Origin of the sequence: Microbacterium allomyrinae (assembly GCF_020682705.1) — a bacterium.
GTDB classification, from domain to species: Bacteria; Actinomycetota; Actinomycetes; order Actinomycetales; family Microbacteriaceae; genus Microbacterium; species Microbacterium allomyrinae.
In genome coordinates this window covers 1-114,071 of sequence record NZ_JAGTTN010000007.1, presented here as the reverse complement: position 1 = coordinate 114,071, position 114,071 = coordinate 1, and the positions used below count along the sequence as shown (strand labels likewise).

The following is a 114,071-nucleotide window of genomic DNA, read 5'->3' as shown; positions in this document are numbered from 1 at the left end:
TTGCGCTTGCGCTCGGCACGCTTGGCGTCGCGCGCAGGGGCGAAGTCGCGGATCTGACGACGCAGCAGCGCCATCTTCGTGCGGATGCGGCGACGGTCGAGCTCGATCTTCGTCTCACCCGGACCTCGCGAGCCCATGCCCGCCCCGCCCGCGCCGACCTGGCCACCGGCCTGGCGGCTCATCGAGTCACCCCAGCCGCGCAGACGCGGCAGCAGGTACTCGAGCTGGGCGAGCTCGACCTGGGCCTTGCCCTCGCGGCTCTTGGCGTGCTGGCTGAAGATGTCGAGGATCACCGTGGTGCGATCGATCACCTTGACCTTGACGACATCCTCGAGCGCACGCCGCTGGCTGGGTGCGAGCTCGGTGTCGGCGATCACGGTGTCGGCGCCGACCGCCGCGACGATATCGCGCAGCTCTTCGGCCTTGCCCCGGCCGACATAGGTCGCGGGATCCGGGTGCGGGCGCCTCTGCAGCACACCGTCGAGCACGACCGCACCGGCCGTCTCGGCCAGCGCTGACAGCTCGCGCAGCGAGTTCTCGGCATCCTCTGTCTCGCCTTGCGAGTGCACGCCGACGAGAACCACGTTCTCGAGACGCAGCTGTCGGTACTCGACCTCGGTGACGTCCTCGAGCTCGGTCGACAGTCCCGGCACGCGCCGCAATGCGGCACGCTCCTCGCGATCCCACTGGTCGCCGTCCGAGTCGCCGCGACCAGCGGTCGCTGCGTCCTGGAGCGCCTGCGCTCCACCGAACACGCTCACCCCCGAGCGCGCATCAGCGCGCGCCAGCACGCGATCCACCGGGTCCACCGGCGTCTCGTCGGTGCTCTGGGGTGTTGTCGTATCCGTCATGTGTTCCTTTCGGGATGTCGTTTTCCGCCGTTCATCTGGCGGTTCGAGACATCCGTGAATTCTAGCCTCCCGCACCGGGGAGCTCCTCCGCTAGGCTCGTCAGCCATGGGGAGCGACCACTACTTCAGTGCGACGCCCGCAAGTCCCGAGAATCTTCGCAGCATCCGTGTCCATCTCGCCGGGCGCGAGGTGCAGGTCACGACCGCCGGAGGGGTGTTCAGCCCGGAGCACGTCGACACCGGCACCGCGGTGCTGCTGTCGAACACTCCCCCGCCGCCTCCCGGCGGGAATCTGCTCGATCTCGGCTGCGGGTGGGGACCGATCTCGTTGAGCCTGGCACTCGACGCGCCGCACGCAACGGTGTGGGCCGTCGACGTCAACGAGCGCGCCCTCGACCTCGTGCGCCGAAACGCGCGGACCCTGGGCCTCGACAATGTCAACGCCGTGCTGCCCGACGATGTTCCCGACGACATCGTGTTCCGCACGATCCGCTCCAACCCGCCTATCCGGGTCGGCAAGAGCGAGCTGCACGGCCTGCTCGAACGGTGGATTCCCCGCCTGGACGAGCGCGCGGATGCCTGGCTCGTCGTGCAGCGCAACCTGGGCTCGGATTCGCTGCAGCGCTGGCTTGCTGCGACGTTCCACCAGGGCTACAGCGTGCACCGGGCAGCTACCGGCCGCGGATTCCGGGTGCTGAAGGTCCGCAGGCACGGCTCGCCCAGGAGCGAGCCGATCGATCTGCCGATGCTATGAGGCCGCTGCACGCATGAGCGGCAGACGCCGAGCGAACAGCCGCAACAGGCGCTGACCACAGCGCGCGTCATCGCCTCAGGCGAGCGTGACCTCGCCGGAAAACACGAGCGTCGCCGGCCCCGAGAGCAGTACGTGGCGCTCGCCGTCGACCTCCGGCATCCGCACCCCCAGCGTGCCGCCGGGTACGTCCACCGTCCAGCGGTCCGGCGCGGCGGGCCCTGCCCAATGCCGCACCGCGAGCGCCGCGGCCGCGACGCCGGTTCCGCAACTGAGCGTCTCGCCCACACCACGTTCGAACACCCGCATGCGGATGGAGCCCACACCGTCGCGCACCAGCGGGTCGGCGGGCACGACGAACTCGACGTTCGCACCGTGAGGGGGCTCGGGGTGCAACTGCGGCTGGGCCACGAGATCGAGGCCCTCGAGTTCGCGCTCGTCGGGCAGCGCGACAACCACGTGCGGATTGCCGACGTCGATCCCGAGACCGGGTCGTGGGGCGCCGATCCCGCGAGCGCGCACCAGCACGTCGTCCGCCTCGACGCGCCAGATGCCGAGGTCTACCTCGAAGCCCCCGGTGCCGTTGGCATCCTCGCTGCGTGTGAGCGTCTTCACGCCCGCGCGCGTGCCGATCGGCAGAGGCGTCTCGTCGATGCTCGCCCAGCCGACCTCGGTGAGGTAGCGCGCGAAGACCCGGATGCCGTTGCCGCACATCTCCGCGCGGGAGCCGTCGGCATTGCGGTAGTCCATGAACCACTCGGCGCCGGATGCCGCGGCCTCGCGGCCCTCGTCGATCGCGCTCGCACGCACCACACGCAGGATGCCGTCGCCGCCGATGCCGAAGCGTCGGTCGCACAGCACCGCGACCTGGTCGTCCGACAGATCCAGCAGTCCGTCAGGATCGGGGACGATAACGAAGTCGTTTCCGGTGCCGTGGCCCTTGGTGAACGAGACGGTCTGCGCCATGCAAGCCAGTCTATGGTCGAGATCGATGCGACCGTCGCGGGCGCCGGGATCAGTCCGCGATGAGTCGCTTGCCGGTGGTCCAGGTGTCGAACGGCTCGTACTCCAGCGATGCGTAGAATCCTTGGGCGACACCGTGCTCGGGACGCACCATGAGCTGGACCTTGGGGCATCCCATCGCCAGCAGTCGCTCCTCGGCGGCCTCCACGAGGCGCCGACCGATCCCCTCGCCGCGCCGTTCGGGGTCGCTCGCGAGGTAGTAGAGCCATCCGCGGTGGCCGTCGTAGCCCGCCATGACCGAGCCGACGACGACACCGTCGTCGGCCGCCACGAGAAAGAGCTCCGGCTGCACAGAAAGCTTGCGGTGGATGTCCTGATACGGATTGTTCCAGGGGCGGGTAAGACCGGTCGCCTGCCAGAGCGACACGACGGCCTCGGTGTCGGAGACCTCGAAGGGTCGGATGTCGATGGTCATGGCGTCGAGTCTGCCAGGGCTCCGGCGTCCACCCCCGGGTCGACCCACCGTGTGCCCGCATACCGCTTGAACCACGACACCTGGCGCCGCGCGTACCGGCGTGTGAGCGCCTGGGTCTCGGCGATCGCCTCGGCCTCGGTTCGCTCGCCGTGCAGCTGCGCGAGGGCCTGCGCATAGCCGATGGCACGGCGGGCGGTGACGCCTCGCTCCAGGCCCTCGGCGCGGAGTCTGGCGACCTCGATGAGGAGTCCGTCACGCCACATGCCGGCGACACGCTCGTCGAGCCGGGTGACGAGCTGCTCGCGTGGCATCGCGACCCCGACGATCTCGGTCGCCTCGTGCCATCGTGCCGGCTCGGCGGGAAGCGCCGCGCCGTGCGTCGCCGCGCCTTGCGCGAGCACCTCCAGGGCGCGCACGATGCGACGCCCGTTCTTGGGGTCGATCCGTTCCGCGGTCGCAGGGTCCGCTTCGCGCAGGCGCGCGAACAGCATGCCGGGTCCGTGCTGCTCGAGCTGGAGTTCGAGGTCGGCGCGCAGAGCATCGTCGTGCGGGGGGAAGCGGAAGTCGAAGATCACGCTCGAGACGTACAGCCCCGAACCGCCGACGAGGATCGCATCGGCGCCCCGGGCATGAATCTGCTCGATCGTGGCGCGCGCGACACTCTGGTACCAGGCGACGGCCGCCTCATCTGTCACGTCGAGCGCGTCGAAGAGATGGTGCGGGATGCCGCGTCGCTCGGCCTCGGGAAGCTTCGCGGTACCGATATCCATGCCGCGGTACAGCTGCATGGCGTCGGCATTGACGATCTCCGCAGGGCGGCCGCACGCCTGGAGGACCTCGGCGAGATCGAGCGACAGCGCGGTCTTGCCCGTGCCGGTCGCACCGACGACGGCCCAGAGTCTTCGGGGATGGCCCTCGGCCGGCATTCCCGTCTGCCGAAGGGTCACACGCCGATGCGGAGCGTCGGGAGACCGAGCGATACGGCGCGAGGGGCGCCTGTCGCCGCCTCGCCCGCCGGGGCGGGCACGCCGCACGATTCCGCCTGCGAACGGTCCCACGCGTCGCCCGACCGCGTGCGGCGGATGCGCAGTGGCGCTCCGTCGGTGGAGTCGGCGAGCAGGTGGTACGGAGCCGCATGTGTCACCACGACGGAGACGACGTCGCCGGGACGCGGGACGGCGGACCCTGCAGGAACCTCGAAGTGGATGAGCCGGTTGTCTTCGGCACGCCCGGTGAGTCGATGCGTCGCAGAGTCCTTCTTGCCCTCGCTGCTCGAGACGAGAACATGCATCTCGCGACCCAGCTGCTTCTCGTTCTCTTCTCGCGAGATGCGTTCCTGGAGCTCCGCGAGGCGTTCGTAGCGCTGCTGGACGACTTCTTTGGGCACCTGGTCGGGCATCGTCGCCGCCGGCGTGCCCTCGCGAATCGAGTACTGGAATGTGAACGCGCTCGCGAAGCGCGCCTGTTCGACGACGCGCATCGTGTCTTCGAAGTCTTCGTCGGTCTCGCCGGGGAACCCGACGATGATGTCGGTCGTGATCGCGGCGTTCGGGATGCGCTCGCGAACCCGGTCGAGGATTCCCAGGAACCGGTCGCTGCGATACGAGCGACGCATCGCCTTGAGGATGCGGTCGCTGCCGGACTGCAGGGGCATGTGCAGCTGCGGCATCACGGCGGGGGTCTCGGCCATGGCCTCGATGACATCGTCGGTGAAGGCTGCGGGGTGCGGGCTCGTGAAGCGGATGCGCTCGAGCCCGGCGATCTCACCTGCGGCTCGCAGCAGCTTCGCGAAGGCCTGCCGGTCGCCGAACTCCACGCCGTACGAGTTGACGTTCTGTCCGAGAAGGGTGACCTCCATCGCACCATCCTCGACGAGAAGTCGGATCTCGTTCAGGATGTCGCCGGGCCGGCGATCCTTCTCTTTGCCGCGCAGACTCGGAACGATGCAGAACGTGCACGTGTTGTTGCAGCCGACGGAGATCGACACCCAGCCGCTGTAGATGCTGTCGCGCTTGGTCGGCAGAGTGGAGGGGAAGATCTCGAGCGATTCGAGGATCTCGAGCTCTGCCTCGCCGTTGTGGCGGGCGCGCTCGAGCAGGCTCGGAAGGGATCCCATGTTGTGCGTGCCGAAGACGACGTCGACCCATGGCGCCTTGTCGAGCACGGCGTCCTTGTCCATCTGGGCGAGGCAGCCGCCGACGGCGATCTGCATGCCCTCGCGCTTGTCTTTGCGGGACTTGAGGTGCCCGAGAGTGCCGTAGAGCTTGCCGGCCGCGTTGTCACGCACTGCACAGGTGTTGATCACGATGACGTCGGCTTCTTCGCCCGCCTCCGCGCGCACATAGCCGGCGCTCTCGAGCGAACCCGAAAGACGCTCGGAGTCGTGGACGTTCATCTGGCATCCGAAGGTTCGCACCTCGTAGGTGCGGGCGTGTCCATCGGCCGCGAACGCGGCGTCGGACGGCGCGATGAGCGTCGGTGCATGGGACGGGCTGGTCATGATCCTGCCATTCTACGAGGCCGTCACCGCGACCCCGCCGAAACGCGGGCACGGGCGCTGCCGTGGGCGGTCAGCGGAACCGCACGCCCGAAGACGAGCCGGCCTCCTCGGCGAGCGCCTGCCGCGCGGCACTCAGCGAGACCGAACCCGGATACCCCCGTCGTGCGAGCTGACCGGTGAGACGGCGAAGCGCTGTGTCGTGGTCCAGGCGGCTGAGCGCACGCGCTTTGGTCCGTGCGAAGTCGAGTGCCCGCTCGGCATCGTCGTCGGGCAGTGCCTCGAGTGCGAGGTCCGCGACGTCGCGCGGTACGCCGCGCTTGGCGAGTGCCTGGGCGATCACCTGGCGGCCCTGCCCTTTGCGGTCGATGCCGATGTGCACGAGCTGTTCGGCGAGGGCGGCATCGTCGAGATACCCGCGATCGAGAAACCGCTCGAGCACGTCTTCGATCGTCTCGGCGTCGAGTCCGCGCCCGCCGATCACCGCGCGGGCCTCTCGCACCGAGAGAGACCGTGCTCGAAGCTTCTTGAGCAGCTCCTTCTCGGCGTTCTCGCGGTCGGCGGCATCGTCGGTGTCGTCATCCGGGCTGCTCGCGCTGCCTGGGCCGCGTGTGTCGCCGACGTCGCGGTGATCACTCACGTCATGACGACCGATGTCGTAGCCATCGCGGCGCCCCGCCTTGGCAGGAACCCCGCCGCTGTCGGCGGACCGGATCGCTCCGCCGAACAGCGGGATCACGGGGGCGAGCCCCTCATCCGATTCGGCCGGAGCCTCGATGCCGGACTCGCCCCCACTGTCGATGAAACGGACCATCAGGCGGGGCGACGCGCCGCCAGTTCATCGGCAGCCGATTCTTCGACGACCTTCGGCTGGCCGATGCCCAGCTTCACCTTGATCTTCGTCTCGATGTCGGCCGCGACATCGGTGTTCTTGAGCAGGAAGTTGCGCGCGTTCTCCTTGCCCTGGCCGAGCTGCTCGCCGTCGTACGTGTACCAGGCACCCGACTTCTTCACGATGCCGTGCTCGACGCCGAAGTCGATCAGGCTTCCTTCGCGCGAGATTCCCACACCGTAGAGGATGTCGAACTCCGCCTGCTTGAAGGGCGGCGCCATCTTGTTCTTGACGACCTTGACGCGCGTCCGGTTGCCGACGGCCTCGGTGCCGTCCTTGAGCGTCTCGATGCGGCGGATGTCGAGTCGCACCGACGCGTAGAACTTGAGCGCCTTGCCGCCCGCGGTGGTCTCGGGCGATCCGAAGAAGACACCGATCTTCTCGCGCAGCTGGTTGATGAAGATCATCGTGGTGTTGGTCTGGCTGAGCCCACCGGTGAGCTTTCGCAGCGCCTGCGACATGAGGCGTGCCTGCAGGCCGACGTGGGAATCACCCATGTCACCCTCGATCTCGGCCTTCGGCACGAGGGCCGCGACCGAGTCGATCACGACGAGGTCGATGGCTCCGGAGCGCACTAGCATGTCGGCGATTTCGAGCGCCTGCTCACCCGTGTCGGGCTGCGAGACGAGGAGCTGGTCGATGTCGACGCCGAGCTTCTGCGCATAGTCGGGGTCGAGCGCGTGCTCGGCGTCGATGAAAGCTGCGATACCGCCTGCTCGCTGCGCATTCGCGATCGCGTGCAGGGTGAGCGTGGTCTTACCCGACGACTCCGGCCCGTAGATCTCGATGATGCGGCCACGAGGAAGTCCGCCGATACCGAGCGCGACGTCCAAGGCGATCGAGCCGGTGGCGATCACCTCGACAGGAGCACGGTCATCGCTGCCGAGGCGCATCACCGAGCCCTTCCCGAACTGGCGATCGATCTGGGAGAGGGCCGATTCGAGGGCCTTCTCGCGGTCAACTGCTGAGGGCATGGAGTGCTCCTAATGCTCGCGTTCCGTCGCCTGTAGGCTGTCGCGCTCCGACCCGGGTGGGACGGATGCTGCGACAAGGCGTGAGGTGTCGTTCGACGTCGTTCACGCTAGGGGTGGGCTCCGACATCCGTCTTCGCACCTCCCGCTCTCGTGGACAGACACGTCCTCGACACCTGCTGTGCAGGAGCCTACGCGGGAATCGAACGAATATTCGACGACACGCCGCTTCGGAAGGTCAGCGGCGGCGGGGGTCGAGCCGACCGACTCCGTACCTGCGCTCCGCCGGAACATCGGCTTCCTCGCACAGCGCGAGCCATACCTCACGGGGTGGAACACCGGCCTCGATCGCCTCGTCCGCGGTCCGCCCGCCGACCGCCGAGAGCACGAGATCCGTCTTCATAGCCACGGCGCTACGGCCGAATTCCTGCGCGACAGCGCGATCGAACTCGCTACGGCGCATCGTTGTCTCGAGTGAGTCTTCGTGTCGACGCGCGACTCAGCGCAGCGAGAGCTCTGCGTCCACAGCGGCCACGAGATCGTCGGGGACGACATCGGGGAACGTCTGCAGACCCTCGAGAACGGAGATGCGATCGCCGACCTCACGCATGATGGTGGAGATGGGGACGTCGAGCGCCTCGGCCACCGACGCGAGAATCTCGCTCGAGGCCTCTTTCTGACCGCGCTCCACCTCGCTCAGGTAGCCGAGCGCGACGCTGGCGCGGCCCGCAACCTGACGGAGGGTACGACCCTTCTGCTGGCGGAAGTCACGAAGCACTTCGCCGATCTCTTGACGAACCAGGATCATTAGGGCCCCCTCCTCACTTCTGATTCCACCGCCGTCCGGGTGGACAACAGTACAGCACCCGATGATGTCAATCTAATCCCGTGGACTGGAGAATGGGTGGGAATCGCTGAACGTAACCGAGACGAAACACCGTCTGTTCCCGAGACCCCGACTTCGGATGCTCACAGTTCGCTGAGACACACACGCAGTGCGACCCGCACGCTCTCGCGACGGATCTCGGCCCGGGAGCCGCTCAGCACGACCCCTCGCACCGCCTCGCGCTCGGGAGTGGACACCGCGACGTAGAGGGTTCCCACCGGCTTGTCGTCCTGCGGATCGGGCCCGGCGACCCCAGTGGTCGCGATCGCCACGTCGGTGGCGAGAAGGCGGCGCGCGCCCCGTGCCATCGCCGCGGCGACGTCGGGATCGACGGCGCCTGCGCGCTTCAGGAGCGCCCGGTCGACCCCGAGCACCGACGCCTTCACATCGGTGGCGTACGCGACGATCCCGCCCCGCACACTCGCCGAGGCTCCCGGCACATCGACGAGGGTCGCCGCCAAAAGGCCCCCGGTCAGAGACTCGGCGGTACTGACCGTCCAGCCGTGTCGGTCGAGAGCGGCGAGCACGGCTTCGGCATCCGGGTCGATGCGCGGCGGATGCTGCAGTGCCTGATCGGTCACGCCTTGCCCTTGGCGCCGCGTGCCGCGCGCACCTCGGTCACGATGTAGTCGATGCCGCTCGCGATCGTGAGGATGACCGCGATCGCCATCGCTACACCGTTCACCCACCAGATCCACTCGCCCACGAGGGTCCACAGCGGCAGCAGCGCCAGCGACAGCGCGACGGCCTGTGCGACGGTCTTCAGCTTGCCCATCCACGCCGCAGCGAGCACGTGATCGCTCACGACCATGAAGCGGTAGATCGTGATCCCGATCTCGCGCACGAGCACGACGACGGTGATCCACCAGGGCAGCTCCGAGAGGATCGACAGGCCGATGAAGGCGAACCCGGTGAGCACCTTGTCGGCGATCGGGTCGAGGAGCTTGCCGAGATCGGTGACGATATCGTGCTTGCGAGCCAGATACCCGTCGATGCCGTCCGTGGCGATGGCCACGATGAACAGCGCCGCGGCCCACCAGCGCAGCGCGCCGTCCGCTCCCCCGTCGGCCAGCAGCATCCAGAGGAACACCGGCGCGCAGAGGATGCGCACGATCGTGATCGCGTTGGGAAGCTGCCTGGGGATCGCCATGCGCCGAGCCTATCGGCGTGCGACGCTCAGTCGCGGCCGGTGAGCCCCCAGGCGTCCTCGGAGTCATCGCCCTCGTCGACCACGGGATACCCGTCGAACTGCGAGTCGACGGCGTCCGGCCCGTAGGAGTCGGCCGCAGCCCCTCCTGATCCGCCCTGGCCGGGTTCGGCCACACCGCGGATGCGCGCGAGCACGCCGGGAAGCTGCTCCACCGTCACCAGCACGTCGCGGGCCTTGGAGCCCTCGGAGGGACCGACGATCTCGCGGGACTCGAGCAGGTCCATCAGTCGCCCGGCCTTGGCGAAGCCGACGCGGAGCTTGCGCTGCAGCATGGAGGTCGAGCCGAACTGAGTCGACACGACGAGTTCGGCGGCCGCGAGGAGGAGTTCGAGGTCGTCGCCGATGTCGGCGTCGATCTCCTTCTTCTCGGCGACGACGGCTACGTCGGAGCGGTACTCCGGCCGCGCCTGCGCGGTCACGTGCTTGACGACCTTCTCGATCTCTTCCTCGCTGACCCACGCCCCCTGCACGCGCAGCGCCTTCGACGCGCCCATCGGCAGGAACAGCGCGTCGCCCTGGCCGATGAGGCGGTCAGCGCCCGGCTGGTCGAGGATGACGCGGGAGTCGGTGACGCTCGTGACCGCGAACGCCATTCGAGAAGGCACGTTCGCCTTGATGAGGCCGGTCACGACGTCGACCGAAGGCCGCTGCGTCGCGAGGACGAGGTGGATGCCGCTGGCGCGGGCCAGCTGCGTGATGCGCACGATCGAATCCTCGACGTCGCGAGGCGCGACCATCATGAGGTCGGCGAGCTCGTCGACGACCACGAGGAGGTACGGATACGGCTTCAGCACCCGCTCACTGCCCACCGGCAGATTGACCTCGCCCGCGACGACGGCCTTGTTGAAGTCGTCGATATGGCGGAACCCGAACGACGCGAGGTCGTCGTAGCGCATGTCCATCTCTTTGACGACCCACTGCAGCGCCTCGGCCGCCTTCTTCGGGTTCGTGATGATCGGCGTGATCAGATGGGGCACACCGGCGTAGGACGTGAGCTCGACGCGCTTCGGGTCGATGAGCACCATGCGCACATCCGCGGGACGCGCCCGCATCAGCAGGCTCGTGATCATCGAGTTGACGAAGCTCGACTTGCCCGAGCCCGTGGAGCCCGCCACCAACAGGTGAGGCATCTTCGCGAGGTTGGCGATGACATAGCCGCCGCCGACGTCCTTGCCGACGCCGATCGTCATGGGGTGCGTCGACTGGTTCGCCGTGGTCGAGCGCAGCACGTCGCCCAGTGTCACGATCTCGCGATCGACATTGGGGATCTCCACACCGATCGCGCTCTTGCCCGGAATAGGCGCGAGGATGCGCACCTCGTTGGAGGCGACCGCATACGCGATGTTGTTGGTGAGCGCCGTGATGCGCTCGACCTTGACGCCGTGACCGACCTCGATCTCGTACTGCGTGACCGTCGGGCCGCGCGAGAATCCGGTGACGCGCGCGTCGACCTTGAACTGGTCGAGCACGCTCGTGATCGCACGGACCGTGTCGTCGTTGGCCTGCGAGCGGGTGACGTGAGGGCTGCCCGCCGCGAGGGCGGTGACCGACGGGAGTCGGTACGGCAGGGACGGCGCGCTCGACGTCGACGAGCCGATGCCGTCGAGACCCGGGAGCAGGCCGTCATCGATCGGACCGGTGTCGGAGTCGTCGCGCAGCGAGGTGCGCGACGACGTCGCCGCCTTGGCCGCCGACAGCACCGCCGGGTCGATGACCTCGGTCATCGCGTCGTTCGCGACCACCGGCGCCGGCGCCTGCGGGATCGGCGGAGCGATCGCCTGCTCGAACCCGCCGTGCGACTCGCCCGGCGTCAGCAGCGTCGTGAGGTCCTGCGAGCCGATCCCGTCCTCGGGGTCCTGCTCGCGGCCGGTCTTGTTGCGTCGCCACCACGGCATGGACGGGTCGCCCTCGTCGGATGCATCGGTCGGGGCATCCGGCTTCGTCGTCTCGGTGGACGGCTCTGCACCGAACATCCAGCCGTACAGGTCGCCGAGGCGGCGCCCGATCCGGTTCGGCGGCGTCTTCGTGACGATCAGGATGCTGAGCACCGCGAGCAGAGACAGCACGATGTACGCGCCCACATCGGTGAGCACCAGCGCGAGCGGCTCGCCGATCATCCAGCCGAAGAGACCGCCGGCCTCGCTCAATGCGGGAAGCCCGGAATTCGGCTGCGGGCGACCACCTGCGACATGGCAGAACCCGGCGATCGTGATCACCAGCAGGCCGAAGCCGATGCCGACTCGGCCGTTGTCGTGCACCGACGACGGATGCCGGAACATCCAGCCCGCCAGCACCAGCAGCAGCACGGGCAGCACGAACGCCTCACGCCCCAGCAGGCCACCGACCGAATAGGCGCTGATCGTCTTGGCGACCTCGCTGCCGATGAAGAACCACTCGTTGACGGCGCCGGCGACGGCCAGCAGCACGAGCAGGAACGGGAAGCCGTCGCGGCGCTGGTCCTTCTCGAGCGTCTCGGGGCCGAATGCGCGGAACAGCCCTCCGATCGCGTGAGCGAGGCCGAGCCAGGCGCGTACGACGACGGGAGGCCGGTCGTTCTCGCCGACGTACCGCTTCGGCGCCGGTGCCGGCTTCGCAGCGGGCTTGGTCGCCGGCTTGGTTGCCGTCTTGGGCGCGCGCGACGACGGGGTCTTCGCGGGCGCTCGCCCGCTCGAAGGCGCACTGGAACTCCTGGCCATTCCCCCACGGTAGGCGCCGCCTCCGACTTTCCCGCGGAAGCACGCGGCGCTTCGAGAAGCTCGGCGATCACGAAAAAAGGTTCAGCGCAAGCGCTTGACCATCGTGTCGCGGCCGAATCCGCTCTGCGTCACCGCGAAGCCCTCGCTGCGATACAGGGTCGACGCGAAGTTGCCGCGTTCGACGCTGAGGCTGAGACGGCCGTAGCCCTGCGCGCGGGCCTGCTCGCACAGTCGCTGCAGTAGCGCACGGCCCACCCCGTGCGCACGCCAGATCGGGCGGACGCCGATGGTGAGCTCCGGAACACCGGTGCCCACGTACCCGAAGCCGGGTTCGCTGCGCGGCAGCGTGCGGTACCACGCCGCCCCGATCGACTCACCGCTCGCGGCCTCGGCGATGAAGCCGGTGTCACCGGGCCGCATCCATCCCGCGACGTACCGGCTGTGCTCCGATCCGGTGATCACCTCGTGTCGAGGCCGCACCCCGCCCTGGCGCCAGTTGGCGGCCTCGACCACCATGTCGCCGAGAAACGTTCCGTCCGCCTGGACGGCGGGACGGACGCGGAAGGATGCGGACATGGCGAGAGTTTATCCACGCGCCGGCGAGGCCCCGCGTCGGCGCCGTTACGCCTCGATGACGAGCGGGACGATCATCGGGCGGCGCCGCAGCGACTGGTTCACCCAGCGGCCGATGGTGCGGCGCACCACCTGCGCGAGCGCGTGCTGGTCGCGCACGCCCGACTTGGCGGCCTCGGCGAGCGCGGCGGCGATCTTGGGCTTGACGGCGTCGAAGACCTTGTCGTCCTCGGCGAATCCGCGTGCGTGGATCTCGGGACCCGAGATGACCTGGCCCGTCGACGCGTCGACGACCACGATCACCGAGATGAAGCCTTCTTCGGCGAGGATCCGGCGGTCCTTGAGGTCGGCATCCGTGATCGCGCCCACGGTCGATCCGTCGACGTACACGAAGCCGAGATCGAGCTGGCCGACGACATTCGCATCGCCGTTCTTCAGATCGATGACCGTGCCGTTCTCGCCGACGATGGTGCGTTCAGCGGGAATGCCGGTGTCCTGCGCGAGCTTCGCGTTGGCGATCAGGTGCCGGTACTCGCCGTGGACGGGCAGCACGTTCTTCGGCTTCAGGATGTTGTAGCAGTAGATCAGCTCGCCGGCGGCGGCATGGCCCGAGACATGCACCTTGGCATTGCCCTTGTGCACGACGTTCGCGCCGAGCTTGGTCAGCCCGTCGATCACACGGTAGACGGCGTTCTCGTTGCCCGGGATGAGGCTCGACGCGAGGATGACGGTGTCGCCCTCGCCCGGCTCGATCGCATGGTCGAGGTTCGCCATGCGGCTCAGCACCGCCATCGGCTCGCCCTGCGAGCCGGTCGACATGTAGACGATCTTGTCGTCGGGCAGGTCGCGAGCCTTCTTGTAGTCGATGAGCACGCCGTCCGGCACGTGGAGATAGCCGAGGTCTTCGGCGATCGTCATGTTGCGAAGCATGCTGCGCCCCAGGAGCGCCACCCTGCGGCCGTTGGCGGCCGCGGCATCCAGCACCTGCTGCACGCGGTGGACGTGACTCGAGAAGCTCGCCACGATGACCCGGCGCGGAGCCTTGGCGATGACCTGGTCGAGCACCGGTCCGATCGAGCGCTCGCTCGGCGTGAAGCCGGGAACATCGGCATTGGTCGAGTCGACGAGGAAGAGGTCTACGCCCTTCTCGCCGAGCCGCGCGAACGCGCGAAGATCGGTGATGCGCCCATCGAGGGGCAACTGGTCCATCTTGAAGTCACCGGTCGCGAGCACCGTGCCCGCGGGCGTGTGGATGGCGACGGCCAGCGCGTCGGGGATCGAGTGGTTCACCGCGACGAACTCGAGGTCGAACGGGCCGAGCTTCTCGGCCTGGCCTTCCCTCACCGTCAGGCTGTACGGCTTGATCCGGTGCTCCTTGAGCTTCGCCTCGATCAGCGCCAGCGTCAGGCCCGATCCCACGAGAGGGATGTCGCCCTTGAGTTTCAGGAGGTACGGCACCGCGCCGATGTGGTCCTCGTGGCCGTGCGTGAGCACGACGCCGACGATGTCGTCGAGGCGGCCCTTGATCGGCTCGAAATCGGGCAGGATCAGGTCGACGCCCGGCTGGTGCTCCTCGGGGAACAGCACACCGCAGTCCACGACGAGCAGCTTGCCCTCGTATTCGAAGACCGTCATGTTGCGGCCGATCTCGCCGAGTCCGCCGAGCGGGGTCACCCGCAGCGTCCCCGCCTCGAGAGCGGGCGGGTCGAAGGGTGTGGTGGGCATTATTCAGCCTCCTCCGGATGCCGCGGCATCCGTTCGTGACGCGCTGTGACCCGACCGGGGCTCACGACGCGGATTGTCATCTCGTGGTGCCCGACACCTTCGGCAACGCGCCACCGGCGGCGGCGTTGCGGTCGGGACGGAAGTTGGAGAAATCGACACCGGGGACGTCGCGCACCAGAGCGAGCTCGTCCTCGATCTTGGCGGCCTCCCATTCCTCGGGACCGACGAGCGGCAGCCGCACGCGCGGGCTGCCGATCCGGCCGAGTCCGTGGAGGATGTACTTGACCGACACTGTGCCGGGGACGTGCGTCATCACCGCGCGCACGAGCGGTTCGAGCTGCATGTGCGCGGCCGTCGCCGCCTTCAGATCGCCGCGGTTCACGGCATCGACGATCACCCGATAGGGCTGCGCCGCGACGTTCGCCGTCACGCCGATGAGCCCCGCGGCACCGATCGCGAGGTGCGGGAGCACGTTCGCGTCGTCGCCGGAGAAATACATGAGGTCGGTCTGATTGAGCACCCGGCTGACCTCGCTGAAGTCGCCCTTCGCGTCTTTGACGGCGAGGATGTTGGGATGCTTGGCGAGCCGCAGGATCGTCTCATAGCGGATCGGCACACCGGTGCGACCCGGGATGTCGTAGAGGATCACGGGCAGATCGGTCGCGTCGGCGACGAGCCGGAAGTGGGTGAGGATGCCCGCCTGCGTCGGCTTGTTGTAGTACGGCGTGACGATCATGTTGCCGTCTGCGCCGGCCTTCTCGCTCGCCTTGTAGAGCTCGATCGCGTGGGCGGTCTCGTTGGAGCCGCCGCCCGTGATGATCTTGGCGCGGCCGGCGGCGACATCCTTGCCGACCTCGACCAGACGGATCTTCTCGGCGTCGGTGAGGGTCGACGTCTCACCCGTGGTGCCGGTCACGACGATGCCGTCGGCTCCTGCGGTGATGACGTCGTCGATGTGCTTCTCGACAGCGGGCCAGTCGACCTCGCCGTCGGCCGTCATCGGAGTGACGAGCGCGACGAGCACCTGTCCGAAGGGGTTGCCCGAATGCGTCATGTGTTCAGGTTATCGGGATGCCGCACCCGACGTGACCGGTCGCGCCGGGTTGTCCGGGAGCGACTCAGCGACCCCGCTCGCCCATCCGGGCGGCGAGCGAGGGCGGAGCGAAGCGCGCGAGCGCGACGAGCGCCTTGTAGCGCAGCGACGGGATCGACACGGCGGCGCCCCGAGCGGCGTCGCGAAGCGAAGCGGCCACGACTTCCCGCGCGTCGAGCCACATGGCGTCGGGTATGCCCTCCTGTCCCTGGGCCAGCCCCATCCGCTCGTGGAAGCTCGTGTGCGTATAGCCCGGGCAGACCGCCGTGACGGTCACTCCGCGGGCCGCATAGCGCCCGTTCGCCCAGCGGCTGAAGCTGACCAGCCAGCCCTTGCACGCGCCATACGTCGAGCGGGGGATGAACGCGGCGACGGAGGCGACGTTGATGATCCGGCCGTGCCCGCGTGCGAGCATCGCGCCCAGGGCCGCATGCGTGAGTCGCATCGACACTTCGACGTGCAGTCGCAGGTGGCGCACCTCGTCGTCGATGTCGTTGCGCTCGAACGCCAGCGGCAGCCCGAACCCGGCGTTGTTCACGAGGATCTCGATCGGCAGCCGTTCATCGGCGATGCGCGCCTCGACCCTCGCGCGCTGGCGCGGCTTGAGCAGGTCGGCCGCGAGCACGTCGACCTCGACGCCGAATGTCGAGCGCAGCCCCTTTGCGAGGTGTTCGAGGGCGTCGCGGTCGCGCGCCACCAGGACGAGGTCGGCGCCCTTTGCCGCCAGCTGGCGTGCGTACTCCGCTCCGAGACCGGAACTCGCTCCGGTGATGAGGGCCGTCTTCGCCATGCGCGCCAGCCTACGACGCCGGCGCGAGCGTCAAGAAGCGGTGACGGATGCCGGTGCGCGAGGTGTGCCAGCCGCTCGGCGGATCGACCGCCGTGGTGCGCCAGTGGGAACGGTCGGGCGCGGTGGTGTCGCCCTCCACGACGACGTCGAGCTCGGTGACCTCCAGCCGGTCCGCGCGGGCGATGGCCTCGCGGTACAGCTGTCCGCCGCCGATGACCCAGATCCAGTCGGGGTCGCCCTCCGCTGCCGTGGCGAGTGCCGCATCGAGCGATCCTGCGCGCTCCGCCCCGGCATCCGCCCACGACTCCTGCCTCGTGACGACGATGTTGCGCCGCCCCGGCAGCGGGCGGAACCTCTCGGGGAAGGACTCCCACGTGCGACGGCCCATCACGACCGGTGCCCCGAGCGTGATGCGCTTGAAGCGGGCGAGATCCTCGGGAACGTGCCACGGCATCCCGCCGCCGGCGCCGATGACGCCGCAGACGGCCTCTGCCCAGATCAGCCCGATGCGCGCCGCGCCCGGATCGGTCATACGGCGACGGCTCCGCGGATCGCCGGGTGGTGCTGATAGTCCTCGATCACGAAATCCTCGAACCTGTAGTCGAAGATCGAGTCGGGCGTGCGCGCGAACCGGAACCTCGGGGAGGGGTACGCGTCGCGGGTCAGCTGCTCGCGAACCTGCTCGAGGTGGTTGTCGTAGATGTGGCAGTCGCCGCCGGTCCACACGAAGTCGCCCGGCTCGAGCCCTGCCTGCTGCGCGACCATCAGGGTCAGCAGCGCGTAGGACGCGATGTTGAACGGAACCCCGAGGAAGAGGTCGGCGCTGCGCTGGTAGAGCTGGCACGACAGCTTGCCGTCGGCGACGTAGAACTGGAACATCGCATGGCAGGGCGCGAGCGCCATATCCGGGATGTCGGCGGGATTCCACGCCGAGACGATGAGCCGCCGCGAGTCCGGGTTCGAGCGGATCTGGTCGAGCACCAGAGAGATCTGATCGATGTGCGCGCCGTCCGGCGAGGGCCACGAGCGCCACTGCACGCCGTACACCGGACCGAGCTCGCCGTCGGCGTCGGCCCACTCGTCCCAGATCGTGACGCCGTTCTCGCGCAGCCACTTCACGTTGGAGTCGCCGCGCAGGAACCACAGCAGTTCGTACGCGATGGACTTGAAGTGCACCCGCTTGGTCGTGATGAGGGGGAACCCCTGCGCCAGGTCGAAGCGGATCTGCCGACCGAACGCGCTGGTCGTGCCGGTGCCGGTGCGGTCGTCCTTGTGGACGCCGTTCTCGAGCACATCGCGCAGCAGGTCTTCGTACGGGGTCGGGAGCGGCGTCGTCACGGCTGCCACGATACCCGCGCCACGAGGCGGTCGGCTTTGTTACGCGGGGAGCGTCACAATCCCGCATCCGGTACCTATTCAGCTGAAAGGGATTAGCCTGATCTGCTGTGAACCTCGTCGGCGCTCTGATCGCCCTCGCCGCCCTTCTTGCGGTGACGGTGGCCCTCGGCGTCTTCCTGAACTGGCGCCAGTCGCGGCCTCAGCGGCACGTCGCTCACGAGATCGTCGAACCGCACCGTCTCGGCGCCGATGGTCTCGGCGAGGTCGCGACGCTGCTGCAGTTCAGCACCGAGATGTGCGCGCGATGCCCCGGCGTGCACCGCACGCTCGCCGCGATCGCCGATGGACACGAGGGGGTCCGCCACCTCGATGTCGACCTGACGCATCGCCCCGACATCGCGAAGCACTTCCACGTGCTGCAGACGCCCACGACTCTCGTCCTGGACCGCGACGGCATCGTTCAGACCCGATTCGGCGGCACTCCCAGCCGCGATGTGCTCGAACTCGAACTGAACCGGCTGATCGCGGAGGACGCGAATGTCTGACCCAGCGATCCCCACGCCCCGTCGCGGAATCGACCCCCGGGGTCCGCGCTTCGCGGCTGGGATCACGTCGGTGCTGCTGCTGGTGGTGGTCTTTCTCGGCCTGACGGGACTCTCGACGGCGCAGGCCGGGATCGCATCGTTCGGCTGGTTCGCGTATCAGCCGCTCGCCGATGCGACGTTCGTGCCGCAGGGGTGGGCTATCACGCAGGCGTCGATCGCGCAGCGTGTGCTGGACCCCGCGTTCCTGCTGCTCCTGGTGGCCGCGCTGCTGTTCCTGTGGGGTGTCGTGTCTCCGCGCACTGCGCCGTGGGGCGTGCTGTACCGCCGGCTGGTCGCGCCGCGCCTCGCTCCCCCGACAGAGCTCGAGGACCCGCGCCCGCCGCGCTTCGCACAGGGCGTCGGACTGCTGGTGTCGGTCATCGGACTCGTGCTGCAGCTGTTCGGCGTGCCGTGGGGTCTGACGATCGCCGCGGCCGCGGCGTTCATCGCCGCCTTCCTCAACGCCGTCTTCGGACTCTGCCTCGGCTGCCAGCTGTATCTGGTCCTCCAGCGCGCGGGCATCGTCGGGCGCGAGCGCCCCGCGGCGGCCTGACGCGGCATCCGTCGCATTCGGCCCGTCGCGGGTCCGCGCTCGCACCGAGTGCGGGTATCGCCGGCGACCCGTCGCGCCGCAGCGCATGCCGACGTTAGGCTGACCGCGAGGCATCCGGACCCGGATGCACGGCACGAGGAGGCCCCCATGACCGTCACGAGCGAAGCCACCACCGCCTGGAAGGGCGGACTTGTCGACGGATCCGGCGAGGTGACGTTCGTCTCTTCGGGCCTGGGCACCTTCGATGTGAACTGGAAGGCGCGCAGCGAAGGGTCGACATCGGTCACCACGCCCGAAGAGCTCATCGCGGCGGCGCACTCGTCGTGCTTCAGCATGGCGCTCTCGGGCGCGCTCGCCGAGAACGGCACGCCTCCCGAGTCGATCGACACCACCGCGTCGGTGACGTTCAAGCCGGGCACCGGCATCACCGGCAGCCACCTCAACGTCAACGCGGTCGTCCCGGGCCTGGAGCCTGCGGACTTCGAGCGCATCGCGCAGGGCGCGAAGGCAGGATGCCCCGTCTCGCAGGCCCTCGCGGGCATCGAGATCACCCTCGAGGCGACGCTTGCCTGAAGCCCGCACGCCCGGTGACGACCGACGCGCCGGCGACGGTCGCCGGGTCGTCGTCGCCGGATCGTCGGGCCTGATCGGCACCGCTCTCGTCGAGGGCCTGCGCGCCGACGGCATCGAGGTCACGACCCTCGTCCGCCGCCCTCCGGAGGCCGCGCACGAGGTTGAGTGGCTTACCGACGCCGCACCGCTCGATCCCGCGGTGCTCGACGGCGCGACGGCCGTCGTGGGGCTCAACGGTGCAAGCATCGGCCGTTTTCCCTGGACCGGGAAGTACAAGAACACCCTGCTGTGGTCGCGCATCACTCCGACGCAGGCACTGGCTCGCGCCGTCCGCGAACTCGGCACGGATGCGCCGGCGTTCATATCGGCGTCGGCCGTCGGATACTACGGCTCGACTCCCGGCCAGAAGCTCGTCGAGTCGGCCGCACGCGGCGAGTCCTTCCTCGCCGATCTGTGCGGCGAATGGGAGGCGGCTGCGCTCGGAGCGGGCGAGCAGACGCGCGTCGCGCTGCTGCGGACCGCCCCGGTGGTGCACCAGGACGGTGTGCTGAAGCCGCTGATGCTGCTCACTCGACTCGGAGCGAGCGGGCCCATCGGCCGCGGCGCCCAGGTCTGGCCCTGGATCGCGCTCGATGACGAAGTGCGCGCCATCCGGCACGTGATCGACTCCGAATTGTCGGGTCCGGTCAATCTCACCGGACCCACCCGCGCGACCGCGAACGATCTCGGTTTCGCGCTCGCTGTCCGCATGAACCGCCCGTTCGCGCTCCGGGCACCCGTGTGGGGCATGAAGCTCGTGCTCGGACGGGATGCGACCGAGGCTGTTCTGACGGCTGATATGGATGTCGTGCCGGCCGTGCTGCAGGCCAGCGGCTTCACGTTCGCACATCCGACCGTCGAAGACGCTGTCGCTGCCGCCGTGCCGCCCGCGGGCTGACCCTGTCCCAGGCGTACTCTCCCGGGTTCAGCGGGAGCGCTCGGCCGATTCCAGCTTGATCGAAGTGCGAATCGCTTCGCGCGCGCGGCGCCGGTCGCCCGCCGCATCGTATGCGAGACCGAGCCGGTACCAGGCCCGCCAGTCGTCGGGGTGCGACTCGACATCGGCACGATAGACGGGGAACACGGCATCCCCGTCCTCGCGCAGCACCCGCCCGCTGGGACGCACGCCCACCTCGTCGTCGGGCAGAGCACCCTCGTCCTCGAGGCGGCGCCCCAGCCGCTGGGCGTGCACGCCGAACAGCAGCTCGCGCACGAGCGCCCACGCGGCGATGAGCGGCAGAGCGACGAGCCCCACTCCCATCGCGATGCCCACGGGATCGCCGCTGACGAGCAGCAGCCACGCCCGCTGGCCGACGAGGACGATGTACAGCGCGAGGAGCACCGCCATCACGGCGACGCCGATGCGCGCGGTCATGCGCCGGTGGTGCGCGCGACCTGCCCGGGTACGCCGCCCTCATCCACGGGGTGCGCCGCGGCGGCCGGACCCGGGCGCCCGATGCCGATGTCGATCAGGCTGTCGAGTCCCACCACGACGCCCGACGCATCGCGCGCCGCCGTCAGTGCCAGACGGATGCCGGGGGCATAGGCCGGCGCCGGGTCGACGGTGTCGTGCACGATCGTCAACGACTCGCCGGCGCCCGAGAGGATCGCCTCCTGGCGCGCCACCACGCCGGGACGGCGCAGCGAATGGATGGGCACGCTCGCGACCTGCTGACCGCGGGCGCGCTGGTCGACGTGCGGAGACTCCACCGGCCCGACGCTTTCGCGGGCCGCGGCGATGAGTTCCGCGGTGCGCACCGCGGTGCCGCTCGGCGAGTCGATCTTGGTCTCGCGGTGGGCCTCGACGATCTCGATCGACGGGAAGAACGGCGCAGCCGCGGCGGCGAGGGCAGAGCCCAGCACCGAGCCGAGCGAGAAGTTGGGGATGAAGACCGCACCGGTGCCGGCGGCCTCCACGAGCGGACGGACGAGGGCGATGCGCTCGGACGACCAGCCCGACGTGCCCACGAGCACGTTGATGCCTCGGTCGATCGCCGCGCGGACGACATCGATCGAGACGGCGGGCGTCGACGCGTCGACCACCAGATCGGCGCCGTCGAGCTCCGACATCTCGGACCGCGATGACAGCACCGCGGAGATCTCGTATCCGGGCTCGGTCTCGATCACGTCGCGGATGATCGCACCGAGCTTGCCGGTTCCGCCCACGATGGCCACGCGCGTCGTCATGGTGTCCATCCTAGGTCGCGCGCCTCCCCTGACCCTGCCCGCCGCTCCTTCGGACGCCCGCTCCCGTGCGGCGCTTACGCTGGAGGTGTGGTGACTCTGCGCCCCTCCCCCGTCGACGCCCGCGATGCGCACGAGCTGCTCGCGGAGTACTTCCGCGCGCGCACCGACGGGTTCGCCCTCGAGGGCGTCGGCTACCGGACGATCTTCCCCGATCCCGCCGCATTCGAGCCTCCTGCGGGAGTCTTCCTCGTGCTCGACGACGACGACGCATCGGCGGTGGGCTGCGGCGGCATCCGTCTCGTCGCTCCCGGCCCATACGGCACTCGCTACGAGGTCAAGCACCTGTACCTGCGCCCCGAGACCCGCGGGCGCGGCTGGGGGCGCCTGCTCATCGACGAGCTCGAGACGCGTGCCCGGGCGTTCGGCGCGACGGAGCTCGTGCTCGACACCCACCACACCCTCGAAGCCGCGGGCGCGCTCTACGCCCGCACCGGCTTCGTCGCGATCGAGCCGTACAACGACAACCCCAACGCGACCCGCTGGTACGGGAAGACGCTCGGCGCCGAGACGGCCTGACCCACCGGCCCGCAGCGGAGCGACGGCCCTGCTCAGGAGCGCAGCGCGCTCACGGGCTCGATCTTCGCCGCCCGACGTGCCGGGATGCCGCCGGCGACGAGGCCGACCACCGCGCCCAGCACCGCCCCCGCGATCGCGACGAGCGGATCGACGATGGGCGTCCACTGCTGCATCAGCGAAACGGCGACCACCGCCATCACCCCGATCGACGCGCCGATGAGCCCGCCGAGCAGCCCGATCACGACGGATTCGATGACGAATTGGCCGGAGATCTGACGGCCGGTCGCGCCCAGCGCGCGGCGCAGTCCGATCTCGGGCGTGCGCTCCATCACGGTGAGCATCGTGACGTTGGCGATGCCGAGGCCCCCGGCGAGCAGAACGATCGCGCCCAGGATGAGGAACACCACGTTGACGTCCGCCTGGACGCTCTGCCCCAGATCCGATCGTCCCGACGGTGCCGACACGTCGAAGGCGTCGGGGGCGCCGGGGTCCAGCGCGATGGCCGCCTGCTCGGCGACCTGCGGGCCCGCGCCCGGCACGATCCGGATCACGAGCTCGTCCGCGGCGGCGAGGGCGACGTCGGCGCGAGCCGTCGAGATCGGGATGACGACCGCGTCGAGCAGATCGACGCGGAGCTCGGGATCCTCGAAGATGCCGATCACGGCATATGCCAGTCCAGAGATGAAGATCGAGGGCTGACTGTCGACGCGGTTGATCCCCAGACGCTCTGCCGCGCGCTCACCGAGCACGGCCACACGGTCGCCGCGCGCGTCGTGCCCGCTGTCGAACATACGCCCGGTCGCGACGTCTGCACCGGCTACCTCGAAGATCCCCGCCGTCGCCGCGATCAGCGGCGGTGGAGCGACCGCCGCGGCCGACGGGTCATTGACCGGGACCGCCGTGATCGTCCCGTCGCCGAGATCGACCTCTCCTGCCATCGCGGCCGATTCGACCCCGACCAGGCGCATCGCGCGCTCCGCGGCATCCCAGGGCAGTCGGGACGTCGCGACGCTCGAGCCTCCCGCCGTCTGCGCGGACGCCGGCTCGATCACGACCTGCGTCGCTGCGACCGCGTCGAACTGGCGGGCGATCTGACCCGCCGCGGTCTGTGCGAATCCGAAGGTCGCCACAAGGGCTCCGATGCCCAGCACCGTTCCCATCACCGTCATGACCAGACGTGCGGGGCGGGTGCCGATGTCTGCGGTGGCCTCGATGAGCAGGTCGGCGAACGTGAAGCGGTCCGCATGCGGAACCTTGGGAACCAGAGCGGATGCCGCATCCGCCAGGTCCGGCGCGGCATCCGTCACCGGGTCGTCGATGTCGGTGCTCACGCGACCTCCTGCAGCCGGCCATCGGCGATGCGGATGCACCGACCCGCCCGCGCGGCGACGCTCGCGTCGTGCGTGATCACGATCAGCGTGAGACCGTCGGCGTTCATCTCGTCGAACAGGTCGAGCACTCCGCCGGTGGTGTTCTCGTCGAGGTTGCCTGTCGGCTCGTCGGCCAGCACGATGCTGGGACGGCTGACGACGGCACGCGCGACGGCTACGCGCTGTCGCTCCCCTCCGGAGAGGGTTCCGGGAATGAAGTCGATACGGTGCGACAGCCCGACGCGGTCGAGCACCTCCCGGGCGCGAGGCTCACGCTCCGCGCGCGGAACTCCGCTGTAGAGCATCGGCATGAGCACGTTGTCGAGCACGGTTCGCCTCGCCATCAGATGGAACGACTGGAAAACGAAACCGATCCGTCGTGCGCGCACCGCAGCGCGCTGATCCTCGGTGAGCTCTCCGGTCAGTTGCCCCTCGATGCGGTACTCCCCCACGCTCGGCCGGTCGAGCAGGCCGAGAATGTTCAGCATCGTCGACTTGCCCGATCCGCTCGGCCCCACGATCGAGACGTACTCGCCCGCGTCGATGCACAGCGACGCGCCTTTGAGTGCCTGCACCTCGGGCGGACCGGGAAACGAGCGGGTGACGTCTCGCAGCTCCACCAGAGGCGCCGTCATCGGCCCACCACCACGAGATCGCCCTCCTCGATGCCGCCGTCGACCGGTCTCACCTCGACCGAGCCATCGGCCGCGAGCCCCGTCTCGACGACCACGAGCCTCGTCTCGGCGCGGTCGCCATCGCGGGGGTCGCCGTCGACGACTTCGACACGGCTCTCGCCGCCCGGACCCGCGGTGACCGCCGCGAGCGGGACGAACAGCACGTCACCCTGCGTAGCGCCGACCGGGATCGACACCCGGACGTTGGCACCCTGCAGCTGCTGCACCTGCTCGGGGGCCAGCGGATCGGGTGTGAACCCGATCGTCCAGCGAGCGCTGCCGTCCTCGCCCGGGACGATCTCGGCGATCACCGCACGGTGCGTCGCCCCGTCGGGGAGCTCGAAGGACGCCTCGCCGCCGACTTCGAGAAGCTTCGCATCGGCCTCGGCGGCCGAACCGGTGAGTTCGAGCGATGCGCCGGACACCGTCATCGCCGCGCCCTGCAGGATCGAGCCGCGCGCGGCGGTGACCGCGTCGACACGTCGAGGCAAGGCGGACAGGTAGAGGATCTCGCTCGACGGCAGGAACGGCAACGCCTCTTCACGAGCACGAGACAGCGCCTCCTGCGCTCGTGACACCTGCTCACGCGCGGCGTCGACGGCCGCCCGCTGCCCGCGGGTGTCGGCCGGCTCCGCCACCTCCGCACGCTGCAGCTTCGCCAGCGCCAACTGGTCTTCGAGATCGGCGACGAGCAGCGGATCGGCGGGGTCGAGGACCCGCGCCGCGTCGAGCTCGCGCTGCACCCTCGCGATCTGGTTGTCGGCTTCGCGCAGAGCCACGGCGGATGCCCCGGCGCCGGCCCTGGCGAGTTCGTCGTTCGCGGCCGCCAAGGACTGCTGCGCGGCGCTGACCCCCTCGGACGCCCCCTGGACCGCGTCGGCGCTTCCTTCGGGCGCGGGCGGCGGCGCGTAGCCGACCAGTCCGTACAGCGCCGTCACGGCCTGCGCTGCAGCGGCGTCGAAGACGTCGGATGCCGGGTCCCCGGCGTCGATGCCCACCGCGGCCATCGCCTGCTTGAACTGGACGACGTCGGGGCCCGACATCCCGAATCGGATCGTGCGGTACGCGGGCAGATCACCGGGAAGCACGATGACCGGTCGCCCGGCGATCTCCAGGGCGATCGCCAGCGGACCGAACTCGACTCCAGGCGCAGGCACGCGTCCGGTGACGATGGCCGGTCCCGAGAGCGAAGTCGTGTCGAGAGTCACCTCGGTGGCGTCGGCGTAGCCCACCTCGCCACGAATCGTCACGTCGTTGCTGAGTTGCCCGAAGTCGACCGGCACCGTGATGAGTCCGGGGGCCGGAGCCTCTGCCGACGCCGCGGCATCGGCAGGAGAGATGACGAAGCGACCCACGACCAACCCAGCCACGAGACTGGCCACGGCGATCAGTGCGACGATCCACAGTGCCCGGTTCCCGTGGAAGACCCGCGCCCAGCGGGCCCTCCAGCCGGCGCGCGGCGCCGTCTCGTCCGCGGGCGCGATGGCGGTGTCGCCAGCGGTTCGCCCATCCTCGCCCGCGGGCTCCAGCAGTTCGTCGAAATCGGCATCGACCGAGTCTTCCGGCGCGTCGGACCCGTCCGCCGCGGTGTTGCCCGCCGCGTCGTCGTGCAGTCGTGTCACGCTATCGGCCCTGCTCCGCCGCGGCCTTGAGCGCATCGAGCTCGGCCTTGTGGTCGGCGATGAACTCTTCTTCCAACGCGTACTGCACCTTCGTATAGCCCGCGCGGTAGTCGGTCTTCTCGCGGCAGTCGAGGTCCGCGAGGGCGATCTCGATCTCCTTCTCGCCGAGCTCAGCGAGTTCGGGGTCGTCTTCGACCCACTCGGTCTGGTCCTCGTAGTAGGCGTTCAGTTCTTCACCGAACTGCATCTGCGCGTCGCTCTGCTTGTCGTAGCCGGGATACCCCGCATCCGCCATGCACGAGCTCCACTTCGCGTCGAGGTCGGCGAAGGCGGTGGACTCCTGCGTCTCGGTCCAGAACTCCTCGAGCGACTTCATGAGAGGTGCGAACTCGTCCGACTGAGCCGGGTTCTGCTCCTCGACCTCGTGCTGGGCCAGGCCATAGCAGCCCGCCTGTTCCCAGTCGTACTCGAAGGAGCCGTCTTCGTCGAGTTCTTCCGCGCTGGGCTGCGGACCGTTCAGCGTCTCGTAGAACGCGGCCTGTTCCGACGGTGAAAGGCTCGTGACGTAGTCCTCGTTCGGGTCGACGTACACCTGGTCATCGGTCATGGGGGTGTCACGTCCCGGAAAATTCACGTTGCCGTACCCGTACTGCGCGACCCATTCGCGATCCTCCGGGCTCCATTCGTCGCCAGAGGCCATCACCACGGCACCGCTCTGCGTGTTGGGGATGTACTCGAAGCCCTCCTCCGCCATGCACTCGGCGACGAGCTGCTCGCGGGCCTTGTTCTCCTTGTCGTAGCGAGCCTGCTGCTCGTCCGTGGAGAGGTCACCTCCCCACACCGCCATCATGTACTTGTTCAGCGGCGAGTCCTCGGGCTTCGGCGCCGCCGTATCGGCAGAACCGCTGCAGGCGGCAAGGGCGACCGCGAGCACGGCCGAGAAGGCGAGGGCGAGAGGGGTTGTTCTGCGCATGGCGGCTCCAGAGAGAAGTCGAACGGCGGGCTCGACAGCGCCCGCGGACTTCACGGTATCGACTGTCGTCGGCGAGGCGTATCCGCCTAGCGGATGATCTCGACGCGTCGAGAGGCGCCCTCACTCCGTAGTGTCCGGACGAGCCCGTCCCTGCCACAACGGACGCCATCCGTTATGGAACCGTAATAACGGCGGATCAGACGGGGTACACCTCGGGCAGACCGGTGCGCAACTCGACGGGCAGATGCCCCATGTCGTTGTGCGAGAGGATCGTCCACGGCCGCCCCTGCTTCTGAGCGATCACCGTCAGCCCGCAGTGCGCCTGATTCAACGTCATCCAACGCCAGTCCGGAGCCTGAAGCACCTCGCGGACGAACCACGCGATGACGAAGTTGTGAGAGATGAGCAGCTCGTGAACCTCACCGCTCTTGCGCACCAGGAACTCGCTGACGGCATCCGACATCTGCGCGCGACCCGCCTCGATCTCAGCCTCGGTCACCGACCCGAAGAACGGCTCGAAGGCGGGCGGGGTCTCATCGGTCATGCCGGTCGGCACGCAGTCGAACAGCAGCGACGACGGTTCCGGGTGCAGCGACGGCATCCGCTCCGACACCGCGCGCGCGGTCTGGCTCGCCCGCTCCAGCGGGGAATGCCACACGGCGTCGAACGGAACTCCCGACAGCCGGTCGGCCAGCAGCGCAGCCTGTCGCCGGCCCCGGGGAGACAGGGGGCCGTCGACGAGTCCGTGCTCGGCGTCCTGATGCTCACCATGCCGCACGAGGTAGATGTAGTGCGTCACGCAGCTCACTCCGTCGGGGGTCGCGTGCCCCGACGGGGCACTTCTCCCACCCTACGACACACGACGAATGCCGCCCTGGGACCGGCCGCGGCGAGCCTCCTACTCTGACGCGCGGGCGATGTCGGCGAGCTGTGCGCGGCTCAGTCGCACCCCGACGCCTTGCACGAGTTCCTCGACATGTGCCGGGGCGTAGGCGTTGACGATCGGCGCTGTGACCAGCCGCTGCGCGAGCAGCCACGCCACCGCGACCGCTGCATCGGGCACTCCGAGTTCCGCACCGACCGCGTCGAGAGCCCGAAGCGTACGACTGCCGCGCCGATTGAAGTTCGCCGCGAGCTGCGCACCGCGAACCGACAGCGCACCACGAACGCGAGTGCGCTGACGGCCGGCGAGGAAGCCGTGCTCGAGTGCATGCGACGGCGTCACCGCCATCCCCTGCGCGCCGGCGACCAGTCGCAGGTCGGAGTCGAACTCGTGACGACGCAGCACGTTGAACGGCACGTCGAGCACGGTGATCCGCGGAAAACCCGCCGACGAGAAGATCCGGGCCTCGACCAGTTGCGCGGCGGTATAGCCGATCGCGCCGATCGCGCCGACCTTGCCCGTCTCGACGAGCCACTCCGCGGTCGCGAGGGTGTCTTCCAGCGCGGTGGCGGAGTCGGTCGTGGCATCGAGCGAGAGCACGTCGATGCGATCCGTGCGCAGACGCGTGAGGGATGCCTCCACCGACCGCACCAGATTGACCGAGCCGAGTCCGGGGTTGTCGGCGTGCCCGCCGACCCGCACCGCGAGCACGATGTCATCGCGTAGTCCGCGGGAGTGCAGCCACTGCCCGATGATGTGCTCGCTGCGACCGCCCGCATAGCTGTCGGACGTGTGTACGGCATTGCCGCCGAGATCCGCGTACGCGTCGAGGATGTCGTGGCTCGACTCGAGATCGACGTTCCACCCGAATTCGGCGCCGCCCAGGATCAGCGGGAAGACCGAGAAGCCGCTCTCTCCGAGAGGCACGCGCACATTGCTGCCGACTGACGGACCCTGGACGGGGATGGGGGCGGAAGGGTGCGGTGCCCGCGAAGCAGGAGAATTGACATCCGGGCTCGACGAGGAAAGCGTCGAGTCAACGCCGAAGTAAGCCATGTGCCACCCCCTCATGACGACTCCGTCGGGTTTCGTCATGATCACTTGAATCCCGCGCCCCCCGGCGCGTACTCAAAGGGTAGGGCAGTCCGGACAGCTCGCTGCGCAGCCAGGCCAACTGTCGATAAACATTACATAACGCTTTCATCACGAACCCCCGAAACACCGGGATTCTGTCCCCCATTCGGGGGACGCGGTGCCGGACTCCCCACCGGACGACGGATGCCCGCCCCCTCCGCGACGGGAGAGAACGGGCATCCGTTGACACGATCGAGCGGTGACGCGCGATCAGTGGGTGGTCTCGGCGATCAGCCTTCGGCCGGCGCCTCGGGACCGGGGTTGGCCGCGTCGCGACCCTCCTGGTCTGCGGGCTCCTCGACGACCGGCTCGAGCGAGAGCTTGCCGCGGTCGTCGATCTTCGTGATCTTGACGAGGAGCTTCTGGCCGACGTTCAGCACATCCTCGACGTTCTCCACGCGCTTGCCGCCGGCGAGCTTGCGGACCTCGCTGACGTGCAGCAGGCCGTCCTTGCCGGGAAGGAGCGAGATGAACGCACCGAAGGTCGCGATCTTCACAACCGTTCCGAGGAACTGCTCGCCGACCTCGGGGTTGGTCGGGTTGGCGATCGCGTTCACCTGGGCGCGGGCGGCCTCGGCCGACGGGCCGTCGGTCGCGCCGATGTAGACAGTGCCGTCCTCCTCGATGGAGATCTGCGCACCGGTCTCGTCCTGGATCGCGTTGATCGTCTTGCCCTTGGGGCCGATCAGCTCGCCGATCTTGTCGACGGGGATCTGGACGCTGATGACACGCGGTGCGGTCGGCGCCATCTCGTCGGGGCTGTCGATCGCGGCGTTGAGCACGCCCAGGATCGTCAGACGCGCGTCGCGGGCCTGCTGCAGCGCGGCGGTGAGCACCGACGACGGGATGCCGTCGAGCTTCGTGTCGAGCTGGATGGCCGTCACGAACTCGCTCGTGCCGGCGACCTTGAAGTCCATGTCACCGAGGGCGTCTTCGGCACCGAGGATGTCGGTCAGCGCGGCGTAGCGCGTCTGGCCATCGACCTGGTCCGACACGAGACCCATCGCGATGCCGGCGACGGGGGCGCGCAGCGGCACACCCGCGTTCAGCAGCGACAGGGTCGATGCGCAGACCGAGCCCATCGACGTCGAGCCGTTGGAGCCGAGAGCCTCGGACACCTGGCGGATCGCGTAGGGGAACTCCTCGCGGCTGGGCAGCACCGGCACGAGCGCGCGCTCGGCGAGGAAGCCGTGCCCGATCTCGCGACGCTTCGGGCTGCCGACACGGCCGGTCTCACCGGTCGAGTAGGGCGGGAAGTTGTAGTGGTGCATGTAGCGCTTGCTCGTGACGGGCGACAGCGAGTCGATCTGCTGCTCCATCTTGAGCATGTTGAGCGTGGTGACACCGAGGATCTGCGTCTCGCCGCGCTGGAAGATCGCCGAGCCGTGGACGCGCGGGATGACCTGCACCTCGGCGTCGAGCGGGCGGATGTCGGCCAGGCCGCGGCCGTCCATGCGGATGCCCTCGGCGAGGATGCGACCGCGGACGATGACCTTGGTGACCGACTTGTAGGCGGCGGAGAACTCGGCCGTCGCGACGGCCGGCAGCTCGCCGGACTCGACTGCGGCGACGAGCTCGGCCTTGACGGCCTCCTTCAGCGCGTCGTCGGCGTCCTGACGCTCGATCTTGTCGGCGATCTGGTAGATCGGGACGAGCTTGTCGTAGGCGCGGCCGGCGACGAAGTCGTACGTCTCCTGGCTGTAGGGCAGGAAGACCGGGAACTGCTTGATCTCCTTCGCCGCGGTGTTGGCCACGACGTTCTGCGCTGCGACGAGCTGCTTGATGAAGGGCTTCGAGGCCTCGAGGCCTTCGGCCACGACCTGCTCGTTCGGCTTGGTGGCGCCGCCCTTGATGAGGTTCCAGGAGCCTTCGGTGGCCTCGGCCTCGACCATCATGATCGCGACGTCCTCGTTGCCATCGGCATCCGTGACGACACGGCCGGCGACGATGAGGTCGAAGACGGCCTCCTCGAGCTGGGTGACCGTCGGGAACGCGATCCACTGGTCAGCGGTCTCGCCGTGGCCGGGGATGAGCGCGAGGCGCACACCGGCGATCGGACCCGAGAACGGCAGGCCGGAGATCTGCGTCGACAGCGAAGCCGCGTTGATCGCGAGCGCGTCGTAGAACTCGCCGGGCGCGATCGAGAGCACCGTCACGACGATCTGCACCTCGTTGCGGAGGCCGTCGACGAACGACGGGCGCAGCGGGCGGTCGATGAGACGGCAGACGAGGATCGCCTCGGTCGAGGGGCGGCCCTCGCGACGGAAGAACGAGCCGGGGATCTTGCCCGCGGCGTACGAGCGCTCTTCGACGTCGACGGTCAGCGGGAAGAAGTCGAAGCCTTCGCGCGGGTGCTTTCCCGCGCTGGTGGCTGAGAGGAGCATCGTCTCCTCGTCGAGGTACGCGGCGACGGCACCCTGTGCCTGCTGCGCGAGTCGTCCGGTCTCGAACCGGACAGTGCGGGTGCCGAAGCGGCCGTTATCGAGAACGGCTTCAGCGGCGGTGATTTCAGGACCTTCCAAGAGGTCTCTCCTTCTTTGTTTTGACTCGCACGCCCGTGTGGCGGGCGAGTTCATGCGAAGGAGCAGGAACAGGCAGATCTCGGCGCGCGGGGATGCCACGGTATTCACCAGCACTGGTCACCAGTAGAAGATCACCCGGCGTCGTCGACGACGGGGAAACCACCACAGGGGACCAGCTTCCTGCCGGCCTGCTCCACAGTGCCTAACAAGCACCGTGCTCATATGGAATTGAGCGGGTGCCCGAGGGCAACCCGATCAAGCCTATCAGGGGGCGCCTCTCCTTCGTCGCGCTCTGGCGAGCATGCGGCGGCGACCGTAGGGTTGTCGCATGAGCACCGACGAAAAGCCGGCCGGCGCGGCATCCGACGACATGAAGCGCAAGTTCAAGGAAGCCCTCGAGAAGAAGAACGCACAACACCGCAAGGGCGAGTCCCACCTCGATGGCGATTCGGCCATCCACGGCACCCACGGGGCCGTGACCAAGCGCGAATTCCGCCGCAAGAGCGGCTGAGCCGCACCCGAGGCAAGCACTCCGACGACGACAGCTGCACGACGACATGAGCGACTTCCGTGAGACGATCCCGGACGACGAGCGCGACGTCCCCATCGACGACGAGACGCAGCTCGACGGCCCGCCGCCGACCATCGATCCGCTCGAGACGATCGAGGACGAGGTCGACGACGCCGAACTCGAGAAGCGCGAATCGGCGATCGAGGCGGGCCAGATCGACCCCGGCACCTGATCCCTGAACGCGAACGGCGCTCCGGGACGACCCGGATCCGAGTACGTCCGGTGTGACGGCGCATGACCGTCCGGCGGCGGAATCACCCCCACCGCGTAGGAAATCACCCGCACTGACCCTGTCGCGACGCGATATCGCAGGCATACGGTCGGCACGTAGCAGTGGCCTGGTCCGCGACGCACCTCGCTTCTCTGGGGGGAAGGTCCTTCTTTCGTGGGTGCTCGCGCGACCGGTCGTCAGACGATCGATGGAGAAGAACATGGCCCAGGACGACGCGCTTGCGGAGCATCGATGAGCGACCTCCTCCCGCCGGGGAGCATCCGACGCCTGCGCCGCGAGGCGTGGGGCTTCGCCGTCGGCTCGGCGCTGTTCTTCACCGGTGCCGTCCCGCTCTATGCGGGGTGGGCCGGCGCTGTCGGCACCAACCTCACCTTCTTCGTGGGCTCGCTCTTCTTCACGACGGCGGCGTTCATCCAGCTGAGTCTGAGCGGGCGACGCCCGCCGCGCACCGGAACACGAAGTCCCGATCGCGTCGACTGGTGGGCGGCCGCCGTGCAGTTCGTCGGGACGCTGCTGTTCAACCTGTCCACCGGCGTGGCCCTGGCGGCCGCCGTGGCCGACCCCGACGCGGTCGGAGTGGGCTGGCTCCCCGATGCGTGGGGATCGGTCGCCTTCCTCGTCTCGAGCTTCCTCGCGCTCGTGGCGACGAAGGACCGGGGGCAGCTGTGGGACCCGGATGCCCGCACCTGGCACGGCACGGTCCTCAACTTCGCGGGCTCGGTCGCCTTCGGGGCCTCGGCGGTGGGTGCATACGTCGTGCCCGCGACCGGTGACCTCGCCAGTACCCAGTGGGCGAATCTCGGGACGGCACTGGGCGCGGTGTGCTTCTTCGTCGCCGCGCTGCTGTCGCGGCGGACGATCCCCCGGTCCTCGTCAGCGCTTCGCAAGGAGCCCCTGGTCTGACGGCGGCCTAGGACGACATGTGCGCGCGCACGTCGCCGCGCCCGCCGATGAAGACGTAGTCGGAGTGCTTTGCCGCACGCCCGTCGCCGGCGGTGCGCCCGCGGAGGCGACGCCACGCCCAGGGAAGCGCATCGCGACTCAGCCACGAGCCGGTGACGACGGGGTCGTCGTCCGCGTGGAGCGCCGCGTCGAGGCTTCCCAGCGCCTCGGCGTCGGGCACGCCGAGAGCGTCTGCCGCCCGGTACGCGAGGAAGCGGTGGCCCCGCGAGCGCAGGTGCACCTTGTCATCGCCCCACAGTTCGAGGGCACCGATCGCGGGCAGCGCCTCCAGGTCGAGGAGAATGGCACCGGTGTCGGCGGCGACACGTCTCAGCTCCGAGGCGAACGCGGCGAACCGGCGCGCGAAGATCATCGACGCGCGCCGGTGCGGCAGGAAGGGCGTCAGCAGCAGCACGTCGGCGCCCGCGTCGCGCAGCATCCGGATGCCCGTCTCCAGCTCGACGGCGAGCGCGATCGGGTCGACGCGCGGGCCGACGAGATCGTTCGCGCCGATCATCACCGACACCAGGTCGGGACGCAGCGACAGCGCGAGCGGGAGCTGCTCGCGGATCACGTGCTGCACGCGGCGGCTGCGGACCGCCAGGTTGGCGTACCGGAACGGCCTCGCGTCGGTCCGGGTGTGTGCCAGCAGCTGCGCGAGCCGGTCGGCCCAGCCCCGGTACTGCCCCGGCGCCATGCGCGACGAATCGCACAGCCCCTCGGTGAGCGAGTCCCCGAGGGCGACGTAGCGCGACCAGGAGCGCGACTCCTGTCCTCGCGTCGCGGGGACGGCAGGGCGGGTCGCGCCCCGGAGCAGGAGCGCGTCGTCGATGGGCCGCAGCACCCGCGCCTCGGTGTAGTGCTCCACGAGCCGGCCGCACACGGCATCCCACGTCCGGTCCTGCACCGAGGCGTGCGCCGCCGTCGCGAACGCCCGGCGCTTGCCCTCGTCGCCCACGAGGTCTGCCACGCGCGCTCTGAGGTCGCGCAGGTCTCCGGGCCGGTAGAGCCATCCGTCGACACTGGAGCGCACCAGGTCGAGCGGGCCGCCGATGCCGGGCGCGACCACCGGCACGCCGCTGGCGAGAGCCTCCTGGATGGTCTGCCCGAAGGTCTCGCTCTCGCCCGGGTGCACGAAGACGTCGAAGCTCGCCAGCGCCTCGGCCAGAGCCGCGCCGGTGAGATGACCAGTGAAGACAGCACCGGGCAGCGCGCGCTCGAGGGCGAGCCGGGCGGGCCCCTCGCCCACCACGACGAGCCGGCTGCCGGCCAGGTCGGCGACAGCCGCGAGATCCTCGACCTGCTTCTCAGGGGCGAGACGGCCCACATAGCCGATGATCTTGTCGCCGTGCGCGGTCTTGCGGCGCCAGTCCTCGCTGCGCCGAGCCGGTGTGAACCGCTCGGTGTCGACGCCGCGCCCCCAATGGCGCAGACGATCCACTCCGAGGTCTTCGAGCTGGCGCAGCGATGCCGTCGACGGCGCAAGGGTGAGCGTGGCCCGTCGGTGCAGCCGCGCGATGTGGCGCCCGACGAGTGCGCCGGCCTGCGGCATCCCGTACTTCTCGGCGTATGCGACGACGTCGGTCTGATAGACCGCGACCGACGGCACGCGCAGCGCATCGGCAGCGGCCACTCCCTGCCAGCCCAGTACGAAGGGTGACGCAAGGTGCACGACGTCGGGGCGGAACTCACGCAGGATCGCCGCCAGGCGCGCCGCACGGGCGAAGACGATCCGCACGTCGGGATAGGAGGGCAGCGGCACAGACCGCAGCAGTTCGGTCCGGGCACCGTGCAGGTCGGCGGTGATCTCGCCGGAGCGCGGTGCGATCACCAGCGTCTGGTGCCCTTCGGACGCGAGATGGCGAAGGACGTGGAGGACCGACCCCGTCACTCCGTTCATGTGCGGCAGGAACGATTCGGCGAGCAGCGCGACTCTCACGCCTCCAGCGTGGCGGCCCGCGCGGGGAGGGATGGCGCGGATCGGCACTCACCCGCAAGTGTTCACCGGATGCACCACCGGAGGTCACCGGACGGGCGTCGTTCGGTCGCCGTTCACCGTCGGCGGCTAGAAGGGGAGGCGTGATCGAGGACCTGCTGACCGGCGTCGCCGCGAGCGCATGGGCGATGCCCGTGCTCTTCCTGCTCGTGCTGGGCGACGCATTCCTCGTCGTGCTTCCCGGAGAGGCTGCGGTGACCGCCTTCGGTGCGCTCGCGGTGACGCAGGGCGAGCCGAACGTGGGCGTGGTGATCGCGGTCGCCGCGGTCGCCGCCTTCATCGGCGATGCGGCGTGCTATCTCGTCGGTCGCACTGTGGGGCTCGAACGCTGGCGATGGATGCGCACGTCGAGGGTGCGCGTCGCGTTCGCGTGGTCCCGTGAGAGACTGCAGCGCCGCGCGGCGGTGGTGCTGTTCACGGCGCGCTTCATCCCCTTCGCCCGCCTCGCGGTGAACCTGACGGCGGGCGCGACACGGGTCGCCGCGCCCCGATATCTCGGGATCGCCGCGGCCGCCGCGCTGGCGTGGGCCGCCTACCAGGCGCTGATCGGTGCCATTGTCGCTGCGATCCTGCCCGGTGGACCGGTCGTGGCGGTGGTCGTTTCGGTGGTGCTCGCGGTGGGCCTGGGCCTCGCGATCGACGCGGCGCTGGCGCGCCGGCTGCGCGGCGCTGGGAGTGAGCGCAGCGCAGCCGGCGCAGACGTCGAGGACGGCGATCAGACCGTCGCGGACGGCTGACGTCCGGCGCTGCCTATCCGGCGTGCACCAGGACCGCGTCGGAGCCCGACGGCAACAGCTGCGACTTCTGACCCCGGATCATCGTGCTGGCGATCACGGCGGCCAGCAGCATCCCGATCGCCGCGGCGACGAAGGTGACCGAGTACGCGTCTGCCAGCACCTCGGGCAGGTGCGATGTATCGCCCGCCAGTGCTCCCACGTAGACCGCGGTGAACACCGACAGCCCGATCGAGCCGCCGATCTGCATCGCCGAGTTGGTGACGGCGGATGCCGCGCCCGCATCGTGGGGCGCGACACCGGCCAGAGCCACGTTCTGCAGGGGCACGAAGACCAGCGCCATTCCCGCGCCCATGACGACCAGCGCGGGAAACACCTCCACCCAGTAGCTGCCCATCGCGGTGATGAAGCTGAGGTATCCGAGCCCGGCCGCGACGATGACGGGTCCGACGATCAGGAGAGGGCGAGGACCGAACCGCGGGAGCATCTTGGTCGCGAACGGCGCGACCAGCATCGTCCCCAGCGGCAGCGGAAGGCTCGCGAGTCCTGCGCCGAGTGCGGACATCTGCATGACGATCTGCAGGTGGAACGTCAGATACAGCGTCGCGCCGATCATGACGCTTCCTGCGATCGCCTGGATGAGGAAGGCACCTCCTCTTACACGGTCGGCGACGATGCGCAGCGGCAGCAGCGGCTGGCGCTGCCGCGCCTCGATCCAGACGAACGCGGCAAGCAGCAGTACGCCGAGGATGAGGAACGTGACCGTCTGGGGGTTGCCCCAGCCGGCTTCAGCCATGCTGAAGCCGTAGACGAGCGACCCGAGTCCGAGAGTGACGGTGACGGCGCCGGCGAGGTCGTAGCGGTTGTCGCCGTCCGCCTTGCTCTCCGAGATGAACAGGAACGCACCCACGAGGCCGAGAGCGACGAAGAAGACGTTCACGAGCAGGCACCATCTCCAGTCGGCGAACTCGGTGAGCACGCCGCCGAGCACGAGTCCGACGGACGCGCCCGCGCCCGCCACGGTGCCGAAGACGGCGAACGCGGTGTTGCGCTCGCGGCCGGAGGGGAAGGTGACGGTGAGCAGCGCCAGAGCCGCGGGAGCCAGCAGCGCGGCGAAGACGCCCTGCAGCCCGCGCGCGATGATGAGTTCGGTTCCGCTCTGAGCCACCCCGCCGAAGACCGAGGCCAGCCCGAAGCCGACCATGCCGACGATGAATGTGCGCTTGCGACCCCAGTAGTCGGCGACGCGGCCACCGAGCAGCAGGAGCGCGCCGAACGCGAGCGCGTAGGCGGTCACCACCCATTGACGCTGGCTGTCCGAGAGACCGAGCTCGGCCTGCGCCTGTGGAAGGGCGATGTTGACGATCGTGCCGTCGAGGACCACCACCAGCTGGGTGAGCGAGACCACCGCGAGGGCCCACCATTTGCGGCGCGTGGGCAGGGGCATGGACATAGAGAAACCTCCGGGTCTTTTGACGGATGCCGGAGGTTTCGAGCCTCGGATCGCGGCCCCGTTTCGGGCCACGACCGCCTCGGCCGACGTGGCCGAGCAGACATCCATCCTACCGCGTCCGGCTGGGAGATTCGGATGACCGCACGACGTCGGCGGCACCGGCCAGGATGGACTCGTGACTGCAGCGACCCCCCTCGGATATGACGAGGCCTTCCTCGTCATCCCGCTCCCCCTTCCCCGTCCCGTCGGCGACCGCGCGGTGCGGGAACTCCCCTATCCGCGCTTCACGGTGCTCCTCGACCCCTCGCGGCGGCTCGCCGCGATGACCGCGGTGAACATCGACGGCGGGGCGCTGCGCGACATCGCCCGCACCGGCGAGTGGTTTCTCGACGAGCGGATCCCCGTCGGCGAGCAGGCCGGGCCGGCGGTCTACGCGAGCAACGACGTGGACCGAGGGCACCTCGTGCGCCGCCGCGATCCCGGTTGGGGTGCGCCGGCCGAGGCGCGCGCCGCGACCGAGGCGACGTTCGCGTACCCGAACGCGGCGCCTCAGGCGAGTGTCTTCAACCAGTCGAAAGAGCTGTGGCTCGGCCTCGAGGACCATGTGCTCGAGTATGCCGACACCACCGACCAGCGGGTGAGCGTCTTCACCGCGCCCGTGCTCGCGGCCACGGATCCCGAGTACCGGGGAGTCCAGATTCCCCGGCGCTTCTTCAAAGTCGCTGCGTGGTCGTCGACGGACGACGATCCGCTTCGCACGACCGATCCTGGAATCGTAGGACCACGGCTGCTCGCCGCGGGCTTCGTGCTCGACCAGTCAGAGCTGATCGACGTGCGCGAGGGTGTTCTCGCCACACCGCCGCTCAGCGCGTACCGCACATTCCAGGTGCCGATCGCCGACATCGAGGCACTCGCGGGCGTGGATCTGGGCCCACTCGTCGCCGCCGACGTCCTGCCGCCCGCTGCCGGGTTCGCAGACGGGACGGTGCGTGGCGGGGACGCGTGGCGCCCCCTCGGCGCTGCGGACGATGTCGTGCTGGCGTGAGCCGCCGCCTCGGCGCGGGCGTGCCCACCGGACACCTGCGGGGGATCACTCCCCCGCGAGGCCGCCCAGCAGGTGCCCGAACGAGCGGCCCTCGCCCAGGTAGTTCGCCGGGTCGAAGGGATCGGCGCTGCGCGCGGGCTCACGGCGCGCGATGGCCTCGGCGAGCTCCTTCGCACCGCGCTCGATGCGCGCGCCCAGAGGGGCGACCTGGTCGCCCGAGGCGCCCCAGTCGCTCGACGCCGCGAACACCCCGGTCGAGACGGGCTCGGCGTGCAGGTAGGCGAACAGCGGACGGATCGCGTAGTCGATCGCGAGCGAATGCCGCGCGGTGCCGGCGTTCGCGCCGATCAGCACGGGCGTGCCGGTGAGGGCGTCCGGGTCGAGCACGTCGATGAACGACTTGAACAGTCCCGAGTAGCTGGTCGAGAAGATCGGCGTGACAGCGATCACCGCGTCGGCGGAGACCACCGCGTTGAGCATCGATTCCAGCGACGGCGGAGCGAAGCCGGTGAGCAGGTTGTTCGTGATGTCGTGCGCGTAGTCGCGCAGTTCGAACACGTCCACCTCCACCTCGATCCCGCGCTCCGACAGCTGCGCCGAGGTGGCGGCGGCGAGACGGTCGGCGAGCATGCGGGTCGAGGACGGGTTGGAGAGTCCCGCAGAGATGACGGCGATGCGCCGCGCGGACGTCGTGGTCATCTCACGCCTCCTTCCGGCCGAGCCCGAATGCCGCACCGGCCGGGGCCGGCGTGTCGCGGTAGGGGCTCTCGCCCACCAGGTTGTCGCCGCGGTTCGCACCGGGCACCGCCTGGCGCGGGGCCTGGTCGCCGTACTTCGCCGCAACCAGGTTCGCGTGGGTCGGGGCATCCGGAACATCCGCCGGGCGGTTCTTCTCCAGCTCCTTGCGCAGCACAGGCACCACCTCGCCGCCGAGGATGTCGAGCTGCTCGAGCACCGTCTTCAGCGGGAGACCCGCGTGGTCGATGAGGAACAGCTGGCGCTGGTAGTCGCCGTACGACTCGCGCATGGCGGCGTAGCGGTCGATGACCTGCTGAGGTGAGCCGACGGTGAGGGGGGTCATCTCGCTGAAGTCCTCGAGCGAAGGACCGTGGCCGTAGACCGGGGCGTTGTCGAAGTACGGACGGAACGCCTTCACGGCGTCCTGCGACTTCGCCGCCATGAACACCTGGCCGCCGAGGCCGACGATCGCCTGCTCGGGCGTGCCGTGGCCGTAGTGTGCGTACCGCTGGCGGTAGAGCGCGATCAGGCGCTGGTAGTGCTCCTTGGGCCAGAAGATGTTGTTCGCGAAGAAGCCGTCTCCGTAGTAGGCCGCCTGCTCGGCGATCTCGGGCGTGCGGATCGAGCCGTGCCACACGAACGGCGCGACGCCGTCGAGCGGGCGTGGGGTCGAGGTGAAGCCCTGCAGCGGGGTGCGGAACTGGCCCTCCCAGTCCACGACATCCTCACGCCAGAGGCGGTGCAGGAGGTTGTAGTTCTCGATCGCGAGGGGCAGTCCCTGACGGATGTCCTTGCCGAACCAGGGGTAGACGGGTCCGGTGTTGCCGCGGCCGATCATGAGGTCGACACGGCCGTCCGACACGTGCTGCAGCATTGCGAAGTCCTCGGCGATCTTCACCGGGTCGTTCGTGGTGATGAGCGTCGTGGCCGTCGAGAGCAGCAGGCGCTCGGTCTGCGCGGCGATGTAGGCGAGGGTCGTGGTCGGCGACGACGACCAGAAGGGCGGGTTGTGGTGCTCGCCCAGCGCGAAGACGTCGAGACCGACCTCTTCGGCGTGCTTGGCGATCGCGATCGTCGCCTTGATGCGCTCGGCTTCGCTGGGGGTGGTGCCGTCGGTCGGGTCCTGGGTGATGTCGCTCACCGTGAAGATTCCGAACTGCATCGCCGACCCTGTGGTGCTCTCGCTCACGATCGCGCTCTCCGTTCCCCCGTTGAGGGCTCTCTTCGTCGCTCGGGATCTCCGCTGCGGCGAATGTATGCAAATGAATGTATCTCGTGCAACGCCTCCCCCGCAAAACTATTCCCGAGTGGATGCCGCAGCCACCGGGCATCCGCTCCTTCGCGCCCCTCGAACAGGGCGGTGCGCTGCGAGTACGTGGGTCAGGACGCTCCCAGCGCGTGCGGAAATGCCGGATCGCGTCCCTGGAACTCGAGGATCGCGGGGTTGAGGATCACGCCGTCGGCGATCTCGGTCGCCCGGCGGATCGTCGCGTCCTGCGCCCACGCGCCGGGGCCGCCCATCACCGTCGGGACGAATCCGAGCAGCGCCTCGCTGATCTCCCAGCTCGCCGAATTCCACAGGTAGGACGGGCTGTGATCGACCCCGTAGTAGTTGATGGAGTCGCCGACAGTGAACATGGGATCGGCGAACGACGTCGGTCGCGCCCATTCGAAGCCCATCCCCTCGTCGCACGAGACGTCGACGATCAGGCTCCCCGGCCGGAAGGCTCCCAGATCGCTCTCGCGAAGGTACAGGAGCGGGTGATTGGGATCCTGCAGCGTGCAGTTGACGACGATGTCGCTCTCCGCGAGGAACGGCGCGAGGGGCACGCGGCCTTCGTCCGTGATCACTTCGCTCAGGTACGGCTCGTCGTCGTGATCGAACTGGATGATGTGCGCGGCGTGGATCGGTGCCGCCACCGAAGCGGTTCTCCGGTTGGTCAGCACCCGGACCTCATGCACGCCGTGGGCGCGCAACGCCGTCACCGCTCCGCGAGCGGTCGCTCCGAACCCGATCACCACGGCCGTGAGGCGCCGACCGTAGTCTCCCGTCGAACCGCACAGCTGAAGGGCGTGGAGCACCGAGCAATACCCGGCGAGCTCGTTGTTGATGTGGAACACGTGCAGCCCGAACGCGCCGTCACTGCCCCAGTGGTTCATCGCCTCGAACGCGATCACGGTCAGCCGTTTGTCGATCGCGAGCTGCGTCACCGCCTCGTCCTGCACGAGGTGCGGCCAGCCCCAGAGCACCTGGCCGTCACGGAGGTCTCGCAGATCCTCGAGCTGCGGCTTGGGCAGGAGCACGACGTCGGAGGCCGCGATGAGGGCTTCGCGAGTCGCGATACGCCCGACGAACGGGCGAAGCTCGTCGTCGGAAACGCCGAAGCGCCTGCCGTATCCCGTTTCGAGGACGACGCGATCCCGCAGGTCGTCCGGCAGCCGCTCGAAATGGCCGGGATGGATGGGGACGCGGCGTTCATCGGGCTTGCGCGATGACCCGATCACGCCGAGCGTCAGTCCGGCGGCGGTCATGGTGGCCTCGTTCCGTAGGCCGGGCAGGAGCCTCCCGGAGTCCCGACGCTACACCCGCGTCACTCGCTGTCGAACAGGGCGAGCATGTCGCGCGCGAGCTGGTGCGGTGCGGTCTCGCACGGCGCATGCCCGGTGGGATACGTCGCGACGCGCGCACCGATGCGGGCCGCGTACGCGTCGTGCTGGGCCTGGGGCCACAGATCCTGCTCGCCCACCGCGATGAGCTTCGGGATGTCGATGGCCGCGACCTCGTCCGCGATGTCGGGCATCGTCATCATGAGCCCCACGACGTCGTCGATGCAGGGGCGGCCGGTGACCCCGAGCCGTTCGCGCACGAACGCGATCCGGCCGGGCGGGGTGCGGTTGAGGTTGTAGCGGATCCCCCACAGGATGAGCCCGGCCGCGCGGTGGGGCGACATGTCGGAGATCGGCCCGATGTGCTTGAGGCCGCGGAACACCTGGCCCGTCGCGGGCGGTGCCGACATCAGCGTGAGGCTGCGGAACAGCTCCGGCCGCTGGATGAGGGCGAGCTCGGTGACGAGGCCGCCGAAGCTGTAGCCGAGTACGTGCGCAGGCTCTCCCCCGTCTTCGAGGAGGGCGATGAGATCGTCGACGAAGAGCCGGCGGTCGTACTCCTGTCGCGGCGGATCGAGGCTCGCCGGCCCGGCATCGACCGACTCCCAGTGTCCGGCGAGATCGTACGACTCGACGAGGTAGCCGGCGTCTGCGAGGAGAGGCATGAGCAGGACGAAGTCCTCTTTCGAGCCGGCGACGCCCGGTACCAGCACCACGCGTGGGGCGCCCGGGGCGCCGAGCCGCACGCGGGCGAGGTTGCCGCTCGGTGCCCGCAGTGCGTCGCGCACGGTGCCCGGGGCGAATACCCGCCAGTCCAGGTCGGGAATGGCCAGGTCGCGCTCGAGCGCGTCATCGATCGTCGTCATCGCGCGGCCGAGACTACCGCGTCGGGAGCCCGTCGAGCTCATCCTGTCGCGGCGCGTAATCGATGTGACCGCCGTCCGCGTCGAAGGCCTGCACGGGGCGACGACGCGACCACGCCTCCCATCCGGGATTCCCGTCGACCACGAACGCGACCCACGCGCGGTGCATCGCGTCGGCGAGCGCCTGCGGACCGTCGGGGCCGCCGAGGGCGATCGCATCGGCCGTGCCGAGCCCGTCGAACACGAAACCGAGCTCCATGCCGTGCGCGGCCCCGAGTCCGCCGACCGGACTCCTCCACCGGAACTCGTACACCCAGGTCGGCGACGCGTCGGCGACCGCGGCATCCGCCCTGCTGTCCGCGAAGCGCGTGATCGGCGCGCGCAGCAGCATGTCGGTGACCACCTGGCCCAGGATCTCGCCGGGCGAAGCCGCCGAGCGGCGCCTGCGGTGCGCGCGGACGACCCGTGCGGGAACACGCGCAGCGAGCCGCGCGAGGGCGAGCGTGAGACGAGTCACGCGATTCACCGCACCCGATGGCACCAGCCAGAGGCGGTACTCCTCGCTCGTCGAGCCGATGAGGACGGGGATGCCGCGCCCTGCGCCCGCGAGCAGGGCGTCCAGCGGGTTCAGCGGCACGGCATCGCCGCCGACGGCCAGCGCGACGCTCGGTCCGCCGCCGAGCGGCGAGGCGCCTGCAGAGATCAGGGCGTGAGCCTGGACGAGCTCACTGGGCGCGACGCTGTCGAACCCGGCGCGCGTCGGCTCGACGCCGAGTCGCTTCGCGATCTCGCGCGTCATGCGGGCGGCCTTGTCGCGCTTGTGCGCGACGAGCGGGCCGCTCTGCAGGATCGCCCGATCGAACAGTTCCGCCGCGTGCGGGAGCGCGAGCAACGCGGTCAGGGTGTTGGCCCCCGCGGAGTGCCCCATCACCGTGATGCGAGCGGGGTCTCCGCCGAACGCGGCGACCTCGCGCCGCACCCAGCGCAGCGCGGCCTCCTGGTCGAGCACACCGAGATTCTGCGGCACGTCGTCGAGCACCGCGAACCCCTCTTGGCCGAGCCGGTACTGCACGGAGACGAACACGATGCCGTGGCGTGCGAACGACGCGCCGTCGTAGGCGGTCAGCGCCGCCGATCCACGCGTCAGCGCACCGCCGTGCACGAACACGAGAACGGCCAGGGGCTCTGCGCCGCGGTCGGCGGGGGTCCACACGTTCACGGTCAGGAAGTCGTCTCCTGCGACCTCGACCGTCGGCAGGTACCCGGCGAGCGCCGGCGGATACGGCGCCTGGGGAGCCGTCGCGCCGAAGGCCGAGGCATCCCGTTCGCCGTCCCACGCTCCGGGCGGAGCCGGGGGACGGAATCGGCGCTCGCCCACAGGAGGCGCGGCGTACGGAATCGCGAGGAAGCGGTCGATCCCGTCTTCGCTGACGCCGCGAACGGCGCCGGAGCTCACCGCCGCGTGGGGCGCATCCGCATCACGCGAGATCCCGGACTCGGTGCCGGCGGGGCGGCTGCGCCCCGAGGCGCCGCGCACCGCGCCTGCGCTGTGGGGAGGGGATGTAGGGCCCGTCATGTCGTCTCCTCGTGGCACCCCGCAGGCGCTCGCACTCAGACTCAGGCAACGTGGGACTCGGTGTCAAGCTGCGGTCACATCCACGAACGCGGGCTAGTCTGGTCAGCGCCCAGCGAGGGGGGACATGACCGCACGCACGACACCGCCCACGGGTGCCGCCCTCACCGGCCCGATCCCTCGCACGCGACGGCGCGTGCCCTTCTGGGACAACGCACGATTCGCGTGCATCGTGCTCGTGGTGCTCGGGCACGCAGTGCAGCGACTCACGTACGACTCCGATATCGCCCTCGGGCTCTATCTCGTCGTCTACGCCTTCCACATGCCCGCCTTCGCGATCATCTCGGGGTACTTCTCGAAGTCCGATGCGCCCACGACGACTCAGATGGCGCGGGTGATCACCGACATCGTCGTGCCGTACGTGATCTTCGAGGGCCTCTGGACCCTCACGAAGTGGGTCGTCGAAGGCCAGGCGAACCCCAACATCACCGAGCCGTCGTGGACGCTGTGGTTCCTGCTCGCCCTCGGGATCTTCCGCCTCGTGCTGCCATATCTCTCGCTGCTGCGCTGGCCGCTGCTGTGGACCGTCGTCATCTCGATCGGCGCCGGCTACCTGCCCAACATCGACTCGACGTTCTCGCTGTCGCGGACGCTGGGGCTCCTCCCCTTCTTCACGCTGGGATGGTGGCTGCGCAAACACGACATCGTCGAGCGCCTCTCGCTCCTGGATCGTCGGCCGTGGTGGGTGCTGGCCGGCGGAGTCGGGCTATTCGCCGTCGCCGGCGGCGCGGCCTGGGCGTTCGTCGACGTGTGGCGCGACATGAACCTGCGCGAATGGCTGTTCTACGACGACAACTACGCGTCGATCGGGGGCACCCAGTGGTGGGCGGGCGGCGTCCGTCTCGCGCTCATGATCGTCGCCCTTGTGCTGGCGACCGCGTTCTTCGCGCTGCTCCCCCGCAGCACCCATTGGTGGACGCATTTCGGCCAGTACACGATGTACGTCTACCTGCTGCACTCGTTCGTGCTGTATCCGTTCCGCGAGAACGGGCTGCTGCGCAATGCCGAGCCCACTTGGATCTGGCTTCCCCTGGTCATCGTCCTGTCTGTGGCGATCGCGCTCGGACTCGCCACACGGCCGGTGCGATGGCTGTTCCGCCCCCTCGTCGAGCCGCGGCCCGGATGGCTCTTCTCCGATCGCACGCTCGCGCGACGCGAGGGCCGCCGCAGCGACCCCACCGGATCGCGCCGTCCGCGCGAGGAGCCCCGGATGCCGCGTCCCGACCCGCGTCAGAACGGCTGAGCCGCGTACGCGAACTGCGGGTGAGACGACCTCCGCACCCGCTGAACCCGGGACGCGCACCGCGCCCGTGGTGCGAACGGTGAGCCCCGGATCAGGCGAGCAGTCCTGCGCCGACGTACGAGCCGGGCTCCGCCCCGGGCGGTACGGCCCAGAGTCCCGAGCCGACGTGGCGGATGTACTCGTTCATGACGTCGGTCGACAACGCCCGCTGCAGTTGCACGAACTGCTCGGGCGAGCGCTGATACGAGAGGAAGAAGAGGCCCGCGTCCAGCCGCCCGAGGTCGTTGTTGCCGTCGACGAAGTTGTAGCCGCGCCGGAGGATGCGCGTGCCGTCGTTGAACTCGGGGTGCGCGAGGCGCACGTGGCTCACCTCCGAGATCGCGGCGGCACCCGCAGCATCCGTCGCTTCGAAGTCGGGCTCGGTGAACTCGTCGCCGCCGGAGAGCGGGGCTCCCTGCGCCTTGTCACGGCCGATGATCGACTGCTGCTCCGAGAGTCGCACGCGATCCCACGTCTCGATGAGCATCGCGATCTTGCGCGCGACCAGGTACGAGCCTCCGGCCATCCACGCCGGTTCGTCGGATGCCGCGACCCACACGTGATCGGCCAGCGCCGCGTCATCCGTGGCGAGGATGTTCGCGGTGCCGTCCTTGAATCCGAAGAGGTTGCGAGGGGTGGACTGGGCGGTCGTGGTGCGCGAGGTGCGCCCGAATCCCAGCTGCGACCAGCGCAAACGCGCGCGGCCGAAGGCGATGCGGCTGAGATTGCGGATGGCGTGGACGGCGACCTGGGGGTCGTCGGCACATGCCTGGATGCACAGGTCGCCCCCGGATGCCGCCGGGTCGAGGTCATCGCCGAGGAAGGCCGGGAGATCCTCGAGCCCGGGCGGACGCCGCGCGGCGATTCCGTAGCGGTCGCCCCCGTCGTTCTCGAAGAGCGTCGGGCCGAAGCCGAACGTGATGCTCAGTCCGCTGGCCGCGAGCCCCAGCGCCTCGCCCGTGTCGTCGGGCGGTGCCTCGGGCGATCCGCCGACGGCGCCTGTCGCGCTGACGTCGAGGCCCTGACTCATGCGGGCCGCGGCATACGACCAGTCCTGCAGGAGAGTGATCAGATCGTCCCGGTCCGTGCGCGCCATCATGTCGAACGACGCGAAGTGCAGGTGATCCTGCACCGGCGTCGTGATTCCGGCCTGGTGGGCACCGAAGAAGTCGTAGACGGATGCCGCGGCATCCTGTTCCCGCACCCGCCCGACGGCGACGCCTGCCGCCGCGCCCGCGCCGGCGCCCACAGCGAGGCCCGCTGCTCCCGCTCCGATCGCGAGGCCGAGAAGCCCGCGCCGCGAGAGACCGGTGCGCTCCGTCTCGACGAGCCCGGCATCGGCTGCCGGACTCGTCGGGACGATGTCGTCAGGACTGCTCACATCACTCCAGGACGGTCACGGTGAGCTGCGAGAGCGGCTCGGCGAGCGCGTTGATCAGATCGGTGAACTCGCGCTTGTCCGCGTCGGTGAGCTCGTCGTAGAACACGAAGCCGTCCACGAGCGAACCGTGCACTGCGAGCGCCGCCTCCAGCGCTGCGTAGCCGGCGTCGATGTCGGCCACGAGCGCCTCACCCTCGTCGTCCTTCGATGCGGCGAAGTCACGGGCGAGTGAGAACGCCATCTTCGAGCCTTCGACGTTGGCGGCGAAGTCCCAGAGATCCGTGCCCGACCACCAGTCCTCCTCCCCCGTGATCTTGCCCATTGCCACTTCGTCGAGCAGCGCGATCGCGCCGTTGGAGATGCCGGCGACGCCCTGCTCGTCCAGCGCGGTCTGGAAGTCGGCGGAGTGGACGTAGTCGTACAGCTCCTGCACATCGGCGATGAGCTGGTCGCCGAACGCTGCCCGCTCATCCTCGGTGGACGGCGCCCAGTCCTGCCACGCCGGTGTCTCGCCGTCGGCGTTCAGCGCGTCCTCGGCGGGCACCCACAGGTCCTTCTCGATACGGTGGAAGCCGGTCCAGTCCAGGCGCTCGGCCACGGCGTCGACCTCGCGGTAGTCGATGCGCGGATCGAGGTCGCCCAGCGCCTCGGCGACCGGCTCGATCCGCTCGTAGTACGCGCGCACCAGCGGGAACTGCGTACGCGCCGTGTCATCGTCACCCGACTCGTACGCCGCCGCGAACTCCTCGACGGCCGGCAGCAGCTGCCCGACCTGGTCCTTCACGAATGCGGCGTACAGGTCGACGGCCTGCTGCTTCTGCTCGGCATCGGGGCCGTCGATCGCCACCGCATCGCCGGTGACCGAGAACGCGGCCTTGCCGACGCCGTCGCCGATCATGCCCGGCTTGCACAGCGTGTAGTAGTCGCCGGGCTGGGCGACGACCGTCAGCGTGCGGGATGCTCCGGGCGCGATGTTCTCGACCTCTCCGACGATCCGCAGCCCGTCGTCGGCGACCAGGTAGAACTCGGTGACCTCGTCACCCGTGTTCGCGACGTCGAACGCGAGCGTGCCGCTCTGCGCATCCGCGGCCGAGACCTCGCACCCGTCGGCGGTCGAGGTGACGGTGAGCGCGTCGGACGCAGCGGTGTCGGCCTTGGCGACGCAGCCCGCGAGGGCGAGCGCGCCGACCGTGAGCGCGGCGAGCGCGGCGGGAAGTCGATGCGGGGTCATGATGCTCCTTGCTGTGGAGTGACGGGGACGGCGTGAGGCGGTGCGGCGGCGGCGGCGTCGGACCGGACGGTCTCAGGCGCCGAGATGCTCGGCGCCGGGGCGGGAGCGGCGGGGGTGCGACGGAATTGACGTCGGGCCCACACACCGCCGACGATGGCGACGTAGAGGATCCAGGCGACCACCTGCAGCCACGACATGCGGGGCATGAAGCCGATCGTGGCCTGCAGCACGGCGGCGAGGGGGCTGCCCGGCGGGATGGCGGTGCTGACGTCGAACGCCCACCCGAACGGGAACGCCGCCCACCCCACGGCGACGGCGCCCGTGACCGGATCGATCGGCGCGGCCGACGTGAAAGGCCCCGGAAGCGCGCCGGCCTCCTGCAGATCGCGGATGCCGTAGGCCAGGACGCCCGCGGCGACGATGATCAGGAAGGCCCCGGTCCAGGTGAAGAAGCGGCGAAGATCGAGCCGCACCATCCCGCGGGCGAGCAGCCAGCCGAGGACGACGGCGGCCACCAGCCCCAGCAGCGCGCCGAGGAGGGCGCTCGGGGCGTCGCCGAAGGACTGCACCATCGACCACAGCAGAAGCGTCGTCTCGACCCCCTCGCGCGCGACCGAGACGAACCCGATGACCACGATCCCCCAGAGACCACCGGTCGCGAGCACTCGATCGATGTCGCCCTCGAGGGCGCGCTTGAGGGTGCGCGCGGTGCGCTGCATCCAGAAGATCATCCACGTGACCATCGCGACGGTGAGCAGCGAAAGCGTTCCGCCGAGGATCTCCTGCGCCTCGAACGTGAGGGCGTACGCGCCGAATGTGAGGATCGCACCGACGACGAGCGCCAGGCCCACCGCGAGGCCGACGCCCACCCAGAGCCGTGGCAGCACATCGCGGCGGCCGAGCTTCGTCAGGTAGGCGACGAGGATGCCGACGACGAGCGCGGCTTCGAGGCCTTCGCGCAGGCCGATGAGGAATGTAGAGAGGAATGTAGCGAGCAACGGGGGTATCCAGATCGTGCAGGAAGTGCGGCGCGCCGTCGCGTCACCGGCCACCACGATTCAGGTAAGCCTTGCCTTGCAAACTACTCGACCTCGCCGGCCCCTGTCCAGTCCGTCACGCCGCTCGCCCGCTGGTAGACCCTCGCGAGATGGAGCAGATGAGGGACCAGTTCGTCGGGCGAATCGACGGTGAACTCCATCCCGAGCATGCCGATGTACGCGGCGATCGTCTCGAGGCTGTCGGCGCCGGTGACGAGCACCGAGGTCTCGGTGTCGACCGCTTCCACGACGCCGACCGTCGGGTTGATCCTCGCGATGACGTGTTCGGCGGGAGCGGCGATGCGCAGTCGCGCGTGCACCTTCCATCCGCTGGCGGCGATCGAGCGCAGCGCGAACGCCGTGTAGTCGCCGCCGGGGAGCGGAACCGGCTCGAACGGCCGTCGCGTGGGCATCCGCGGCTCGACCCAGTCGAGGCGGAACGTCTCCCACTCCCCGGTATCCGGGTCGCGCGCCACGAGGTACCAGCGTCGCTGCCAGTTCAGCACCCGGTACGGCTCCACCCGCCGCTGCCGGCCGCGGTAGTCGAACCGCAGCCACTCGACATCGCGGATCGCCTGCGCCACGACCCCCAGGGTGCGCGGATCGACCTCGGGATCGGGGGCGTCGGTGCCGATGTTCTCGGGACCGCGGTCGACAGTGGCAGCGACGGCATCGACCGTCGGCCGCAGGTGCGGAGGGAGAACCTGGAGGAGCTTGGCGAGCGCACGGGAACCGGCATCTTCGATCCCTGTGACGCCGGTCGCCACGCGAAGCCCGATCGCGACCGCGACCGCCTCGTCGTCGTCGAGGAGGAGCGGGGGGAGCTTTCCGCCGGCACCGAGCCGGTAGGACCCGGCGCGGCCGCGCGTCGCATCGACCGGGTACCCGAGCGAGCGCAGCCGCTCGATGTCGTTGCGGATCGTCCGCGGCGAGACATCGAGACGTCCGGCGAGCTCCGGTCCGCTCCAGTCACGGCGGGTCTGGAAGAGCGCCAGGAGAGCGAGCATTCGAGCGGAGGTGCCGGCCACAGGAAAGTCCGAAATCGATCGATTTAACAGGAAGTAAACGTACCTATATCGACCGTAATGTCGAAGACATGAACACCGCAACCGCCTCCACCGAGATCCGTCCGTTCCGTGTCGAGGTCGCGCAGACCGATGTCGACGACCTCCTCGCGCGCCTCGCCCGCACGCGGCTCCCCCAGCCCGCGCCCGCCGACGACTGGGAGTCGGGCACGCCGAACTCGTACCTGGCCGAAGCCGTCGCGCGCTGGCGAGACGGGTTCGACTGGCGCGCCGCCGAGGCGCGCATGAACGAGCATCCGCAGTTCACCACGCAGATCGACGGCCAGACGATCCACTTCGTACACGTGAAGTCGCCCCACGAGGGCGCGACCGCGCTGCTGCTCGCCCACACCTACCCGGGCTCGTTCGTGGACTACCTCGACATGATCGGCCCGCTCGTCGACCCCGTGGCCCACGGCGGCCGCGCCGAGGACGCGTTCGACGTCGTCATCCCCGATGCCCCCGGTTTCGGCTTCAGTCAGCCCGTCGTCGAGACCGGCTGGACGCTGACCCGGGTGGCCGCCGCCTACGACGCCCTCATGCGCCGCCTCGGCTACGACTCGTACGGCATCCACGGCAGCGACAACGGCGCGATGGTCGCCCGCGAACTCGGCCTCCTCGACCCGGAGGGCTTCCTCGGGCTCCACGTGCTGCAGCTGTTCTCGTTCCCATCGGGCGACCCGGCCGAGTTCGAGAAGCTCGAGCCGCAGGACTATGCGGGCCTCGAGCACATGCAGTGGTTCCAGTCCGTCGGCGGCTACAACACGATGAACGCCTCGCGCCCGCAGACCATCGCGGCAGGTCTCTCGGACTCGCCGGTGGCCCAGCTGGCGTATTCCGAGCTCTTCAACTCGTTCGGCAACGGCACCAGCCTCGTGCCTCTCGACGCGATCCTCACCGAGGTCAGCGTCGCGTGGTTCGCGAACGCGTCGGCGGGCATGAGTCGCGCCTATCGCGAGAACGCACTCACCGATGCCGAGCCGTGCGTGAGCGAGGCCCGCACCGGAGTGGCGGTGTTCGCCGACGACTTCCAGACGATCCGGGTCTTCGCCGAGCGCGACAACGCGAACATCGTCCATTGGAGCCGCTTCGAGCGCGGCGGGCACTACGCCGCTCTCGAGGTGCCCGACGTGGTGGCGGGCGACATTCGCACGTTCTTCGCCACGAAATGACGTCTGCCGGCGGGGGCTCGCGGTTCGTCCGCAAGCTCCCGCCCGCTTAACCCGATGCAACAAACGAGCGGATGCCGCGGCAGCCACCTACTCTCGCTCCATGACCGATCTGAACCTGCCGATCCTCGATCTGTCCCAGCTCGATGAAAGCCCCGCAGCCGCGGCCCGGTTCCGCGACGAGTTGCGCGCGGCGACGCACGATGTCGGCTTCTTCTATCTGACCGGCACCGGCGTCTCGCCCGAGCTCGAGGCACGTCTGCACCAGGCCGCACGCGACTTCTTCGCGCTGCCCGAGGCCGACAAGCTCGCCATCGAGAATCTCAAGAGCCCTCACTTCCGCGGGTATACGCGGGTCGGAGGCGAGCGCACGCAGGGTCAGGTCGACTGGCGCGAGCAGATCGACATCGGGCCGGAGCGCGATGCGATCTGGGCCCCCGCATCCGGAGGCTCCGCGCGGCGCGCCAGCGACGTGGGGAGTGGACGCGGGGACGACGCGGCGGCACCGGACTTCTCGCGGCTGATCGGCCCCAACCTGTGGCCGGACGCCCAGCCCGAACTGCGGGAGGTCGTCTCGGAGTGGCACGACCACCTCTCGGGCGTCGCGCGCAGGCTGCTGCGCGCCTGGGCGCTGTCGCTCGGCGCCCCGGAGAACTACTTCGACGAGCATTTCGGCGAACCCTCGACCCTCATCAAGATCGTGCGGTATCCCGGCAAGGAGGACCCGACTCCCCAGCAGGGAGTCGGTGCGCACAAGGACTCGGGTGTGCTGACACTGCTGTGGGTGGAGCCAGGCAAGGGCGGTCTGCAGGTCGAGCGCGACGGCGAGTGGGTCGACGCTCCCCCGGTGCCGGGCGCGTTCGTCGTCAACATCGGCGAGCTTCTCGAATACGCCACCCAGGGCTACCTCATCGCGACGAAGCACCGCGTGATCTCGCCTCGGTACCCCGACGACCGCATCTCGGTGCCCTTCTTCTTCAACCCCGCGCTCGACAAGCGGCTTCCGCTCATCGAGCTGCCGGTCGAGCTCGCCGCGCAGGCCCGCGGGGTCACGCGGGACCCTGCCAACCCCATCCACGCGCTCTACGGTGAGAACGCGCTCAAGTCGCGCCTGCGCGCGCACCCCGATGTCGCCGGCATCCACCACCCCGACCTGGTCGCGGCCCGCGCCGGCGCCGTCGGCTGACACCTCCGCGCGTTCTCCGCCGCCGTGCGGCGGGGCGGGCTGCGCCGAGCGCTTTGCACGGCATCCGTCGCCGACGCAAGGGGGTCCCCACTCGTCGCCGCGGCGCCTACCGTGGCGTTCATGAGCGACGTGACGATCTTCGCGCCCTCCCCCACGCTCACCGTGACGATCGAGGAGCATGACGACGAGCCCGACATCCATCTCCACGCGGGCGGCCAGGGTGTGTGGCAGGCGCGCATGCTGCTGCGGCTCGGTGTGTCGGTGACGATGTGCTGCACGCTCACGGGCGAGATCGGGCGGATGCTGCGCCATCTCCTCGAAGACGAGGGCATCGCGGTCGCGGGCATCGATCGACCGGGCAAGGGGTCGGCATACGTCCACGATCGCCGTGCCGGCGAACGGGACGTGATCGCCGAGACCGAGGGCGAGCCGCTGGCGCGCCACGACCTCGATGAGCTGTACGGACTGACACTGCGTGAGGGTCTCGCGTCCGGTCTGGTGATCCTGAGCGGGCCGGCCGGCGACGAGGCGCTTCCGGCCGACACCTATCGGCGCCTCGCGGCCGACCTCCGCGAGGGCGGGGCGAGAGTCGTCGTCGATCTGGCCGGAGACCGTCTCGATGCCGCGGTCACGGGCGGAGTCGACGTCCTCAAGGTGAGCGACGAAGAGCTCGTCCGCGACGGGCGCGTTCCCGACGGCGCCTCCGCCGCGGCGATCAGAGCGGCGATGCGGATGCTCCACCAGAAGGGCGCGCATTCGGTGATCGTCTCGCGATCCCCCGAACCCACGCTGCTGCTCGACGGGGCCGGATTCCTCGAGGTCCAGGCACCCCGCATGGAGGTCGCCGACACCCGTGGGGCCGGCGACTCGCTGACGGCAGGGGTGGCGGCAGGCCTCGCCCGCGGTGAGAGCGTGCGCGACGCGATCATCACCGGCGCCGCGGCCGCCGCGCTCAACGTGACGCGTCACGGGTTGGGCACCGGCGACCCCGAAGCGATCGCGAGGCTGCGCGAGGCGGTCTCGGTGCGCGAGATCCTCGACGAATCCGCCGCCGGGATCGACCAGCCGGTGACCGGCCACGTCAGTCCCGACGGGCTGGCTGCTCTCGCCGAGAACGCCGAGAGCGGCACGACGGATGAGAGCGGCAAGAACCGGGAGAAGCCATGACCCGCACTCTTCTCACGAACGACGACGGTATAGACGCCCCCGGGCTCCATGTGCTCGCTCGGGCGGCACGGGACGCGGGACTCGATGTCACCATTGCGGCGCCTGCGCGCCAGTCGAGCGGCTCCAGCGCATCGATCGTGGCGGCAGAGGAGGACGGGCGCATTGCGATAGAACGACGCGAACTGCAGGGACTCGCGGACATCCCGGCGTACGCGGTGCGCGGCGGACCCGGTCTCGTCGCACTCATCGCGGCACACGGAGCATTCGGCGCGCCTGCCGAACTCGTGCTCTCGGGCGTCAACCACGGCGCCAATGTCGGGCGCGCCATCCTTCATTCCGGCACGGTGGGCGCGGCACTCACGGGTGGCCTGAACGGGGCCTGGGGCGTCGCGGTGTCTCTCGACGTCGGCATGAACCCGGAGGATTTCCACTGGGATGCCGCCGCCACCGCGGTCGTCGGGCTGCTGCCGTTCCTCCTGGAACGGCCACGGGGCACCGTGATCAACCTGAACGTCCCCAACGCGCCGCGCAGTCGCGGCACGGTGGAAGCCGGCCTCGCCCCGTTCGGCATCGTGCAGACCACCCTGACGGAGGAGGACCGGGGGCACATCCGGCTCGCGGTCGAGGACCTGCCGAACACCCCGGAACCCGGCACCGACGCAGCACTCCTGGCCGAGGGCTGGGTGACGCTGACCGGACTCGATCCGGTGTCGCAGGTCCCGTTGGGCTATACCCAGGCCGTAACCTCCCGGAATGGGTGAAGGCCTCCCCACACCGTGGGGAGGCCTTCCAAGAATGTTCTGCGCGATTGTACGCGGCTGCGCTGCTGCTTAGCGGCGGAGTCCGAGACGTTCGATCAGCGAGCGATAACGCGCGATGTCGATGTCCTGGAGGTAGCCGAGCAGACGACGACGCTGACCGACCATCAGGAACAGACCACGACGCGAGTGGTGGTCGTGCTTGTGCTCCTTGAGGTGCTCGGTGAGGTCCTTGATGCGCTGCGTCAGCATTGCAACCTGCACCTCGGGGGATCCGGTGTCACCGGGGTGCGTCGCGTACTCTTCGATGATCGCCTTCTTGACGTCTGCTTCCAGTGCCATAGGTGATCCCCTTTCTCGTCGTTGCGCGGTGCCCGACGCCTGATGCGTGAGCTCTCTTTCTCCGCGGCCGATCAAACGGCAACCTCAAGAGTCTACCAGCGCATCGCACCACCGGCGAACGGTCACGTCGGCATCGCGCGCGAACCGCAGTCGGACGGTCGTCGTTCGGCGGATTTCGGACGCGGCACTGGCGGTCGGGCGCGAGAGTCGGATGCCGGGGCTAGAGTCGCCGCGTGTCCACCGCACGTTCGAACCCCACCTCCCCGACCCCGCCCACGCCCCCGGACGCGACGCGTCCGATCGACGGGGCGCGCGCCGCGTCCGGCGCACCGATGTCGCAGGCGTCGGTGGCGGTGCAGTTCGCGCTGACGGGGATCGTGTGGGGATCGAGCTTCCTGTTCATGAAGGTCGCGCTGACCGGCATCTCACCGGCCCAGGTCGCGTGGTCGCGACTGATCCTCGGGGCGCTGGTCCTCGGTCTGTTCGTCGCGATCCGGCGCGAGGCGCTTCCCCGATCGCTGAAGATCTGGGGCCACATGACGGTGCTGGCCGTGTCGTTCTGCGTCGTGCCGTTCCTGTTGTTCTCGTGGGCGCAGCAGCACGTGACGAGCGGACTCGCCAGCATCTACAACGCGACGACGCCGATCATGACCGCGATCATGGCGGCCCTGGTGTTCCGCGTCGAGAAGCTCAAGCCGCTGCAGATCGCAGGGATCGCGCTCGGCATCGCGGGCGTCGTCGTCATCATCGGCCCGTGGCAGGGGCTCGATCTCTCGCAGAGCCTCATCGCCCAGTTCGCGATCCTCGGCGCGACGGCCTGCTACGGCTTCAGCCTCGCGTACATGCGCAAGTTCGTCGCGAACACCGGCATGAGCGCCCTGATGTTCTCGTTCCTCAACATCGGCCTCGCGGCGGCGATCATGGCCGTGCTCACACCGGTTCTGGTCCTCACCCCGGTGCACCTCGATCCGTGGATCGTCATGAGCGTCGTGCTGCTCGGGTGCCTCGGCACCGGCATCGCCTACATCTGGAACCAGAACGCGGTGCGGGCCTGGGGGCCGACCCGCGCCTCTACCGTCACCTACATCACCCCGCTGGTCGGCGTGGTGCTCGGCGTCGTGATCCTCGGCGAGCACGTCAGCTGGAACGAACCGGTGGGTGTGCTCGTTGTGTTCCTGGGGATTCTTCTCGCGCAGGATCGCCTGCGGCGCAGACGGCGCAACGACGAAGGGACGGATGCCGCAGCCGCCGGATCGAGTGGCCGCGCAGCGGCTGTATCGAGATCATCCGCCCCTCCCCCTGCTCGCTGATCAGCCGGCTTCGGGTGCCGGCGGGCGATCCGCCGGATCGATGCGCCGGAGACGCTGCTCGAGTTCCGCCGCATAGCGCACGGCGGTCGGCGTGTATCGAGATCAGTCCTGCTGGAGCGCGCCCTGGAGGTCCAGGGTGATGGTGATGTCCTTGCCGACGAGGACGCCGCCGGCCTCGAGCGCGGCGTTCCACGTGAGGCCGAACTCCTCGCGGTTCACGACCGCCTTGGCGGTCGCGCCGGCCTTGTAGTTGCCCCACGGGTCGACTCCGAAGCCGCCGAACTCGAAGTCGAAGGTGACGGGCTTGGTGATGCCGCGGATGGTGAGGTCGCCGTCGACGAGGAAGTCGCCGCCCTCGACGCGCGCGCCGGTCGAGCGGAACTCCATCGTGGGGTGGTTCTCGACATCGAAGAAGTCGGCCGAGCGCAGGTGCGTGTCGCGTCCCTCGTCCTTGGTGTCGACCGACGTGACGTCCACGCTCGCCTCGACCTTGGCGTCGAGCGGGTTCTCGGGGGCGACGAGCGTCGCGCTCTTCATGCCGAAGGTGCCGCGCACCTTCGAGATCATCATGTGGCGGACGCTGAAGGTGACCTCGCTGTGCGAGGGGTCGAGCACCCAGGTGCCCGCCTTGTAGCCGGGGATGGAGATCGTCGAGGTGGTGTCGGTCATGGTCGTCCTTCGTGTCGGTGGGTCGCCGCGCGAGTCGGCAGGCATGTCCGGTAAAACGCGACATCGGGAGCAATCTATTCCCGTGAATGCAAAAATCTCCGATCGACCGTTCCTTCCGGCAGCGGCGCCACTGCTCTGTCGCGGCCTATCAGATCTGTGGCGCCGCACCAAGAAGCTGCAGCCGCAACGGCGCGAGGTTGACCGTGCTCGCGCCGCACACGCGAGGTCAGGCCCACACCAGCCCGGCGGGCGGCCGCGCGGAGCGCGACGGAAGCCCTGCGCGTCTGAGGATGTCGTAGAGCAGCCGAGGATCTTTGTGGGCCGGCGTCCGCCAACGAGAGAACGCGCGGACCGCACGCTGCAGCTCGTCGCCGCGATCCTTCTCGGCGATGAGCGCCTCCTCGGGTGTCCGCCCCTTCAGGAGTGCAGGGTCGAGGTATTTTCCCGTGCCGTCGAACTCCGCAATGTGGTCGAACTCCTCGAAGTAGTAGTCGACGTCGGCCTTGCGGCCGCTCGGCAGGCGGAAGCGCCTCTGAAGCACCGGCGCAGGGAATCCGAGACGTTCGATGAGCACCCCGTCCCTCGCTCTCGCGCACCGAGTCCGATGACCCGGTCGAGAAGGCGAGCGCCCCGCGCATGCGCGCACCGCCGCGCTGCCGAGGGTCGGCGTCGGCGATCGCCTGGAGACCGGCACGCGTCACGAGCGCGCCACCCGACCGCCGCACCCACTGTGCCTGGTCCAGGGCGATGACCCCGGCGGTGAACGCGCCGATCCGCGCAAGGTCGAGCGCCGTCTGCGCCGGCGACGTGATCGCGTGACCCCGCCAGTCCACGGTCTCGATGTTCGAGTGCGTCGTCGTCCTGCGCCGGAACTCCCCCGACGAACGTCCGCCGGTGGTGCGCGGGACGAGGATGTCGACGACCTCCGGCCATCGGCCGATCAGGTCGATGCCCCACGCCGAGGCGGCTGCGAAGTGTGACACCAGCAGTGGGCAGCGCGAGCGATCCATGACCTCGATCACCCGCACGTAGTGCCGGTCCATCGGGCGGAGCATCCGCCATTCGCTGCCCCGGACGAAGGACCCCGGCGCAACACGGACGTACGCACCGCGCTCGATCTCCCGGGCGAGTCTGCGGTCGTTGACCGGTTGACCGTCCCGGTCCCTCCGGCGATGGATCGCGATCGACGGCTCGGTTCTTGGCTCCATCGACCCACGATGCAACGGCTCGGTGCGCCTCGGACAGCACGTCACCCGATCTGTGGAGAGCCCCGCGGCGCGACTCGTCGGGCAGGAGTCTCGCTGAGACACGTACGGCCCTCGCCGCTCATCGGCGCCATTCCCCTGTTGCGGCGCATCCGATCTGTGGCGCCCCCACAGGAATCTGCAGCCGGCAGGCGCGCCCCAACGGAAACGACGGAGGGACGGATGCCGCCGGCATCCGTCCCTCTCTATGGCCTGTGTGGTGGTCGGCTCAGTCTCAGCCGACGGCGACGAGGTCGATGATGAAGATGAGGGTCTTGCCGCCGAGGAAGTGCCCACCGGCGGGACCGTAGGCGAGGTGCGGGGGGATCACGAGCTCGCGGCGTCCGCCGACCTTCATGCTCGGGATGCCGTCCTGCCAGCCCTGGATGAGGCCGCGCAGCGGGAACTGGATGCTCTCGCCGCGGTTCCACGACGAGTCGAACTCTTCGCCGGTCTCGTACTCCACACCCACGTAGTGGACGGTCACGGTGTCGCCGGGCTTCGCCTCGGCGCCGTCGCCCACGATGAGGTCGCGGATGACCAGGTCGGCGGGCGCGGGGCCCGCGGGGGCGTCGATCTCGGGCTTGGTGCGGTCGTCAGTCATGCATCCATCCAACCATCCCCGGAGGATCGGCACAGGATGGTTTCTCTCGCGGCGAACCCCTCCGAGAGATGTCGATACGGCTCGTCGGGTGTGGAACACGCCGTTCGCGCTCGTATCGAACACGCCCACTCGAGAACTCAGCGCTCGGTGTCCGCGGCTGTGCCTGCGTGACTACCGAGCGCTGAGTTGGTCTCCACTCAGGATGCCCAGCGCCCCGGACGGTGTCAAGGGTCAGGGGGCGAACAGCGCCGCGCGGGCCGCCGCCGTCCGCGCGAGGAGGTCGCGTTCGTCGCTCGCCGCATCGGGGTCCCGTCCGGTGATCGCACGCTGGCGCGTGGCCGCAAGCGCAGTCGCATCGCCGATGAAGCCCCTCATGAGCGGCGTGCGATCTCCGCGGAGCGACTTCGCCCAGCCGAGTGCCGCTCTACGCCCGGCGGGTGTCGCCAGCATGTCGACTTCCTGCGGAGTGAACCACCCCGCGGCGGCATACTCCCCCAGCCGTCGACGTGTGAGCCGCGACTCCTCGCGCCGCAGCGCGATGACGCCGAGGATGAACCCCACGAAGAGCGGGATCTGAAGCGTCATGTACAGGCCGAAGAAGTCGCCGAACATCGCCGATCCGTTCCAGAGCGCGTGCAGCGCGATCGCCCCCGCCAGACCCAGCAGCCATGGCCCGACGGCATGGCTCGCGCTCAGCCCTTTGCGCGCCGCCAGCCCGAGGGCGAATCCGGTCACGCTCGTGAACATGACGTGGGCGAACGGCGAGAGGATGCCGCGCATGAAGAATGTCGTGGAGGTCTCGGCCGCGCCGCCCTCGATGAAACTGATGGCGAAGTACTGGATGTTCTCGGTGAACGCGAATCCTGCGCCGATGAGCGCGCCGTACACGATGCCGTCCACCGGGCCGTCGAACGCACGGCGCGCGGTCACGAAGATGAGGAATACGCCTATCCCTTTCGCGACCTCCTCGACCACGGGCGCCTGCACCACGACGGTGAGCGCTTCGCGCAGCGTCGACCCGTCGTTGCCGAACGCCATCGTGATCAGCAGGTCTACGCCCAGGGCGATGCCGACGGCGGCGATCGCACCCCATGCCACCGCCAGGATGAGCAGCCCCCGCGGCTCGGGCTCCCACCGGTCGACGAGGCGCACCGCGAACACCACGCCCGCGAGGGGGATGAGCGCCAGCAGCATCCCCACCAGAGACGCGCCGGGCCCGATCGCGTTGAGGAAGTAGCCGACGATCGCGACGAGCACGAGTACGAGGATGCCGACGATCCAGATCGGCGCGGACCGTCCCGAGCGGGGCGACACGGTGGCGGGGACCGGCACCGGCGCCTGCGACACCGCCGCCGGCACGATCGTCGCCGGAGAGGCGACACGAGGCTGCGCCAGCGCCGACGCGAACTCGGGCGGCGTGAGCGAGGGGCGCGCGCCCCCGGCTCCGTGGTCGTACGTCATGGCCACAGCTTATGGCCGTCCGCTCGGGCGCTCCGGGGCCACCCCCGGCACGTGCCGACGTCGCCGAGGGTGCAACCTTGGTGTGCGCAGCGCTCGACACTCGCCCGGGACGGGCCCGGTAGGTTGGAGTGATGCGCTTCGCCCACGTCATCCCGTCTGGATCGGACGAGCCGCGACTCATCCTGGTCGAAGGCGACGATGCGGTCTTCGTAGACGAGTTGTTCGACGGCGCCCCGCGCGTGCTCGAGCAGCTCATCGCCGGCGGCGACCCGCTGCTGCAGCGCGTGAAGGACGGCGCGGCCCGAGGCACGCGGCATCCGCTCGCCGGCCAGCGCTTCGCATCGGCGCTCCTATCGCCTCCCGTGATCCTCGCGATCGGGCTGAACTACGCGGCGCACTCCAGCGAGCTGGGCCTGAAGACCGACTCGACGCCGACGGTCTTCGTGCTGTGGCCGAACTCACTCGCCGCGCACGACACCACCACGATCTGGCCGCGCTCGCTCAGCGAGTCGGTGGACTACGAGGCCGAGCTCGGGGTCATCATCGGCACGCCTGCCAAAGACGTCGCTCCCGAGAATGCGCTCGAGCATGTCTGGGGCTACACCGTCGTCAACGACATCACGGCTCGCGACATCCAGTACTCCGAGGCGCAGTGGTCGCGGTGCAAGTCCTTCGACGGGTTCACCCCCACCGGGCCGTTCGTGGTCACGGCGGACGAGATCCCCGATCCGCAGGACCTGCACATCTGGACTGTGCTCGACGGGCACACCATGCAGGACGCCACCACCGGCCAGATGGTGCGCCCGGTGGCCACTCTCATCTCGCATCTGTCGAAATCCGCGACGCTGCTGCCCGGCACCCTCATCTCGACCGGCAGCCCCGGAGGCGCGGGCTACTCGCGGGATCCGCAGGTGTTCCTGCGCGACCGCTCCACCGTCACCGTCGGCATCGATGGGATCGGGTCGCTGACGACCCATTGCCGCATTCTGGACTGAGCGCCGATACCGACAAGGGCGAGCCCGCATGCGGACCCGCCCTTCGATCACGTCGCGGGTCAGCCGCAGGTGATGGTCGTGCCGGTGGTCGTCTCGTACACGCCGGGAGGAAGGCCTTCACACAGACCCGCGACAGCCGCAGCGGCGAGCGCGACCAGCGCGATGATGCTGATGATCGTGATGACGAAGAACACTGCTCCGAGGATGATCGCGGCCAGTGCCCAGCCGTTCTTGTGACCGGCCTTCTTGCTCTGCACGAGCGCGACGATGCCGAGGATCAGACCGATGATCGACGCGAAGAACGACACCACGAACGCCACGATGCCGAGCGTCCTGCCCGGGATCGGCGCCTGCACGGGCGCACCGACGGGCGCGGGCGGAGCCGCGGCGTACGGCTCCTGCGTGTACGCCGGCGGCTGCGTGTAGGCCGGCGGCGCGATCGGCGCGTCAGCGGGAGCCGCGGCTGCCGGAGGTGCGGCTGCCGGAGGAAGCACAGGCTCGGCCGGTGCGGTCACGGTTGCGGCCGGGGCCGGTGCAGCTACGGGCTCAGCGGGCGCTGCGGCCTCGACGGGCACCTCGGGCACCTCGGGCTCGGCGGGTGCCGCATCCGGCGGGATGTTCGCCGCCGGCGGCGTCGCCTCGGCGGGGTTCTGCGGGTCGGTCATGGGATTCCTCTCGCGTGGGACTGTGCATGACCGTAGCGGCCCGGGGCACGGCGTGGCAATCGGCAATGCAGCGGGCCGCCGCGAACGCGCGGGTTTCAGGCGAGTTCGTCGCGAGGGATGATGCCCGGCGGCATGACCGGGATGGCCGCGGTGATCGTCTCGAGACCTGACAGGCGCGCCGGCGACAGCTGCTTCGCGACCTCGTCCTTCGACATCAGTCCGGCCTCGACGACGAGGTCGGCGACGCTGTGCCCGGTGAGCAGAGCGGTCTTGGCGAGAGCCGCAGCCGCGGCATAGCCGATGAAGGGCGTGAGCGCGGTGATGACGCCCACCGATGAATCCACCATCGCTCCGAGACGTTCGCGATTGGCGGTGATCCCCTCGATGCAGTTCACTCGCAGGGTGTGCATGCCGCGTCGCATCCAGGTGATCGACTGGAAGATCGAGTGCGCGATGACCGGCTCGAAGGCATTGAGCTGGAGCTGTCCGGCTTCGACCGCCATGGTGACCGTGAGGTCCGCTCCGGCGACGGCGAACGCCACCTGGTTCACCACCTCGGGGATCACCGGATTGACCTTGCCCGGCATGATGCTCGACCCGGCCTGACGTGCAGGCAGGTTGATCTCGCCGAATCCCGCCTGCGGACCCGACGACAGCAGGCGCAGGTCGTTGCAGATCTTGGACAGCTTGATGGCGTTGCGTTTGAGCGAGGCCGAGAAGGACATGAACGACCCTGTGTCGCTCGTGGACTCGACGAGGTCGTCGGCGGTGACCAGATCCAGTCCGGTGATCTCACGCAGATGCCGCACGACCGCCGCCGCATACGCGGGATGCGTCGTGATGCCGGTGCCGATGGCGGTGGCTCCCATGTTGACCTCGTAGAGGAGCACCGCGTTCTCGGTCAGCCGCTGGTGGTCGTAGCCCAGGGTCGTCGCGAACCCGTGGAACTCCTGCCCGAGCGTCATCGGCACGGCGTCCTGGAGCTGGGTGCGACCGACCTTGAGCACGTCATGGAACTCGACCGCCTTGGCCAGGAACGCCCGCCGCAGCAAGTCGAGTTCGTCGAGCAGCGTCAGCAGGTCCAGGCTCAGCCCGACCTTGATCGCCGTCGGGTAGACGTCGTTGGTGGACTGGCTGCGGTTGGTGTCGTCGATCGGCGAGAGGAACGCGTAGTCGCCCTTCTCGCGTCCGGCGAGCTCGAGCGCGATGTTGGTGATGACCTCGTTCGCGTTCATGTTGGTCGACGTGCCGGCACCACCCTGAATGACGCCGACCACGAACTGATCGTGGAACTCGCCGTCGATCACGAGCTGCGCCGCACGGTCGATCAGATCGGCCTTCTCGGCACTCAGCGCACCGATCTCCTTGTTCGCCCGGGCAGAGGCCTGTTTGACCATCGCGAGGGCCTTCACGAGGTCCTTGTAGACCGAGATCGGCCGCTTCGAGATCGGGAAGTTCTCGAGCGCCCGAGCGGTGTGGATGCCCCAGTAGGCATCGGCGGGGATCTCGAGCGATCCGAGCGAATCGGTCTCGGTGCGGGTGCGCGTCATTGCGTCCAGAGCCATGTGGGCTGTCCTCGTGGGTTGGTCACGGCGGTGAAGGGATGCCCCGAGCCTAGTCCGGGCGCCCGAACCGGCGACTGTACGCGAAGTACAGTCACCGCCTTTCCGCTGTACACGACGACGCCCCGCCGGAGGGCGCGGAGCTGTCAGAGGCGCTTGCGCGAGAACGCTTCGAGCCGCTGCTCAGGCGTGAGCTCCGACATCCGCGCCACCCATTCGGCGGAGAAGAAATCACCCGTCGCCGCCTCGACGACGGGCACCACGGCGTGGGTGATCGTGTCGTCGTACACGTGGACGAGATGAAACGACTGGCCGGCGTCCATGCCGTTCACCTCGACCGCGGGACGAGCCAGGTTCATCGTGTAGCAGCTGGCGGCCGCGACACTCACGGGAACTCCGGCGAACGTGCCGCTGGTCGAGTAGTGCAGGTGCCCCGCGAGGATCGCACGCACATCGGTGCCGGCGATGACCTCGGCGAAGCGGCCCTGATCGCGCAGCTCGAGGATGTCGAAGAGGGGCAGGTGAGACGGCAGCGGAGGATGGTGCAGAGCCAGGATCGTGCCGAGCGGTGCGGGTTCGGCCAGCACATTCCGCAGCCAAGCCAGCTGCGCGGTGGTGAGATCGCCGTGATGCCACCCCGGAACGGTCGAGTCCAGCGCGACCAGCCGCAGGCCGCCGAGATCCCACACCCCGGTGACCGGCTCCTGCGTGGGGTCGAGGCCCAGCAGGTCTCGTCGGAGCGCCGGGCGCTCGTCATGATTGCCCGCGACCCACACGACCGGTGCCCCGAGACGCGCTGCAACCGGCTCGACCGCCTCGCGGAGAGCTATGTAGGCCTCGGGCTCGCCGAGATCGGTCAGATCGCCGGTGAACACGATCGCATCGGGACGGATGCCGGTGGCCTCGGCCGCTTCCAGGGTTCGGGCGAGATTGGCCGCGGTGTCGAAGCGACCCCCGAGCAGGCGGTTTCCTGCGAGCAGGTGGGTGTCGCTCAGATGCAGGATCGTCCGCCGCGCGGGCGGGTGCTGCCCGAACTGCACGGCTGCCGGGGAGGGGGATGCCTCAACCATGCCGCAAGCCTACGGCTGCGGCATCCGTCCGTCCGTCTCGGCGCGCGTCCTGCGGAAGGCGGGCTCAGTGATTGAAGAGGATGAGGAGCAGTCCGCCGAGGACGGCGGCCGCGGCCACACCGAACGATGCATACGCACCGACCAGTGCGATGCGCTTCTGACCCTCGGTGAGCGGGCTGCGCTTGGCGGCCTTGGCGGCCGCCTTCTCTGCGCGACGCGCCTCTTTCTCGGAGATCACGGTGATGGCGTCGGTGAACTCGGCGGGAGCGACGACCGGCGCCCGGCCCGCCCGCACCAGCAGTCGGAGGCCGAACGCGTACGCGCTCACGACGATCGCCGCCGAGATGAACGCCGCGATGAAAACCTGGACGAATGCCAGCCAGTCGATGACGATCATGACCGACCTCCGTTCTTCGGTCCGCGCGCAGATCGCTCGGCGGCCTTGGCGCTCTTCGCCGCCTTCTTCGCCGCCGCTTCCTGCGCAGCGCGCAGACGCGCCTCTTCTCGCAGGATCGCCCGCTGACGGCGCGTGGGCGGTGGATTGCGCTTGACCTTGACAGCCGCGCCCGAGTCGGCGACCTCGCTCATGGCGTTGGATGCCGTCACCGAGTCACGACGCGAGCGGAGGAAGAGGAACGTGATGATCACGACCGCGAGCACCGCATCGATGATGATGCCCCACACCGGGAGCCAGACGACCAGCAGCGCGGCCAGCGCGCCGACGGCGCCCGCGGCGGGGAGGGTGAGCACCCAGCCGACCATGATGCGACCCGCGGTGCGCCAGCGCACCTGCGATCCTCGGCGGCCCAGGCCGGACCCGATCACCGAGCCGGAGGCGACCTGGGTGGTCGACAGCGCGAAGCCGAGGGCGCTGGAGGCGAGGATGGTGGCTGCGGTCGAGCTCTCGGCCGAGAAGCCCTGCGCAGGCTTCACATCGGTGAGGCCCTTGCCGAGGGTGCGGATGATGCGCCAGCCGCCCATGTACGTGCCGAGCGCGATCGTGATCGCGCAGGCGAAGACGACCCACGTCTGCGGTTCCGGATTCGACGCCGACTGGAACCCCGCCGTGATGAGCAGCAGCGTGATGATGCCCATCGTCTTCTGGGCGTCGTTGGTGCCGTGGGCGAGGGCGACCAGCGACGAGGTGAAGATCTGACCGACCCGGAAGCCGTCTCGTCCGTCGGGTTTGCTGTCATAGCGCCGCGTGATCGCGTATGCGAGCTTCGTCGCGGTGAAGGCGATGACACCCGCCGTGAGCGGGGCGATGAATGCCGGGAGGATGACTTTCGACAGCACGACACCGAAGTCGATCGCCGTGGCGCCCACGCCCACGATCGTCGCCCCGATCAGCCCACCGAACAGTGCGTGCGACGACGATGACGGCAGACCCAGCAGCCACGTGAGCATGTTCCACGTGACCGCGCCGATCAGTCCGGCGAAGATGATCTCGGGAAAGATCGCCGACGAGATCTCGGACTCATTGATGATGCCGCCCGAGATGGTCTGCGCGACCTCGGTCGACAGGAACGCGCCGACCAGGTTGAGCACCGCGGCGAGCAGCACCGCCGTCTTGGGCTTGAGCGCGCCGGTGGCGATGGGCGTGGCCATCGCGTTGGCGGTGTCGTGGAAGCCGTTCGTGAAGTCGAAGAACAGCGCCAGTGCGATCACCAGCACGATGATGAGGGTTGCGGCTTCCACCGTTCGCTTTCCTTAGTGAGGACGTGGAGAGGAGTGCCGACGGGATCGGCGCGACGAACGAACAGTTCACCTTGTATTCAGGTACCGGCAACCGGCCAGCAAGAATCCTACATCGGCCACCCTGCGGATCAACACGGCGCCTGCCCAGCTCGACGCTCCCGCGCGGCGCCTCTGTGCAGGCGAACGCGGCTAGCGTGGGATCGTGACCGTCCACGACACCTCCGCACCCTCCCCCGCCCCCATCGCCGATGTGCGTCCGGTGGTGCGCTCCCACCACGGCGACGACGTCGAGGACCGGTACGAGTGGTTCCGCGCGAAGGAGGATGCCGCGGTCATCGCGCACCTCGAGGCCGAGAACGCCTACACGCAGGAGCGCACCGCTCACCTCGAAGGACTGCGCGCGCGCATCTTCGACGAGATCAAGGGGCGCACGCTCGAGACCGACCTCTCCGTTCCGGCGCGCCGCGGCGACTGGTGGTACTACGGGCGCACCCTCGAAGGCAAGCAGTACGGCATCCAGTGCCGTGCCCCCCTGGCCTCGCCCGACGACTGGACCCCGCCCGAGCTGTCGGCCGACATCGAGGTGCCCGGCGAGCAGGTGCTGCTCGACGGCAACGTCGAGGCTCAGGGACACGAGTTCTTCTCGCTCGGCAGCTTCGAGATCACGACCGACGGCACCCAGATGCTCTACGGCGTCGATGTCGCCGGCGACGAGCGTTACACCGTGCGCGTGCGCAACCTGGTCACCGGTGAGCAGCTGCCCGATGTGATCCCCGACACATTCGCGGGGGCGACGTTCTCGCCCGACGGGCGCTTCATCGTGTACACGACCGTGGACGACGCATGGCGCCCCGACACGGTGTGGCTGCATGAGCTCGGCACATCCGTCGATTCCGACGCCAAGCTCTTCCACGAACCCGACGAGCGCTTCTGGGTCGGCGCGGGCTTCACCCGCAGCGACCGGTACCTCGTGATCGGCCTCGGCTCGTCGATCACCTCGGAGGAATGGCTGCTGGACGCCGACGACCTCCGCGGCGCGCCGCGCGTCGTGTGGCCGCGCGTGGAGGGCGTCGAGTACGACTCCGAGCACGCGGTGATCGACGGCGAGGACGTGCTCTTCATCCTCCACAACCACGATGCCCTGGACTTCGAGCTGGTGCGGGTGGCGGCATCCGCCCCCTCCGGCGAGCGTGCCGTCGTGATCGCGCACCGTCCGGGCGAACGGCTGCTCGGTGTATCGACGTTCCGCGACTGGGGCGTGGTCGGGTACCGCCGCGGTGGTCTCGCGCGGCTCGGCATGCTCGACTACGGCAACGGCGAGGTCAGCGAGATCGAGTTCGACGAGCCGCTGTACTCGGTGGGCACCGGGGGCAATCCCGAATGGGCTCCCCCGCTGCTTCGCCTCGGCTACGGCTCGTTCGTGACGCCGGGAACCGTGTTCGACCTCGACGTCGCGACGCGCGAACTGCTCCTGCGCAAGCGTCAGCCGGTGCTGGGCGGCTACGACGCCGATGACTACGCGCAGGCACGCGTGTGGGCCCACGCGCAGGACGGCACCCAGATCCCGATCTCGCTCGTGTGGAAGCGGTCCTTCGGAGATGCCGGCGTCTCACCGCGGGCGCTGCACCTCTACGGCTACGGCTCGTACGAGCATTCCATCGAGCCCGGGTTCTCCGTCGCGCGTCTGTCGGAGCTCGACCGCGGCGTCGTGTTCGCGGTCGCGCACGTGCGCGGGGGCGGCGAGATGGGCCGCCAGTGGTACGAGGACGGCAAACTGCTCAGCAAACGCAACACCTTCACCGACTTCGTCGACTGCGCGCTGCACCTGATCGACAACGGCTACACCGCACCCGACCGGCTGGTCGCGGAAGGCGGCTCTGCGGGCGGCCTGCTCATGGGTGCGGTCGCGAACCTCGCCCCCGAGCTGTTCGCAGGGGTGCTCGCCGACGTTCCGTTCGTCGACGCGCTCACGACGATCCTCGACCCGTCGCTTCCGCTGACGGTCATCGAGTGGGACGAGTGGGGCGACCCGCTCCACAACGCCGAGGTGTACGCGTACATGAAGTCGTACTCCCCGTACGAGAACGTGCGCATGGATGCCTCCTACCCGAGGATCCTCGCCGTGACCTCACTCAACGACACCCGCGTGCTGTACGTCGAGCCCGCCAAGTGGGTCGCTCGCCTGCGCGAGGTGGGCGCCGATGCACTGCTCAAGTGCGAGATGGTCGCCGGTCACGGCGGTGTCAGCGGTCGCTACAACGCCTGGCGCGAGCGCGCATTCGAACTCGCCTGGCTGCTGGACGTGCTCGGCGTCGCCGACGCCTGATCCGGCCCGGCGGAACGAGCGGATGCCTCGGCCGAGGCATCCGCTCTGTTGACGTGTTCGCTCTGCTGAACAGCCGCTCAGCCGAAGAGCGCGGCGGCCTCTTCGTAGCGGTGGATGGGCACGGTGTTGAGTTCGCCGAGCGCCTCGGCGAACGGGACGCGCACGATGTCGGTTCCGCGCATCGCGACCATCTGACCCCATGCGCCCTCGACGACGGCGTCGGCGGCGTGCAGACCCAGACGGGTCGCGAGCACCCGGTCGAAGCCGGACGGGGAACCGCCGCGCTGGATGTGGCCGAGAACGGTCGAGCGGGTCTCGATGCCGGTGCGCCGTTCGATCTCGGGCGCGAGCACCTCGCTGATCCCGCCGAGGCGGGGGCGGTTGAAGGCGTCGAGGCCCTTGTCGCTGTATGCCTCGTCCATGCCCTCGAGCGTGAAGCCCTCCGACACCACGATGAGCGGTGCACGACCGCGGTCGTGGGCACGCGACACGAGATCGGTGATCTCATCGATGGACATCGGAACCTCGGGGATGCAGATGGCGTGCGCGCCGGCGGCCATGCCCGCGTGCAGGGCGATCCAGCCCACGTGGCGGCCCATGACCTCGGCGACCATGCAGCGCTGGTGCGAGTCTCCGGTGGTGCGCAGGCGGTCCATCGCGTCCGTGGCGATGTTGACGGCGGTGTCGAAGCCGAACGAATAGTCGGTGGCGCGCAGATCGTTGTCGATCGTCTTCGGCACGCCGAGGACGTTGATGCCGTCGTTGGAGAGGCGGTTCGCCGCGGCCAGGGTGCCTTCGCCGCCGATCGCGATGATGCCGTCGATGCGGTGGCCGTACATCGTCTTGGCGATGTTCTCGGCTCCGCCGCGCGGACCCTCGTACGGGTTGGTGCGGCTCGTGCCGAGGATCGTTCCGCCGACCTTCGACAGACCCTTCACCTCGTGGCGGGTGAGGGGGAAGAAGTCACCGTCGACCGCACCGCGCCAGCCGTCACGGATGCCGACGAACTCGAGGTCGTACGTCGTCGTGCCCTTGAGCACGACGCCGCGGATGACCGCGTTGAGTCCGGGGCAATCGCCGCCACTGGTCAGGATGCCGATCTTCATGCTGTGGTCCTCGCTGTCGGGTGAAGAGAGTCGGCGACGCTGCCTCACCCGACACTAGCGCCCGGATGCCGCCCCCTGCCACACACGCCCGGTAACACCGCAGCCCGGGTGACCGCCTTCTGAGAGGCGATCATCCGGGCTGCGGAGGTGGTGCGGCTACGCTGCGCCGAGAGCCTGCCGCACGAGGTGCATGAGCGCCGACAGCTGCACGGAGTCACTGGACTGCGGGTCGACGACTTCGCCGTCGAGCGCGCGGGCGGCGAGTCCCTGCTTCGAGTCGATGAGCTCGGCGATCTTGGTGTCGATCGTGTGAGCGGCGATGATGCGCCACGCCGTCACAGGCTCGTCCTGTCCGATGCGGTGCACGCGGTCGATCGCCTGCGTCTGCTCGGCGGCCGTCCACGACAGCTCGGCGAGCACGACGTTCGACGATGCCTGCATGTTGACTCCGACGCCGGCGGCGGTGAGCGAGCAGACCGCGATGCCGACACCGGGATCGTTGTTGAACGCGTCGATCGCCTGCTGCCGCGCCGTCGTGGTCTGGTCGCCGCGCAGCGACACGGTCTTGATCCCGGCTCCGGCGAAATGCGCCTCGGCGGCATCCATCACGTCGATGTGCTTCGCGAAGAAGACGACCTTGCCGACCGAGCGCTGCAGCTGAGCCGCATAATCGGCCGCGAGCAGGGCCTTGGCCTGACCGATCTTGCGGACCATGGTGAAGACATTCTCGGACCCCGTGCCGGCGGCCTTGGACTCCTCGAGCTCGTTCTGCGCGACCAGACGGACGATGTCGTCATCCACCTCGCCGGGGGCGAGATTCTCCTGAGCGCGTCTATTGGCTCCGCGCGCCTCGATGATCCGGCGGTACCGGGCGGCGAGACGCTCACCGAGCTCGCGCTCGGCCTGACGGATCGACCGGCCGAATTCGTCGTCGAGCTCGACGGGAAGATCGGCGATGAGCTTGTCGGGCAGGTCGGCTGCGACATCCTTCTTCTTGCGCCGAACGATGCCCATCGAGATCACCGCATCCCGCGCCTCGGGGTAGAACGCCTTGTCGGCGGGTGTGAGGCCCGTCTGATCCAGTTTCTCCATCAGCTCGGGCCCGGGCTTCTCACCCGTCGTCCAACCGAGGAAGCGCCAGATCGCGTCGAAGTCCTCGACGTCGTTGATGAGGGGCGTTCCGGTCAGGGCGAGAAGCAGCGGGTTCGGAACCTGCTCACGGATGCGACCGGCGAGCGCCAGCACGTTCTGCGAGCGCTGCGAGGACAGGTTCTTGATGAAGTGCGCTTCGTCGACGACCATGCCCTTCAGGCCCAGGCTGCCGAGCCACGAGAGGTGGCGATCGAGGATCTCGTAGTTGACGATGAACACGTCGGCGAACGCGTCGATGGCCTCGCCGTCACCATGGATCACGGTCGCGCGGCGCTGCGGGGTCCACCGCTCGACTTCGCGCGCCCAGTTCATCTTGACGACGTTGGGCACGACCGCCAGCAGCGGGTACGCATCGGCGACGGATGCCGCGAGCACGGACTCGGCGGTCTTGCCCAGGCCGGGCTCATCGGCGAGGAGGAACGTGCGGTGCCCCTCGCGCACAGCCTCGAGGAACCGCGACTGGTGCGGCATGACCTCGAGCCCCTTGGGCGAGAGCCGATCGTACTCGGGGACGGAGGGCAGCTCCATCGAGGCGCTCGCTCCCCCGGCGCCGGTCTCGAACGCCTTGTACAGCGGGCCCATGAGCTCCCAGCTGTCGAGGCGGCGGCGCGGCGTCTCTTTCGGCCCCCGCGTCGTGAGGTCGGGAGCCAGGAACGGGTTCGCCATCTGACGGGCCTCGACCTGTACCGGAATCACCTGGCGCTGTGCAAGGGCTGCCGGGACGACCGGTGTGGACATCGGCGCGACGTCCGTGATGATGAGCTCGTCGGGCGGCAGCTCCGCCCCCGACTCGAGCAGCCAGTCACGGCGCATGCGACGCGCGACCGGGGAGGCCGCCTGGTCGACCTCGAGAAGCTGGATCAGCGAGGTGTCGCGTGCCGCGGTCTTCGCGAGGATGGTCGCGACGCCGTCGAGGCGCTTGAGCAACTCGGCGCGTGCGGCATCGGTCACCGTCGTGTCGGCCTTCACCCGTGCCCGCTCCTCGCGGACCAGGAAGGCGATGACCTGGAACTTGACGCGATTGGTGGGCCCGAGCTTGCCGCGCTGGGCCTTCGCCTCGACCTCGCGCACCTTGCGGGCGAGGATCGGGATGATCGGGGCCTCATCGTCGCGGCGCGACGACGAGGTCTTGCGGCGACGCTGCGCCGTCTGGGCGGGTGCCGTGGGCGGCATGCTCCTCCTGAGCGTGAGTGCCGGATCTTCTCCGGCGATGATCGGTTGACACCGATGGATCTGCGTGCTCCCGCGGGCGGCGCGGACGCCGTCGCGAACGCGGGATCGGGGCTGGACTTCGGCGGCCGCGGGCACTCGCTTCAGCGAGCTGCGACATCGTCGGAGGGTCCCCTCCGGCCATTCTACGGGAAAAGTGTCCGTCAACCCCAGAGCGTCGCGACGATGTCTTCGGTGTAGCCCTCGGGAGTGAAGTTGATCCACGCCGTCGTGACGAGGCCGCCCGCGCCGAGGTAGTGCGATTCGCCGCGCGTGTACTCCTCGTCGTCGAGCGTGATGCCGCGCTGTTCGATGCGGCAGACGGTGCCGTCGCCCAGAGGCTCGCATCCGAATCCGGCCGCGGGCAGCGCCTGCGCGATGGCGTCGATCTGCGCGGCGTCGACCACCGTGACGTTCGTCGCCAGCCCGTACTCGCTGGGCTGGCCCCACGTGCAGCGCAACGTCGGCACGCCGCTGTGGAGGATCTCGAGAACGTCGACGTTCTCGGTCGAGAGCATCGTGACCCCGGGGTCGTTGAGCGGCGGATTGGTCGCTTCGAGGTCGGCCAGCAGTGCGGTGGAGTAGATGCCTTCGCACGACGCGGGAAGCTCGAACCCGGCATCGGGCATCTCGGTCTCGATCGGGGTGACCGACGGACCCGGTGTCGGCGTGTCCACGCTGAACGACGGCGTGGCCGACGGCGTGACCGCGGGCTCCGGTCGGCATCCGGTGGCCGCTCCGACCACGGCGACGATCGCGACGGCTCCGATCGCGATGCGCCGCGGCACAGTGTCGATCAGCCGCATGGCTCCTCCGATTCCGAACGTTCCGATCACTCGGTCCACGACGTGGCGCGAACCTCGCTTCGACAGTACGGCGGGGTCGCCGCGCGGCGCCAGGGCGCGCCGATCACGACCCGATCACGTGCCGGCCACGGGGCTGTCACGGCCTCTTCGCGGTCTGTCTCGAAGGCCGCGCCGGCGCGGCGGTCCCCGGTGTCAGCGCTCCCCGGCGTAGGTGCTCAGCCACTCCGACAGGGTGTGCGGGTCGTCGGTCACGATCCCGTCGACGCCCAGCGCCGTGACGGCATCCCATTGGGTGTCGTCGTTGAGGGTGTAGACGACGACGCGCGCGCCGACCGCGTGCAGCTCGTCGACGATCGACGGACGGGCGAGCACGGCCTTGCGACTCACGACCACTCCCCGGGCGCCGGCTTCGGCCACGGCGCTCGCGACGTCGGCCGGCACATTCTTGAGGATGAGCAGTCGCGAGACGACATCCGACGCCCCCGCCGCGAACGCGAGGGTGCGCGCGTCGAAGCTCGCGAGCGCGACGCGATCCTCGAGTGCGCGTGCCGAGACCTCGGCGATCGCGCCGGCGACGGCATCGGCGTCCCAGCTTCCCTTCAGCTCGATGATCGCGCGGCCGCCGGAACCGCCGAGCGTGTCGAGGAACTCCGCGAGCGTCGGCACCTGCGTCCCCGCGAATGCCGGGTCGAACCACGAGCCGGCATCGAGGGCGCGGACCTCCGCGAGGGTGAGCGCGGCGAGGCGGCCGTGTCCGTCCGTCGTGCGGTCGACGGACGCGTCGTGCATGAGCACCGGATGCCGGTCGGCGGTGAGCGCGACGTCGACCTCGACGTAGTCGAATTCTCCCGCGAGCGCGGCAGTGATCGCCGGCAGCGTGTTCTCGGGGGCAGTCGCGGCCCCGCCGCGGTGGCTCGCGATGAAAGCCGCGTCTCCGGGGGTGCGCGTGTCGCCGAGAAGCTCACGCGATGTCACCCGTGCCGGCGACGCTCCGAGGAACGCGATCACGAGGCTGGCGACGGCCAGGACGCAGACGACGAACAGGGCGTGGATCCGGTCGCGGGCGCGGTCGGATGCCGCGGGTTGGGGCATCGGGCATGTCCTCCGTGGGCTTGCGCCACGTCCTCGTCGACGTGGTGCGCACCACTCTACATGCGCCGTTACTGTTTCGTTACTTAGTTTTCCCGCGGTTTTGGCCGGGGTTCCGGCGCACCGCGAGGACGGCATCCCATAAGGCGTCCGCGACCTCGCGCTTGGTCCCGCGTGTCGTCTCGACCACGACGCCTTCTGCGGTCAGGATCAGGATCTCGTTCTCGTTCGCCTCGAAGCCCAGCGACCAGCCCACCTGGTTCACCGCCAGCAGATCCGCACCCTTGCGCGCGGCCTTGCGACGGCCCCGATCGAGCAGCGTCTCGCCCTCGCCGGGCGTCTCGGCCGCGAATCCGACGATCGTCTGTCCGTCGCGACGGACGCCCACGAGCCCCGCGAGGATGTCGTCGTTCTCGACCAGATCGAGCCGCAGTCCCCGGCCGGGGGCGGCATCCTTCGACAGCTTCGACTCCGACACGTCGGCCACGCGATAGTCGGCGACGGCCGCAGCCATGACGACGACGTCAGCGGCCGAGGCCTCGTCTGCGGCGGCTCGTCCGAGCTCGGCGGCGGTTCCGGTGCGAACGATCTTCAGACGAGCGGATGCGGATGCCTCGGCCAGCACGCCGTCGTCGACGTGCGCCGCGATCAGTACGACATCTGCGCCTCGTTCGGCTGCCGCGAGCGCCACCGCGACCCCCTGACGACCGCTCGAGCGATTGCCGATGTAGCGCACCGGATCGATCGGCTCGCGGGTGCCGCCGGCGGTCACCACGACGCGGACGCCCCCGAGGTCGGAGCGTGATCCCCCGGCGGCAGCCAGTGCGGCTTCGAGGATCGCCTCCGGCTCCGACATCCGTCCCGGGCCGCTGTCGCCACCGGTCAGGGCGCCGTCGTCGGGCCCGACGACGATGACGCCGCGGTCGCGGAGCGTCTGCATGTTGTGCACCGTGGCGGGATGCCGCCACATCTCGGTATGCATCGCCGGGGCCACGACGACGGGCGCCGTGGTGGCGAGTAGGGTCGTTCCGAGGAGATCGTCCGCGAGTCCGGTGGCCATCTTCGCCAGGCTGTTCGCCGTCGCGGGAGCCACGATCACGAGGTCGGCCGACTGGCCGAGCGAGACGTGCCGCACCCGTGCGACGTCGTCGTGGACGGAGGTCGTCACGGGGTTGCGGCTGATCGCCTCCCAGGTCGGCAGGCCGACGAAGCGCACCGCGTCCTCGGTCGGCACGACGTGCACGTCGTGACCCGCCTTCACGAGAAGGCGCACGAGGTGCACTGTCTTGTAGGCGGCGATCCCGCCCGTGACTCCGATCACGACGAACACCATCCGATCTTGGCACGACCCACGACCGCAGTCAGGAGAGTCCGCAATGTGCACCGTCGTCATCCGCATCCCCGAGCGAAGCGGCGACCCGACCCTGGTGCTCGCGATCCGCGACGAAGATCCGGAACGGCCGTGGAACCCGCTGGGTCGATGGTGGCCCGAGCCGCACGCCGGCGTGGTCGGGGTGCGCGACGCCCGGGCAGGCGGCGCGTGGCTCGCCGCAGATCCCGCCGCCGGTCGATTGTCGGTGCTGCTCAACCGCGCGGATGTGTCGACCCGGCCCGAGTCCGAACTCGTCTCCCGTGGCGGGCTCGTGCTCGAATCGGTCGCCGGCCGCTCGCCTCAGGGCGCTCCCGCGACGCACGGCTTCAACCTGGTCGAGGTTCACGGCTCGCGTGCTCGAGTGCTCACCTGGGATGGCGACTCGCTGCGTGAGATCGAGCTCTCGCCGGGCACCCACATGATCGCGCACGAGGACGTCGACGATCCGGCGACCCCTCGGATCGAGCGCTGGCTGGGCGAGTTCCGCTCGCAGGCGCCCGCCGACGACGAGCGGTGGTGGATGCCGTGGGTCGAGGTACTCGAGCGCTCCGCGGCATTGGAGAGCACGGACGATCGCGCGATCATCCGCGACAACCGGCCGTACGGCTTCCCGACGCTGTCGCTGCTGGCCTGCGTCGCGTCGGTCAGTGACGAAGGCGTCGAAGCGCGCTACGGAGAGCTTCGCGAGCCCGGCCGCTGGGGCGGTCTGGACCTGACGTAGCACGCCACCTGCGGCGCCATGTCAGAGCGCTGCTACACCAGGCTCTTGGTGTGCCAGACGGTCTTGGTCTCGGTGAACGCCGTGATCCGATCGAGGCTGGGCGCCGCGGCATCCGCGCCGCGCTCCGGAGGGAGCACGCGCGTGAGCGTCTCGGCAGCTGCGACCTGCAGGTCGATCCAGTCGAGGTCGCCGGCCCCGACGAGATCGAGGCCGTGCACGTCGGGATGCGAGGCGATCCAGGGCGCGAGCTCGGCCGGCGACCCGGTGAGCACGTTCACCACTCCCCCAGGCACGTCGCTGGTCGCGAGCACCTCGGCGAAGCTGACGGCCGATAGCGGGTAGCGCTCGCTCGCGACGACCACGACCGAGTTGCCGGTCACCAGCGCGGGCGCGATCGCCGACACGAGCCCCAGCAGCGCGGTGTCCTGCGGGGCGATGACACCGACCACGCCCGTCGGCTCGGGGACCGAGATGTTGAAGTAGGGCCCGGCGACCGGGTTGCCGTTTCCGGCGACCTGCGCGAACTTGTCGCACCAGCCCGCGTACCAGACCCATCGGTCGATCGCCTCGTCCACCTCGGCGCCGGCTGCCGACGAGGAGGCCCCCGTCTGCTGCACGATCTCGTCGACGAACTGCACCTTGCGGCCTTCGAGGATCTCTGCGACGCGGTAGAGCACCTGACCGCGGTTGTACGCGGTGGCTCCCGACCAGCTCTTCACGGCGCCGCGGGCGGCGGTGACGGCATCGCGCGCATCCTTGCGGGATGCGAGCGCCGCGTTGGCGAGGAAGTCGCCCTTCGCCGAGACGACCTCGTAGGTGCGGCCCGACTCGCTGCGCGGGAACGCCCCGCCGATGTAGAGCTTGTAGGTTTTGGGCACGGTCAGCCGCTTGCTCATGCGCGGGCTCCCTTCAGGTAGGCGAGGAGGCCGTGTCGGCCGCCCTCACGGCCGTAGCCGGACTCCTTGTAGCCGCCGAACGGACTCGACGGGTCGAATCTGTTGAAGGTGTTCGCCCAGATGACGCCCGCACGAAGGCGATCGGCGACAGCGAGGATGCGGGAGCCCTTGTCGGTCCAGATGCCCGCCGACAGGCCATAGGGAGTGTTGTTGGCCTTCTCGATCGCCTCGCCGGGCGTGCGGAAAGTGAGCACCGACAGCACCGGCCCGAAGATCTCGTCGCGCGCGATGCGGTGACTCGCCTGGACGTTCGTGAAGATCGTCGGCGCGAACCAGAAACCGTTCTCGGGGATGACGCAGTCCGCGCTCCAGCGCACCGCGCCCTCGTCCTCGCCGATGCTGCTGAGCTCCTTGATGCGCTGCAGCTGCGCGGCCGAGTTGATCGCGCCGATGTCGGTGTTCTTGTCGAGCGGATCACCCAGCCGAAGCGTCGACAGACGCGACTTCAAGCGGTCGACGACATCGTCATGGATCGACTCCTGTACGAGCAGACGGCTGCCCGCGCAGCAGACGTGCCCCTGATTGAAGAAGATGCCGTTGACGATGCCCTCGATGGCCTGGTCGATGGGAGCGTCCTCGAACACGATGTTGGCGGCTTTGCCCCCGAGTTCGAGCGTGAGCTTCTTGTCGGTGCCCGCGACAGCCTTGGCGATCTCGCGCCCAACGGGCGTCGAGCCGGTGAAGGCGACCTTGTTCACGTCGGGATGCCGCACGAGCGCTGCACCCGTCGCTCCGGCGCCGGTCACGATGTTGACCACGCCGGCCGGCAGATCGGCCTGCTGCAGGATCTCGGCGAAGATGAGCGCCGACAGCGGGGTCGTCTCGGCCGGCTTGATCACGACGGTGTTGCCCGCGGCGAGCGCTGGGGCGATCTTCCACGCGAGCATCAGCAGCGGGAAGTTCCACGGGATGACCTGTCCGGCTACTCCGAGCGCCTTCGGGTCGGCGCCGAGGCCGGCGTAGTCGAGTTTGTCGGCCCAGCCGGCGTAATAGAAGAACCACGCGGCGACCAGGGGCACGTCGACGTCGCGGCTCTCCTTGATCGGCTTGCCGTTGTCGAGGCTCTCGGCGACGGCGAGCTCGCGAGCTCGCTCCTGCACGAGGCGGGCGATGCGGAACAGGTACTTGCCCCGGTCGCGTCCGCTCATCTTCGACCAGGTCTTGTCGTAGGCGCGTCGCGCGGCGGCGACGGCGGCGTCGACATCCGCCTCGCTTGCTGCCGCGATCGTCGCGATGTGCTTCTCGTCGGCCGGCGAGATCGTCGCGAACGGCTCACCGCTGCCGGGACGGAACTCGCCGTCGATGAACAGTCCGTACTCGTCTCGGAGGTTCAGGATGGCCCGCGACTCGGGCGCGGGTGCGTACTCGAGGAAACTCATGTTCGGGTCCTAGTCGCCTTCTCGGTCTCAGTCGATCGTCACGTAGTCGGCACCGGAGTAGTGTCCGGACGTCAGCTTCTGACGCTGCAGCAGCACGTCGTTGAGAAGGCTGGACGCCCCGAAACGGAACAGGTGCGGCTGCAGCCACTCCTCTCCGACCGTCTCGGCCACCGTCACGAGGTACTTGATCGCATCCTTGGAGGTGCGGATGCCGCCCGCCGGCTTCACTCCGACCTTCTCTCCCGTCGCGCGATGCCAGTCGCGGACCACCTCGAGCATGAGGAGTGTCACCGGGAGCGTCGCGGCGGGCTGCACCTTGCCGGTGGAGGTCTTGATGAAGTCGCCCCCCGCGAGGATCGCCAGCCACGACGCGCGCTTGACGTTGTCGTACGTGTTGAGCTCGCCCGTCTCGAGGATCACCTTGAGCGACGCAGACGAGCCGTCTTCGCGGCGACACGCCTGCTTGACCCGGGCGATCTGGTCGAACACCAGTCCGTAGCGGCCTGCGAGGAACGCACCGCGGTCGATGACCATGTCGATCTCGTCCGCGCCGTGCGCGACGGCCTCGGCGGTGTCGGCGAGCTTGATCTCGAGCGAGGCCCGGCCGCTCGGGAAGGCGGTGGCGACCGCGGCGACGCTGACGCCGCCCTCATCCGGATCGCCGTGCGCCGAGCCCAGCGCATCGACGGCGTAGGGCACCATGTCGCCGTACACGCAGACCGCCGCCACGCGCGGGCAGGTGGGATCGGAGGCATCGGGGTTCAGCGCCTTCGCGACGAGGGAGCGCACCTTGCCCGGCGTGTCGGCGCCCTCGAGTGTCGTGAGGTCGATGAGCTCGATGATCCTGTCGAGCGCCCAGGCCTTGGACGTGGTCTTGATCGAGCGGGTGCCGAGACCGGCCGCGCGCTGTTCGAGTCCCACCGCGTCGACCCCGGACAGCCCGTGCAGGTATCGCTGCAGCGTCGTGTCATCGGGCTCGCCGCCGAGCAGCTGGACGGCCCGCTCGGGCAGCGTCTGCAGATCGGTTCGGCTCATGGTTCTCCCTCTGTCTTGTGGCTCGTACGAGGGCGAGGATGCCTCACCCGCCCGTGTTCGCCGCCGGTTCATCCATGCTCGTCTTCGAGTGGCGCATCAGGACGATCAGACCGATTCCGACGACCACCAGGAACGCGATGGTCAGACTCGTGAACGCGAACCAGTTGTCGTCGAGTGCGAGCACGATCCCCGCCGCGATGACCGCGATCGCCGCAGCCACCAGCTTCGAGGCGAACTTCAAGCCTACCCCGGGTGTGAGCCTGCCCGCCGGAGAGTCGCCCCTCGCCAGGATCAGGTCGGCGAACGCGTCGAGTGTCGCGAGCAGCGACGCCGAGTAGGCGACCGCGCAGCCGAGGGCGCCCCACAGATTCACGGGGTTCGCTGCCGCAGCGTCGGCGGCGAGGAGGTCCAGTGGGTGCACGCCTCGATCGTAGGCGCGCCACGGCTCGCCGGTCTACGGGTCCTGCGGGTCTACGGGTGGGTGCGGGTGAGCTCGCGGCGCACCTGCGCGACATCGTCGGTCATCTTCTCGATGAGGGGCTCGATCCCCTCGAACGCCACCATGCCGCGGATCCGCGAGACGAACTCCACGTCGACGGTGTGGCCGTAGAGGTCCAGCTCGGTCTCGTCGAGCACGTACGCCTCGACCTGGCGCACCTCCACGTCATCGAACGTGGGATTGGTCCCGACGCTGATCGCGGCCGGATACCGCACGCTGCTGCGAGGCTCGGCGGCCCCATCGCCCGGGACGCCGCCGTCGACGAGCCAGCCCGCATACACGCCTTCGGCGGGCACGAACCCTTCCAGCGCGGCGGACAGATTCGCCGTGGGAAAACCGAGTTCGCGGCCGCGTTTGAGCCCGTGGACCACCTCGCCGCGCACGGAATGAGCGCGCCCGAGGAGCTTGGTCGCACCCGACACGTCACCGGCCGACAGCAGTTCGCGCACCCACGTCGACGACACCCGACGTCCGGCGTCGATCGCACGGACGTCGTCGACCACGTCCACCTCGAAGCCGAACTCGCCTCCCAGTTCGCGCAGCAGCGCCGGATCACCCGCACCGCCGCGACCGAATCGGAAGTCCGCACCCACGAGCACGATCTGCACGCCGAGCGCTCCGACCAGCACGTGCTCGACGAACTCCCGGGCGCCCAGGTCGGCGAGCGTGCGATCGAAGGCGAGCAGCAGCGTCGCGTCGACTCCCGCCTCGGCGAGCAGCTGGATCTTCTGACTCACGCCGACCAGGCTCTCGGGGCAGACCTCGGGACGCAGCAGCGCCAGCGGGTTGCGGTCGAACGTCACGGCGACCACTCGCGCGCCGGCGGCCGCAGCATCCACCTGTGCACGATCGATCACCGCGCGATGCCCGGAGTGCACCCCGTCGAACTTTCCGATCGCGACGACCGCCGGCCCGAATCCGGCGGGCACCTCGGCCGGGTCTCGGAACACGATCACGACGCCACCGCCGCCTGCTCGGTCGAAGCCAGGCGCGAGGACGGCCGGTGAGTGATGAGCCACCACAGCCCCAGGAACGGCAGCACGAGCGGGATGAAGACGTACCCGCGGCCGAACCACGACCACACCGAGTCGTGTGCGAACAGCTCGGGGACCGCGAGACTGAGCGTCCCGACGACCAGCACCCCGACCAGTTCGAACCCGATCGCGACCCACGCGACGATGTACCAGCCCTTCGATCCCGCGAAGACGAGTGCGAGAGTGGCCACGATGTACACCACCGCCGACACGGCCGAGAGGGTGTAGGCGAGCGGGGCCTCGTCGAATCTCTGCACGATCTGGACGAAGGACCGGCCGGTGGCTGCGAGGGCCATGATCGCGTAGACGATCACGAGAACGCGACCGATACCGGTCATGCGGGGGCGAGGAGGCGTCGACATAACCTGATGATTTTAGTTCGGATGCCGGCGGCCCGGGCGCGCACGGGTCACAGGATGACGTGCCCGGCGGTCGGCGGTGCCGCTGTCGCTCGATCCGCTGCCATGCGCTCAGGCGATCTGCACCGTCCAGATCACCTGCATGCGCCACACCATGACCGCCACGGACAGCGCGGCGATGCCCATGATCACCGTGCTCCAGCGACTGCGCTCCAACAGCGCCCACAACACGCTCGCCGGAGGCAGCAGCGCCGCAGACACCAGGTAGACCCAGAACTCCAGCAGGCTGCCGCTGGGCGGGTTGCCGGCCAGGGGCGCGATGATCGCGACCACGATCTGCGCGATGAGAAGCAGCTCCACCAGAACCAGCGACCCGACGGTGAAATCGCTCGGCCGTCGTCCGGCGAGCCCCGCGATGACGCAGAACAGTCCGGCGGCGACGGCGACGGCGACCTGCGCGATCGAGAACCAGAAGATCATCGTGTCGCCTCCTGCGGCATGTTCATGGCGCTCTTCACATCGTCGGCGCGACGTTCCACGACCCCGACCAGGGCCCCGTCCGGATCGATCGCGGCGCTGGGGTCGGCCGCGAGCCGCGAGGCGGCACCGGCAAGGCGCTTGCCATGGCGCAGATCCCGCGCCTCATCCGCGGTCACGTCGAATCGTCCGATCACAGCGGTGGCCGCCGCGGCGGGCGGGATCAGCGTCGCCTCGGCGATGGCGTCGACCGACGCGGCATCCGCCACCTCGAACGGTCCGATGCGCGTGCGGCGGAGCACGGTGAGGTGGCCGCCGACGCCCAGCGCCGCCCCGAGATCGCGTGCGAGCGAGCGGATGTACGTGCCGCTCGAGCAGTCCACGACGACGTCGAGATCGATGACCGCGCCGGATGCCGCGTCTGCCGCGACCGCTGAGGGGGTCATCCTCGCCGGGCGCTCGGCCCGCACGGCGAAGCGGGAGACCGTGACCTCGCGGGACTTGAGCTGGACGTCCTCCCCCGCCCGCGCGAGGTCGTAGGCGCGTCGTCCGTCGACCTTGATGGCCGAGTACGTGCTCGGCACCTGCGAGATGCGTCCGGTGAGTGCCGCGATGCCCTCGGCGATCGCGACCGACTCGACCGACGACGCATCCGTCATCGCGATGATCTCGCCGTCGGCGTCATCGGTGTCGGTCGCGACGCCCAGGCGGATCGTCGCTTCGTACGTCTTGTCGAGCCCCACGACGTATGTGAGCAGGCGCGTGGCGGCTTCGACGCCGAGAACCAGCAGCCCCGTCGCCATGGGGTCGAGCGTGCCGGCGTGACCGATCTTGCGTGTGCCGAGCGCTTTGCGCGCGCGGGCCACGACATCGTGCGACGTGATGCCGCCGGGCTTGTCGACGAGCAGGATCCCGGGTGCGGCCATCAGCAGAAGTCCCGGAACACGCGGCGCGGGTGGGTCAGGTCGGTGTTGTCGACGATGGCGGATGCCGCCTCCTGGGGTCGCGCATCGCGAAGGTACAGATCCTGTCCCTTCCGGTAGCGCGCGTTCGACGCCGCATCGGGATCGGGATCGCAGCCGTCGCGCAGCGCCATGCGCGCGTACGCGACGTCGAACGGCACGTCCAGCCACACCGACCAGTCCCAGAGGCCACGCAGTTCAGGCCGATTCAGGAAGATCCCGTCGAGCACCAGAACCGCGTCACGCGATGCCGTGACCCATTGCGATTCGACCTGTGCGTCGCGCGCGAGATCGAACGCGGCGAGCTGGAACCCGGTGGATCCCGCCGTCTGCGCGCCGTCGCGGAAGGGGTCGACGAGCACGCGCCGCAGCGTCGCATAGTCGTACGAATCGCGGTAGAACCCCTCCGCGCTCGTGCGTCCGCGCGCGTAGCGCTCGGACCGCGGACGGTGGAAATCGTCGACGCCGGCGCGGAACACCGCTGCGCCGGACTCAGCGAACACCTCGGCCAGCCCGTCGGCGAAGGTGGTCTTGCCTGCACCGTCGATGCCGTCCACCGCGACGATCACCCGCCCGGCGGCGTAGTGCTGACGCACCTCGTCGCGCAAGCCGCGCCACAGCGTCGTTGTCGGTGTGACGGGAAGGCGCATGACCCCAGCCTACGGCCGCCGCAGGATGCGCTCTGCGTAGGCTGGACGGCATGCCCGACCTCGCCGCGCCGCTCATCGCGTGGTACCCCCGCATCGCCCGGGACCTGCCGTGGCGCCGGCCCGGATTCGGCGCGTGGGGCGTGCTGGTGAGCGAGTTCATGCTGCAGCAGACGCCGGTGACCCGCGTCGTGCCGCACCTCGAGGCGTGGCTCGATCGGTGGCCGACGCCGGCGGCTCTGGCCGCGGATGCCCCGGCCGAGGCCGTGCGGCAGTGGGCGAATCTCGGCTACCCGCGCCGTGCACTGTGGCTGCATCGCGCGGCGACGGAGATCCGCGACCGTCACGACGGCGTCGTCCCCCGCGACGTCGAGGCGCTGCTGGCGCTCACCGGCATCGGCGACTACACGGCCCGCGCGGTGGCGGTCTTCGCGTACGGCGACCGGCATCCGGTGGTCGATACCAATACCCGCCGGGTTCTTGCTCGAGCGGTCGACGGACGGTCACAGCCCGGTCCGCCGAATACGCGCGACCTCGCCGCGATGACGCTGCTGCTCCCCGAGGACGACACCGACGCCGCGATCGTCAACGCCGCGGCGATGGAGCTCGGCGCGACGGTCTGCACGGCACGCTCTCCGCGATGCCAGGCGTGCCCGCTCGCGGACCGTTGCGCATGGCGCGCGGCCGGTCATCCCGACACGGGCGACGAGCGCCGGCGTCAGGCGCGCTACGAAGGGAGCGACCGGCAGGCGCGAGGCGCGGTGCTGAAGGCGCTGCGGGATGCCCCGGACCACGGCATCCGTCACGACGACGTGCTCACGGACTGGCCCGACACGTTGCAGCGGGACCGCGCGATCGACTCGCTGATCGTCGACGGGCTGGCGGAGGTGTCCGAGGGACTCCTCCGTCTGCCCTCGTGAGAATCAGTCCTCGTCGGGGACGTCCGACGCCAGGGCGTCGACCGGTTCCTCGATCTCGCGCGGCTTGACATACGGATCCGCGTCGCCGGCGTACGTCGCCGACGAGGCGAGCCCTGCGACGGCCTGGTCGCGGTCACGCGCTTCGCGCAGCAGATCTGCGATGTGGTCGGCGTTCTCGGGGATCGCGTCGAGGATGAACTCCAGCGAAGGGGTGAGACGCACGTTGAGGTGCTTGCCCACCTCGGAGCGCAGCATCCCCGTCGCTGACTTCAGCGCCTCCGCCGAGGCGGTGCGCTCCTCCTGCGTGCCGAGCACGGTGTAGAACACCGACGCGTGCTGAAGGTCGCCCGTCACCCGCACATCGGTGATGGTGACGAACCCCAGTCGAGGATCGCGCAGCCCCTTCTCGAGGCGTTCGGCGAGGATGACGCGGATGCGGTCACCCAGACGAGCCTGACGTTCGCCGGCCATGACATTCCTTTCGACAGGTGAGGGGCGCCACGCTGTCATTTCCGCACCGTGGCGCCCCTCACCGATTTCGATCAGCCGCGAGGCTTCTCCACCATCTCGGTGGTCTCGATCTCGTCGCCCACCTGGATGTCGTTGAACTTGCCGAGGCCGATACCGGCTTCGAAGTCCGTGCGGACCTCGGTGACGTCGTCCTTGAAGCGACGCAGCGACTCGATGGCCAGGCCATCGGCCAGCACCACGCCGTCACGGATGACGCGCGCCTTGGCGTTGCGCGTGATCGTGCCGCTGCGGACGATGACACCCGCGATGTTGCCGAACTTCGAGGAGCGGAACACCTCGCGGATCTCGGCCACACCCGACTGCTTCTCTTCGAACTCGGGCTTGAGCAGACCCTTGAGCGACTGCTCGACGTCATCGATCGCGTTGTAGATGACCGAGTAGAAGCGGGTGTCGACGCCTTCGCGAGCGGCGCGTTCGCGAGCCTTCGTGTCGGGGCGGACGTTGAAGCCGATGATGATCGCGTTGTCGATCGTCGCCAGGTTCACATCCGACTCGGTGATCGCACCGACGCCGCGGTGGATGATCCGCAGCTGCACCGAATCGTCGACCTCGATCTTGAGGAGCGACTCTTCGAGCGCCTCGACGGCACCCGACACGTCACCCTTGATGATGAGGTTGAGCGATTCGACCTTGCCCTCTTCGAGCGCACGGGTGAAGTCCTCGAGCGAGATGCGCTTGCGGGCCTTGGCCAGCTGGGCGTTGCGCTCGGCCGCTTCACGCTTCTCGGCGATCTGGCGGGCGAGGCGATCATCCTCCGTGACGATGAACGTGTCACCTGCGCGGGGCACCGAGTTGAGTCCCTGCACCTGCACGGGGCGGGACGGGTAGGCCTCGAGCACGGCGTCGCCGTTCTCGTCCGCCATCGCGCGGACGCGGCCGTACGCCGTTCCCGCAACGATGGAGTCGCCGACCCGGAGCGTTCCGGACTGGATGAGGACGGTGGCGACCGAACCGCGACCCTTGTCGAGCTTCGCCTCGATCGCGACACCGCGAGCTGCCTTGTTGGGGTTCGCCGTCAGGTCGAGACCCGCGTCGGCGGTCAGCAGTACGGCATCCAGCAGTTCCTGGATGTTCGTGCCGGCACGCGCCGAGACGTCGACGAACATGACGTCGCCGCCATACTCCTCGGCGACCAGGCCGTACTCGGTGAGCTGCTGGCGCACCTTGGCCGGGTTGGCGTCGGGCTTGTCGATCTTGTTCACCGCGACCACGATCGGCACGCCTGCGGCCTGCGCGTGGTTCAGCGCCTCGACCGTCTGCGGCATGATGCCGTCGTCGGCCGCGACCACGAGGATCGCGAGGTCGGTCACCTGCGCACCACGGGCACGCATGGCGGTGAACGCCTCGTGACCCGGGGTGTCGATGAAGGTGATGGCGCGTTCGATGCCGTCGTGCTCGGTCCAGACCTGGTACGCACCGATGTGCTGCGTGATGCCGCCGGCCTCGGCCGCGACCACGTTCGTCTGACGGATGGCGTCGAGCAGTCGGGTCTTACCGTGGTCGACGTGACCCATGACGGTCACGACGGGCGGACGGATCTCGAGGTCGTCTTCGCTCTCGGCTTCCAGCTCTGCGTCGAGGTCGAGACCGAAGCCCTCCAGGAGCTCCTTGTCTTCGTCCTCGGGCGAGACCATCTGGATCTTGTAGCCGAGCTCGGCGCCGAGCACCTCGAACGTGGCCTCGTCCAGCGACTCGGTGGCCGTGGCCATCTCGCCGAGGTTGAAGAGGATCGTGACGAGCGTGCCGGGCTGCACGGTGTAGCCCGTGATGGCCTCGATCTTGTCCGCGAAGTCCGCGATCGACGCACCTCGACGCATGCGGATGGTCTCGCCGTTACCGCGCGAGACGTTGACGCCGCCGACGACCGGCGCCGACCGCATCTCGAATTCCTGCCGCTTCGCCCGACGCGACTTGCGCTGCTTGGACTTTCCGCCGCCCTTGCCGAAGGCACCCGCGGTGCCACCGCCCGGGCCGCGGCCACGGCCGCCGCCACCAGCGGGACGACCGGCGAAACCGCCCGCGGGCGCTCCACCGGGTGCACCACCGGGGCGCTGGAAGCCGCCGCCGGCACCGCCGGGACGACCGGGACCGCCGGGACGCTGCTGGAAGGGTGCACCAGGACGACCGCCGCCACCGGGACGACCCGCACCACCGGGGCGCGGAGCACCCGGACGCGGAGCGCCAGGACGAGGCGCCTGCGGACGCGGGATGTTGCCGGGCGAGGGGCGCTGACCCATGCCCTGCGCCGAAGCGAAGGGGTTGTTGCCGGGACGCGGACCTGCCGGACGCTGACCCATGCCCTGCGCCGACGCGAAGGGGTTGTTGCCGGGACGCGGGGTGCCGCCCGGACGCGGGGGCTGAGGCGCCGCCGAGCCGGGGGTCGGCGCTGCACCCGGAGCCGCAGGAGCGGCAGGCGTCGAAGCTGCCGGAGCCGCTTCAGCGGGAGCGGGAGCGGCCGGGGCCGGTGCAGCCGGGGCGGCGGGGACCGCCGGCTGCGCCGCGGGCTTGGCCGCCGGAGCTGCGGGCTCGGGAGCGACGGGAGCGGCCGGAGCGGGCTTCGCCGGAGCAGCCGGACGAGCGGGGCCGGGCTTCGCCGGAGACGCCGACGGCTTCGCCGGAGCGGCTGCGGGCTTCGCGCCGGCGGGCTGAGCCGCGGCTTCAGCCTCGAGGGCAGCGCGAAGCTTGCGCGCCACGGGCGGCTCGATGGTGGACGAGGGGCTCTTGACGTACTCGCCGAGCTCCTTGAGCTTCTCGAGGGCGATCTTGCTGTCTACGCCGAGCTCGGAAGCGATCTCGTGGACGCGTGGTTTGGCGTTTGCCACAATTCTCCTGTCTGGGGCCTACCCAGACAGGGCAGACCATTAGTCGCGGACGGGTCTCATTTCGAGCCGTTCACTTTTTTTCCATAGCCGTTCAGCCGTTTCTCGATGGTCTGCGTGTCGAGCGGGCCCGACACACGCAATGCCCGCACGAATGCGCGGCGCCGAATGGCGGCATCCACGCACTGTAATGTCTCATGCACCCACGCGCCTCGCCCGGGCATCGACGCACGCTCGTCTGGAACAAGAGTGGATTCGATGGCTACCACCCTGAGCAGGGCGGACCGAGGAGCACGCGCGCGGCATCCGACACACGTTCGTACAGCCTCCATGTTACACCTCCGAGCTGGGTGACCGTCGCCGGTCGACCGCGCAGCGCGCTCAGCCTCGACAAAGCAAGATCTCGATACGACTCGTTCCTCGCCTACTCGATCTTGAGTCGCGACTCATCAACGCGGGCTTCGCGCGCATTGACCCGTCACGACTCAAGGATGCTGTCGGGCTGGATGTCGATCTTGGCGCCGGTCAGCTTCGCGGCGAGGCGCGCATTCTGACCTTCCTTGCCGATCGCGAGCGACAGCTGGTAGTCGGGAACGAGCGCGCGGACGGCCTTGCTCGTCACGTCGAGGATGAAGCTCGACGTGACCTTCGCAGGCGACAGCGCGTTCGCGACGAACTTGGCGAGCTCGGGGTCGTAGTCGACGATGTCGATCTTCTCGCCGGCGAGCTCTTCCGTCACGGCGCGCACGCGGCGGCCGAGTTCGCCGATGCAGGCGCCCTTCGCGTTGATCGAGGGATCGTTGGCCCTGACCGCGATCTTGGTGCGGTGACCCGCTTCGCGCGCGAGCGACACGATCTCGACCAGACCGGCGTTGATCTCAGGAACCTCGAGGGCGAACAGCTTGCGGACGAGTCCGGGGTGCGTGCGCGACACGGTGATCTGGGGGCCCTTGGTGCCCCGTGCAACGCTCGTCACATACACGCGCAGGCGGGAGCCGTGGGTGTACTCCTCCCCCGCGACCTGCTCCTCGGGCGGAAGGATCGCCTCGATGGTGCCGAGATCGACATGCACCATGCGCGGGTTCGGTCCCTGCTGCACGACACCGGCGACGATGTCGCCTTCCTTGCCGCGGAACTCGCCGAGCACGGCGTCGTCAGCGATGTCGCGCAGACGCTGGCTGATGACCTGCTTGGCAGCGAAGGCGGCGATGCGACCGAAGTCCTCGGGGGTGCTCTCCTCTTCGCCGATGACGGCACCCTCCTCGTCGAGGAGCGGGATGAACACGGCGACGTGACCGGTCTTGCGGTCGAGCTCCGAGCGAGCGCCCTCGGGCAATTCGCCGGTAGGCGAGGTGTGCTTGGCGTACGCCGTCAGGATCGCCTGCTCGATGATCCGGACGAGTTCGTCGAACGGGATCTCCTTCTCGCGCTCGACGGTCCGAAGCAGTCCGAGATCGATGTCCACAGTGGCCTCCCTATTCAGCTCTCACCGGCACGTCGATGCGCGCCGGAACCCTACAACGTTACCCGATGCCCGGCCGGGCGATCCTGGGAGCGCCCCGCACGGGCGCCGCAGGAGTCGATGCTGCGCACACGGCGAGCGCCGATGCAACCCCTCGCCGCATCACGGCACGGCATCTAGGCTGACGGAATGGCCCGAACGCAGGTGAAGGCCGCCGCGCGTCGCGCGGAGTCCAGCCCGGCACTGGAGTTCGCGGCGCGGGCGGGCTACGTCGCCGATGGGATCGTCCATGTGCTCGTGGGCGCCCTCGTGCTGGTGATCGCATTCGGCGGAGACGGTGAGTCGGATCAGTCGGGCGCATTCAAGGCTGTCGCCGGCGCCCCTCTGGGATTCGTGGTGCTGTGGCTGCTCGCGATCACGCTGTGGGCGCTCGCCGTATGGAAGGTGCTCGACGGCATCCTGGCGCGGTCCTCCTCCTCCGGAGCCGCCGGTCGCGCCCAGAAATGGGGACGCCGTGCATCCGCGTGGGGACAGGCGCTGCTCTTCGCCGCTCTCGGAGGCATCGCTGCGGCGGTGGCGATCGGCGCACGCCCGGACGGCGAGCAGACCGCCGAAGACGCGAGCCGTGGACTCCTCGTCGTTGCGGGCGGGCCGGTCGTCCTCGCCCTGATCGGCGCGGCGATCGCGATCGGTGGTGTCGTGTTCATCGTCATGGGCATTCGCCGCAGCTTCCGCGTCACGATGTCGATTCCTCCGGGAGGCGCCGGCCGCGCGGTCACGACGCTCGGTGTGGCGGGCTACGTCGCAAAGGGCGCCGCGCTCGCGATCGTGGGAATCCTGCTCATCGTCGCAGCGGCATCCTCCGACGCGGACGTGGCCGGCGGACTGGACGGGGCGGTCGACGCTCTGCTCCTGCTGCCCTCCGGCCCCGTGATCGTCGGGCTCGTCGGCGCGGGGTTCGTCGCATACGGGGTGTTCACCGTGCTGCGAGCGCGGTACATGCGCATGTGACGAGCACGCCGGCATCCGGATGACGACCACGGAGCGTCGCTGCTCGGCCGCGATGAGCGGCAGAGAGCCGCCGATCACGCCGCGCGAGCCGGGCCGCTGGGCGAGCTTTCGAGCGCGTTGATCGCGCGGATGATCCGATACAGCGAACCGACCCGGCGCTGGTCGAGGTTCATCACGAGGCGCGGGAGGTCCAGGCGATCGTGGTCGTCCTGCTCCGGGCGGAGGGGTTCGTGTCTCTCGATCCGCCCCGACGCGAGGAGGAAGCCGAACTGCTCGTTCAGGCCGGCGACCTCGGCATCGCTCGGTTCGACACGCAGGCGCAGGACGAGACGGTCGCCGACCCAGCGCAGCGAGTCGTAGTTGCGCCAGAAATCGGTGATCGCGAACGCGGCGGCATCCACCGAATCGGTGACGACCACACGGTCGAAGTCGTCGGGCGAGATGACACCGCCGCCCACGAGCTGCTCGTCGATGAATCGCTGCAGTCCCTGCCAGAACGTGCCGTTCGGCTCATCGAGCAGCACGATCGGCGTCGGGTCGGCCTTGCCCGTCTGCTGCAGGGTGAGCAGCTCGAACATCTCATCGAGCGTTCCGAATCCGCCGGGCACGCAGACGAACCCGTGCGATTCCTTCACGAGCATCAGCTTGCGGGTGAAGAAGTACTTCATCGCGACGTTGCGCGCGTTCTCGGCGATGACCGCGTTGGGCTTGTCCTCGAACGGGAGCCGAATCGACACCCCCAGCGACTGCTGGGGTCCCGCACCTTCGGCCGCGGCCTGCATGATTCCCGGTCCGGCACCGGTGACGACCATCCAGCCGCGGTCGGCCAGAGCACGCGCGACGGCGGCCGTGGCGCGGTACACCTCCTGGTCGGGCCGGGTGCGCGCCGACCCGAAGATCGTGACCTTGGGGATGCCCGCATACGGAGCGAACAGGCGGAACGCCGCGCGCATCTCGGTGAGTGCGGACGTGGTGATCTTCAGATCGAGGCGACTTGCCCCGTCGATGCCCAGGCCGACGCCGGTCGCCAGGGTGCGGGCGATCAGGTCGGCGTTGTGGGTGATACCGGCATCCGCGATGAGGCGGCGCAGATCATCCGTCACCTCGGGGGGCACCGCAGCGCTGTCATGCATGTCTCCAGCGTTGCATGCCGCGGCGGGATGCACCCCCTCCGTGGTGCGCCGCGTGGTCGGGTCAGGCGCGCAGGCGCGCGATCGCCTCGGCGACGGCGACGACCTCACGGTCGCCCGTGCGGCGATCCCACAGCTCGACCTGGCCGTCGGTCGCGCCGCGGCCAACGATCACGATCTGCGGCACGCCGACGAGCTCCGCATCACCGAACTTCACACCCGGCGAGACCTTCGGACGGTCGTCGTAGAGGACGTCGAGACCGGATGCCTCGAGCTCGGCCGAGAGCTGCTCGGCCACCTCGAAGACGACCCCGTCGCGACCGGCCGCGACCACGTGGACGTCGAACGGTGCCACCGATGCGGGCCAGATCAGCCCCTTCGCGTCATTGTTGAGCTCTGCGATGTTGGCGAGGATCCGCGTCACTCCGATGCCGTACGAGCCCATCGTGACCGTGACGAGCTTGCCGTTCTCGTCCAGCACCTTGAGACCGAGGGCTTCGGCGTACTTGCGGCCGAGCTGGAAGACGTGTCCGATCTCCATGCCGCGGGCGAGCTCCACCTCACCGGATCCGTCGGGAGCCGGGTCACCGGCGCGCACGCTGGCCGCCTCGACGAAGCCATCGCCGAAGAAGTCGCGCCCGGCCACCAGCGAATGCACGTGCTTCTGGTCGACGTTCGCACCTGTGATCCAGGCGGTGCCGTCGACGACACGGGGATCCAGCAGGAAGCGGATGCCGGTGGCCGACTCCTCGCCGAGCACCGCGCCTGTGGGCGACCAGGGACCGATGTAGCCCTTCACCAGCAGCGGGTGCTTCTCGAAGTCGGCCTCGGTGGCCTGTTCGACCTCGGCCGGGGCGAAGGCGACCTCGACACGCTTGTCGTCGATATCGCGGTCGCCTGGGATGCCGACGACGACGAGTTCCCGCGATCCGTCGAGGTGCGTCAGCGCGAGCACGACGTTCTTGAGCGTGTGCGCGGCCGACCATTCGGTCGCGCCGGTCGTGGCGGGTCCGGCCACGGAGTCTGCAGGCGCGTCGAGGTGGGCGTTCGAATGCGCCACGAGCGTCGCGATCGTGGGCGTGTTCGGAGAGTCGAAGATCACCGGAGCAGGCAGTCCCTCCAAGGGGATCGAGTCGGGCACGACGGTGGTGAACGCCTCGACATTCGCGGCGTAGCCGCCCGCCGACCGCACGAAGGTGTCTTCGCCGATCGCGGTCGGGTGCAGGAACTCTTCGCTGCGCGAACCGCCCATGGCTCCGGCATCCGCCTGCACGATCACGAATTCGAGACCGAGCCGCGCGAAGATGCGCTCGTAGGCGTCGCGCTGCGCCTGATACGACGCATCCAGCCCCTCGTCGGTGTAGTCGAACGAGTACGCGTCCTTCATCGTGAACTCGCGGCCGCGGAGGAGCCCGGCGCGGGGACGCGCTTCGTCGCGGTACTTGTCCTGGATCTGATAGATCGACAGCGGGAGGTCCTTGTACGACGAGTACAGGTCCTTCACGAGCAGCGTGAAGACCTCTTCGTGCGTGGGGGCGAGCAGGTAGTCCGCGCCCTTGCGATCCTTGAGCCGGAAGATGCCGTCGCCGTACTCCTCCCAGCGGCCGGTGATCTCATACGGCTCCCGCGGAAGCAGAGCCGGGAAGTGCACTTCGTACGCACCGGCGTTGGACATCTCGTCGCGGATGATGCCCTCGATCTTCGCCTTGACCTTGAGACCCAGCGGCAGCCACGCGAAGACACCTGGCGCCTGGCGCCGGATGTACCCGGCGCGCACCAGCAGCCGGTGGCTCGTGACCTCGGCATCGGCGGGGTCTTCGCGAAGCGTGCGGAGGAAGAAATGCGAGAGACGTGTGACCACGAGGGTCAAGCTTACGGCGAGCAGATGCCACGGCCGTCGATTCGCCGAGTGTCCTCACCTCATCCCGTCACCGGCGCCGCGGCATGCCTCAGGAGAACGGCAGTGGCGGAAGTGGGGCGGAGTCAGTGCGGTCGGCGCCCGGCGTGCAGCACTTCGCGCACCACGAGACCGGCGACGAGCGCCCAGAACGCAGCGCTCACTCCCGCGATGGCGACACCCGACGCGGCGACCAGGAAAGTCACGACCGCCGGCATCCGTTCTCCGGGATCGTCGATCGCCTGCTGCACGGCGGATCCGAACGCCCCGAACAGCGCGATGCCCGCAACGGCAGGGATCACCGCCTCCGGTGCCACCACCACCAGTGCGACGAGGGCGGCCGAGAGCCCGCCCAGCACGATGGCGGCTCCCCCGGTCGAGACACCGGCCACCCAGCGGCGGTGCGGATCGGGCTCGGCGTCGGGGGCTGCGGCGAGCGCGGCACTGATCGCCGCGAGATTGATGGCGTGGCCGCCGGCGGGCGCCCCGAGCGCGGTTCCGATTCCCGTGACGAGCATCGCCGGCCGCCAGGGCACCTCGAAGCCGAAGCTGCGCATGATCGCGACGCCGGGCACGTTCTGCGACGCCATCGTCACGAGGAACAGCGGGAGCGCGAGCCCTGCGACGGCCCCGAAGGTGAGCGTCGGCGCGGTGAACGCGAGGCGGGGCACCAGAAGCGCCGGGTCGATCGCTGCCCCGGTGACGGCCACGTGCACGCCGACGACGACGGACGCCGCCACGAACGCGAGCGGGACGGCCCAGCGCGGCGCGAGTCTCATGAACACCAGCCACGTGACGATAACGGGGACCACGCCCCACGGATTGGCGACGAGCCCGCCGACGGGGGCGAGGCACAGGGGCAGCAGCACCCCGGCGAGCATCGCCTGCGCGATCGACGGCGGGATGCGGGCGATCAGACGCCCCAGCTGAGGCCACAGGGCCGTCAGCAGGATCAGCGCGGCCGTGACGAGAAACGCGCCCACAGCTGCGGGCCAGCCGCCTTCTACGGCGCCGGTAGCGGCGAGCACCGCCGCGCCTGGCGTCGACCAGGCGACCGTGATCGGCATGCGGTACCGCCAGGCGAGCACGATCGAGGCCACGCCCATCGTGAGACACAGCACGAGGAGGCCGCTGGCGGCCTCGGCACGATCCGCACCGACGGCGTCGAGGCCGGTGAGCACGACGGCGAAGGAACTCGTGACGCCGACCAGCGCGGTGACGACGCCGGCGACAATGGGGCGCGAGAGACTGCGCCGCTCGTGAGTGTCGGTCATGAGGACTCCGACGCTAGCCGATTCGCGAAGGACGCTCGGCGACACTGCTGCACTTCGGGTTCTGACCGGACCGGTCGAACCCCACGCGCTCAGCTCGTGACGACCTGCGCCGTTCCGACGGGGGCCGCGGGTCCCATCTCGTCGGCGAGGCGGTTCGCCTCCTCGATGAGGGTCGCCACGATCTCGGACTCCGGGACGGTCTTGATGACCTGGCCCTTGACGAAGATCTGACCCTTGCCGTTGCCCGAAGCGACACCGAGGTCGGCTTCGCGGGCTTCCCCCGGACCGTTGACGACGCAGCCCATGACGGCGACACGCAGCGGCACCGTCATGTCCTTGAGTCCCTCGGTGACGTTGTCGGCCAGCGAATACACGTCGACCTGCGCGCGACCGCACGAGGGGCACGAGACGATCTCGAGCTTGCGCTCGCGCAGGTTCAGCGACTGCAGGATCTGGTGCCCGACCTTCACCTCTTCGGCGGGAGGCGCCGAGAGCGAGACGCGGATCGTGTCGCCGATACCCTCCGACAGGAGGATGCCGAACGCGGTCGCGCTCTTGATGGTGCCCTGGAAGGCGGGCCCGGCTTCGGTGACGCCGAGGTGCAGCGGCCAGTCGCCGCGCTCGGCGAGCTGGCGATACGCCTTGACCATGATGATCGGGTCGTTGTGCTTGACCGAGATCTTGAAGTCGTGGAAGTCGTGCTCCTCGAAGAGGGATGCCTCCCACACGGCACTCTCGACGAGAGCCTCGGGCGTGGCCTTGCCATACTTCTGGAGGACCCGCCTGTCGAGCGAGCCCGCGTTGACGCCGATGCGAAGCGACACGCCCGCCGCCTTCGCTGCGGCGGCGATCTCGCCGACGTTGCCGTCGAACTCGCGGATGTTGCCCGGATTCACGCGGACGGCCGCGCACCCGGCGTCGATGGCCTGGTAGATGTAGCGAGGCTGGAAATGGATGTCCGCGATGACGGGGATCTGACTCTTCTTCGCGATGATGTGCAGCACATCCGCGTCGTCCTGCGAGGGAACCGCGACGCGGACGATCTCGCAGCCCGATGCCGTCAGCTCGGCGATCTGCTGCAGTGTCGCGTTGATGTTCGTCGTCGGAGTGGTGCACATCGACTGGACGCTCACGGGTGCGTCGCCGCCGACGAGGACCTTGCCCACCTTTATCTGCCGTGTCTTGCGGCGCGGGGCGAGGACTTCGGGGACCTTGGGCATCCCGAGATTCACAGCTGGCACGCACCCCAGCCTACGCGGCGCCGCTGGGGGAAGGCTGGCGGACTCCGCGGTCCGCGGTGCCACGCACGCCCGTGTATCTTTTGCGCCATGAGTCTGAGCCATCATCTGGGGCGCATGACCGGGCGGGATCCTCATGAGCCCCACCGCGCTGCGACTCCCCTCGAGCTGCTCTTCGACCTGACCTTCGTGGTCGCGTTCAGTCAGGCCGGATCACAAACCGCGCACCTGCTCGAGCTCGGCGACGTCGCGAACGCCATCACGGCGTTCGCCTTCGCGACGTTCGCGGTGTCGTGGGCGTGGATCAACTACTCATGGCTCGCCTCGGCGTACGACACCGACGACATCTTCTTCCGCATCGCGACGCTCGTCGAGATGATGGGCGTGCTGATCCTCGCGCTTGGCCTGCCGGTGTTCTTCCATTCGGTGCAGGAGGGTCACCACGTCGACAACGGCATCATGGTCGCCGGCTACGTCGTCATGCGCGTCGCGGCGATCGCGCTGTGGCTGCGCGCGGCGAAGCACGATCCCGCGCGTCGCAAGACGTGTCTCGCGTACGTCGTCAACATCTCCATCGCGCAGCTCGGCTGGATCGCGCTCATCTTCCTCAACCTGTCGCTGCCCGTCACGTTCCTGTTCACGACGCTGCTGGCGCTCTTCGAACTCGCCGGGCCGATCTTCGCCGAGCGGCGATTCACGCCGACCCCCTGGCACCCGCATCACATCGCCGAACGCTACGGACTCCTGGTCATCATCACGCTCGGCGAAGTGATCCTGGGTACGATCCTCGCGATCTCGGCCGTCGTGGAGATCGAGAGCTGGAGCGTCGAGGCGGTCCTCGTCGCGGTCGGCGGCACGACGCTCGCGTTCGCGCTGTGGTGGGTGTACTTCATCCTCCCGTCCGGGCCAGTGCTCGCCCGCCATCCGCGACGCGGCTTCGTCTGGGGTTACGGCCACATGTTCCTGTTCGGGTCGCTCGTCGGCATCGGCGCGGGGCTGCACGTCGCAGCGACGGTCATCTCGCACGAGGCGCACGTCGACGCGGCGTTCGCGCTGCTCACCGTCGCGATCCCGGTTCTGGTCTTCGAGATCTCGCTGTTCACCATCTACGCGCTGCTCGTGAGGGAATTCGATCCGTTCCACGTATGGCTGTTCCTCGGCGCCGTGGCGGTGCTCGCGATCAGCGTTCTCGCGGTGTCGTGGGGCGCGTCGATCGGGGTCGCGCTGCTCATCGTCGCGGCGTCTCCGGCCGTCATCGTCGTGGGATTCGAGACCGTCGGCTACCGCCATCAGGCCGCGGCTCTGGAGCGAAACGCGGCATGAGCGCCCGGAGTCGCTGTGGTAGGTTCGGCCCATGACCGCGCACCTGTCTTGGTGGCCCACCGCATAGGCGGTGTGTTCGCGCGACGAAGACCGCCCCCGGGGCGGTCTTCTTTTTCGTGAAGGGACACCGCCCCCACGACGAAAGACCGAAGACCATGACCGGGCACCTCCACTCCTCCCTCCGCGAGATCGCTGCGAGCGGCATCCCGTTCGCGCTCATCGCCCGCGACGGCGCCACCGTCGAGCTGCTCACCGGCGACGTGATCGACGTCGATCTTCTCGGCGACATTCCGCTGACGGATTCCGCGGGCACGCCGCGCGAGGTTCTCGCGCTCGTGCCGTTCCGGCAGGTGCGCGAACGCGGATTCGAGTGTCACGACGACAGCGCGCCGCTGCGATGCCTCGTCGTCACGGGACGCACCCGCATTCCCCGTGAGGATGCCCTCGAAGAGCTTCCGTCCGATCCGATCCCCCTCGCGGACCCCGGATTCGACATCGCGGACGATGACTACGCCGAGATCGTGCGTCGCGTGATCGCCGACGAGATCGGGCGCGGCGAGGGCGCGAACTTCGTGATCCGTCGAGATTTCACCGCCGGCGTGGCAGCCGATGCCGCAACCGCCGCCCTCACGTGGTTCCGGGCGCTGCTCGAGCACGAGCGCGGCGCATACTGGACGTTCGCCGTCGTCACGCCCGGCCATGTCGCCGTCGGCGCGAGCCCCGAGGCGCACGTCAGCGCGCGGGACGGCATCGTCACGATGAACCCCATCTCGGGCACGTTCCGCCATCCTGCGGGCGGCGCCACGTCTGAGACGCTGACCGAGTTCCTCGAGTCCACGAAGGAGACCGAGGAGCTCTTCATGGTCGTCGACGAGGAGCTCAAGATGATGAGCGCCGTCTGCTCGGACGGCGGCCGCATCACGGGGCCGCACCTCAAGGAGATGTCGCGCCTCACGCACACGGAGTACGTGCTGCGGGGGCGCAGCCGCATGGATCCCCGCGACATCCTGCGCGAGACGATGTTCGCGCCCACCGTCACGGGTTCGCCGATGCAGAACGCGTGCACCGTCATCACGCGGCACGAAGAGACTCCGCGTGGCTACTACTCGGGCGTGGCTGCGCTGTTCACCCCGCGCCCGTCGGTCGGCGCGAGCGCGGACGAGCCGACGCACGATCTCGATGCTCCCATCCTGATCCGCACCGCCTATCTGCAGGACGGCCGGCTGCGCGTGCCCGTAGGCGCCACCCTCGTGCGCCACTCCGATCCGTACGGCGAGGTGGGCGAGACCCACGGCAAAGCGGCCGGTGTCCTGGGCGCGATCGGCGCCGTGCCGCGCGACAGCTCCGCGAAGCCGGCCGCGGCGCCGGTCGACGCCACTGCCGTCGACGAGGATGCCCCGGCCCCCGAGGCACGACGGCTCGCGGACGACCCGGCCATCGCGGCACTCCTCGCCTCCCGCAACACACGCCTCGCCGAGTTCTGGCTGAAGCCGCAGGGCGCCACTGAGCCCGGCCCGTTCGAAGGTCGGTCCGCGCTGGTCGTCGATGCCGAGGATCGTTTCACCACGATGCTGGCCCATCAGCTGCGCCACCTCGGTCTCGAAGTCGAGATCACCCCGTGGGACGAGGTCACCGACGAGCAGATCGATGCGACAGAGCTTCTGGTGTGCGGTCCCGGACCTGGCGATCCCCGTGACCCGGCGAGCGCTCGCATGCGGCGGATGCGAGAGATCGTGGCACGGCGCCGATCCTCGGGACGGGCACTGCTTGCGGTGTGCCTGAGTCACCAGATCCTGGCGCACTCGCTCGGCATCGACCTCGCCCCGCTCGACGCCCCGCATCAGGGACTGCAGAAGACGGTCGACGTGTTCGGCTCGCCGGCATCCATCGGCTTCTACAACACGTTCACGGCGCGGGTACCGGCGGGAACCGCTCGCGTCGCAGACACGGAGGTGTCGGCGGATGCCTCCGGCGACGTGTACGCGCTCCGCGGTCCGGGCTACGCGTCGGTGCAGGGCCACCTCGAGTCGATCCTGTCGCGGGACGGCATGACGACCCTCCACCGCCTGGTCGAGCACGCCTTCACCCCCGTCGGCGCCTGAAGCGACTCCGACCCCGAGTCGCCCGAACCCGGCATGTGAATGGGATCAGCGGCCGACGCGCGCGGTGAGGATGCGCCGCTCGGCCTCGTTCACCGTGAGCTCGAGTGCGCGCAGATCCGCCGCGAGCGCCTCGTCGTCGCGGCCGAGGTCCCGCAGTAGCGCCGCGCGCACCGCGTGCCACAGGTGCGAGCGGGCGAGTGGGTCCTCGAGCACGTCCACTTCGGCGAGCGCGACGGCGGCACCCTCGACGCGGGCGAGGGCCACGGCGCGATTGAGTCGCACCACGGGCGAACGATCGTAGGCGAGGAGCATGTCGTAGAGCGTGAGCACCTGGAGCCAGTCCGTCGATGCCGCGTCGGCCGCGTCGGTGTGACAAGCCGCGATGGCGGCGTGCAGCTGCCACCGGCCGGGGCGCCGGAGCATCGCGGCGCGTTCCAGCGTCCGGTGCGCGCCGGCGATCAGCCGAGCGTCCCAGCGAGATCGATCCTGGTCGTCGAGCAGTACGAGCTCTCCGTCGACCGCCCGGGCGGGCTCGCGGGACCGATGCAGCTGCAGCAGGGCCAGCAGTCCCAGCGCCTCGGCCTCACGCGGCATCGCTGAAGCGATGACGGTTGCGAGCCACAGCGCGTCATCCGCGAGATCGCGATCGGCCGAGGCGTCCGCTCCGGCGGAGAGATGCGCCTCGCTGTACATCACCGATACGACGGTGAGCACCAGATCCAGCCGGGCAGCGGCATCCGGCCCCTCCGGCACGCGCAGCGGGATGCCGCTGGTCGCGATCTTGCGCTTGGCCCGCGAGATGCGCTGGCCGGTGGCCGACTCGCTCGAGAAGGTCACCCGGGCGATCTGAGCGGTGGTCAGACCGCACACGGCACGGAGCGTGAGCGCAAGCTGGGCGTCGGGGGCGAGCGCCGGGTGACAGCAGCCGAACAGCACCGGCAGACGCTCGTCCGTCGTCGCCGCCGACTCGCCACTGCGCGGCGGGGCGGCCTCCAGCAGGGCGACCTTGTCGCGCAGCACGCGCTCGCGGCGCACCCGATCCAGGGCGTTGTGCCGAGCCGCCTGGGTCAGCCATGCTCCCGGCCTCGGGGGAACGCCCTGCACACGCCATTCCCGCAGGGCCTCGACCACTGCCTCGGCAACCGCATCCTCGGCGAGATCGAAGCTGCCGAACGAGGCCGTGAGGGTCGCCGTGATGCGCGCCGACTCCTCTCGCACGACCTCGGCGAGCGAGCGATCGGATGCCGCGGCGCCGGGGCGCTCGTCACGCGGGGCCGCGGCATCCGAATAGCTCACTGCTCGAACTGGCTGTAGTCGACGACCATCGGCCGGATCTCGACGGAGACCCCGGGAAGTTCGAGCGATGGCCAGGTCTTCACCATCGCGATCGCGGCGTCGAGGTCAGGAACGTCGATGACGCTGAATCCTCCGATCACCTCTTTGGCCTCGGAGAAGGGCCCGTCCACGACGACAGGTCCGTCATCACCGGAGCGAACGGTCGTCGCCGTGGTGACGGGATGCAGCTCTGCACCCGAGTCGTCGATCTTGTCGGCGTGGGTGCCGAACCACTCGTAGATCCGCCCGTACACCTCCTGCGCGCGCTCGGGCGGGACCGCGGCATCGAGTTCTGGCGTCGAGGTGAACATGATCACGTATTTCACGGCAGGGTCCTTTCGTCAGTGGAACCGTTTCATTCCCACAGCGAACGGACAAGCCCGATTTCGACAGCCGGACCGGATTCGGTCGTCAGAGCAGCGAGACCGGGTTGAAGATGTCCGCGAGGATCAGGATCGCGCCCATCGCGAACAGCGCGATCACGACGATGAAGGTGACAGGTACGAGCTTGGTCGCGTCGACGGGCTTGGGGGGCGGCAGCCGGAACAGCTTGGCCCACGCGCGCTTGAGGCCGTCCCAGAGCGCGACCGCGATGTGGCCGCCGTCCAGCGGCAAGAGCGGAATCAGGTTGAAGACGAACAGTGCGATGTTCAGCGACGCGAGCAGAGACACGAACCCGGCGACGCGGTTGAGGATCGGGGCATCCGTCGCCGCCACCTCTCCCGACAGGCGCCCGGCTCCGACGATGCTGAGCGGACCGTTCGGGTCCCGCTCACCGCCCGTGACGAGCGTCACGGCTGTGTCCGCCACCTTCACCGGCAGCTGCCAGATGATCGCGGCGACCGCGCCGACGTTCTCGAACGCGGCCTGCGGGCCCGCCCAGATCGGCTGCCGCACGTACTCGGACGTGGGCGAGATCCCGAGGAATCCGATCTCTGCCGTCGTGGTCGAACCGTCCGCCGCCGTCACGGTCGTCTCGCGCCGTGCGGCCGTCACGGTGAGTGTCTGCTGTGCGCCGTCGCGTTCCACCACCAGCGTGAGCTGTTCGCCCGGAGACTCCTGGATGATGGCGGATGCCTCGGCGAAGTCCGCCACTTCCTGGCCGTCCACCGAGAGGATGGTGTCGCCGGCGAGCACGCCTGCGGCGGCAGCGGGGGCAGCCGGATCGGAAGGTGCGCACTCGCTCGCGCCCGATGCGGGGACGCACTCCGAGAGCTCCGACACCGTCGTCGTCGCGGTCTGCACGCCGATGCCGGTGAGCAGGATCGCGAACAGCACGATCGCGAACAGCAGGTTCATGACGGGGCCACCGAGCATCACGATGATGCGCTGGTAGACGGGGAGCTTGTAGAAGACACGCTGGTCGTCGTCGCCGTGGACGGTCTCGTCATTGGCCGAGCGCGCGTCCTGCACCATTGTGGCGAAGAACCCGCCGCCGGCGCGGCCGGAGCGAGCTGCCGCGCCCGATGAGGATGCCGCGGCCGCACGCTCGCGCTCCCGGGGGGACGGCGGGTACATGCCCGCCATCGAGATGTATCCGCCCAGCGGGATCGCCTTGACGCCGTACTCCGTCTCGCCCCTGCGCCGCGACCAGAGGGTCGGACCGAAGCCGATCATGTACTGCCCGACGCGCACACCGAACTTCTTGGCGGGCCACAGGTGCCCCAGCTCGTGCAGCGCGATCGACACGGCGAGGCCTACGACCAGCAGGACGACGCCGATGACGAATGCGAGAACTTCCACACGCTCACGGTACCCGCGTCCACCTACGAATTGGCCGTGACCGGTGACGTCTGCCGTGTCCCCTAGGCTCTCGAGGAGGAGGACTCGTGACCACACGCCACATGCGCGCCCTGCGAGGCGTTGCGGCCGCGTGGGTGGCCACGATCGCCGCCGCGACCGCGCACACGCTCGCGGGCGGAGGCGCCCCCTCCCCCGCGATGGTCGCCGTGGTCGGCATCCTCGCCGCACCCTTCGCCGTGGCATTGATCGGGCGGCGTCTGGCCGTGTGGCGGATCAGCGCGACGGTGCTGGCGAGCCAGGCCCTCTTCCATGCTGCCTTCGCGTTCACCGCCGGCGCCGACCCGGCGGCTGTGGGATCCCTGCACGGCCATCACTTCGCCAGCCTCGGCAGTGGCCTGGCAGGTGTCGTCCTTCCGGATGCGCCGATGATGGCGGGCCACCTCCTCGCGGCAGCGGCGACCGTCCTCGCGCTCTACAGCGGCGAGCGGATGCTGCGGGCCCTGGGCAGAGGCATCCGTTCCTTGCTCTCGCGCGCGCAGTCGTTCGCACCGCGCCCGGCTGTCCCGCTCCTCGTCGCAGCGCGCACCTCGCCAGACCCGCACCCGGCGGGGTTCATCCTCTCGGGTATCTCGCGGCGCGGACCGCCTGCCTTCGTCGCGGCGCTCTGAGCCGCACTCGCATCCCGATCGATCCTCCCCGCGCTGAGCATGCTCCCGGGCTCGGGCATGCGCTCCCGATCCCCGAGCACACGCTCGCGGCTGTTGAGCAGCACGCTCGGTCCTGCGGTGGTCGAGCACGATCGGTGTCCCTGCATTCGCGCTGAGCGACGGCTCCGCCCTCGCGCGCACCCAGACGAAAGAAGTTCTCATGACCACCCGTTCTCCCCTCTCCCGCCCTCGCACCCTCGTGCTGGGCTCGGTCGCCGGCCTCGCCCTGGCGGTCGGTGCCCCGCTCGCCGCTTCCGCGCACGTCCATGTCGACCCGGGCACGGCCTCCGCGGGCAGCACCGAAACGCTCACCTTCGCGTTCTCTCACGGCTGCGACGGATCACCCACCGCGGCACTCGCGATCGACATCCCTGAAGGCGTCGGAAACGCGACGCCCATCGTGCAGGGCGGCTGGACCATCGACCGCGAGGCCGCAGCCGACGGTGTGCCGACACGCGTCGTGTTCACAGCCGATGCGCCGATCGACGATGGACTCAAGGCCACCGTCTCGATGGACGTGCTCTTCGACGAATCCGCCGCCGGGACCTCGCTCGCCTTTCCCGTGACCCAGATCTGCGTGACCGGCGAGACCGCGTGGACCCAGGTCGCCGAGGACGGCCAGGATGCGCACGATCTCGAAGCCCCCGCTCCCGTGGTCGAGGTCGGTGACCCTGTGGATGAGGCCGAGAGCGACGCGCACGGTCACGACGAGACGGCGGCCGCCGACGACGCAGCCGCCGCATCCGACGCAGGCGCCGCGACGGCGACCGAGGCCGACCCCGTCGCGCGGTGGCTCGCCGCTGGTGGTCTCGTCGCGGGCATCGCCGCGCTCGTCGTCGTGCTCGTGAGGGGACGCCGCAAGGCCTGACACGATCGCACCGCGCATCGCTGTGCTCGCTCGCTCGACGGCCGGAGGTCCGGACCGTTGAGCGAGCGGGCACAGCGACCGGGATCGTGCGGACCGAGTCGACGTCCGACCATTGCGTCTCGGGCTTCGCGCGGAAGGATCGGCCCCCGCGCGCGCCGGATGAGAGGATGGATGAGCCATGCCGACTGACGCGCCCTCGAACCTCCCGCCCGTGCTCCGCCCGGACGCTCCTCCGACCCATGCGCTCGCCGACCTGGCCGCGACTTTCGCGGTCGATGTGCGCGGCGATGTGTCGACGGCGACCCTGACCGGCATCACCCTGGCGACCGCCGACCTCCGCCCCGGCGACGTGTTCGTCGCCGTGAACGGCGTCAATCGACACGGGGCGGAGTTCGCCGGCACCGCCGCTGAGAAGGGGGCAGTCGCCGTCGTGACCGATGCCGCCGGCGCAGACCTCGCGGGTGCCAGCGGACTCCCGGTGATTCTCGTCGACGACCCCCGTGGTTCCCTCGGCGACCTGTCGGCGTGGGTCTACAGCACGGGTCGTGACGACCAGCTGCCCATCCTCTTCGCGACGACCGGCACCAACGGCAAGACGAGCGTGTCGCACCTGCTCGAGGGAATTCTCGGCCAGCTCGGAGCGAAGACCGGTCTGTCCTCGACAGCCGAGCGTCACATCGCCGGCCAGGTGATCGTGTCGCGGCTGACCACCCCCGAGGCGTACGAGATGCATGCGCTCCTCGCTCTCATGCGCGAGCGCGGCGTCGAAGCCGTCGCCGTCGAGGTGAGCGCCCAGGCCCTCAGCCGCCGCCGTGTCGACGGCATCATGTTCGACGTCGCCGGTTTCACGAACCTCACCCACGACCACCTCGACGACTACGCCGACATGCGCGAGTACTTCGAGGCGAAGCTCCCCCTCTTCCTTCCCGATCGATCCCGCCGCGCGGTGGTGTGCATCGACTCGGAGCAGGGCGCCGAGGTCGTGGCGCGCAGCCAGGTTCCCACGGTGACCGTGGGCACGCCCTCGCTCGCTTCCGATCCGGTCGCCGCGGCCGACGCCGACTGGGTGGTCGAGATCCTCGATGAGCGCCAGATCGGCACCGAGTTCCGCCTGACCGCCCGCGACGGCCGCACCCTCACCACGCTCGTTCCCGTGATCGGCCGCCACATGGCCGCGAACGCGGGCCTCGCGATCGTCATGATCCTCGAGGGCGGGTACGCGTGGGAGCGTCTCGTGTCAGCGCTCGACGGATCGCGCATCGAGGCATACCTGCCCGGTCGCACCGAGCTCGTCTCGGGTGAGACCGGCCCCGCCGTGTACGTCGACTTCGGGCACTCCCCCGACGCCTTCGAGAAGACGCTGGCCGCGGTGCGCCGCGTCACCCCGGGCAAGGTCGTGATGCTGTTCGGCGCCGACGGCGACCGCGACGCGACCAAGCGCCATGACATGGGCCGTACCGCCGTCGTGGGCAGCGACATCCTCGTCATCACCGATCACCACCCGCGCCACGAGGACCCCGACGCGATCCGCGCGACCCTTCTCGAGGGTGCCCGGCGCGCGCAGCCCGACGCAGAGATCCTGGAGTTCTCACCGCCGGAGCGCGCGATCATCGAGGCGGTCGCACTCGTCGGCGAGGGTGACGCCATCCTCTGGGCAGGTCCCGGCCACCAGGATTACCGTGACATCCGGGGCGTGCGCACACCGTACTCCGCCCGGGAACTGGCCCGTCGTGCGTTGCGCGCGGCCGGCTGGCCGGTGCCCGAGCCGCACTGGCCGGTGCCGTACCCCGAGAACGAGACACCGGCATCCGACCCGCTCCGGCCGATCCATCCCGTGGTCTGAGCTCACGCTCCTCCGTACTGCCTCGACCACGGCGCCGGCGCCGCAACAGTGTGAGCGTCAGGATGCGGATGCTGCGGCGATCGCCTTGTCTGCGGTGCGACGCGCCCAGGCCTCGGCGTCGACGAGCGCCTCACGTGTGAGCGCGTCGGGCGGCTCGTGCGCTTCGACGACCCGTTCGATGATGTCGAGGATCCCGGTGAAGCCCAACCGCCCCTCGTGGAATGCGTCGACGGCTTCCTCGTTCGCGGCGTTGAACACGGCAGGGTAGGTGGCGCCTGCTCGTCCCACCCGCTTGGCGAGCCGGACCGCGGGAAACGCCTCGTCGTCGAGGGGCTCGAACGTCCATGCCGTCGCTGTCGTCCAGTCGAGCGGACGACCGACCCCTGCCACGCGATTCGGCCAGTCGAGGCCGAGGGAGATGGGAAGCCTCATATCGGGGGGCGACGCCTGGGCGATCGTGGATCCGTCGACGAACTCGACCATCGAGTGGACGATCGACTGCGGGTGCACCACGACGTCGATCTCGGAGTACGGCACCCCGAAGAGCAGATGCGCCTCGATCACCTCGAGACCCTTGTTCACGAGCGTCGCGGAATTGGTCGTGACGACGCGGCCCATGTCCCAGGTCGGATGCGCCAGCGCCTCGGCCGGTGTGACCTCCGCCAAGGATGCCCGCGTGCGGCCTCGGAAGGGACCGCCGGAGGCCGTCAGCACGAGCCTGCGCACCTCCGAGCTTTCGCCGGCGCGCAGCGCCTGCGCGATGGCGGAATGCTCGGAATCGACCGGAACGATCTGTCCCGGGCGAGCCAGCGCCGTGACGAGGTCGCCGCCGACGATCAGCGACTCTTTGTTCGCCAGCGCCAGCGTTCGACCGACCTCGAGGGCTGCCAGCGTGGGGCCGAGGCCGACCGAGCCGGTGATGCCGTTGAGCACCACGTCGGCCTCGATGTCGCGCACCAGCTGCTCCGCCTCGACCACGCCCAGCGCGGTGCTCTCCACACCGAACTCGGCCGCCTGCGCCGCGAGCGTCTCACTATCGGTCCCCGCGGCGAGCCCGACCACCTCGAATCGCCGCGGGTTCGCACGCACGACATCGAGGGCCTGCGTGCCGATCGAGCCCGTCGAGCCGAGGATGAGTACGCGTCGCATCGGTCAGCCTTCTCGGCGACGCCTACTGAGCCGGCTGGGCCGCGAGGATGTCGATGACGAAGACAAGCGTCTGTCCGACGAGGTCGGCGTCGTTGATCTCGCCTTCGCCATACGCGACGGCCGGGGGCAGCACGGCGATGACCTGAGAGCCGACGGTCTCGCCGAGTACGGCATCCGTGAATCCCTGAACCACACCGCTGCCGACGGTGAACGAGAACGGCGCGGCACCCCAGCTTTCGTCGAACACCTCGCCGGTGTTCCACGAGACGCCCTGGTACTGCACGAGCACGGTGTCGCCGGTCTCCACGACGTCGCCGTCGCCCTCCTTCAGAGTCGCCTTCGCGAACTCCGTCGGGATGTCACCCTCAGGCAGAGTGACGGACGGCTGGCCGTCGTCAGCGAGCTCGACGGTGGGCATCCCGTCGACAGGCTCCTGCTCCTCGCCCCACGCGGCCGTCGGAACGACGTCGAGCAGATCGATGATGTAGACCTCGCCCGCGACTTCTGCACCCGACTCGTCCGTCGTGGGAGGGAACGCCGCGACGACCCGGGTCCCCGGCGTCGCACAGCCCAGCAGCTGACCCAGCGGGTTCTCGGCCGAGATCTGCTGCGGCAGGGCAGGACTGTCGGCGTAGCCGAACGAGCCGAGCTCCTCGCCGGTGTCGGCGCTGAACGCAGTGAGCGCGTAAGAGATCAGGTCTCCGGCGGCCACCGGATCGCCCGAGCCCTCGGCGATGACCGTGCTCTGCAGCTCGGTCACTTCCAGCGGTGCCGTGAACGTGGCAGTCGACTTCTCGCCGACCGCACCGTCGATGGTGACGGATTCGACGGCCTCACCCGACTCGACCTGTGCGTCGCACAGGTCGGCGGCGGCGGTCGCCGAGGGGGTCGCCTCAGCGTCGGGCTCGGCGGGCGACGCGCATCCTGCGAGAAGAACAGCCGACAAAGCGGCGACGGACAGGGCGGCGAGCGGACGAATGCGCACGGATGAACCTCGAGTCGAAGGGAGCGGAACCTCTATCTTTCCGTATCTTCGCTTTGTCTGCGCTGAGAAATGGCCATGCCCGAACCGGAATGCAATCGGGAGTACCCTCGATTGGTGACTTCCGACCTCGAGCCCGACGTGCCCGCCGATGCCGTCGAGGAAGGCGAGACGGCCCCGGTCCGGTCCATGGGAGCCACGTACGCCGTCGGTCGCGGCATCATCACCCCGCTCGCACGGCTGATCTACCGGCCTCGCGTCGACGGCCGTGCGAACGTGCCCAAGACCGGCCCCGTCATCTTCGCCAGCAACCATCTCTCGTTCATCGACTCCATCGCGATCCCCGTCGCCGCGCCACGCCCGGTGCATTTCCTCGCGAAGTCGAGCTACTTCGAGGGGTCGGGCTTCAGCGGCTGGATCTCGAGAGAGTTCTTCACCGCGATCGGCGCCATCCCCGTCCAGCGGGGTGCAGGTCAAGCGGCGCTCGACGCACTCGACCAGCAGCGTGCGCTCCTCGAGGAGGGCCGGGCGGTCGCGCTGTATCCAGAAGGCACCCGATCACTCGACGGCCGCCTCTACAAGGGCCGCACCGGCGTCGCGTTCCTCGCCCTGCAGACCGGTGCACCCGTGGTCCCGGTCGGACTCATCGGCACCGACGACGTCATGCCGGTCGGCGCGAAGCTCCCGTCGATCACGCATCGGATCTCGGTCAAGTTCGGCGAGCCGCTCGAACTCTCGCACCACGGCCCTGCCACGTCCGGCAAGGCACGGCGCTTCGCGACGGACGAGATCATGGCCGCCATCCACGCCCTTTCGGGCCAGGAGCTGGCCAATGCGTACAACGAGGCGCCTGCTCACAACCCCATCGACCGGATCCGGCAGGTTCTTCCGCACGAGCGTCGCTGACCCCTCGCGCTCAGAGACCACCTGGGATCGGGGCCACCGGGATCAGGACCCGGCGACGAGGATCGTCGGCTCGTGACGCACGGGGAAGTTCACCGAGTTCGCGATGAAGCACCACTCGCGGGCCTGCGCGTGCGCGGCGGTCGCGGCATCCGTCATCGACGCGTCCGCAATGCTCACGCGAGGTCTCAGCACCACCTCCCGAAAGGCTCCTCCGCCATGGCCGTCCTCGACCATGAGAGCGGATGCCTCGTCCTCGTACGCCACGACGGTGACACCCGCTTGGACGCAGGCATGCAGGTACGACAGCAGATGGCATTCGCTGAGTGCCGCGAGGAGCATGTCCTCGGGGTTCCACCGCGAAGGATCCCCACGGAAGGGCTTGTCGGACGAGGCGAGCAGGGCCGGCTTTCCGTCGATAGCGATGGTCACCGACCGGTCGTAGTCGCGGTATCCCGACGTCCCGGTGCCGCGATCGCCCGTCCACGTCGCCCGGACGGAGTATCGATGCTCGCCCCACATGAGCACAGTCTGTCATGCGAGGACGTACCCGCCCCGGCGGTAGGCTGGCGAGGTGCCGCAGACATTCTCCGCAGCTGACGCCGTCGAACTCGCCGTCGTCGAGCGCAGCGGTTTCATCGAGTCGCGACATACCGGCATCGCGATCGTCCTCGCCCCCGACGGCACGATCGCTCAGAAGTCGGGCGATCCGTCGGCGCTGATCCTCCCCCGGTCGAGCCTCAAGCCGCTGCAGGCGCTCGCGTGCCTCGCCGCCGGCGCACCGCTCGAAGGCGAGCGTCTCGCGCTCGCCACGGCGAGCCACTCGGGCACCGACCGTCACGTCGCCGTCGTACGCGAGATCCTCGCAGCCGCCCAGCTCGGCGAGGACGACCTCGGCTGCCCGCCGGCGTGGCCCTCAGACACCGCCGCGCGCGACGAACTCGTGCGCGAGCTGCGCCAACCGGCACGCGTCCGCATGAACTGCTCGGGCAAGCACGCCGCCATGCTGCTGACGTGCGCCACGAACGGCTGGGACGCGGCAGACTACCTCTCGCCGGAGCATCCGCTGCAAGCCCATATCCGCGACGTGATCGAGCGCCTCATCGGCGAGAAGATCTCGGCCACCGCGATCGACGGCTGCGGCGCCCCCGTCTACGCGATGACGCTGTTCGGGCTCGCCCGGGCCGTTCACCGCATCGGCAACTCATCGACCACCTCGCCGTTCGCCCTCCACCGCAGCGCCGGTGCGCTGGTGGAGGCGGTGCGCGCGAACCCCTGGACGATCGATGGCCCGGGCCGTCCCGACACCCTCGCGATCGAGCGCCTCGGGGTGTTCGCGAAGGGCGGCGCCGAAGGCGTCATGGTGATGGTCGCCCCGAACGGCACGACGGTCGCACTCAAGATGCTCGACGGCAGCGGGCGCGCCGCCACCGCGGTGGCGTTGCGGCTGCTCGAACGCCACGGCGCCCTGTCGGCGTCCGACGTCTCCGACACGCTCTCCCAGCTTCCGCTCGCCGTCACCGGCGGCGGGCAGGACGTCGGGGCCATCCGCCCCGTCCTCTAGAGGCGCTCTCACAAGGAGCCCGAGCGCTCCAACGGCGGAGCGGAAAGGACCACACGATGAGAATCAGCGTCCCCACCGAGGTGAAGAACAACGAGTACCGGGTCGCCCTCACGCCCGCGGGCGTGCACGACCTCGTTGCCGCCGGCCACGAGGTGATCGTCCAGCGCGGTGCCGGCGAAGGATCATCGATGCCGGATGCCGAGTACCAGGCCGCCGGGGCGACGCTGCTGGACGACGCGGCCGAAGTGTGGGGCCGCGCCGAGCTGCTCCTGAAGGTCAAGGAGCCGATCGCCCGCGAGTACGGGCATTTCCGCAAGGATCTCGTTCTCTTCACATACCTTCACCTTGCGGCGGACCGTCCCCTCACGGATCGGCTGGTCACGGACGGCGTCACCGCGATCGCATATGAGACGGTGCAACTCGCGGGCGGCGGCCTCCCCCTCCTCGCTCCGATGAGCGAGGTCGCCGGACGCCTCGCACCCATGGTGGGAGCATCCACCCTCATGCGCTCGGCCGGCGGACTCGGCCTCCTCATCTCGGGTGTGCCCGGCACCCGCCCTGCGACGGTCACCGTCATCGGCGGCGGCGTCGCCGGCGCCAACTCCGCGTACATCGCCGCGGGCATGGGCGCCGACGTCACGATCTTCGACACGAACATCCAGCGACTGCGCTTTCTCGACGACCATTTCCAAGGTCGTGTCAAGACAGCCGCGTCCAACCCGCTCGACCTCGACCGCGCCGTGGTCGCCTCCGACCTCGTGATCGGATCGGTGCTGATTCCCGGCGCGAAGGCGCCCAAGCTCGTCACCAACGACATGGTCTCGCGCATGAGGCCCGGCTCGGTGCTCGTCGACATCGCCGTCGACCAGGGCGGCTGCTTCGAGGACACCCATCCGACGACACACGCCGACCCCACATTCCCGGTGCACGGCAGCATCTTCTACTGCGTCGCGAACATGCCCGGCGCAGTTCCCAATACCTCGACATCGGCGCTCACCAACGCGACGCTCCCCTATATCCGGCAGATCGCCCGCCGGGGCTGGAAAGACGCACTTCGATCGGATGCCGCACTCGCGGCGGGTCTGAACACGGTCGGCGGTGCCGTGGTCAACGTCGGGGTCGCAACGGCTCACGGCCTCGAGCTCGCACCGCTCGAAGCCGCGCTCGACTGACGTCGGGCGCGGCTTCGGCCGAATCCGTCGGTGCGCGTACTGCGGCGTCCGACGGAGCCGGCGATCCCGGCGGACGAGCTACTGGCTCGCCGGAGTGTGCCCGAGTATCTCGACCACCGCCGCCGTCAGCTGCTCTTCGGTCTCGGGCGTCACCTCGAAGCCGGCAGCCGCGATCGACACGCTGGCACCGGGCAGAAGTCCGGTCGCCGAGAACGCGCCCTGCACTTCCGAGGGGATCCGGTAGAGCACGCCTCCCGATGCAGTCAGCTGTTCGTTCGCGACGATCACGCCTCCCGAGGCCTCGATCGAGGAGGCGTCGGGAAGATCGTTGTTCGGCTGAGGAGCGATCTGCACGCCGATCGTCTGGCCCGGGGAGGCCTCAGAGCGCCAGTCGCAGAACCCGCCGGTCGCATCGATGGAGTCCACCTCGATGGCGTAGCCCTCCAGGGACGCGCCCAGTGCCTCCGCGACGACCGAGCAGTCATCGAACGCTGCAAGGAGCGCTGCGCCTTCCTCCGTCACCGGGGGTGTGAACTCGCTCGCCTCGACTGGGGTCGACGACGCTGCACAGCCGGCAAGCGCAAACCCGCATGCCGCGGCCGCAATGACGACGACGGTGACGCGCCGGAGTGGTGAAGCCTTCATGAATCGGATCCTCTTCATCTGGTGGGGGTGTGGAGCGACCGCGTCTGGGGGATCACGGTCGCTCCACACGTCGTCGGAGGCAGCCGCCTACTTCAGGAACGGGCTGCCATTGCCGACCTTGCCCGGAGCGGGGTTTCCGGGCAGCGAGAGCACGTATGCTCGCATGTTCCCCTTGCCCGAGAGCGAAATGCTCAGCGAGCCATTGGAGACGGTCTTCGTGTCGCCGGTCACCGCGTCGACATAGGTTCCGTTCGGCACGCCACTGAACGTCGCTCCGCCAGACACCGCGACCAGGACGAAGCTGTCGACGCCACCCTCGGTGAAGCGCTTCTTGTAGGCGATGTTCCCGTTCACTCCCTCGCGAGAGTACTGGCCCTTCTGCAGCGCAGGAACGGCCCGGCGGATCTGATTGAGCGCCTGGAGGTGCTTGGCGAGCGGGGAGTTGAGTGTCTCCGCCACAGCACCGGATGCCGATGCCACCTTGCCGAAGTCACTCGCGACGACGGCGCCCTGGAGCTTGTCACCGAAGTAGGCGCGGCCCGTCGTCGCAAGCGGGCACGTCGGACCGCAGTCGATCCTCTTGCCGGCCTGGAACTCGATCTCGGAGCCGTAGAAGAGCACCGGAATACCTCGGAACGTCCACATCAGACTCATGTTCTCGGCCCAGGCATCCGTTCCGCCGTCGTACCGCACCTGCGACTTTCCGGGGCCGTAGTCGTGGCTGTCGACGTACACCGCGTTGTAGGTGGCATCGTTCGTCGCGTCGTCGGAATCCATGCCCGCGTAGAACGCCGTGGACGCATCACTGAAGTTCATGTGCATGCGCATGTCGATGATGTCCATGCCCGAGGCCTTCGAGTGATCGGGCGTGTGGTAGGTGTTCCCGTTCAACAAGTGGTTGTTGCTCGTCGGCTGGTTTCCCGTGCCCATGAGGTTCTCGTAGTTGAACTGCTCGGCCGCGGCGACGACGTCGTCGAGACTGTACTCGCGTCGCTCGTCCCAGGTGTAGAACGGTGCCGAGTGGTTGACCGAGCCGCGGTTCCACTTGTCATGCACGAACTGGGCGACCTCGCCGAAGACGTAGAAGTCCTTGCCCTTTTCGCCGTGCGTCGCGACTGCGTGCTCCTGGATCGCCGGCAGGAAGTGACGGTTCCACATCACGCGAGGGATGTGCACCGCCGTGTCGACGCGGAATCCGTCGACGCCCATGTCGATGTACTTGTTGTACGTGTCGATGAGGAAGTCCTGCACCTGGGCGTTCTCGGTGTTCAGATCGGCGAGATCCTCATGGATCCAGCAATCCTGAGCGTCCTTGCCCTCCCAGTTGCCGATCCAGCACGGGTGGAAGAGGTTCTTCGGGAACATTCCCGAAGTGGCGTTCGGCCACTGGCAGTTGTAGACCTTGTACCCCTCGGCCGAGAAGCCGCTCTGGACTCCCCAGTTCTTGCAGTCCTGGCCCGCGGGCTGGGTCTCGCTCCACAGGTCACCCGTGTAGGTGCTGCCATCCGGATCGGTGTCGAGCGGGTTGTACTCCTTGCCCGCAACCTTCTCGTCGTAGTACCAGCTCCACTGCGCATCCCGCTTACCGTAGACGGTCGGGACGAACAGGTCCTTCGCACCCCAGCGCGACGTGTGGTTGTAGACGACATCCTGATAGATCTTGATGCCCTTGGCGTGGGCCGCATCGATCAGGTTCTGGTAGGTGACCGCCTCGGACTCCAGACGCGGATCGATGCGGACGAAGTCCCATCCGTGGTACCCGTGGAAGTCGTAGTCGCTGCGGTTCGTCACCACGGGGGTGATCCAGATCGCCGAGAAGCCGAGCGCCTTGATGTAGTCCAGCTTGTTCACGACACCCGCGAAGTCGCCCCGGAACATCGGATCGTTGTTGGCCGCGTTGCCCGACTTCACATTCTGACTGCCGCCCATGTTGTTGGACGCATCACCGTCGAACCAGCGCGCCGTCATCATGAAGTAGATGCTGTCCTCGCGCGGGTCCCCTCCGAGAGGCTCACCGGTGGTCGCTCCCGCGAGCGACCCCTGTCGGACCGTGCTCGGGTTCGTGGGCGTCGGCGTGGGAGTGGGTGTTGCCGTGGGGGTTGTGGTGGGGGTGGGGGTGGCTGTCGGGGTGGTTCCGACGGGGGTGGCGAACACGGACGCGGTGTAGGCGGATGCGCCGTTGGCGTTGACCGCGCGGACCTTGAACCAGTACTCG

The 114,071-nt window shown here is 69.3% G+C and carries 108 protein-coding genes (1 of these 108 running past the window's edge); 30 read left to right on the top strand and 78 right to left on the bottom strand.

Annotation, left to right across the window (positions count from 1 at the left end; all coding sequences use genetic code 11):
- Positions 1-851, bottom strand: the 5' portion of a protein-coding gene (gene hflX, locus KEC57_RS16855; RefSeq protein ID WP_229385855.1) for a GTPase HflX. Its footprint begins 667 nt before the window's first position; the window shows 851 of its 1,518 coding nt (coding positions 1-851); the start codon lies at positions 849-851; its stop codon lies off the left edge, out of view.
- Between the two features lie 105 nt (positions 852-956).
- Between hflX and KEC57_RS16850 the strand changes: the two genes are divergently transcribed.
- Entirely contained in the window at positions 957-1,604 is a 648-nt protein-coding gene (locus tag KEC57_RS16850; protein WP_229385854.1) for a class I SAM-dependent methyltransferase, read from the top strand.
- A 75-nt stretch (positions 1,605-1,679) separates the two neighbouring features.
- Here the strand turns inward: KEC57_RS16850 and dapF are convergent, their stop codons facing one another.
- The 17 genes from dapF to KEC57_RS16765 form a co-directional block, all read right to left on the bottom strand.
- Positions 1,680-2,567 carry a diaminopimelate epimerase gene (dapF, locus tag KEC57_RS16845; RefSeq protein WP_229385853.1) on the bottom strand — a complete coding sequence of 296 codons (888 nt, stop codon included), beginning with the start codon at positions 2,565-2,567 and terminating at the stop codon, positions 1,680-1,682.
- Between the two features lie 49 nt (positions 2,568-2,616).
- Entirely contained in the window at positions 2,617-3,039 is a 423-nt protein-coding gene (locus tag KEC57_RS16840) for a GNAT family acetyltransferase (RefSeq protein ID WP_229385852.1), read from the bottom strand.
- Positions 3,036-3,965 (bottom strand): tRNA (adenosine(37)-N6)-dimethylallyltransferase MiaA, encoded by a 930-nt coding sequence (gene miaA, locus KEC57_RS16835; protein WP_229385893.1) that lies wholly within the window; start codon positions 3,963-3,965, stop codon positions 3,036-3,038. The genes KEC57_RS16840 and miaA overlap by 4 nt, the downstream gene beginning before the upstream one ends.
- A 17-nt stretch (positions 3,966-3,982) precedes the next feature.
- Entirely contained in the window at positions 3,983-5,539 is a 1,557-nt protein-coding gene (miaB, locus tag KEC57_RS16830; RefSeq protein ID WP_229385851.1) for a tRNA (N6-isopentenyl adenosine(37)-C2)-methylthiotransferase MiaB, read from the bottom strand.
- Positions 5,540-5,609: 70 nt separating this feature from the next.
- Positions 5,610-6,350: a regulatory protein RecX gene (locus KEC57_RS16825; RefSeq protein WP_229385850.1), complete on the bottom strand. Its 741-nt coding sequence runs from the start codon at positions 6,348-6,350 to the stop codon at positions 5,610-5,612.
- Positions 6,350-7,402, bottom strand: a complete 1,053-nt coding sequence (gene recA / locus KEC57_RS16820) for a recombinase RecA (protein ID WP_229385849.1) — start codon at positions 7,400-7,402, stop codon at positions 6,350-6,352. Before recA ends, KEC57_RS16825 begins: the two co-directional genes overlap by 1 nt.
- A 235-nt stretch (positions 7,403-7,637) precedes the next feature.
- Complete coding sequence (locus KEC57_RS16815; protein WP_229385848.1) at positions 7,638-7,862, bottom strand: DUF3046 domain-containing protein; 225 nt, start codon at positions 7,860-7,862, stop codon at positions 7,638-7,640.
- A gap of 36 nt (positions 7,863-7,898) precedes the next feature.
- Positions 7,899-8,207, bottom strand: coding sequence for a helix-turn-helix domain-containing protein (locus KEC57_RS16810; RefSeq protein ID WP_229385847.1), 309 nt, complete (start codon positions 8,205-8,207; stop codon positions 7,899-7,901).
- Between the two features lie 161 nt (positions 8,208-8,368).
- Positions 8,369-8,866, bottom strand: a complete 498-nt coding sequence (locus tag KEC57_RS16805) for a CinA family protein (RefSeq protein WP_229385846.1) — start codon at positions 8,864-8,866, stop codon at positions 8,369-8,371.
- Positions 8,863-9,435 carry a CDP-diacylglycerol--glycerol-3-phosphate 3-phosphatidyltransferase gene (pgsA, locus tag KEC57_RS16800; protein WP_229385845.1) on the bottom strand — a complete coding sequence of 191 codons (573 nt, stop codon included), beginning with the start codon at positions 9,433-9,435 and terminating at the stop codon, positions 8,863-8,865. The genes KEC57_RS16805 and pgsA overlap by 4 nt, the downstream gene beginning before the upstream one ends.
- A 26-nt stretch (positions 9,436-9,461) precedes the next feature.
- A complete protein-coding gene (locus tag KEC57_RS16795) occupies positions 9,462-12,191 on the bottom strand; it encodes an FtsK/SpoIIIE family DNA translocase (protein ID WP_229385844.1) in 2,730 nt (909 codons plus the stop codon).
- 81 nt (positions 12,192-12,272) lie between these two features.
- Positions 12,273-12,767 (bottom strand): GNAT family N-acetyltransferase, encoded by a 495-nt coding sequence (locus KEC57_RS16790; protein WP_229385843.1) that lies wholly within the window; start codon positions 12,765-12,767, stop codon positions 12,273-12,275.
- 45 nt (positions 12,768-12,812) lie between these two features.
- Positions 12,813-14,489: a ribonuclease J gene (locus KEC57_RS16785; protein WP_229385842.1), complete on the bottom strand. Its 1,677-nt coding sequence runs from the start codon at positions 14,487-14,489 to the stop codon at positions 12,813-12,815.
- Between the two features lie 76 nt (positions 14,490-14,565).
- Positions 14,566-15,543, bottom strand: a complete 978-nt coding sequence (gene dapA / locus KEC57_RS16780; protein ID WP_229385841.1) for a 4-hydroxy-tetrahydrodipicolinate synthase — start codon at positions 15,541-15,543, stop codon at positions 14,566-14,568.
- Between the two features lie 64 nt (positions 15,544-15,607).
- The gene (locus KEC57_RS16775; protein WP_229385840.1) at positions 15,608-16,372 is read right to left on the bottom strand and encodes an SDR family NAD(P)-dependent oxidoreductase; all 765 of its coding nucleotides are present in this window, start codon (positions 16,370-16,372) and stop codon (positions 15,608-15,610) included.
- Between the two features lie 10 nt (positions 16,373-16,382).
- Positions 16,383-16,904: a dihydrofolate reductase gene (locus KEC57_RS16770; protein WP_229385839.1), complete on the bottom strand. Its 522-nt coding sequence runs from the start codon at positions 16,902-16,904 to the stop codon at positions 16,383-16,385.
- Positions 16,901-17,710, bottom strand: a complete 810-nt coding sequence (locus KEC57_RS16765; RefSeq protein ID WP_229385838.1) for a thymidylate synthase — start codon at positions 17,708-17,710, stop codon at positions 16,901-16,903. Before KEC57_RS16765 ends, KEC57_RS16770 begins: the two co-directional genes overlap by 4 nt.
- A 107-nt stretch (positions 17,711-17,817) precedes the next feature.
- Between KEC57_RS16765 and KEC57_RS16760 the strand changes: the two genes are divergently transcribed.
- The 4 genes from KEC57_RS16760 to KEC57_RS16745 all read left to right on the top strand — a co-directional run bounded on the left by KEC57_RS16760 (position 17,818) and on the right by KEC57_RS16745 (position 20,357).
- A complete protein-coding gene (locus KEC57_RS16760; protein WP_229385837.1) occupies positions 17,818-18,255 on the top strand; it encodes a TlpA family protein disulfide reductase in 438 nt (145 codons plus the stop codon).
- On the top strand, positions 18,248-18,847 hold the full coding sequence (locus KEC57_RS16755; RefSeq protein ID WP_229385836.1) for a DUF4395 domain-containing protein: 600 nt from the start codon (positions 18,248-18,250) through the stop codon (positions 18,845-18,847). Before KEC57_RS16760 ends, KEC57_RS16755 begins: the two co-directional genes overlap by 8 nt.
- 147 nt (positions 18,848-18,994) lie before the next feature.
- Positions 18,995-19,420 carry an OsmC family peroxiredoxin gene (locus tag KEC57_RS16750; RefSeq protein WP_229385835.1) on the top strand — a complete coding sequence of 142 codons (426 nt, stop codon included), beginning with the start codon at positions 18,995-18,997 and terminating at the stop codon, positions 19,418-19,420.
- Positions 19,413-20,357 (top strand): TIGR01777 family oxidoreductase, encoded by a 945-nt coding sequence (locus KEC57_RS16745; RefSeq protein WP_229385834.1) that lies wholly within the window; start codon positions 19,413-19,415, stop codon positions 20,355-20,357. The genes KEC57_RS16750 and KEC57_RS16745 overlap by 8 nt, the downstream gene beginning before the upstream one ends.
- 27 nt (positions 20,358-20,384) lie before the next feature.
- Here KEC57_RS16745 and KEC57_RS16740 read toward each other — a convergent pair whose 3' ends face one another.
- Together KEC57_RS16740 and dapB are read right to left on the bottom strand one after the other, a co-directional pair.
- Positions 20,385-20,834 (bottom strand): tetratricopeptide repeat protein, encoded by a 450-nt coding sequence (locus KEC57_RS16740; RefSeq protein WP_229385833.1) that lies wholly within the window; start codon positions 20,832-20,834, stop codon positions 20,385-20,387.
- Complete coding sequence (gene dapB / locus KEC57_RS16735; protein WP_229385832.1) at positions 20,831-21,646, bottom strand: 4-hydroxy-tetrahydrodipicolinate reductase; 816 nt, start codon at positions 21,644-21,646, stop codon at positions 20,831-20,833. The genes KEC57_RS16740 and dapB overlap by 4 nt, the downstream gene beginning before the upstream one ends.
- Before the next feature lie 87 nt (positions 21,647-21,733).
- Here dapB and KEC57_RS16730 point away from each other — a divergent pair, with 87 nt between their 5' ends.
- Positions 21,734-22,222, top strand: coding sequence for a GNAT family N-acetyltransferase (locus KEC57_RS16730; RefSeq protein ID WP_229385831.1), 489 nt, complete (start codon positions 21,734-21,736; stop codon positions 22,220-22,222).
- A gap of 32 nt (positions 22,223-22,254) precedes the next feature.
- Here KEC57_RS16730 and KEC57_RS16725 read toward each other — a convergent pair whose 3' ends face one another.
- From KEC57_RS16725 to KEC57_RS16695, 7 genes are all read right to left on the bottom strand, one after another.
- On the bottom strand, positions 22,255-23,553 hold the full coding sequence (locus KEC57_RS16725) for an ABC transporter permease (RefSeq protein ID WP_229385830.1): 1,299 nt from the start codon (positions 23,551-23,553) through the stop codon (positions 22,255-22,257).
- Entirely contained in the window at positions 23,550-24,227 is a 678-nt protein-coding gene (locus KEC57_RS16720) for an ABC transporter ATP-binding protein (RefSeq protein ID WP_229385829.1), read from the bottom strand. The genes KEC57_RS16725 and KEC57_RS16720 overlap by 4 nt, the downstream gene beginning before the upstream one ends.
- Positions 24,224-25,888, bottom strand: coding sequence for an efflux RND transporter periplasmic adaptor subunit (locus tag KEC57_RS16715; protein ID WP_229385828.1), 1,665 nt, complete (start codon positions 25,886-25,888; stop codon positions 24,224-24,226). Before KEC57_RS16715 ends, KEC57_RS16720 begins: the two co-directional genes overlap by 4 nt.
- A 1-nt stretch (position 25,889) precedes the next feature.
- Positions 25,890-26,861, bottom strand: a complete 972-nt coding sequence (locus KEC57_RS16710; protein WP_229385827.1) for a hypothetical protein — start codon at positions 26,859-26,861, stop codon at positions 25,890-25,892.
- Between the two features lie 196 nt (positions 26,862-27,057).
- Complete coding sequence (locus KEC57_RS16705) at positions 27,058-27,660, bottom strand: histidine phosphatase family protein (RefSeq protein ID WP_229385826.1); 603 nt, start codon at positions 27,658-27,660, stop codon at positions 27,058-27,060.
- 99 nt (positions 27,661-27,759) lie between these two features.
- Complete coding sequence (locus tag KEC57_RS16700) at positions 27,760-28,800, bottom strand: aldo/keto reductase (protein ID WP_229385825.1); 1,041 nt, start codon at positions 28,798-28,800, stop codon at positions 27,760-27,762.
- A 308-nt stretch (positions 28,801-29,108) separates the two neighbouring features.
- Entirely contained in the window at positions 29,109-31,400 is a 2,292-nt protein-coding gene (locus KEC57_RS16695) for a polyribonucleotide nucleotidyltransferase (RefSeq protein WP_229385824.1), read from the bottom strand.
- Between the two features lie 328 nt (positions 31,401-31,728).
- Here KEC57_RS16695 and KEC57_RS16690 point away from each other — a divergent pair, with 328 nt between their 5' ends.
- The 3 genes from KEC57_RS16690 (at position 31,729) to KEC57_RS16680 (ending at position 33,106) form a co-directional block, all read left to right on the top strand.
- Complete coding sequence (locus KEC57_RS16690; protein ID WP_229385823.1) at positions 31,729-31,911, top strand: DUF5302 domain-containing protein; 183 nt, start codon at positions 31,729-31,731, stop codon at positions 31,909-31,911.
- Between the two features lie 46 nt (positions 31,912-31,957).
- On the top strand, positions 31,958-32,143 hold the full coding sequence (locus KEC57_RS16685) for a hypothetical protein (protein ID WP_229385822.1): 186 nt from the start codon (positions 31,958-31,960) through the stop codon (positions 32,141-32,143).
- Positions 32,144-32,434: 291 nt separating this feature from the next.
- Positions 32,435-33,106, top strand: a complete 672-nt coding sequence (locus tag KEC57_RS16680) for a YrhK family protein (protein ID WP_229385821.1) — start codon at positions 32,435-32,437, stop codon at positions 33,104-33,106.
- Positions 33,107-33,113: 7 nt separating this feature from the next.
- Here the strand turns inward: KEC57_RS16680 and KEC57_RS16675 are convergent, their stop codons facing one another.
- On the bottom strand, positions 33,114-35,084 hold the full coding sequence (locus KEC57_RS16675; protein ID WP_229385820.1) for a glycosyltransferase: 1,971 nt from the start codon (positions 35,082-35,084) through the stop codon (positions 33,114-33,116).
- A gap of 140 nt (positions 35,085-35,224) precedes the next feature.
- Between KEC57_RS16675 and KEC57_RS16670 the strand changes: the two genes are divergently transcribed.
- Positions 35,225-35,878 carry a DedA family protein gene (locus tag KEC57_RS16670; protein WP_229385819.1) on the top strand — a complete coding sequence of 218 codons (654 nt, stop codon included), beginning with the start codon at positions 35,225-35,227 and terminating at the stop codon, positions 35,876-35,878.
- A gap of 13 nt (positions 35,879-35,891) precedes the next feature.
- On the opposite strand, the gene KEC57_RS16665 is transcribed toward KEC57_RS16670, so the two are convergent.
- Positions 35,892-37,322, bottom strand: coding sequence for an MFS transporter (locus KEC57_RS16665; RefSeq protein WP_229385818.1), 1,431 nt, complete (start codon positions 37,320-37,322; stop codon positions 35,892-35,894).
- A gap of 181 nt (positions 37,323-37,503) precedes the next feature.
- Here KEC57_RS16665 and KEC57_RS16660 point away from each other — a divergent pair, with 181 nt between their 5' ends.
- Positions 37,504-38,373, top strand: a complete 870-nt coding sequence (locus tag KEC57_RS16660) for a DNA/RNA non-specific endonuclease (protein WP_229385817.1) — start codon at positions 37,504-37,506, stop codon at positions 38,371-38,373.
- A 45-nt stretch (positions 38,374-38,418) separates the two neighbouring features.
- Here the strand turns inward: KEC57_RS16660 and KEC57_RS16655 are convergent, their stop codons facing one another.
- From KEC57_RS16655 to KEC57_RS16635, 5 genes are all read right to left on the bottom strand, one after another.
- Entirely contained in the window at positions 38,419-39,072 is a 654-nt protein-coding gene (locus KEC57_RS16655; protein ID WP_229385816.1) for an FMN reductase, read from the bottom strand.
- 1 nt (position 39,073) lies between these two features.
- The gene (locus KEC57_RS16650; protein WP_229385892.1) at positions 39,074-40,273 is read right to left on the bottom strand and encodes an LLM class flavin-dependent oxidoreductase; all 1,200 of its coding nucleotides are present in this window, start codon (positions 40,271-40,273) and stop codon (positions 39,074-39,076) included.
- A 218-nt stretch (positions 40,274-40,491) separates the two neighbouring features.
- Entirely contained in the window at positions 40,492-41,643 is a 1,152-nt protein-coding gene (locus KEC57_RS16645) for a N(5)-(carboxyethyl)ornithine synthase (protein WP_229385815.1), read from the bottom strand.
- Positions 41,644-41,702: 59 nt separating this feature from the next.
- Positions 41,703-42,584, bottom strand: coding sequence for an alpha/beta fold hydrolase (locus KEC57_RS16640; protein ID WP_229385814.1), 882 nt, complete (start codon positions 42,582-42,584; stop codon positions 41,703-41,705).
- A gap of 13 nt (positions 42,585-42,597) precedes the next feature.
- Positions 42,598-44,157, bottom strand: a complete 1,560-nt coding sequence (locus tag KEC57_RS16635; protein ID WP_229385813.1) for a carboxylesterase/lipase family protein — start codon at positions 44,155-44,157, stop codon at positions 42,598-42,600.
- A 124-nt stretch (positions 44,158-44,281) separates the two neighbouring features.
- Between KEC57_RS16635 and KEC57_RS16630 the strand changes: the two genes are divergently transcribed.
- On the top strand, positions 44,282-45,457 hold the full coding sequence (locus KEC57_RS16630; protein WP_229385812.1) for an acyltransferase family protein: 1,176 nt from the start codon (positions 44,282-44,284) through the stop codon (positions 45,455-45,457).
- Between the two features lie 91 nt (positions 45,458-45,548).
- On the opposite strand, the gene efeB is transcribed toward KEC57_RS16630, so the two are convergent.
- The 4 genes from efeB to KEC57_RS16610 form a co-directional block, all read right to left on the bottom strand.
- Positions 45,549-46,859, bottom strand: a complete 1,311-nt coding sequence (gene efeB, locus KEC57_RS16625) for an iron uptake transporter deferrochelatase/peroxidase subunit (RefSeq protein ID WP_229385891.1) — start codon at positions 46,857-46,859, stop codon at positions 45,549-45,551.
- Between the two features lie 19 nt (positions 46,860-46,878).
- Positions 46,879-48,108 (bottom strand): iron uptake system protein EfeO, encoded by a 1,230-nt coding sequence (gene efeO / locus KEC57_RS16620; RefSeq protein ID WP_229385811.1) that lies wholly within the window; start codon positions 48,106-48,108, stop codon positions 46,879-46,881.
- Positions 48,105-49,106, bottom strand: a complete 1,002-nt coding sequence (efeU, locus tag KEC57_RS16615) for an iron uptake transporter permease EfeU (RefSeq protein WP_229385810.1) — start codon at positions 49,104-49,106, stop codon at positions 48,105-48,107. The genes efeO and efeU overlap by 4 nt, the downstream gene beginning before the upstream one ends.
- Positions 49,107-49,189: 83 nt before the next feature.
- A complete protein-coding gene (locus KEC57_RS16610) occupies positions 49,190-50,173 on the bottom strand; it encodes a helix-turn-helix transcriptional regulator (protein ID WP_229385809.1) in 984 nt (327 codons plus the stop codon).
- Positions 50,174-50,241: 68 nt separating this feature from the next.
- Here KEC57_RS16610 and KEC57_RS16605 point away from each other — a divergent pair, with 68 nt between their 5' ends.
- The 4 genes from KEC57_RS16605 to surE all read left to right on the top strand — a co-directional run bounded on the left by KEC57_RS16605 (position 50,242) and on the right by surE (position 54,492).
- Positions 50,242-51,381, top strand: a complete 1,140-nt coding sequence (locus KEC57_RS16605) for an epoxide hydrolase family protein (RefSeq protein WP_229385808.1) — start codon at positions 50,242-50,244, stop codon at positions 51,379-51,381.
- A gap of 100 nt (positions 51,382-51,481) precedes the next feature.
- Positions 51,482-52,564, top strand: coding sequence for an isopenicillin N synthase family dioxygenase (locus tag KEC57_RS16600; protein WP_229385807.1), 1,083 nt, complete (start codon positions 51,482-51,484; stop codon positions 52,562-52,564).
- A gap of 120 nt (positions 52,565-52,684) precedes the next feature.
- On the top strand, positions 52,685-53,731 hold the full coding sequence (locus KEC57_RS16595) for a PfkB family carbohydrate kinase (RefSeq protein WP_229385806.1): 1,047 nt from the start codon (positions 52,685-52,687) through the stop codon (positions 53,729-53,731).
- On the top strand, positions 53,728-54,492 hold the full coding sequence (gene surE / locus KEC57_RS16590) for a 5'/3'-nucleotidase SurE (protein ID WP_229385805.1): 765 nt from the start codon (positions 53,728-53,730) through the stop codon (positions 54,490-54,492). The genes KEC57_RS16595 and surE overlap by 4 nt, the downstream gene beginning before the upstream one ends.
- 69 nt (positions 54,493-54,561) lie before the next feature.
- Here the strand turns inward: surE and rpsO are convergent, their stop codons facing one another.
- On the bottom strand, positions 54,562-54,831 hold the full coding sequence (gene rpsO, locus KEC57_RS16585) for a 30S ribosomal protein S15 (protein WP_203189246.1): 270 nt from the start codon (positions 54,829-54,831) through the stop codon (positions 54,562-54,564).
- Between the two features lie 332 nt (positions 54,832-55,163).
- On the opposite strand from rpsO, the gene KEC57_RS16580 reads away from it, so the two are divergent.
- Entirely contained in the window at positions 55,164-56,141 is a 978-nt protein-coding gene (locus KEC57_RS16580; protein WP_229385890.1) for a DMT family transporter, read from the top strand.
- A 102-nt stretch (positions 56,142-56,243) separates the two neighbouring features.
- Here the strand turns inward: KEC57_RS16580 and KEC57_RS16575 are convergent, their stop codons facing one another.
- From KEC57_RS16575 to KEC57_RS16560, 4 genes are all read right to left on the bottom strand, one after another.
- Positions 56,244-56,810 carry a YceI family protein gene (locus KEC57_RS16575; protein WP_229385804.1) on the bottom strand — a complete coding sequence of 189 codons (567 nt, stop codon included), beginning with the start codon at positions 56,808-56,810 and terminating at the stop codon, positions 56,244-56,246.
- A 226-nt stretch (positions 56,811-57,036) separates the two neighbouring features.
- A complete protein-coding gene (locus tag KEC57_RS16570) occupies positions 57,037-57,351 on the bottom strand; it encodes a hypothetical protein (RefSeq protein WP_229385803.1) in 315 nt (104 codons plus the stop codon).
- A 938-nt stretch (positions 57,352-58,289) separates the two neighbouring features.
- Positions 58,290-58,658 carry an FKBP-type peptidyl-prolyl cis-trans isomerase gene (locus tag KEC57_RS16565; RefSeq protein ID WP_229385802.1) on the bottom strand — a complete coding sequence of 123 codons (369 nt, stop codon included), beginning with the start codon at positions 58,656-58,658 and terminating at the stop codon, positions 58,290-58,292.
- 231 nt (positions 58,659-58,889) lie between these two features.
- Positions 58,890-60,119 (bottom strand): PrsW family intramembrane metalloprotease, encoded by a 1,230-nt coding sequence (locus tag KEC57_RS16560; protein ID WP_229385801.1) that lies wholly within the window; start codon positions 60,117-60,119, stop codon positions 58,890-58,892.
- A 131-nt stretch (positions 60,120-60,250) separates the two neighbouring features.
- Between KEC57_RS16560 and KEC57_RS16555 the strand changes: the two genes are divergently transcribed.
- Complete coding sequence (locus KEC57_RS16555; protein WP_229385800.1) at positions 60,251-61,114, top strand: fumarylacetoacetate hydrolase family protein; 864 nt, start codon at positions 60,251-60,253, stop codon at positions 61,112-61,114.
- Positions 61,115-61,173: 59 nt separating this feature from the next.
- On the opposite strand, the gene KEC57_RS16550 is transcribed toward KEC57_RS16555, so the two are convergent.
- The 5 genes from KEC57_RS16550 to KEC57_RS16530 form a co-directional block, all read right to left on the bottom strand.
- Complete coding sequence (locus tag KEC57_RS16550) at positions 61,174-61,779, bottom strand: DUF4190 domain-containing protein (protein WP_229385799.1); 606 nt, start codon at positions 61,777-61,779, stop codon at positions 61,174-61,176.
- 95 nt (positions 61,780-61,874) lie between these two features.
- Complete coding sequence (locus KEC57_RS16545; protein ID WP_229385798.1) at positions 61,875-63,344, bottom strand: aspartate ammonia-lyase; 1,470 nt, start codon at positions 63,342-63,344, stop codon at positions 61,875-61,877.
- 143 nt (positions 63,345-63,487) lie between these two features.
- Complete coding sequence (locus tag KEC57_RS16540) at positions 63,488-64,411, bottom strand: phosphodiesterase (RefSeq protein WP_229385797.1); 924 nt, start codon at positions 64,409-64,411, stop codon at positions 63,488-63,490.
- 64 nt (positions 64,412-64,475) lie between these two features.
- Complete coding sequence (locus KEC57_RS16535; protein ID WP_229385796.1) at positions 64,476-64,808, bottom strand: peptidase; 333 nt, start codon at positions 64,806-64,808, stop codon at positions 64,476-64,478.
- Positions 64,805-66,109, bottom strand: coding sequence for an inorganic phosphate transporter (locus tag KEC57_RS16530; RefSeq protein ID WP_229385795.1), 1,305 nt, complete (start codon positions 66,107-66,109; stop codon positions 64,805-64,807). Before KEC57_RS16530 ends, KEC57_RS16535 begins: the two co-directional genes overlap by 4 nt.
- Positions 66,110-66,311: 202 nt before the next feature.
- Here KEC57_RS16530 and KEC57_RS16525 point away from each other — a divergent pair, with 202 nt between their 5' ends.
- The gene (locus tag KEC57_RS16525) at positions 66,312-68,435 is read left to right on the top strand and encodes a S9 family peptidase (protein ID WP_229385794.1); all 2,124 of its coding nucleotides are present in this window, start codon (positions 66,312-66,314) and stop codon (positions 68,433-68,435) included.
- A gap of 77 nt (positions 68,436-68,512) precedes the next feature.
- Here KEC57_RS16525 and KEC57_RS16520 read toward each other — a convergent pair whose 3' ends face one another.
- The 5 genes from KEC57_RS16520 to coaBC form a co-directional block, all read right to left on the bottom strand.
- Entirely contained in the window at positions 68,513-69,541 is a 1,029-nt protein-coding gene (locus tag KEC57_RS16520) for an ATP-dependent 6-phosphofructokinase (protein WP_229385793.1), read from the bottom strand.
- 156 nt (positions 69,542-69,697) lie between these two features.
- Positions 69,698-71,866 (bottom strand): DEAD/DEAH box helicase, encoded by a 2,169-nt coding sequence (locus KEC57_RS16515; RefSeq protein ID WP_229385792.1) that lies wholly within the window; start codon positions 71,864-71,866, stop codon positions 69,698-69,700.
- A gap of 200 nt (positions 71,867-72,066) precedes the next feature.
- Positions 72,067-72,708: a hypothetical protein gene (locus tag KEC57_RS16510; protein ID WP_229385791.1), complete on the bottom strand. Its 642-nt coding sequence runs from the start codon at positions 72,706-72,708 to the stop codon at positions 72,067-72,069.
- A gap of 192 nt (positions 72,709-72,900) precedes the next feature.
- Positions 72,901-73,800 carry a glycerophosphodiester phosphodiesterase gene (locus tag KEC57_RS16505; RefSeq protein WP_229385790.1) on the bottom strand — a complete coding sequence of 300 codons (900 nt, stop codon included), beginning with the start codon at positions 73,798-73,800 and terminating at the stop codon, positions 72,901-72,903.
- 79 nt (positions 73,801-73,879) lie between these two features.
- A complete protein-coding gene (gene coaBC / locus KEC57_RS16500; RefSeq protein WP_229385889.1) occupies positions 73,880-75,127 on the bottom strand; it encodes a bifunctional phosphopantothenoylcysteine decarboxylase/phosphopantothenate--cysteine ligase CoaBC in 1,248 nt (415 codons plus the stop codon).
- Between the two features lie 46 nt (positions 75,128-75,173).
- On the opposite strand from coaBC, the gene KEC57_RS16495 reads away from it, so the two are divergent.
- Positions 75,174-75,890, top strand: a complete 717-nt coding sequence (locus KEC57_RS16495; RefSeq protein ID WP_229385789.1) for an NRDE family protein — start codon at positions 75,174-75,176, stop codon at positions 75,888-75,890.
- Positions 75,891-75,922: 32 nt separating this feature from the next.
- Here the strand turns inward: KEC57_RS16495 and KEC57_RS16490 are convergent, their stop codons facing one another.
- The 9 genes from KEC57_RS16490 to KEC57_RS16450 form a co-directional block, all read right to left on the bottom strand.
- On the bottom strand, positions 75,923-76,786 hold the full coding sequence (locus KEC57_RS16490) for an aldehyde dehydrogenase family protein (protein WP_229385788.1): 864 nt from the start codon (positions 76,784-76,786) through the stop codon (positions 75,923-75,925).
- Positions 76,783-78,225, bottom strand: a complete 1,443-nt coding sequence (locus tag KEC57_RS16485) for an aldehyde dehydrogenase family protein (RefSeq protein ID WP_229385787.1) — start codon at positions 78,223-78,225, stop codon at positions 76,783-76,785. The genes KEC57_RS16490 and KEC57_RS16485 overlap by 4 nt, the downstream gene beginning before the upstream one ends.
- Positions 78,226-78,252: 27 nt before the next feature.
- Positions 78,253-79,260, bottom strand: a complete 1,008-nt coding sequence (deoC, locus tag KEC57_RS16480; protein WP_229385786.1) for a deoxyribose-phosphate aldolase — start codon at positions 79,258-79,260, stop codon at positions 78,253-78,255.
- A 43-nt stretch (positions 79,261-79,303) separates the two neighbouring features.
- Positions 79,304-79,681, bottom strand: coding sequence for a hypothetical protein (locus tag KEC57_RS16475; RefSeq protein ID WP_229385785.1), 378 nt, complete (start codon positions 79,679-79,681; stop codon positions 79,304-79,306).
- Positions 79,682-79,731: 50 nt separating this feature from the next.
- Positions 79,732-80,715 carry a bifunctional riboflavin kinase/FAD synthetase gene (locus KEC57_RS16470; protein WP_229385784.1) on the bottom strand — a complete coding sequence of 328 codons (984 nt, stop codon included), beginning with the start codon at positions 80,713-80,715 and terminating at the stop codon, positions 79,732-79,734.
- The gene (locus tag KEC57_RS16465; protein ID WP_229385783.1) at positions 80,712-81,155 is read right to left on the bottom strand and encodes a hypothetical protein; all 444 of its coding nucleotides are present in this window, start codon (positions 81,153-81,155) and stop codon (positions 80,712-80,714) included. The genes KEC57_RS16470 and KEC57_RS16465 overlap by 4 nt, the downstream gene beginning before the upstream one ends.
- 108 nt (positions 81,156-81,263) lie before the next feature.
- A complete protein-coding gene (locus KEC57_RS16460; protein WP_229385782.1) occupies positions 81,264-81,632 on the bottom strand; it encodes a hypothetical protein in 369 nt (122 codons plus the stop codon).
- A complete protein-coding gene (gene truB, locus KEC57_RS16455) occupies positions 81,629-82,555 on the bottom strand; it encodes a tRNA pseudouridine(55) synthase TruB (protein WP_229385781.1) in 927 nt (308 codons plus the stop codon). The genes KEC57_RS16460 and truB overlap by 4 nt, the downstream gene beginning before the upstream one ends.
- The gene (locus KEC57_RS16450) at positions 82,555-83,241 is read right to left on the bottom strand and encodes a nucleoside/nucleotide kinase family protein (protein ID WP_229385780.1); all 687 of its coding nucleotides are present in this window, start codon (positions 83,239-83,241) and stop codon (positions 82,555-82,557) included. The genes truB and KEC57_RS16450 overlap by 1 nt, the downstream gene beginning before the upstream one ends.
- 50 nt (positions 83,242-83,291) lie before the next feature.
- Here KEC57_RS16450 and KEC57_RS16445 point away from each other — a divergent pair, with 50 nt between their 5' ends.
- Positions 83,292-84,158, top strand: coding sequence for an iron-sulfur binding domain-containing protein (locus KEC57_RS16445; protein WP_229385779.1), 867 nt, complete (start codon positions 83,292-83,294; stop codon positions 84,156-84,158).
- Between the two features lie 3 nt (positions 84,159-84,161).
- Here the strand turns inward: KEC57_RS16445 and rbfA are convergent, their stop codons facing one another.
- From rbfA to nusA, 4 genes are all read right to left on the bottom strand, one after another.
- Positions 84,162-84,629 carry a 30S ribosome-binding factor RbfA gene (rbfA, locus tag KEC57_RS16440; protein ID WP_229385778.1) on the bottom strand — a complete coding sequence of 156 codons (468 nt, stop codon included), beginning with the start codon at positions 84,627-84,629 and terminating at the stop codon, positions 84,162-84,164.
- Positions 84,630-84,700: 71 nt separating this feature from the next.
- Positions 84,701-87,511 carry a translation initiation factor IF-2 gene (infB, locus tag KEC57_RS16435; protein WP_229385777.1) on the bottom strand — a complete coding sequence of 937 codons (2,811 nt, stop codon included), beginning with the start codon at positions 87,509-87,511 and terminating at the stop codon, positions 84,701-84,703.
- Positions 87,512-87,567: 56 nt separating this feature from the next.
- Complete coding sequence (locus KEC57_RS16430) at positions 87,568-87,840, bottom strand: YlxR family protein (RefSeq protein ID WP_229385776.1); 273 nt, start codon at positions 87,838-87,840, stop codon at positions 87,568-87,570.
- A 146-nt stretch (positions 87,841-87,986) separates the two neighbouring features.
- On the bottom strand, positions 87,987-88,973 hold the full coding sequence (nusA, locus tag KEC57_RS16425) for a transcription termination factor NusA (protein ID WP_229385775.1): 987 nt from the start codon (positions 88,971-88,973) through the stop codon (positions 87,987-87,989).
- A 186-nt stretch (positions 88,974-89,159) separates the two neighbouring features.
- On the opposite strand from nusA, the gene KEC57_RS16420 reads away from it, so the two are divergent.
- Positions 89,160-89,981 carry a DUF1206 domain-containing protein gene (locus KEC57_RS16420; protein WP_229385774.1) on the top strand — a complete coding sequence of 274 codons (822 nt, stop codon included), beginning with the start codon at positions 89,160-89,162 and terminating at the stop codon, positions 89,979-89,981.
- A 74-nt stretch (positions 89,982-90,055) separates the two neighbouring features.
- Here the strand turns inward: KEC57_RS16420 and KEC57_RS16415 are convergent, their stop codons facing one another.
- From KEC57_RS16415 to ispG, 4 genes are all read right to left on the bottom strand, one after another.
- Positions 90,056-91,114 (bottom strand): LOG family protein, encoded by a 1,059-nt coding sequence (locus tag KEC57_RS16415; RefSeq protein WP_229385773.1) that lies wholly within the window; start codon positions 91,112-91,114, stop codon positions 90,056-90,058.
- Between the two features lie 61 nt (positions 91,115-91,175).
- Complete coding sequence (locus tag KEC57_RS16410) at positions 91,176-92,972, bottom strand: proline--tRNA ligase (RefSeq protein ID WP_229385772.1); 1,797 nt, start codon at positions 92,970-92,972, stop codon at positions 91,176-91,178.
- A gap of 122 nt (positions 92,973-93,094) precedes the next feature.
- Positions 93,095-94,282, bottom strand: coding sequence for a benzoate/H(+) symporter BenE family transporter (locus tag KEC57_RS16405; RefSeq protein WP_229385771.1), 1,188 nt, complete (start codon positions 94,280-94,282; stop codon positions 93,095-93,097).
- Between the two features lie 89 nt (positions 94,283-94,371).
- Positions 94,372-95,502 carry a flavodoxin-dependent (E)-4-hydroxy-3-methylbut-2-enyl-diphosphate synthase gene (ispG, locus tag KEC57_RS16400; protein ID WP_229385888.1) on the bottom strand — a complete coding sequence of 377 codons (1,131 nt, stop codon included), beginning with the start codon at positions 95,500-95,502 and terminating at the stop codon, positions 94,372-94,374.
- Between the two features lie 108 nt (positions 95,503-95,610).
- Here ispG and KEC57_RS16395 point away from each other — a divergent pair, with 108 nt between their 5' ends.
- Entirely contained in the window at positions 95,611-96,843 is a 1,233-nt protein-coding gene (locus tag KEC57_RS16395) for a low temperature requirement protein A (protein ID WP_229385770.1), read from the top strand.
- Between the two features lie 155 nt (positions 96,844-96,998).
- A complete protein-coding gene (locus KEC57_RS16390; RefSeq protein WP_229385769.1) occupies positions 96,999-98,945 on the top strand; it encodes an anthranilate synthase family protein in 1,947 nt (648 codons plus the stop codon).
- 45 nt (positions 98,946-98,990) lie between these two features.
- On the opposite strand, the gene KEC57_RS16385 is transcribed toward KEC57_RS16390, so the two are convergent.
- The 3 genes from KEC57_RS16385 to KEC57_RS16375 all read right to left on the bottom strand — a co-directional run bounded on the left by KEC57_RS16385 (position 98,991) and on the right by KEC57_RS16375 (position 102,023).
- On the bottom strand, positions 98,991-100,241 hold the full coding sequence (locus KEC57_RS16385) for an RNA polymerase sigma factor (RefSeq protein ID WP_229385768.1): 1,251 nt from the start codon (positions 100,239-100,241) through the stop codon (positions 98,991-98,993).
- Positions 100,238-100,606 (bottom strand): YciI family protein, encoded by a 369-nt coding sequence (locus tag KEC57_RS16380; protein ID WP_229385767.1) that lies wholly within the window; start codon positions 100,604-100,606, stop codon positions 100,238-100,240. Before KEC57_RS16380 ends, KEC57_RS16385 begins: the two co-directional genes overlap by 4 nt.
- An 85-nt stretch (positions 100,607-100,691) precedes the next feature.
- A complete protein-coding gene (locus KEC57_RS16375) occupies positions 100,692-102,023 on the bottom strand; it encodes a M50 family metallopeptidase (RefSeq protein WP_229385766.1) in 1,332 nt (443 codons plus the stop codon).
- An 86-nt stretch (positions 102,024-102,109) separates the two neighbouring features.
- Here KEC57_RS16375 and KEC57_RS16370 point away from each other — a divergent pair, with 86 nt between their 5' ends.
- The 3 genes from KEC57_RS16370 to KEC57_RS16360 all read left to right on the top strand — a co-directional run bounded on the left by KEC57_RS16370 (position 102,110) and on the right by KEC57_RS16360 (position 105,441).
- Positions 102,110-102,691, top strand: a complete 582-nt coding sequence (locus KEC57_RS16370) for a hypothetical protein (protein WP_229385765.1) — start codon at positions 102,110-102,112, stop codon at positions 102,689-102,691.
- Between the two features lie 199 nt (positions 102,692-102,890).
- The gene (locus KEC57_RS16365; RefSeq protein ID WP_229385764.1) at positions 102,891-103,598 is read left to right on the top strand and encodes a YcnI family copper-binding membrane protein; all 708 of its coding nucleotides are present in this window, start codon (positions 102,891-102,893) and stop codon (positions 103,596-103,598) included.
- A 178-nt stretch (positions 103,599-103,776) separates the two neighbouring features.
- Positions 103,777-105,441: a Mur ligase family protein gene (locus KEC57_RS16360; RefSeq protein WP_229385763.1), complete on the top strand. Its 1,665-nt coding sequence runs from the start codon at positions 103,777-103,779 to the stop codon at positions 105,439-105,441.
- A 57-nt stretch (positions 105,442-105,498) separates the two neighbouring features.
- On the opposite strand, the gene dxr is transcribed toward KEC57_RS16360, so the two are convergent.
- Positions 105,499-106,590, bottom strand: a complete 1,092-nt coding sequence (dxr, locus tag KEC57_RS16355; protein WP_229385762.1) for a 1-deoxy-D-xylulose-5-phosphate reductoisomerase — start codon at positions 106,588-106,590, stop codon at positions 105,499-105,501.
- 22 nt (positions 106,591-106,612) lie between these two features.
- Positions 106,613-107,575 carry an FKBP-type peptidyl-prolyl cis-trans isomerase gene (locus KEC57_RS16350; protein ID WP_229385761.1) on the bottom strand — a complete coding sequence of 321 codons (963 nt, stop codon included), beginning with the start codon at positions 107,573-107,575 and terminating at the stop codon, positions 106,613-106,615.
- A gap of 75 nt (positions 107,576-107,650) precedes the next feature.
- Between KEC57_RS16350 and KEC57_RS16345 the strand changes: the two genes are divergently transcribed.
- Complete coding sequence (locus KEC57_RS16345) at positions 107,651-108,478, top strand: lysophospholipid acyltransferase family protein (protein ID WP_372457083.1); 828 nt, start codon at positions 107,651-107,653, stop codon at positions 108,476-108,478.
- A 42-nt stretch (positions 108,479-108,520) separates the two neighbouring features.
- Here KEC57_RS16345 and KEC57_RS16340 read toward each other — a convergent pair whose 3' ends face one another.
- A complete protein-coding gene (locus tag KEC57_RS16340) occupies positions 108,521-108,997 on the bottom strand; it encodes an OsmC family protein (protein ID WP_229385759.1) in 477 nt (158 codons plus the stop codon).
- Positions 108,998-109,049: 52 nt separating this feature from the next.
- Here KEC57_RS16340 and KEC57_RS16335 point away from each other — a divergent pair, with 52 nt between their 5' ends.
- Both KEC57_RS16335 and ald read left to right on the top strand, forming a co-directional pair.
- Positions 109,050-110,039, top strand: coding sequence for an asparaginase (locus KEC57_RS16335; RefSeq protein ID WP_229385758.1), 990 nt, complete (start codon positions 109,050-109,052; stop codon positions 110,037-110,039).
- 56 nt (positions 110,040-110,095) lie between these two features.
- Positions 110,096-111,211, top strand: a complete 1,116-nt coding sequence (gene ald, locus KEC57_RS16330) for an alanine dehydrogenase (RefSeq protein ID WP_229385757.1) — start codon at positions 110,096-110,098, stop codon at positions 111,209-111,211.
- A gap of 78 nt (positions 111,212-111,289) precedes the next feature.
- Here the strand turns inward: ald and KEC57_RS16325 are convergent, their stop codons facing one another.
- On the bottom strand, positions 111,290-111,856 hold the full coding sequence (locus tag KEC57_RS16325) for a hypothetical protein (RefSeq protein ID WP_229385756.1): 567 nt from the start codon (positions 111,854-111,856) through the stop codon (positions 111,290-111,292).
- Between the two features lie 87 nt (positions 111,857-111,943).
- Positions 111,944-114,071, bottom strand: a 2,128-nt coding sequence (locus tag KEC57_RS16320; RefSeq protein WP_267492750.1) for an alpha-amylase family glycosyl hydrolase, incomplete at its 5' end; no start/stop codon positions are given.

Bases quoted from the DNA above. Each gene is read 5' to 3' on its own strand.
- KEC57_RS16510 (WP_229385791.1), bottom strand. From the start codon at position 72,708: ATGCGGCTGATCGACACTGTGCCGCGGCGCATCGCGATCGGAGCCGTC.
- KEC57_RS16750 (WP_229385835.1), top strand. From the start codon at position 18,995: ATGACCGTCACGAGCGAAGCCACCACCGCCTGGAAGGGCGGACTTGTC.
- KEC57_RS16790 (WP_229385843.1), bottom strand. From the start codon at position 12,767: ATGTCCGCATCCTTCCGCGTCCGTCCCGCCGTCCAGGCGGACGGAACG.
- KEC57_RS16505 (WP_229385790.1), bottom strand. From the start codon at position 73,800: ATGCCCCAACCCGCGGCATCCGACCGCGCCCGCGACCGGATCCACGCC.
- KEC57_RS16740 (WP_229385833.1), bottom strand. From the start codon at position 20,834: ATGACCGCGCGCATCGGCGTCGCCGTGATGGCGGTGCTCCTCGCGCTG.
- KEC57_RS16595 (WP_229385806.1), top strand. From the start codon at position 52,685: ATGAGCGACGTGACGATCTTCGCGCCCTCCCCCACGCTCACCGTGACG.
- KEC57_RS16405 (WP_229385771.1), bottom strand. From the start codon at position 94,282: ATGACCGACACTCACGAGCGGCGCAGTCTCTCGCGCCCCATTGTCGCC.
- KEC57_RS16365 (WP_229385764.1), top strand. From the start codon at position 102,891: ATGACCACCCGTTCTCCCCTCTCCCGCCCTCGCACCCTCGTGCTGGGC.
- dxr (WP_229385762.1), bottom strand. From the start codon at position 106,590: ATGCGACGCGTACTCATCCTCGGCTCGACGGGCTCGATCGGCACGCAG.
- dapF (WP_229385853.1), bottom strand. From the start codon at position 2,567: ATGGCGCAGACCGTCTCGTTCACCAAGGGCCACGGCACCGGAAACGAC.
- KEC57_RS16565 (WP_229385802.1), bottom strand. From the start codon at position 58,658: ATGACTGACGACCGCACCAAGCCCGAGATCGACGCCCCCGCGGGCCCC.
- KEC57_RS16630 (WP_229385812.1), top strand. From the start codon at position 44,282: ATGACCGCACGCACGACACCGCCCACGGGTGCCGCCCTCACCGGCCCG.
- deoC (WP_229385786.1), bottom strand. From the start codon at position 79,260: ATGAGCCGAACCGATCTGCAGACGCTGCCCGAGCGGGCCGTCCAGCTG.
- KEC57_RS16840 (WP_229385852.1), bottom strand. From the start codon at position 3,039: ATGACCATCGACATCCGACCCTTCGAGGTCTCCGACACCGAGGCCGTC.
- KEC57_RS16605 (WP_229385808.1), top strand. From the start codon at position 50,242: ATGAACACCGCAACCGCCTCCACCGAGATCCGTCCGTTCCGTGTCGAG.
- KEC57_RS16810 (WP_229385847.1), bottom strand. From the start codon at position 8,207: ATGATCCTGGTTCGTCAAGAGATCGGCGAAGTGCTTCGTGACTTCCGC.
- KEC57_RS16785 (WP_229385842.1), bottom strand. From the start codon at position 14,489: ATGCCCACCACACCCTTCGACCCGCCCGCTCTCGAGGCGGGGACGCTG.
- efeO (WP_229385811.1), bottom strand. From the start codon at position 48,108: ATGACCCCGCATCGACTTCCCGCCGCGCTCGCCGCGCTCACGGTCGGC.
- KEC57_RS16690 (WP_229385823.1), top strand. From the start codon at position 31,729: ATGAGCACCGACGAAAAGCCGGCCGGCGCGGCATCCGACGACATGAAG.
- KEC57_RS16665 (WP_229385818.1), bottom strand. From the start codon at position 37,322: ATGCCCCTGCCCACGCGCCGCAAATGGTGGGCCCTCGCGGTGGTCTCG.
- KEC57_RS16490 (WP_229385788.1), bottom strand. From the start codon at position 76,786: ATGAGCAAGCGGCTGACCGTGCCCAAAACCTACAAGCTCTACATCGGC.
- KEC57_RS16645 (WP_229385815.1), bottom strand. From the start codon at position 41,643: ATGACCGCCGCCGGACTGACGCTCGGCGTGATCGGGTCATCGCGCAAG.
- KEC57_RS16445 (WP_229385779.1), top strand. From the start codon at position 83,292: ATGCCCGACCTCGCCGCGCCGCTCATCGCGTGGTACCCCCGCATCGCC.
- KEC57_RS16680 (WP_229385821.1), top strand. From the start codon at position 32,435: ATGAGCGACCTCCTCCCGCCGGGGAGCATCCGACGCCTGCGCCGCGAG.
- KEC57_RS16770 (WP_229385839.1), bottom strand. From the start codon at position 16,904: ATGACCGATCCGGGCGCGGCGCGCATCGGGCTGATCTGGGCAGAGGCC.
- recA (WP_229385849.1), bottom strand. From the start codon at position 7,402: ATGCCCTCAGCAGTTGACCGCGAGAAGGCCCTCGAATCGGCCCTCTCC.
- KEC57_RS16650 (WP_229385892.1), bottom strand. From the start codon at position 40,273: ATGCAGTTCGGAATCTTCACGGTGAGCGACATCACCCAGGACCCGACC.
- KEC57_RS16415 (WP_229385773.1), bottom strand. From the start codon at position 91,114: ATGCATGACAGCGCTGCGGTGCCCCCCGAGGTGACGGATGATCTGCGC.
- KEC57_RS16465 (WP_229385783.1), bottom strand. From the start codon at position 81,155: ATGTCGACGCCTCCTCGCCCCCGCATGACCGGTATCGGTCGCGTTCTC.
- KEC57_RS16720 (WP_229385829.1), bottom strand. From the start codon at position 24,227: ATGACGGCGCCTCTGGTGGAGCTGCGAGACGTCACCCGCTCGTTTCCC.
- KEC57_RS16430 (WP_229385776.1), bottom strand. From the start codon at position 87,840: ATGGAGGCTGTACGAACGTGTGTCGGATGCCGCGCGCGTGCTCCTCGG.
- ispG (WP_229385888.1), bottom strand. From the start codon at position 95,502: ATGCCCAAGGTCCCCGAAGTCCTCGCCCCGCGCCGCAAGACACGGCAG.
- KEC57_RS16395 (WP_229385770.1), top strand. From the start codon at position 95,611: ATGAGTCTGAGCCATCATCTGGGGCGCATGACCGGGCGGGATCCTCAT.
- rbfA (WP_229385778.1), bottom strand. From the start codon at position 84,629: ATGGCCGGCGAACGTCAGGCTCGTCTGGGTGACCGCATCCGCGTCATC.
- KEC57_RS16600 (WP_229385807.1), top strand. From the start codon at position 51,482: ATGACCGATCTGAACCTGCCGATCCTCGATCTGTCCCAGCTCGATGAA.
- KEC57_RS16795 (WP_229385844.1), bottom strand. From the start codon at position 12,191: ATGGCCAGGAGTTCCAGTGCGCCTTCGAGCGGGCGAGCGCCCGCGAAG.
- KEC57_RS16580 (WP_229385890.1), top strand. From the start codon at position 55,164: ATGTCGCAGGCGTCGGTGGCGGTGCAGTTCGCGCTGACGGGGATCGTG.
- KEC57_RS16485 (WP_229385787.1), bottom strand. From the start codon at position 78,225: ATGAGTTTCCTCGAGTACGCACCCGCGCCCGAGTCGCGGGCCATCCTG.
- KEC57_RS16555 (WP_229385800.1), top strand. From the start codon at position 60,251: ATGCGCTTCGCCCACGTCATCCCGTCTGGATCGGACGAGCCGCGACTC.
- KEC57_RS16655 (WP_229385816.1), bottom strand. From the start codon at position 39,072: ATGACCACGACGTCCGCGCGGCGCATCGCCGTCATCTCTGCGGGACTC.
- rpsO (WP_203189246.1), bottom strand. From the start codon at position 54,831: ATGGCACTGGAAGCAGACGTCAAGAAGGCGATCATCGAAGAGTACGCG.
- dapB (WP_229385832.1), bottom strand. From the start codon at position 21,646: ATGACGACGCGCGTGGCCATCGTGGGCGGAACCGGCAAGCTCGGTGCG.
- KEC57_RS16825 (WP_229385850.1), bottom strand. From the start codon at position 6,350: ATGGTCCGTTTCATCGACAGTGGGGGCGAGTCCGGCATCGAGGCTCCG.
- KEC57_RS16755 (WP_229385836.1), top strand. From the start codon at position 18,248: ATGTCTGACCCAGCGATCCCCACGCCCCGTCGCGGAATCGACCCCCGG.
- KEC57_RS16360 (WP_229385763.1), top strand. From the start codon at position 103,777: ATGCCGACTGACGCGCCCTCGAACCTCCCGCCCGTGCTCCGCCCGGAC.
- surE (WP_229385805.1), top strand. From the start codon at position 53,728: ATGACCCGCACTCTTCTCACGAACGACGACGGTATAGACGCCCCCGGG.
- KEC57_RS16545 (WP_229385798.1), bottom strand. From the start codon at position 63,344: ATGGCTCTGGACGCAATGACGCGCACCCGCACCGAGACCGATTCGCTC.
- KEC57_RS16515 (WP_229385792.1), bottom strand. From the start codon at position 71,866: ATGCCGCCCACGGCACCCGCCCAGACGGCGCAGCGTCGCCGCAAGACC.
- KEC57_RS16815 (WP_229385848.1), bottom strand. From the start codon at position 7,862: ATGCGCCGTAGCGAGTTCGATCGCGCTGTCGCGCAGGAATTCGGCCGT.
- KEC57_RS16390 (WP_229385769.1), top strand. From the start codon at position 96,999: ATGACCGGGCACCTCCACTCCTCCCTCCGCGAGATCGCTGCGAGCGGC.
- KEC57_RS16325 (WP_229385756.1), bottom strand. From the start codon at position 111,856: ATGAAGGCTTCACCACTCCGGCGCGTCACCGTCGTCGTCATTGCGGCC.
- KEC57_RS16520 (WP_229385793.1), bottom strand. From the start codon at position 69,541: ATGAAGATCGGCATCCTGACCAGTGGCGGCGATTGCCCCGGACTCAAC.
- KEC57_RS16550 (WP_229385799.1), bottom strand. From the start codon at position 61,779: ATGACCGACCCGCAGAACCCCGCCGAGGCGACGCCGCCGGCGGCGAAC.
- KEC57_RS16710 (WP_229385827.1), bottom strand. From the start codon at position 26,861: ATGCGCAGAACAACCCCTCTCGCCCTCGCCTTCTCGGCCGTGCTCGCG.
- pgsA (WP_229385845.1), bottom strand. From the start codon at position 9,435: ATGGCGATCCCCAGGCAGCTTCCCAACGCGATCACGATCGTGCGCATC.
- miaA (WP_229385893.1), bottom strand. From the start codon at position 3,965: ATGCCGGCCGAGGGCCATCCCCGAAGACTCTGGGCCGTCGTCGGTGCG.
- KEC57_RS16700 (WP_229385825.1), bottom strand. From the start codon at position 28,800: ATGGCTTACTTCGGCGTTGACTCGACGCTTTCCTCGTCGAGCCCGGAT.
- KEC57_RS16420 (WP_229385774.1), top strand. From the start codon at position 89,160: ATGGCCCGAACGCAGGTGAAGGCCGCCGCGCGTCGCGCGGAGTCCAGC.
- KEC57_RS16540 (WP_229385797.1), bottom strand. From the start codon at position 64,411: ATGGTTGAGGCATCCCCCTCCCCGGCAGCCGTGCAGTTCGGGCAGCAC.
- KEC57_RS16340 (WP_229385759.1), bottom strand. From the start codon at position 108,997: ATGTGGGGCGAGCATCGATACTCCGTCCGGGCGACGTGGACGGGCGAT.
- KEC57_RS16560 (WP_229385801.1), bottom strand. From the start codon at position 60,119: ATGACGTACGACCACGGAGCCGGGGGCGCGCGCCCCTCGCTCACGCCG.
- KEC57_RS16345 (WP_372457083.1), top strand. From the start codon at position 107,651: ATGCCCGAACCGGAATGCAATCGGGAGTACCCTCGATTGGTGACTTCC.
- KEC57_RS16850 (WP_229385854.1), top strand. From the start codon at position 957: ATGGGGAGCGACCACTACTTCAGTGCGACGCCCGCAAGTCCCGAGAAT.
- KEC57_RS16450 (WP_229385780.1), bottom strand. From the start codon at position 83,241: ATGCGCCTTCCCGTCACACCGACAACGACGCTGTGGCGCGGCTTGCGC.
- KEC57_RS16635 (WP_229385813.1), bottom strand. From the start codon at position 44,157: ATGACGGGCCCTACATCCCCTCCCCACAGCGCAGGCGCGGTGCGCGGC.
- KEC57_RS16535 (WP_229385796.1), bottom strand. From the start codon at position 64,808: ATGATCGTCATCGACTGGCTGGCATTCGTCCAGGTTTTCATCGCGGCG.
- miaB (WP_229385851.1), bottom strand. From the start codon at position 5,539: ATGACCAGCCCGTCCCATGCACCGACGCTCATCGCGCCGTCCGACGCC.
- ald (WP_229385757.1), top strand. From the start codon at position 110,096: ATGAGAATCAGCGTCCCCACCGAGGTGAAGAACAACGAGTACCGGGTC.
- KEC57_RS16775 (WP_229385840.1), bottom strand. From the start codon at position 16,372: ATGGCGAAGACGGCCCTCATCACCGGAGCGAGTTCCGGTCTCGGAGCG.
- KEC57_RS16460 (WP_229385782.1), bottom strand. From the start codon at position 81,632: ATGATCTTCTGGTTCTCGATCGCGCAGGTCGCCGTCGCCGTCGCCGCC.
- KEC57_RS16685 (WP_229385822.1), top strand. From the start codon at position 31,958: ATGAGCGACTTCCGTGAGACGATCCCGGACGACGAGCGCGACGTCCCC.
- dapA (WP_229385841.1), bottom strand. From the start codon at position 15,543: ATGACGCATTCGGGCAACCCCTTCGGACAGGTGCTCGTCGCGCTCGTC.
- KEC57_RS16495 (WP_229385789.1), top strand. From the start codon at position 75,174: ATGTGCACCGTCGTCATCCGCATCCCCGAGCGAAGCGGCGACCCGACC.
- KEC57_RS16640 (WP_229385814.1), bottom strand. From the start codon at position 42,584: ATGACGACGATCGATGACGCGCTCGAGCGCGACCTGGCCATTCCCGAC.
- KEC57_RS16575 (WP_229385804.1), bottom strand. From the start codon at position 56,810: ATGACCGACACCACCTCGACGATCTCCATCCCCGGCTACAAGGCGGGC.
- truB (WP_229385781.1), bottom strand. From the start codon at position 82,555: ATGGCCGCACCCGGGATCCTGCTCGTCGACAAGCCCGGCGGCATCACG.